The 115,343-nt window shown below is 60.3% G+C and carries 106 protein-coding genes and 6 pseudogenes (2 of these 112 running past the window's edge); 63 read left to right on the top strand and 49 right to left on the bottom strand.

The annotated features are described in order from the left end of the window. From WN72_RS35470 to WN72_RS35455, 4 genes are all read left to right on the top strand, one after another. Positions 1-427, top strand: the final stretch of a protein-coding gene (locus tag WN72_RS35470; protein ID WP_014493287.1) for a sensor histidine kinase. Its footprint begins 524 nt before the window's first position; the window shows 427 of its 951 coding nt (coding positions 525-951); the start codon falls outside the window, past its left edge; it ends in the stop codon at positions 425-427. A gap of 130 nt (positions 428-557) precedes the next feature. Further along, positions 558-788, top strand: a complete 231-nt coding sequence (locus tag WN72_RS35465) for a hypothetical protein (RefSeq protein ID WP_306329808.1) — start codon at positions 558-560, stop codon at positions 786-788. 183 nt (positions 789-971) lie between these two features. Beyond that, complete coding sequence (locus WN72_RS35460; protein WP_014493289.1) at positions 972-1,364, top strand: response regulator; 393 nt, start codon at positions 972-974, stop codon at positions 1,362-1,364. A gap of 10 nt (positions 1,365-1,374) precedes the next feature. Next, positions 1,375-1,668, top strand: coding sequence for a response regulator (locus WN72_RS35455; RefSeq protein WP_244553651.1), 294 nt, complete (start codon positions 1,375-1,377; stop codon positions 1,666-1,668). Between the two features lie 368 nt (positions 1,669-2,036). Here WN72_RS35455 and WN72_RS35450 read toward each other — a convergent pair whose 3' ends face one another. Continuing rightward, a complete protein-coding gene (locus WN72_RS35450; RefSeq protein ID WP_014493291.1) occupies positions 2,037-3,422 on the bottom strand; it encodes a tyrosine-type recombinase/integrase in 1,386 nt (461 codons plus the stop codon). Positions 3,423-3,945: 523 nt separating this feature from the next. Continuing rightward, positions 3,946-5,472 (bottom strand): site-specific integrase, encoded by a 1,527-nt coding sequence (locus tag WN72_RS35445; RefSeq protein ID WP_092212445.1) that lies wholly within the window; start codon positions 5,470-5,472, stop codon positions 3,946-3,948. Between the two features lie 1,510 nt (positions 5,473-6,982). Here WN72_RS35445 and WN72_RS35440 point away from each other — a divergent pair. Then, complete coding sequence (locus tag WN72_RS35440) at positions 6,983-8,995, top strand: ParB/RepB/Spo0J family partition protein (RefSeq protein ID WP_194482950.1); 2,013 nt, start codon at positions 6,983-6,985, stop codon at positions 8,993-8,995. A 203-nt stretch (positions 8,996-9,198) separates the two neighbouring features. On the opposite strand, the gene WN72_RS35435 is transcribed toward WN72_RS35440, so the two are convergent. Beyond that, the gene (locus tag WN72_RS35435; protein WP_143130525.1) at positions 9,199-9,438 is read right to left on the bottom strand and encodes a hypothetical protein; all 240 of its coding nucleotides are present in this window, start codon (positions 9,436-9,438) and stop codon (positions 9,199-9,201) included. Positions 9,439-9,705: 267 nt separating this feature from the next. Between WN72_RS35435 and WN72_RS35430 the strand changes: the two genes are divergently transcribed. Together WN72_RS35430 and WN72_RS47195 are read left to right on the top strand one after the other, a co-directional pair. After that, the gene (locus tag WN72_RS35430) at positions 9,706-10,017 is read left to right on the top strand and encodes a DUF736 domain-containing protein (protein WP_092213042.1); all 312 of its coding nucleotides are present in this window, start codon (positions 9,706-9,708) and stop codon (positions 10,015-10,017) included. Positions 10,018-10,634: 617 nt separating this feature from the next. Continuing rightward, on the top strand, positions 10,635-10,811 hold the full coding sequence (locus WN72_RS47195) for a DUF736 family protein (RefSeq protein WP_244553650.1): 177 nt from the start codon (positions 10,635-10,637) through the stop codon (positions 10,809-10,811). A 1,399-nt stretch (positions 10,812-12,210) separates the two neighbouring features. Here WN72_RS47195 and WN72_RS35420 read toward each other — a convergent pair. Together WN72_RS35420 and WN72_RS35415 are read right to left on the bottom strand one after the other, a co-directional pair. Continuing rightward, the gene (locus tag WN72_RS35420; protein ID WP_194482949.1) at positions 12,211-13,245 is read right to left on the bottom strand and encodes an IS110 family RNA-guided transposase; all 1,035 of its coding nucleotides are present in this window, start codon (positions 13,243-13,245) and stop codon (positions 12,211-12,213) included. Between the two features lie 1,193 nt (positions 13,246-14,438). After that, a complete protein-coding gene (locus tag WN72_RS35415; protein ID WP_092221047.1) occupies positions 14,439-14,714 on the bottom strand; it encodes a hypothetical protein in 276 nt (91 codons plus the stop codon). Between the two features lie 1,046 nt (positions 14,715-15,760). Here WN72_RS35415 and WN72_RS35410 point away from each other — a divergent pair. The 4 genes from WN72_RS35410 to WN72_RS35395 all read left to right on the top strand — a co-directional run bounded on the left by WN72_RS35410 (position 15,761) and on the right by WN72_RS35395 (position 16,948). Beyond that, a complete protein-coding gene (locus WN72_RS35410; protein ID WP_092221068.1) occupies positions 15,761-15,994 on the top strand; it encodes a hypothetical protein in 234 nt (77 codons plus the stop codon). 3 nt (positions 15,995-15,997) lie between these two features. After that, a complete protein-coding gene (locus WN72_RS35405; protein WP_092221054.1) occupies positions 15,998-16,222 on the top strand; it encodes a hypothetical protein in 225 nt (74 codons plus the stop codon). Between the two features lie 145 nt (positions 16,223-16,367). Beyond that, on the top strand, positions 16,368-16,610 hold the full coding sequence (locus tag WN72_RS35400; protein WP_092221056.1) for a DUF6894 family protein: 243 nt from the start codon (positions 16,368-16,370) through the stop codon (positions 16,608-16,610). 155 nt (positions 16,611-16,765) lie between these two features. After that, the gene (locus WN72_RS35395; RefSeq protein WP_092221059.1) at positions 16,766-16,948 is read left to right on the top strand and encodes a hypothetical protein; all 183 of its coding nucleotides are present in this window, start codon (positions 16,766-16,768) and stop codon (positions 16,946-16,948) included. A gap of 426 nt (positions 16,949-17,374) precedes the next feature. On the opposite strand, the gene WN72_RS48000 is transcribed toward WN72_RS35395, so the two are convergent. The 4 genes from WN72_RS48000 to WN72_RS35380 all read right to left on the bottom strand — a co-directional run bounded on the left by WN72_RS48000 (position 17,375) and on the right by WN72_RS35380 (position 19,750). Beyond that, positions 17,375-17,779 (bottom strand): hypothetical protein, encoded by a 405-nt coding sequence (locus tag WN72_RS48000; RefSeq protein ID WP_488226278.1) that lies wholly within the window; start codon positions 17,777-17,779, stop codon positions 17,375-17,377. Continuing rightward, positions 17,661-17,927, bottom strand: a complete 267-nt coding sequence (locus WN72_RS35390; protein ID WP_092221062.1) for a hypothetical protein — start codon at positions 17,925-17,927, stop codon at positions 17,661-17,663. Before WN72_RS35390 ends, WN72_RS48000 begins: the two co-directional genes overlap by 119 nt. Positions 17,928-18,932: 1,005 nt before the next feature. Continuing rightward, the gene (locus tag WN72_RS35385) at positions 18,933-19,190 is read right to left on the bottom strand and encodes a hypothetical protein (RefSeq protein WP_092221065.1); all 258 of its coding nucleotides are present in this window, start codon (positions 19,188-19,190) and stop codon (positions 18,933-18,935) included. A 287-nt stretch (positions 19,191-19,477) separates the two neighbouring features. Beyond that, entirely contained in the window at positions 19,478-19,750 is a 273-nt protein-coding gene (locus tag WN72_RS35380; RefSeq protein WP_092220823.1) for a hypothetical protein, read from the bottom strand. A gap of 234 nt (positions 19,751-19,984) precedes the next feature. Here WN72_RS35380 and WN72_RS35375 point away from each other — a divergent pair, with 234 nt between their 5' ends. The 7 genes and pseudogenes from WN72_RS35375 to WN72_RS35345 all read left to right on the top strand — a co-directional run bounded on the left by WN72_RS35375 (position 19,985) and on the right by WN72_RS35345 (position 25,455). After that, entirely contained in the window at positions 19,985-20,203 is a 219-nt protein-coding gene (locus WN72_RS35375; RefSeq protein WP_092220821.1) for a hypothetical protein, read from the top strand. Positions 20,204-20,224: 21 nt separating this feature from the next. Continuing rightward, positions 20,225-20,656: pseudogene (locus WN72_RS47185) on the top strand (recombinase family protein); the annotation flags it as partial. A gap of 9 nt (positions 20,657-20,665) precedes the next feature. Beyond that, a complete protein-coding gene (locus WN72_RS35365; RefSeq protein WP_244554017.1) occupies positions 20,666-21,490 on the top strand; it encodes a recombinase family protein in 825 nt (274 codons plus the stop codon). Then, positions 21,490-21,795 carry a hypothetical protein gene (locus tag WN72_RS35360; protein WP_092220819.1) on the top strand — a complete coding sequence of 102 codons (306 nt, stop codon included), beginning with the start codon at positions 21,490-21,492 and terminating at the stop codon, positions 21,793-21,795. The genes WN72_RS35365 and WN72_RS35360 overlap by 1 nt, the downstream gene beginning before the upstream one ends. A 324-nt stretch (positions 21,796-22,119) precedes the next feature. Beyond that, entirely contained in the window at positions 22,120-22,677 is a 558-nt protein-coding gene (locus tag WN72_RS35355) for a hypothetical protein (RefSeq protein WP_143130868.1), read from the top strand. 833 nt (positions 22,678-23,510) lie between these two features. Continuing rightward, positions 23,511-25,124 (top strand): NAD(P)-binding domain-containing protein, encoded by a 1,614-nt coding sequence (locus WN72_RS35350; protein ID WP_092220817.1) that lies wholly within the window; start codon positions 23,511-23,513, stop codon positions 25,122-25,124. A 139-nt stretch (positions 25,125-25,263) separates the two neighbouring features. Beyond that, positions 25,264-25,455 (top strand): hypothetical protein, encoded by a 192-nt coding sequence (locus WN72_RS35345; protein WP_092220816.1) that lies wholly within the window; start codon positions 25,264-25,266, stop codon positions 25,453-25,455. Positions 25,456-25,497: 42 nt separating this feature from the next. On the opposite strand, the gene WN72_RS35340 is transcribed toward WN72_RS35345, so the two are convergent. Next, positions 25,498-28,827: an AAA family ATPase gene (locus tag WN72_RS35340; protein WP_244554016.1), complete on the bottom strand. Its 3,330-nt coding sequence runs from the start codon at positions 28,825-28,827 to the stop codon at positions 25,498-25,500. A gap of 1,081 nt (positions 28,828-29,908) precedes the next feature. On the opposite strand from WN72_RS35340, the gene WN72_RS35335 reads away from it, so the two are divergent. Further along, positions 29,909-32,710 carry a PLL family lectin gene (locus WN72_RS35335; RefSeq protein WP_143130867.1) on the top strand — a complete coding sequence of 934 codons (2,802 nt, stop codon included), beginning with the start codon at positions 29,909-29,911 and terminating at the stop codon, positions 32,708-32,710. A 363-nt stretch (positions 32,711-33,073) separates the two neighbouring features. On the opposite strand, the gene WN72_RS35330 is transcribed toward WN72_RS35335, so the two are convergent. From WN72_RS35330 to WN72_RS35320, 3 genes are all read right to left on the bottom strand, one after another. Further along, entirely contained in the window at positions 33,074-33,835 is a 762-nt protein-coding gene (locus tag WN72_RS35330) for a Crp/Fnr family transcriptional regulator (RefSeq protein WP_092220809.1), read from the bottom strand. Between the two features lie 425 nt (positions 33,836-34,260). Further along, entirely contained in the window at positions 34,261-35,274 is a 1,014-nt protein-coding gene (locus WN72_RS35325) for a helix-turn-helix transcriptional regulator (protein WP_143130866.1), read from the bottom strand. A 330-nt stretch (positions 35,275-35,604) separates the two neighbouring features. Further along, on the bottom strand, positions 35,605-35,769 hold the full coding sequence (locus WN72_RS35320; RefSeq protein WP_194482947.1) for a hypothetical protein: 165 nt from the start codon (positions 35,767-35,769) through the stop codon (positions 35,605-35,607). Between the two features lie 250 nt (positions 35,770-36,019). Here WN72_RS35320 and WN72_RS35315 point away from each other — a divergent pair, with 250 nt between their 5' ends. After that, on the top strand, positions 36,020-36,256 hold the full coding sequence (locus WN72_RS35315; RefSeq protein ID WP_092215116.1) for a hypothetical protein: 237 nt from the start codon (positions 36,020-36,022) through the stop codon (positions 36,254-36,256). A 239-nt stretch (positions 36,257-36,495) separates the two neighbouring features. On the opposite strand, the gene WN72_RS35310 is transcribed toward WN72_RS35315, so the two are convergent. Beyond that, positions 36,496-36,798, bottom strand: a complete 303-nt coding sequence (locus WN72_RS35310) for a hypothetical protein (RefSeq protein WP_194482946.1) — start codon at positions 36,796-36,798, stop codon at positions 36,496-36,498. 1,852 nt (positions 36,799-38,650) lie between these two features. After that, positions 38,651-39,976 carry an Nramp family divalent metal transporter gene (locus tag WN72_RS35305; RefSeq protein ID WP_092215111.1) on the bottom strand — a complete coding sequence of 442 codons (1,326 nt, stop codon included), beginning with the start codon at positions 39,974-39,976 and terminating at the stop codon, positions 38,651-38,653. 673 nt (positions 39,977-40,649) lie between these two features. Between WN72_RS35305 and WN72_RS35300 the strand changes: the two genes are divergently transcribed. Then, positions 40,650-41,678 (top strand): glycosyltransferase family 4 protein, encoded by a 1,029-nt coding sequence (locus WN72_RS35300; protein WP_092215106.1) that lies wholly within the window; start codon positions 40,650-40,652, stop codon positions 41,676-41,678. A gap of 320 nt (positions 41,679-41,998) precedes the next feature. Here the strand turns inward: WN72_RS35300 and WN72_RS35295 are convergent, their stop codons facing one another. Beyond that, entirely contained in the window at positions 41,999-43,351 is a 1,353-nt protein-coding gene (locus tag WN72_RS35295) for a carbohydrate porin (RefSeq protein ID WP_092215104.1), read from the bottom strand. A 233-nt stretch (positions 43,352-43,584) separates the two neighbouring features. On the opposite strand from WN72_RS35295, the gene WN72_RS47175 reads away from it, so the two are divergent. Both WN72_RS47175 and WN72_RS35290 read left to right on the top strand, forming a co-directional pair. Continuing rightward, positions 43,585-43,806 (top strand): hypothetical protein, encoded by a 222-nt coding sequence (locus WN72_RS47175; RefSeq protein WP_092215102.1) that lies wholly within the window; start codon positions 43,585-43,587, stop codon positions 43,804-43,806. Continuing rightward, positions 43,803-44,225, top strand: coding sequence for a hypothetical protein (locus tag WN72_RS35290; protein WP_092215100.1), 423 nt, complete (start codon positions 43,803-43,805; stop codon positions 44,223-44,225). Before WN72_RS47175 ends, WN72_RS35290 begins: the two co-directional genes overlap by 4 nt. Before the next feature lie 316 nt (positions 44,226-44,541). Here the strand turns inward: WN72_RS35290 and WN72_RS35285 are convergent, their stop codons facing one another. The 10 genes and pseudogenes from WN72_RS35285 to WN72_RS35240 all read right to left on the bottom strand — a co-directional run bounded on the left by WN72_RS35285 (position 44,542) and on the right by WN72_RS35240 (position 55,277). Then, positions 44,542-45,960: a TAXI family TRAP transporter solute-binding subunit gene (locus WN72_RS35285; RefSeq protein ID WP_092215098.1), complete on the bottom strand. Its 1,419-nt coding sequence runs from the start codon at positions 45,958-45,960 to the stop codon at positions 44,542-44,544. 120 nt (positions 45,961-46,080) lie between these two features. Next, complete coding sequence (locus tag WN72_RS35280) at positions 46,081-46,635, bottom strand: MOSC domain-containing protein (RefSeq protein WP_244553723.1); 555 nt, start codon at positions 46,633-46,635, stop codon at positions 46,081-46,083. Positions 46,636-46,673: 38 nt separating this feature from the next. Then, the gene (locus WN72_RS35275) at positions 46,674-48,356 is read right to left on the bottom strand and encodes a DNA polymerase/3'-5' exonuclease PolX (protein WP_092215095.1); all 1,683 of its coding nucleotides are present in this window, start codon (positions 48,354-48,356) and stop codon (positions 46,674-46,676) included. A 468-nt stretch (positions 48,357-48,824) separates the two neighbouring features. Further along, a complete protein-coding gene (locus tag WN72_RS35270) occupies positions 48,825-50,096 on the bottom strand; it encodes a DUF892 family protein (RefSeq protein ID WP_092215091.1) in 1,272 nt (423 codons plus the stop codon). Between the two features lie 169 nt (positions 50,097-50,265). Next, on the bottom strand, positions 50,266-50,889 hold the full coding sequence (locus WN72_RS35265; RefSeq protein ID WP_092215383.1) for a hypothetical protein: 624 nt from the start codon (positions 50,887-50,889) through the stop codon (positions 50,266-50,268). 33 nt (positions 50,890-50,922) lie between these two features. After that, complete coding sequence (locus WN72_RS35260) at positions 50,923-51,243, bottom strand: PepSY domain-containing protein (protein WP_167380753.1); 321 nt, start codon at positions 51,241-51,243, stop codon at positions 50,923-50,925. 205 nt (positions 51,244-51,448) lie between these two features. Continuing rightward, positions 51,449-51,941, bottom strand: a pseudogene (locus WN72_RS35255) (divalent metal cation transporter); the annotation flags it as partial. Further along, positions 51,938-53,539: an alpha-amylase family glycosyl hydrolase gene (locus WN72_RS35250; protein WP_092215087.1), complete on the bottom strand. Its 1,602-nt coding sequence runs from the start codon at positions 53,537-53,539 to the stop codon at positions 51,938-51,940. The gene WN72_RS35250 and the pseudogene WN72_RS35255, both read right to left, overlap by 4 nt. A 17-nt stretch (positions 53,540-53,556) precedes the next feature. Further along, positions 53,557-54,090: a hypothetical protein gene (locus tag WN72_RS35245; RefSeq protein ID WP_092215085.1), complete on the bottom strand. Its 534-nt coding sequence runs from the start codon at positions 54,088-54,090 to the stop codon at positions 53,557-53,559. Positions 54,091-54,101: 11 nt separating this feature from the next. Next, on the bottom strand, positions 54,102-55,277 hold the full coding sequence (locus tag WN72_RS35240; protein WP_092215083.1) for a zinc-dependent alcohol dehydrogenase: 1,176 nt from the start codon (positions 55,275-55,277) through the stop codon (positions 54,102-54,104). Between the two features lie 172 nt (positions 55,278-55,449). On the opposite strand from WN72_RS35240, the gene WN72_RS35235 reads away from it, so the two are divergent. Beyond that, entirely contained in the window at positions 55,450-56,232 is a 783-nt protein-coding gene (locus WN72_RS35235; RefSeq protein WP_092215081.1) for an SDR family NAD(P)-dependent oxidoreductase, read from the top strand. Positions 56,233-56,517: 285 nt separating this feature from the next. On the opposite strand, the gene WN72_RS35230 is transcribed toward WN72_RS35235, so the two are convergent. Next, positions 56,518-56,874 carry a PRC-barrel domain-containing protein gene (locus WN72_RS35230; RefSeq protein WP_092215381.1) on the bottom strand — a complete coding sequence of 119 codons (357 nt, stop codon included), beginning with the start codon at positions 56,872-56,874 and terminating at the stop codon, positions 56,518-56,520. A 147-nt stretch (positions 56,875-57,021) separates the two neighbouring features. Between WN72_RS35230 and WN72_RS35225 the strand changes: the two genes are divergently transcribed. Then, the gene (locus WN72_RS35225) at positions 57,022-57,246 is read left to right on the top strand and encodes a hypothetical protein (RefSeq protein WP_092215079.1); all 225 of its coding nucleotides are present in this window, start codon (positions 57,022-57,024) and stop codon (positions 57,244-57,246) included. 390 nt (positions 57,247-57,636) lie between these two features. On the opposite strand, the gene WN72_RS35220 is transcribed toward WN72_RS35225, so the two are convergent. From WN72_RS35220 to WN72_RS35210, 3 genes are all read right to left on the bottom strand, one after another. Beyond that, entirely contained in the window at positions 57,637-57,963 is a 327-nt protein-coding gene (locus WN72_RS35220) for a hypothetical protein (RefSeq protein ID WP_194482945.1), read from the bottom strand. Between the two features lie 74 nt (positions 57,964-58,037). Further along, positions 58,038-58,529 carry an Hsp20/alpha crystallin family protein gene (locus tag WN72_RS35215; protein WP_194482944.1) on the bottom strand — a complete coding sequence of 164 codons (492 nt, stop codon included), beginning with the start codon at positions 58,527-58,529 and terminating at the stop codon, positions 58,038-58,040. Positions 58,530-58,611: 82 nt separating this feature from the next. Further along, positions 58,612-59,070 (bottom strand): Hsp20 family protein, encoded by a 459-nt coding sequence (locus tag WN72_RS35210; protein WP_194482943.1) that lies wholly within the window; start codon positions 59,068-59,070, stop codon positions 58,612-58,614. Between the two features lie 343 nt (positions 59,071-59,413). Here WN72_RS35210 and WN72_RS35205 point away from each other — a divergent pair, with 343 nt between their 5' ends. Next, on the top strand, positions 59,414-59,647 hold the full coding sequence (locus WN72_RS35205; RefSeq protein ID WP_430640418.1) for a hypothetical protein: 234 nt from the start codon (positions 59,414-59,416) through the stop codon (positions 59,645-59,647). Positions 59,648-59,868: 221 nt separating this feature from the next. On the opposite strand, the pseudogene WN72_RS47920 reads toward WN72_RS35205, so the two are convergent. Beyond that, positions 59,869-59,993 (bottom strand): annotated as a pseudogene (locus WN72_RS47920) (non-homologous end-joining DNA ligase); the annotation flags it as partial. A gap of 109 nt (positions 59,994-60,102) precedes the next feature. Here WN72_RS47920 and WN72_RS35195 point away from each other — a divergent pair. After that, a pseudogene (locus WN72_RS35195) lies at positions 60,103-60,286 on the top strand (DUF3606 domain-containing protein). A gap of 9 nt (positions 60,287-60,295) precedes the next feature. Here the strand turns inward: WN72_RS35195 and WN72_RS35190 are convergent. From WN72_RS35190 to WN72_RS35170, 5 genes and pseudogenes are all read right to left on the bottom strand, one after another. Further along, positions 60,296-60,559, bottom strand: a complete 264-nt coding sequence (locus WN72_RS35190; RefSeq protein WP_092221122.1) for a hypothetical protein — start codon at positions 60,557-60,559, stop codon at positions 60,296-60,298. A gap of 126 nt (positions 60,560-60,685) precedes the next feature. Further along, a complete protein-coding gene (locus WN72_RS35185) occupies positions 60,686-61,414 on the bottom strand; it encodes an SOS response-associated peptidase (RefSeq protein ID WP_092221119.1) in 729 nt (242 codons plus the stop codon). 264 nt (positions 61,415-61,678) lie between these two features. Continuing rightward, positions 61,679-62,707, bottom strand: coding sequence for an IS110 family RNA-guided transposase (locus WN72_RS35180; protein WP_092217707.1), 1,029 nt, complete (start codon positions 62,705-62,707; stop codon positions 61,679-61,681). Positions 62,708-62,787: 80 nt separating this feature from the next. Continuing rightward, positions 62,788-63,236 (bottom strand): annotated as a pseudogene (locus WN72_RS35175) (hypothetical protein). Positions 63,237-63,256: 20 nt separating this feature from the next. Further along, complete coding sequence (locus WN72_RS35170) at positions 63,257-63,658, bottom strand: hypothetical protein (protein ID WP_092221070.1); 402 nt, start codon at positions 63,656-63,658, stop codon at positions 63,257-63,259. A gap of 138 nt (positions 63,659-63,796) precedes the next feature. Here WN72_RS35170 and ku point away from each other — a divergent pair, with 138 nt between their 5' ends. From ku to WN72_RS35150, 4 genes are all read left to right on the top strand, one after another. Beyond that, the gene (gene ku, locus WN72_RS35165) at positions 63,797-64,726 is read left to right on the top strand and encodes a non-homologous end joining protein Ku (RefSeq protein WP_092221073.1); all 930 of its coding nucleotides are present in this window, start codon (positions 63,797-63,799) and stop codon (positions 64,724-64,726) included. A gap of 117 nt (positions 64,727-64,843) precedes the next feature. Next, positions 64,844-65,518 carry an HAD family hydrolase gene (locus WN72_RS35160; protein WP_092221076.1) on the top strand — a complete coding sequence of 225 codons (675 nt, stop codon included), beginning with the start codon at positions 64,844-64,846 and terminating at the stop codon, positions 65,516-65,518. 32 nt (positions 65,519-65,550) lie between these two features. Further along, positions 65,551-66,024, top strand: coding sequence for a metallophosphoesterase family protein (locus tag WN72_RS35155; RefSeq protein WP_092221079.1), 474 nt, complete (start codon positions 65,551-65,553; stop codon positions 66,022-66,024). Between the two features lie 74 nt (positions 66,025-66,098). Next, complete coding sequence (locus WN72_RS35150) at positions 66,099-66,341, top strand: hypothetical protein (RefSeq protein WP_092221082.1); 243 nt, start codon at positions 66,099-66,101, stop codon at positions 66,339-66,341. A 1,453-nt stretch (positions 66,342-67,794) separates the two neighbouring features. Here the strand turns inward: WN72_RS35150 and WN72_RS35145 are convergent. Beyond that, on the bottom strand, positions 67,795-68,859 hold the full coding sequence (locus tag WN72_RS35145) for an IS110 family RNA-guided transposase (RefSeq protein ID WP_194482925.1): 1,065 nt from the start codon (positions 68,857-68,859) through the stop codon (positions 67,795-67,797). A 501-nt stretch (positions 68,860-69,360) separates the two neighbouring features. On the opposite strand from WN72_RS35145, the gene WN72_RS35140 reads away from it, so the two are divergent. Further along, a complete protein-coding gene (locus tag WN72_RS35140; RefSeq protein ID WP_092218400.1) occupies positions 69,361-70,065 on the top strand; it encodes a Crp/Fnr family transcriptional regulator in 705 nt (234 codons plus the stop codon). A 226-nt stretch (positions 70,066-70,291) separates the two neighbouring features. On the opposite strand, the gene WN72_RS35135 is transcribed toward WN72_RS35140, so the two are convergent. Further along, positions 70,292-70,651 (bottom strand): nuclear transport factor 2 family protein, encoded by a 360-nt coding sequence (locus WN72_RS35135; RefSeq protein WP_092218394.1) that lies wholly within the window; start codon positions 70,649-70,651, stop codon positions 70,292-70,294. Positions 70,652-71,179: 528 nt separating this feature from the next. Here WN72_RS35135 and WN72_RS35130 point away from each other — a divergent pair. From WN72_RS35130 to WN72_RS47165, 5 genes and pseudogenes are all read left to right on the top strand, one after another. Next, a complete protein-coding gene (locus WN72_RS35130) occupies positions 71,180-71,473 on the top strand; it encodes a hypothetical protein (RefSeq protein ID WP_092218393.1) in 294 nt (97 codons plus the stop codon). Continuing rightward, positions 71,473-71,700, top strand: a complete 228-nt coding sequence (locus WN72_RS35125; RefSeq protein ID WP_092218392.1) for a hypothetical protein — start codon at positions 71,473-71,475, stop codon at positions 71,698-71,700. Before WN72_RS35130 ends, WN72_RS35125 begins: the two co-directional genes overlap by 1 nt. A gap of 1,010 nt (positions 71,701-72,710) precedes the next feature. Next, positions 72,711-72,968, top strand: coding sequence for a hypothetical protein (locus tag WN72_RS35120; protein ID WP_430640389.1), 258 nt, complete (start codon positions 72,711-72,713; stop codon positions 72,966-72,968). A gap of 648 nt (positions 72,969-73,616) precedes the next feature. Next, positions 73,617-74,255 carry a hypothetical protein gene (locus tag WN72_RS35115; protein WP_143130762.1) on the top strand — a complete coding sequence of 213 codons (639 nt, stop codon included), beginning with the start codon at positions 73,617-73,619 and terminating at the stop codon, positions 74,253-74,255. Positions 74,256-74,486: 231 nt separating this feature from the next. Then, positions 74,487-74,692: pseudogene (locus tag WN72_RS47165) on the top strand (hypothetical protein). 153 nt (positions 74,693-74,845) lie between these two features. Here the strand turns inward: WN72_RS47165 and WN72_RS35105 are convergent. After that, complete coding sequence (locus WN72_RS35105) at positions 74,846-75,022, bottom strand: hypothetical protein (RefSeq protein ID WP_167381054.1); 177 nt, start codon at positions 75,020-75,022, stop codon at positions 74,846-74,848. A gap of 676 nt (positions 75,023-75,698) precedes the next feature. Here WN72_RS35105 and WN72_RS35100 point away from each other — a divergent pair. From WN72_RS35100 to WN72_RS47160, 15 genes are all read left to right on the top strand, one after another. Continuing rightward, positions 75,699-76,502, top strand: coding sequence for a GntR family transcriptional regulator (locus WN72_RS35100; protein ID WP_208617514.1), 804 nt, complete (start codon positions 75,699-75,701; stop codon positions 76,500-76,502). 229 nt (positions 76,503-76,731) lie between these two features. Continuing rightward, the gene (locus tag WN72_RS35095; RefSeq protein ID WP_167381053.1) at positions 76,732-77,214 is read left to right on the top strand and encodes an ureidoglycolate lyase; all 483 of its coding nucleotides are present in this window, start codon (positions 76,732-76,734) and stop codon (positions 77,212-77,214) included. Positions 77,215-77,226: 12 nt separating this feature from the next. Beyond that, positions 77,227-78,147: an allantoinase PuuE gene (locus tag WN72_RS35090; protein ID WP_092218385.1), complete on the top strand. Its 921-nt coding sequence runs from the start codon at positions 77,227-77,229 to the stop codon at positions 78,145-78,147. Positions 78,148-78,167: 20 nt separating this feature from the next. Next, the gene (locus WN72_RS35085; protein ID WP_092218384.1) at positions 78,168-79,040 is read left to right on the top strand and encodes a substrate-binding periplasmic protein; all 873 of its coding nucleotides are present in this window, start codon (positions 78,168-78,170) and stop codon (positions 79,038-79,040) included. 54 nt (positions 79,041-79,094) lie between these two features. Beyond that, positions 79,095-79,766 carry an amino acid ABC transporter permease gene (locus tag WN72_RS35080; protein WP_027563696.1) on the top strand — a complete coding sequence of 224 codons (672 nt, stop codon included), beginning with the start codon at positions 79,095-79,097 and terminating at the stop codon, positions 79,764-79,766. 9 nt (positions 79,767-79,775) lie between these two features. Continuing rightward, on the top strand, positions 79,776-80,447 hold the full coding sequence (locus tag WN72_RS35075) for an amino acid ABC transporter permease (protein ID WP_027563697.1): 672 nt from the start codon (positions 79,776-79,778) through the stop codon (positions 80,445-80,447). Positions 80,448-80,449: 2 nt separating this feature from the next. Next, on the top strand, positions 80,450-81,445 hold the full coding sequence (locus tag WN72_RS35070; protein ID WP_092218383.1) for an NAD-dependent epimerase/dehydratase family protein: 996 nt from the start codon (positions 80,450-80,452) through the stop codon (positions 81,443-81,445). Then, positions 81,442-82,218: an SDR family NAD(P)-dependent oxidoreductase gene (locus tag WN72_RS35065; protein WP_092218382.1), complete on the top strand. Its 777-nt coding sequence runs from the start codon at positions 81,442-81,444 to the stop codon at positions 82,216-82,218. The genes WN72_RS35070 and WN72_RS35065 overlap by 4 nt, the downstream gene beginning before the upstream one ends. Before the next feature lie 15 nt (positions 82,219-82,233). After that, positions 82,234-83,004 (top strand): amino acid ABC transporter ATP-binding protein, encoded by a 771-nt coding sequence (locus WN72_RS35060; protein WP_092218381.1) that lies wholly within the window; start codon positions 82,234-82,236, stop codon positions 83,002-83,004. Between the two features lie 3 nt (positions 83,005-83,007). Next, positions 83,008-83,328: a hypothetical protein gene (locus WN72_RS35055; RefSeq protein WP_092218380.1), complete on the top strand. Its 321-nt coding sequence runs from the start codon at positions 83,008-83,010 to the stop codon at positions 83,326-83,328. Between the two features lie 218 nt (positions 83,329-83,546). Next, on the top strand, positions 83,547-83,822 hold the full coding sequence (locus WN72_RS35050) for a hypothetical protein (RefSeq protein WP_244553906.1): 276 nt from the start codon (positions 83,547-83,549) through the stop codon (positions 83,820-83,822). Positions 83,823-84,040: 218 nt separating this feature from the next. Then, positions 84,041-84,544: a (2Fe-2S)-binding protein gene (locus tag WN72_RS35045; protein WP_027563702.1), complete on the top strand. Its 504-nt coding sequence runs from the start codon at positions 84,041-84,043 to the stop codon at positions 84,542-84,544. Beyond that, positions 84,541-85,557, top strand: coding sequence for an FAD binding domain-containing protein (locus tag WN72_RS35040; protein WP_092218379.1), 1,017 nt, complete (start codon positions 84,541-84,543; stop codon positions 85,555-85,557). Before WN72_RS35045 ends, WN72_RS35040 begins: the two co-directional genes overlap by 4 nt. Before the next feature lie 7 nt (positions 85,558-85,564). Beyond that, complete coding sequence (locus WN72_RS35035; RefSeq protein WP_092218378.1) at positions 85,565-87,763, top strand: xanthine dehydrogenase family protein molybdopterin-binding subunit; 2,199 nt, start codon at positions 85,565-85,567, stop codon at positions 87,761-87,763. Positions 87,764-88,301: 538 nt separating this feature from the next. Continuing rightward, the gene (locus tag WN72_RS47160; RefSeq protein ID WP_283807158.1) at positions 88,302-89,225 is read left to right on the top strand and encodes an SDR family NAD(P)-dependent oxidoreductase; all 924 of its coding nucleotides are present in this window, start codon (positions 88,302-88,304) and stop codon (positions 89,223-89,225) included. A 176-nt stretch (positions 89,226-89,401) separates the two neighbouring features. Here WN72_RS47160 and WN72_RS35025 read toward each other — a convergent pair whose 3' ends face one another. The 9 genes from WN72_RS35025 to WN72_RS34985 all read right to left on the bottom strand — a co-directional run bounded on the left by WN72_RS35025 (position 89,402) and on the right by WN72_RS34985 (position 101,639). Further along, positions 89,402-92,059, bottom strand: a complete 2,658-nt coding sequence (locus tag WN72_RS35025; protein WP_092218377.1) for an MGH1-like glycoside hydrolase domain-containing protein — start codon at positions 92,057-92,059, stop codon at positions 89,402-89,404. Between the two features lies 1 nt (position 92,060). Beyond that, positions 92,061-94,127 (bottom strand): transketolase, encoded by a 2,067-nt coding sequence (tkt, locus tag WN72_RS35020; RefSeq protein ID WP_092218376.1) that lies wholly within the window; start codon positions 94,125-94,127, stop codon positions 92,061-92,063. A 144-nt stretch (positions 94,128-94,271) separates the two neighbouring features. Continuing rightward, positions 94,272-95,645 (bottom strand): glucose-6-phosphate dehydrogenase, encoded by a 1,374-nt coding sequence (zwf, locus tag WN72_RS35015; protein WP_092218398.1) that lies wholly within the window; start codon positions 95,643-95,645, stop codon positions 94,272-94,274. Continuing rightward, complete coding sequence (gene gnd / locus WN72_RS35010; RefSeq protein WP_092218375.1) at positions 95,642-96,679, bottom strand: phosphogluconate dehydrogenase (NAD(+)-dependent, decarboxylating); 1,038 nt, start codon at positions 96,677-96,679, stop codon at positions 95,642-95,644. The genes zwf and gnd overlap by 4 nt, the downstream gene beginning before the upstream one ends. A 75-nt stretch (positions 96,680-96,754) precedes the next feature. Beyond that, complete coding sequence (pgi, locus tag WN72_RS35005) at positions 96,755-98,401, bottom strand: glucose-6-phosphate isomerase (RefSeq protein WP_092218374.1); 1,647 nt, start codon at positions 98,399-98,401, stop codon at positions 96,755-96,757. Beyond that, positions 98,401-99,120 (bottom strand): ROK family protein, encoded by a 720-nt coding sequence (locus tag WN72_RS35000; protein WP_051377669.1) that lies wholly within the window; start codon positions 99,118-99,120, stop codon positions 98,401-98,403. The genes pgi and WN72_RS35000 overlap by 1 nt, the downstream gene beginning before the upstream one ends. A 25-nt stretch (positions 99,121-99,145) precedes the next feature. Next, positions 99,146-100,231, bottom strand: a complete 1,086-nt coding sequence (gene tal, locus WN72_RS34995; RefSeq protein WP_092218373.1) for a transaldolase — start codon at positions 100,229-100,231, stop codon at positions 99,146-99,148. After that, positions 100,228-100,926, bottom strand: a complete 699-nt coding sequence (locus tag WN72_RS34990) for an HAD family hydrolase (protein WP_092218372.1) — start codon at positions 100,924-100,926, stop codon at positions 100,228-100,230. The genes tal and WN72_RS34990 overlap by 4 nt, the downstream gene beginning before the upstream one ends. A gap of 92 nt (positions 100,927-101,018) precedes the next feature. Then, on the bottom strand, positions 101,019-101,639 hold the full coding sequence (locus WN72_RS34985) for a histidine phosphatase family protein (protein ID WP_027564497.1): 621 nt from the start codon (positions 101,637-101,639) through the stop codon (positions 101,019-101,021). A 328-nt stretch (positions 101,640-101,967) separates the two neighbouring features. On the opposite strand from WN72_RS34985, the gene WN72_RS34980 reads away from it, so the two are divergent. After that, positions 101,968-103,788, top strand: coding sequence for a glycoside hydrolase family 15 protein (locus WN72_RS34980; protein WP_027564496.1), 1,821 nt, complete (start codon positions 101,968-101,970; stop codon positions 103,786-103,788). 14 nt (positions 103,789-103,802) lie between these two features. Continuing rightward, positions 103,803-104,267 (top strand): HEAT repeat domain-containing protein, encoded by a 465-nt coding sequence (locus tag WN72_RS34975; RefSeq protein WP_027564495.1) that lies wholly within the window; start codon positions 103,803-103,805, stop codon positions 104,265-104,267. Between the two features lie 326 nt (positions 104,268-104,593). Here WN72_RS34975 and WN72_RS34970 read toward each other — a convergent pair whose 3' ends face one another. Continuing rightward, entirely contained in the window at positions 104,594-105,091 is a 498-nt protein-coding gene (locus tag WN72_RS34970) for a winged helix-turn-helix transcriptional regulator (RefSeq protein ID WP_027564494.1), read from the bottom strand. 202 nt (positions 105,092-105,293) lie between these two features. Here WN72_RS34970 and WN72_RS34965 point away from each other — a divergent pair, with 202 nt between their 5' ends. The 9 genes from WN72_RS34965 to WN72_RS34925 all read left to right on the top strand — a co-directional run. Further along, on the top strand, positions 105,294-105,932 hold the full coding sequence (locus WN72_RS34965) for a 2-hydroxychromene-2-carboxylate isomerase (RefSeq protein WP_027564493.1): 639 nt from the start codon (positions 105,294-105,296) through the stop codon (positions 105,930-105,932). A gap of 55 nt (positions 105,933-105,987) precedes the next feature. Further along, complete coding sequence (locus tag WN72_RS34960; protein WP_027564492.1) at positions 105,988-107,541, top strand: class I adenylate-forming enzyme family protein; 1,554 nt, start codon at positions 105,988-105,990, stop codon at positions 107,539-107,541. A 44-nt stretch (positions 107,542-107,585) separates the two neighbouring features. Continuing rightward, the gene (locus tag WN72_RS34955) at positions 107,586-108,323 is read left to right on the top strand and encodes an SDR family oxidoreductase (protein ID WP_092218371.1); all 738 of its coding nucleotides are present in this window, start codon (positions 107,586-107,588) and stop codon (positions 108,321-108,323) included. An 11-nt stretch (positions 108,324-108,334) separates the two neighbouring features. After that, positions 108,335-109,516 (top strand): acyl-CoA dehydrogenase family protein, encoded by a 1,182-nt coding sequence (locus WN72_RS34950; protein WP_027564490.1) that lies wholly within the window; start codon positions 108,335-108,337, stop codon positions 109,514-109,516. Between the two features lie 23 nt (positions 109,517-109,539). Beyond that, positions 109,540-110,670: an acyl-CoA dehydrogenase family protein gene (locus tag WN72_RS34945; protein WP_027564489.1), complete on the top strand. Its 1,131-nt coding sequence runs from the start codon at positions 109,540-109,542 to the stop codon at positions 110,668-110,670. A gap of 13 nt (positions 110,671-110,683) precedes the next feature. Then, positions 110,684-111,871, top strand: coding sequence for an acetyl-CoA C-acyltransferase (locus tag WN72_RS34940; RefSeq protein ID WP_092218370.1), 1,188 nt, complete (start codon positions 110,684-110,686; stop codon positions 111,869-111,871). Positions 111,872-111,890: 19 nt separating this feature from the next. Then, entirely contained in the window at positions 111,891-112,901 is a 1,011-nt protein-coding gene (locus tag WN72_RS34935; RefSeq protein ID WP_092218369.1) for an NAD(P)H-dependent flavin oxidoreductase, read from the top strand. A gap of 97 nt (positions 112,902-112,998) precedes the next feature. Then, positions 112,999-114,159, top strand: coding sequence for an iron-containing alcohol dehydrogenase (locus WN72_RS34930; protein ID WP_092218368.1), 1,161 nt, complete (start codon positions 112,999-113,001; stop codon positions 114,157-114,159). Between the two features lie 73 nt (positions 114,160-114,232). Next, positions 114,233-115,343, top strand: the 5' portion of a protein-coding gene (locus tag WN72_RS34925) for an ABC transporter substrate-binding protein (protein WP_027564485.1). It continues 89 nt past the right edge of the window; only the first 1,111 of its 1,200 coding nucleotides appear in the window; its start codon is at positions 114,233-114,235; its stop codon lies beyond the right edge, outside the window.

The following is a 115,343-nucleotide window of genomic DNA, read 5'->3' as shown; positions in this document are numbered from 1 at the left end:
CCATCTCTCGCTCAAGCAGGATTCGCGTCTCGTTAACATGCGCTATTTCCTGAATAACGTCGTCGAGAAGGTCTTCGACTCCTTGGCTTCAGCCGGACCCATCGCATTCCAGGTGGTCTGCGAAGAGGTGTATCTGCCAAGCCAGCAGGCGCTCGCCGTGGGCATCATCACGAACGAGCTCGTCACGAATGCGCTGAAATATGCCTTTCCAGGCGACAAGCCTGGGCAAGTCGCAGTCACGCTCTCGACAAGTGACGGCATCGAACTATCAATCTGCGACAATGGCGTCGGCCTTCGCGGTGAAGCTGATCCTGGCGGGTTGGGATCCCGGATCGTCCTGCTGCTGACCCAGCAGCTCGATGGGCAATTGACGTACGAGAGACTCGATATTGGTCTGCGCGTGACATTACGGGCGCATCCTCGTTAGCGACGGGAGGGCATGTGTTCCGCCGCCTTCAGCCGTTTGAGTCCGGGCTGTTTTGCTAACTTTTCCCGACCTTGGTTACGTCCTCTTAGTCCGTTGGGGATACAACGATGGGATCGGTTCGGTTTACCCAATGCCTATAGAAAAAGAACAAGAAGGCCGACGGGTCACCTTTGAGCATCCGTTGCCCGCGCATATGATGGCCATCGATGGCACTTGGCGTCGCGCGTGCATGCTTAAGGATGTTTCGGAGTTCGGCGCAAAACTTCAGGTAGAAGCCTCGATTGAGGGCTTGACCCTGAATGAGTTCTTTCTTCTGCTTTCCTCCACCGGACTTGCCTATCGGCGCTGTCAGCTCGAGTAAACGGCGAAGAGCTTGAGGTCAGCTTCCTCCGCCAAAAGGCCAAGGCCAAGAAATCCTCCGACCGCGACTAGGACCGTTGTCTCGAATTTCTGCCGAATATTCCCGACAGCTCAGGAACTTTTAGCTTGTGTGCACTTTGTAACGTCCAGTGTACGTGTGCTCCCGGGGAACCCTTTGGCGGAAATGCAACCGATAGTTCTGGTCATCGAAGACGATGATGCGATCCAAGGCATTGTCGAGGATGCGTTGAGAGAGGGAGGCTTCGAGGCTGCCATCGCCAAGACCGGCGAAGAGGCGGTGACACTGTTGAAGGGCCGGCTCATTGCATACCGCGCCCTCGTTACTGACATCAATCTGTTGGGAAGGTTCAACGGCTGGGAGGTCGCGCGGGCGGCACGCGATGTCGATCCCAATTTTCCCGTGGTCTACATGTCGGGCGTGGCAGCCCACGAATGGCCAGCACAAGGCGTTTACAACAGCATAATGCTTCACAAGCCGTTCGCGCCCGCGCAGCTAACAACCGCGGTCTCCCATCTGCTCAACGGGCTTTTGGCAGTCGGTTCAAACAGGGCTTGAGGCAAAACCGATGACGCAAGCATCCATATTCCTGGTCGAAGATGAGGCGCTCATTCGGATGATGCTTGTCGAGATGATCGCGGAACTGGGGCACAAGGTCATCGCTGAGGCTGGAAGTGTAAATCAAGCGCGATCTCTTGCCGAAACTGAGCGCTACGATCTCGCGATTCTCGACATCAATTTGCAAGGCACCAACGTGCAGCCAGTTGCCGAAGTAGTAAGGGATCGGGGGGTGCCCTTCTTTTTCCTAAGTGGTTATGGCAGCAGAGGCCTGCCGATGGATTTGACGGAATGCCAGTGTTAGTCAAACCTTGTACGCCAGATACGCTCAAGCGCACAATCGAAGCTGTCCTGCCGAATGGAGAGCCCGAGGAAACGCAAGACAAGCGTTGGGGGGCGTCGTAAATCTTTAGTGCCTAGAGGACGGCTTGCCGCCCAAGTCGTACAGGGCACGAGGCCTGGCATGAAGCTCATGCCGGGCCTCGTCCTGGACTCCGAGGGGCACAAGTAGCGACGCGGCTAGAGGCGTTTAAGGTCAAGACCGTGCTAACTACGCCGTCGCGCGTAGCATACGAGATAGCTGCTCCGTCGTCTGAGGGGCAAAGATTGTCCAGATCGACGGTGCACTCACTTGGGAATCGCGTTGAAGATAGGGGGAACCGCGAGTGTCTTTCAACTCGCGGACCTTAAGATTGATCCTTGTTCAATTTGAGGGACCGGCCGGGCTCCAGCTCGTATTTCGTCGGAAGAAAGCGGCCGAGATGCACATCGGCCGCTACCCCTTCCGAGCCAATCCTGCAACGAACCGTTCTGGGCCACCGACGCACCCAGCGCAGCAAATGCGGCGCTGCTAATCGCCTGCTGCTGGCTGCGCAGATGATCCTCGAGGAGCTTGTGCCGAGTAATATAGCCCGCGTTTACGCCGGGAATGGCATGGTTCATCAGGAGTTTGGCGTCGATGTCCGAGACACCTGCTGCCGTGGCAATCGTGCGGAAGGTTTGGCGGAGGTCGTTGCCCCATTTGGATAGCATTTCCCGATCTTCCTTTGTCTCCGCCAAATGCCCCGACGCGCTGTCGGCCGGAAATACCCACTCTTGTGCCTGCAGAGGATACATCTGTCTGCCGAAACGGATTGCGCGGACAAGACAAAGGATCATCTGACGCGACAACGGAATATCGAAGGCTTTCTTCTTGCCGCCCTTCGGTTTGGGGATATGCAGCGTGCGGCGCCGAAAATCGATGTGCTCTGGCTTGGCTTCCTGGAGCGCAGTGGGCCGAGAACCGCAGAGGAGAGTGAAGAGGTGGAACTCCCTACGCACTGGGTTATCGTGACCGGCGAGCTGAGCGAACCAACCCTTCAGATCGGCCGACCCCATCCCGGTGTTGCGGCGCTCCTCCTCATTCCAATCGACCGCATCGGCTGGATTATCTGACGGCAACGACCTGTTCGTCTTCCGAGCATGATTGTAGATGGCCCGTAACGTACGCATGCTGCCATTAGCCATGTAGGGCCCATTTTCCTTTGTGACGTGGTCGTGCTTCTTGGCTACTCGAGCCGGATCGGTTGCGAGCTCATGGAGGGTAGTGTCGAGCCAGTCTGCAAAAATTCGATCGACGTGATCGCGGTACCCTTCAATGGTCTTTTCGCTGCGGTTCTTCCGTATCAGATGAGCCTCGAGATACCGCTCCCAGGCCTGCCTGAGGGTGACGCTCGCGACCGTCCCGCCAATTGCCATCGCCGGAGCGGGGTGCGCTTCGTCGGCTTGTTTGTCGTTCTTTGGGTGCCGTCCGCGGCTAATCTGGGCCAAGTACTCTTTGGCCGTGGCGCGTGCAGCTCGGGTTGACATCTCACTAGCATCACCAATGGAAACCCTGATGGATGAAGCTCGTTTGCCTCCCTGTCTAAGGTCGGCCTGAACGGTGAAAGTCCTCTTTCGCTTGCCAATGACGACAAAGAACCCCTTCAATTCGGTGTCGCGCGCCAGATACCAGCCTTCCTTCGGAGCGGGTAGTTGAGCGATTGCCTTGTCGGTAAGAGAAATTCGAATATCGGTCATGACGGGAATCCAGGTCCGCCAAAACGGTTTTCAAACGGTGTTGGCGGATTGAGCAGTTGGAAGGTTTGAGTTCGACGGAGCGCGAAGCTATGCGAGAAACACCTGCAAACAAAGGGCTTCTCCAATACTCATCGTAGCTCGGCGTACATCTAGAAACTGTGGCGAAGGGATAGTACTGAACTCTTAATCAGCGGGTCCCAGGTTCGAGCCCTGGTGCGCCCACCATCCTTAAGAGATTGGCCCGCAAGGGCTTTTTTCATTCCTTCGACAGAACAAACCGAGTGTTGTGCGACGCTTTTGGTGGTCGCACGTCGCACGCTGTGCGACGTCTTAGATATTTGGGGCGTCATTCATCGCACCGGGCGCAGACGGTTTGTTTGCGGACGGCGCGGGCAGAGATGGAGCGTACGCCTCGCCGTAGGAAGGCGGAAAGCGTGACAGGATTGATTGCGCGACACACCGCTTCTTGGCGACCTGCGAGCTTAAGGCGCAACCGGGCAAACGAAATTCGGCCGCTGTCCGTTCAGCCCTTCATTCCTTCCTTTCGAACCTGCAGTTCGAGCCTGTCGATGCCGGAGTCAGCGCGAGCCGCATTTCGGGCCCGGTAGTGCTTCACGATGGTCTGCGCACTTCGATATGAATGCCCAGTGATGTCGCAGATCGTCAGTAAGTCGCAGCCAGCCCGATCGAGCAGCATGACGCAGGTATCCCGCAGGTCTTGGTCGTGCTTCTGGTCGAGGTCACCGGCGCCGTTGACGAACATCAGAGCGGGGCAAGGCTTTAGTCGCCATGCGGTCTCATCGCCATTGCTGTCGTGTGCGGACTGCGCATCCAGCCATTCTGACAGGACGCGCTTACGCTGATCAACCGCCCGAGCACGCTGCGCCTTGTTCTCTTCATCGAGAGGAAATGGAGCGAATAGCTTGTCGGAGAACTTGATCAGTTCGGCATTCAGTCGCTCAGCGCGGACAATCGCTTGGCGCGCGATGTCGCGCGCGAGAAAGCCGAAGACTGCGACGGCTCGGGCGGTCGACACCCAATGCCGATAAGTGCTCTCGTCATAAGGCTCGCCATTGTCCTCGTTGACCACGAGCTCGGGAGGCACCTTATCCAATTGAAGCCGGAGCTTGAGCTCCTTTACGCGTGCACGCGAGGCATTCAGCCGCGCGCTGAGTTGGGGCGCCTCTTTGATGTCGACAAGCTCGCCTGTCTTGCTCTGGCGGAACATGTGGCGGCCTTCGATGTCGCTCTCATTCCGCATGATTAGACGGTCAGTCTGGCGCTGCCCAGTAAACAACGCCAGATGAAAGCTGTCGCCGATCGAAGGTCGATCAATTGCATCAGCTGCAGCGACCCAAACGGAAAATTCGGGCATCGCAACTTGGACGATCCGCCCGTCCGGATGATCGAACTCCATGCCTTCCCGCGGGTTGGGCCCTAGACGCCACAGGATGCTTTCCTGCCCCCAAGTGAACGCCGCCGAGAGCGTCGCTATCATCGAAAGCGCCATATGATGGCCGCGAGCTGATTTCGCATAATTATAGAAGGCTCGGAACTCCGGTTTGCCGATCGATGTCGGCGTAGCAGTCGCAATCGCCTCAAGTTCTCGCGCAGGCTCGGCTACGCCGAGCAGCTTGGCGGCGCGGATTTCGGCACGCAACTTCGCCGCGGATTCGCGCGATTGCGGTCGGTACAGAATGGCAGAAATACATTTACGGTACGAAGCCTGTGAGGCAGAGGTTAACGCCTTGAACTCAACCGACTTGCTCCAATCGTCGAGAAGATCCTCGATTGTAGAACGCTTCCGCATCGTCATTTTCTTTGGCAGCTTGCCGGCACGGCGCGCCGCCTCGATTTCCGACTTCCGTTTGTCTGAAAAGTCCGAGGCTTCCTGAAGATTGAACCACGCACCGACCGGACGGCCCTTTTCATCGTACGGCGGATGGCGTAGGTCGGCATCAAGGAAGCCGAGTGCTCTGGCATGAGCGCCGTGCGACGAGCGAGGACGACCCTCGCGCCATTTCACATGGGGAAATTTGGGATCAGCCATAATGAGTCTCGGTGCCAAGAGGAGATCGCGCCTATTGGAATCTAGCGCAATCTAATCTGTCAAGCGTCAGGCTCGCCGTATGCCCTCCGCAGCCGCTCGCGATGTTCGTCGTCGTTTCCTGCTGGTGGCGGCGCGAATGCGTCATTAGCAATCGTCTTTGGGCGCATGGGATGATTTCGGGTAAGCCAGGCATCGAAGCCGGTCCGCTCCCATTTCAGCGGTCCCCGCTTGCTGATCGGCGCAGGCAGCCCGTCGCGCTCCTGCCTGAGGCGGCGCGTGCGATAGAATGTATCCAGTGAGACGCCTATCGCCGTCGCGACTTCGGTTGAGGAATAGGGTGGCTGCATGCTCTGGTGACGCAACGAATGGCCTATTTGCCCGAAGCCCGATGAACCAGAATGAAGATATCCGACCGCGCCGGAGGCCCTCCAACGCACGTCAAAGATTTCGACAGGTCCTGTATTTGATCATGAGCTTTGGGTTTGCGCTAGCCGGAGCAGTTTGCAAGCAGCGGCATCGAGATCAAGCCGCCGCCGGACCGGGATGCCATCCCGCCACGTAGATCATGCTCGGTCTTGCTGCTCACTTTGTGTTGAGTCTCGAACTTGAGTCTGACGAGGCTCGATGAGCGAGATAGCGGCTGTCTTGCATCGCCGGCCGCGCGCCGTTTCTCGCGATGAAGGCCAGCTGTCGTTTCCTCGGAGGACCCGTCCTATCGCTGACCCCACACACTATCTCTCCGGTAGGGGCGTGCGGATTTGCTGGAGTCGGCACCCGCAAAACCCGTTAGGCCCCGTTTTCTGCATCTTTCCAAGGTGGGATAGCGGCTCCGGCCTGAATGGCTTGGTGGTATCTGCAAGTTGGACAAGATCGAGGATCGGTGGCGGGACTTGTCCTCAACGGTGCGCGTGCGGCAATGGCCGCACCGGACTCTTGTGAACCGAGCCGCGTTGCGTCTCGGCCATTCGGCTTCGATCCCTCGCGCAAGAACATATAATGTGTCGCTCGCCGGAGGCACTCGCACGAAGGGCTGCCGCTTCGCGGCACCGCTATCACTGCCCGTCGCGCGGGTGCCTTGATAACCGGTCTCGCGACTGCACTCGGTCCCGGGTCCCGCCGCTACGCGTCGGCGCTATGCTGACCCTCCTGCGGGTGCCTCTCTTGATTTTCTCACTCTGCTCTTGTTTTTACCTGCGCTGACTTGCTCAAAATTCCCAACGCTCGAGATCTAAGGGGCTCCGCCCCTCGCGCGCGCCAGGGTAAAGCGCCGGCTGACGCCGGCGCCAACCCGAGCGGTCTCCCCGGTCTTCCGTGCTTTCCAACCGGCGTCACCTTCTCGAACGGCTGACATGCGCCCGTGCAGACCCGCTTCTATCGAGCGGCCCTTGCGGGCGGGCGATCCCCCTCCGCTCGGGTCGCCCTGGCACTTGCTACCCCCGGTCTCGCCGACGGGCAGGGGCGCAGGCGCGGAGTGCGCGCTGCACCCATGGAAGCAAAAGGAAGAATGATCATGTCGGCCAAATCAGTTGAAATCACTCCCGTGAGCGGGACGGAAGTTCTCATTCCGCTCAATAAGCTCAAAAAGTCCCCGAAAAATGCGCGCAAGACGCCGCATAGCGCGGTGGCGATCGAGGGTTATGCGGCGAGTATCGCCGCCAAGGGCATCCTGCAAAATCTGGTGGTTGAGCCCGAGTTGGACGAAGAGGGCGAGACTACAGGGTTTTATTTGGTAACCATCGGCGAGGGCAGGCGGCTTGCCCAGCTGCTGCGGGTGAAGCGGAAGGAGATCAAGAAGACCGAGCCGATCCGCTGCATCATCGACACCGCGAATGACCCCCACGAGATCAGCCTGGACGAGAATGTCACCCGGGAAAACATGCATCCCGCCGACCAGTTCGAGGCGTTCAGGAAGCTTGCGGACGAGCGTGGCTTTGGCGCGGAGGAAATCGCCGCGCGCTTCGGGGTGACGCCGCATGTGGTGCGGCAACGCCTCCGGCTGGGTGCGGTTTCACCAAAATTGATCCAGCTCTATCGCGACGGCGATCTGATCCTTGAGCAGTTGATGGCCTTCGCCATCACCGACGATCAGACGCGGCAGGAAAGCGTTTATGAGCGCCTGCCTTACGATCGCGACGCCAGCACCATCAGACGTCTGCTCATCGAGGCTCACATCGCCGCAACGGATCGCCGCGCGCGGTTTGTCGGGCTCGATGCTTACATCGAGGCGGGCGGTACGATTCTGCGCGACCTCTTCACCGAGGATCGGGGAGGCTATCTGGAAGACGTGGTGCTGCTCGATCTCTTGGTGATGGCACGGCTTGGCCGGGAGGCGGACGCCTTACGGACGGCCGAGGGATGGAAGTGGACCGAACCCCATCTCGACTTCCCGCACGCCCACGGCATGCGTCGCGCCTACCCGCATCCGGTCGAGCTTTCGGCGGAAGATGAGGCCGCTCTTCAGGTCGCTCAAACCGAGTTCGATCAGCTGACCGAACAGCATCAAACGGCCGAGGAACTACCTGATGAGGTGGATGCGCGGTTCGGTGAATTGGAGAACCAGATAGAGCGGTTCGAAGCGAAGCGGCAGGCCTACGATCCCGGCGATGTCGCACGCGGCGGTGCGTTCGTCATTCTCAATCATGACGGCATCATCAGGATCGAACGCGGTTTCATCCGCCCCGAGGACGATAAACCCCATGCCGAGACGGGGCAGGATGGCGACGCTCAGGCTCCAGATGAGGAGGTTGGAAGGGGCGATCAAGCCACCCGCGATGGTGAAGAGAATGAGGGAGAAAACGAGGAGGAAGACGGGGAACAAAGGCTGTCCGATACGCTCATTGGTGACCTCACCGCGCATCGCACTTTGGGGCTGCGCCTCAATTTGAGTGAGCAGCCCGATGTCGCCATCGTGGCCGTCACCCATGCGCTCGCCGCACAGATCTTCTATGTCGGGGCCAATGCCCATGTCGTTGGCATTCAACCGGTGAAGGCGGATTTGGCCACGCATGCGGTCGGAATCGAGGACACTCCGGCCGGGAAAGCTTGGTCTGATCGCCATGCCAATTGGGCGAGGCAAATGCCGCGCGACGTCGCTAAGCTGTGGGAGTTCGTGACCGAACTCGACCACGACAGCCGCATGGCGCTGTTCGCACATTGCACGGCATTGACGGTCAATGCGGTCAAATTGCCATTTGACCTCCGGCCGCGCGCCTTGGCGGCGGCCAGCAGTTTGGCCGGGGCCGTCGCCCTCGAAATGACCGGATATTGGCGGCCGACGGTGCAGAGTTATCTCGGCCGGGTCACCAAGGCTGGCATCCTTGAGGCCGTCCGCGAAGGCGTCAGCGAGGAGACCGCCGAACGCATCTCGGGAATGAAAAAAGTCGAGATGGCAGCTGCCGCCGAGCAGCTGTTGGCGGCAACGGACTGGTTGCCGCCGTTGCTGCGCACGGCCAAGACGGAGGATCAGGACGCCGCGCCCAACAAGACGCAAGGCCATGATTTCCGTGCGCAAGCAGCGGAGTAAGAGGTGAGCCGGGGTCGGAAGAACGGCCCGGCGCTCATTAAATTTGGGCCGCGCACCTCACGGTGCGCGGCCGGTTCAGTTGAAGCGAACGCGCAATTACTCTCGCTAGCTCGTCTCCAACGGCGACTAAGACCCGTCCGATCTGCGCCGTTTGTCGCACCGGGGGCGAACTTTCGCACCTTTCTTTTGCTGGGACGAAGCGATCAGGCCGGGGGCTTTGATCGTGTCCGGACACGTACGTCGCGGCTGAGCAATCGGGCGAGAAAATTCTGGCCGCCGCCGTCGTTTGATAATGCGAAAATGTGGTCGGATTCGTTTGGTTTGTCCGGTGAATCGCCCTGCAATTGACGCGCAGACGTTGGCTTTTTTTCTGATCGATCCCGCCGTTTTCCAATGCTGTGGCGGGCCGTGGCAGCCATGGTCATCGCCGTCAGTTCGGTCATGGGCTCGCGTCCAACGCACCCCCGATTGGCTGATCAGGCCCGAGGGACGGCAAGAGCCTCGATCGCTTTCCCGCAACAGCTCACGCCTGCTTTTTTCCCCTGCCGCCAAGCGGCGGCATTCCTCGCGGGAAGACAAAAAAGCAGGCTTTCGCCGTCCTCCGCTGCCGCTGCGGGCCTTGCGGCTGCGGGCCGATCGCTCCCCGGGCCAAGGATCGCCATCGAGGCTGCGATGGGCGCGGCCCGAGCAACAGACAGACGGAGATGACCATGGCGACCATCGGCACTTTCACCGCTTCGGACAACGGCTACACCGGCGCGATCAAGACGCTGACGCTGAACATCAAGGCCAAGTTCACGGCCTCCGAGAAGGACAACGACAGGGCTCCCGACTACCGGATTTTCGCAGGAGCGACCGAATTCGGCGCCGCCTGGAAGAAGACGGTTCGCGACAGCGACCGCGAATATCTCTCGGTCAAGTTAGATGATCCGAGCTTCCCGGCTCCGATCTACGCCTCGCTGGTCAAGATCGAAGGCGAGGAAGGTTTCAGCCTGATCTGGTCGCGCCGCAGCGGCGACTAATCGCCTTCGGATTAACGGCCCCGCCTCCTCGGAGGCGGGGCTTTTGCGTTTTTTGCGCCGCCTTGAACGAAGGCAGAAGAGCATCTTCTCCCTCAAGAAGAGGGCGCCGCCGCGGATCCGCGGCGCACCTTGAAGCCGGTTCGAGGCGCCGAGTGGCGAACTCATCGAGCTTCGGATGCGCTCTAATAGCGCCGGCTTCGACTTTATAGCCGGCACCAGGACCACGCCTCGGATGCGAAATTGAGCCGCTTTCTCGGCGAGATAATCGGCTCGGGATCGCGAGAGACTCGAGAGGCAACGCATACGTCGACGCGTTGCCCAAGCGCCGTTGGTACGGGTGAATAGCTCTGCGGCAAGGCCTGTCTGCTTCGTCCGAAGAGGATGATTCCCCGCTTGTGGCGCTACGACCTATGGCAGCCGTCCCGCCATCCGAAACCCTCGCACGCCTCCTTTTTTCCCCGCCGGCAAGCCGGTTCCTCGCGGTCGCTCGCTGCAAAAAGGCGCGGGCTCGGGTGCGCCGCTGCGCTTCGTCCCAAGGGTTCGGCTGCGTGCCGCCCGCCATGACGGTCTCGCCATCGCAGGGCATCGGCCCCTGCGGCAACGGAAGGAGACAGACCATGACGGCTATCGGATTCGTTACCCGCACAACTCACGGCGGTTTCAGGGGCCAGCTCAAATTCCTGCCCATTTGCGCCGACATCGACACCGTGCGGAACCGCGAAAAGTCCGGCGATAACCCAGCAGATTTCCGCATCTTCACCCAAGGGGTTGAGGTCGGATCCGTCGGATTCTGAGTGGCGAGAGCCGCGGAAGGGACTACGTCAGCCTGTCACTCGCAGCACCCGGCCTGGGGATCCGCAAGCTCTGCGCCGACCTCGGTCGAACGGTCGGCCTCGACGGTGACGGTGGCTTCTTCCTGATCTGGAATCCTGTCGGCTAGGTCAAATGTTGGGCTCTCGCGCATCGCGCGGGAGCCCTTTCCTGTCTCTCGGATACCAAGTTTTGGATATCGCCGACTGGCGCGGAAGCGCCCTTAATCAGGCCCACGTGGCGGAGCGAGCCCGGCTGAACAGCCTGCGAGACATCCCACTACGATCTAAGAAACGCACTCGCACGGAGTGGAATTTTGCCTTGAGACTGAAGGTTGTCGATGCTTTTCTGGCCGCGCTTTCAGGTCGTATTTCTCCTACTTCCGTACGGGCCGCGTTCCCAAAATGCGCCGGCAAACAGCGGAAATCCCGTGTGCTTTGGCGCGAAATTTCAGCGTCATTATCGCCCCTTTTTCAGATCAATGGATGACGAGCGGAGCGCTGGTGAGTGCATCGGCGGATTTCGTCGCGGCAAAGAGAAGAAGCTTGAGTAAGTCAAGAAAGAGCAGCGGCGTATCGCAAGATAAAAGCATTGTCGCCGAAGAGCGGCTAAGTGGTTGTCTGCACATCCAAGATTTGGCGCTCTCAGGATCCTCACTGTCGCCACGTTCGACCTAACGCGATGGCGGACTTGCACAATTGCGTCTGCGTTTCCTTGGCCTCACGAATTGCCGGCACTTTCAACGCCGGAGATGCGAGCCGCGCTAGCGATCGACGACGAATCCGATTTAAAGCGGGCAGGTCGCGCGTTGTCCGCACTGCGCTATGTCCGGCGCTCCGGAACATGCGTGAGAACACGCCGTGCGAACAACACGGGCCAAGGCCGATCGCGTCGGCACCGGAGCTCACCGAGCGTACCGTCGCGCGGGAACACCCGGGCTGTCATCTCCTAAAGATTTGCGGCCGGCTTGTTTCAGACTTTGACGATCTCCTCCGAAGCGCCGAGGAAACGTCTCCTCTTGGCCCATCACGACATAACGCGCTGCCGCCCGAAGTCGGTCGCTATAGGGGCAAAGCAGACATTGCTTTAGTCGCATCACGCCGCCGGGTTTATGGGTACACGGCCTTCTGTAATGGGCCCGATGATGTCAAGCCTCCCGAGTGAACGTCTCGTCGCCGGGCTCATGCTTCTGTCCGTGGTCAACGCCTGGCCGCCACATCATGCTGTCAGAGGGAGCGGTGAGCCTATCTAGATACGCGTGGTTCATCAGATGACGACCACTGGCCGTGTAACGGCTTCACCGGATCCACCGTCCCGGCGACGGGACTTCGGGCACCGGGATTCAGATTATCCCGGTTGCGTTCTTGATCTCCTCCACGTCTTCTATGCTGCGATCGAGCCGACGTCAGTCCATCGATAAGTTGTGCCGTCGACCCAGATCCGATGCAGGATCACTGCGAGCTTGCGTGCCAGGGCGACTTTTGCGCGCTTCGAGCCACGCCGCTTGGCGATGTCCATCCCCCAGCGCTTCAGTATTGAGAACCGCGTGATGCGCGATAGCAAAACGTTGGCGGCTTCATACAACACCGCGCGCACCGTTATGTCGCCGGCCAGCGTGATCCCGCCTGTGACGTCCTTTTCGCCCGATTGGTATTTCTTTGGCGTAAGCCCGAACAGTGCGCCTGCCGCCTTCGACTTTACGATGCGACGAGGGTCATCAATCGCCGATTTGTAGGTAACAGCCACCAGGGGACCAACGCCTGGCACTGTCATAAGCCGGCGGCAGACTGCGTCGTCACGCACAATTGCCAGCACAGCCCTGTGCAGCCTTCCGTACTCTGCCGTCAAGGCCGATCGTGCCGAAAGCATCGCACTGGCAATGCGCTCCAATGTCGACTGACCAGCAACCAGCTCTCGGATCCGGGCTTCGAAATTCCTCCGCGTCAACGGGCCAACCTTGAGCCCGAAGCCGCGCAAAATCCCTCGGATACTTAATTCAATATCGATCAGCCGCCCGAGAAGCTGTTTGCGTGCGATCAGGAGTGCCCGGATCTCTTGCGCATCAACCGACTTTGCGTGTACCGGCCGAAACCATCCCATCCGGATCAACTGGGCGATCCCGCGGGCATCCTTGCGATCCGTCTTGACCGTCATCGCCGACAGTGCGGCCTTCACGTGCCGCGTTTCCAGCAGAACCGTTTCGAATCCTGCACTTTTCAGGCCCGCATGCAGCCATTGCGACAGCGGCCCTGCCTCCAGCCCGATCCGCTTCACTGCAAAGCCGAGCGTCTCAAAAAATTCGACTAAGGCGTCGGGTTCGCTGGCGACCTTCGCCTCCTTTAGGATTTTACCCTGTGCATCCACAACGCACACGCTCGACAGTTCCAATGAAACGTCGATTCCGGCATAATTCTCCACGGCTGTCCTCCGTCTCCAGATGCTTGGGGCCGACTCAAGTCGTGACCCCGTTTGATCATCTATCGGGGGACAGCCACCATCATGACCCTTGCTCGGAGCAGGGCCCATTACCGCATCTAGTACGCGCGAGATGGAGCTTGAAGCGGTCGTCGTTCGAGCGAATCCTGAGGGCGAGAATGTCTGGCATTCGCGCTCAAGGCTCACGCCAAGAGCCAAGCCGCGACCGAAGTCAGCACGCGAAAGAGAAAGTAAAGCCATCCGGTCATCGCGGCCGTGACTGCGACGAGGAAAAGCACCTGGACCAGGCCCTCGCCGAGTGCCGGTCGTGACTTTTGATCGGTGGGTGTCTTGGCTTGACCGGAACGCATCGAACTTACCATCCGGGAAAACCATGCAATGCGGTCGATGCGAGATTGTTTCTGTCCGGGGGCGCTTTTTGTGCGCGGGAGCCGTTCCCTACATGCGTCCGCTCAGGGGGCGTAACTTTTCGTGCTGTCGAAGCTCTCGAGGACGCGGCCGAACGCCGTGAGCTCCAGTGGTCGCAGCGACCGGTGCGATAAGCGCGATCGCCTTCCTTCTAGGCCATCAGGCAGTCATGCCGGAACGGATCAGGCCGATCTTGCCCTGCTCGAACGGTGCGGCGAAGATGCGTTCGGGCGACGCGGCACTATCAGGCGGTAGCCGTCGCATTTGATTTCGTGAATCCAGTCGGGGCCGTCAGGGACAGCCTTGGCGGCCGTCGGTAAGCAAAACTCAAACGCTTTACGCATCGTCAGAAAGGGGTCTCGGTAGCTCAGAGCGACTATTGTTTTGTTGGCTTGCGAAGGAATGGGCGCATGATGTCGGTGGTCGTAAAGCTGGCTTCAAATCCGTTGGCAGCAATGGCATCTCGTCCGGGCCGACCCTGTTGCAGACGGGGCAGGGCGCACCCGCGCCGCCGCAGCCGCAGGCCTTCGACCCTTCCCACGGGCGCTCGGGGTGGTTCTCGCAAACCCAGTGCGTGCCGTTGCAGCGCGCGCAAGTCATGTCGGACCTCCCTTCAATGCTGTGTCGGCTCTTCCTCGACCTGCTGCCTGTGCAGATGTTCGAGCACATCGCCAAGGTCGCGCATGTCTAGCAACTCGCCGCAAATCGTGCAGCGGACGAAGTGATCGCTCTCGCGTTGCGGCCCTCAATCGCCTTGCGGTTTGCCTTCACGAGGCATAGCTCGCCATCCGCAGTGGGAGCGCCAACTGGATGCCGATCGCGCGGCCGAGCTGGCTCTCGACGAAGTCTCTCAAGGCCTCGGAGATCTCGTGGCCTTCGCCGGCAACGCGATCGTATTGGCCGGTGAGCATGTCGCCGATCAGCGTGGCGTAGGTGACGCCTTCGTCAGTCTCGCGAAACGCAGCGCCGTCCCGGAACTCCTCCAGGACCAGATAGAAGTCCCTGTCGAGCCGATCGTTCGGAATAATGGAAGGCGAGGCCATACGCGAAACTCCAGTGACCTGGGATCAGAGATAGGGGCCCAAACACACAAATGCGAATCAATTGATCTGCTGCCGCGCTACTGTTTCGCCAGCGCTGGGGAACCCCCGCCTTTACCAAGCCACCTCGTTGGGCCGGCCCCGGAATTGCATTTTTGGCTTGCCTGTTTCATACATGGAAATGCAATCCCGGAATGAGCACAACCTAATTTGCATCCTAACCAGGAAACGGGAGGCAATGGTGAGTGAAAGAGGGCCGAGGGCAGGGAGATTTCTTGTTCGAATGGGCGGCGCCGGCTGGATGGTTTACGATCGGGAGCGCAGAGGCCCAGCGCTGATCGGCACCGACTGGGCAGCCAATTTAACGAGAGAGCAGGCAGAAGGAGCATACCGCACTCTCTCCGGTTCTTTAGGAGAAGCTGAGAGCCGATCGAATTAACCAGCGGGAGGCGAGCACGTTGGGTGCGGGTCCAGCTGGAAGCCGTAGAGGCGCCGGCAGATTTTTATTCCCCTGCTTTTAATGCCCCTCTTCCAGGGCGGAGAGACAGCCCCGGCTCGCAGAGGCTTGGGGGGTATGGCCGGGGCCGCTCCGCCTGGGCTCAGCGGCAAGCCCGGCAGAAAACAAACTTGAGCATTAGCCAACGTTCCTGCCGTCCTCCCTGGGCGGTAAGCCGTCCCCCGTGGCCTTGCGGTTCCGGGGGGAACCGCTGAACTTCGGATGTGTTACACAGCATTCACGGTCTTCCCTTCGACAATTCCGTCTGGGGAAGCTTGCTTATGGTTCGTCTCAGCATGGGAGGGAGACGATGCTGCAACAGAGGTTCACCGTCTATCGACCTGAGAATTTGGAGGCCGACATCGCTCACCTTTGGACCAGATACCGCGACATAGTGGTAAGATCGGTCGAGCTATTGAGCCGGCCGCCGCCCGATACTTTCTTGGGGCGGAAGCATCACGACCTCATTCCGCTGCCTTACCAGACGGAAGAATAGGCCGCCCTCTGCGATTGTAATTAGGTCCGATTCCGCTTTCGTGCGAAGATGGAACCCATGGACCTTCCCATGGTGCGCCAGCACTTAGCGGAAGCCGAGCAGCACGTTGCACTCGGTGAGCGCCATATTGCCCGGCAGGTCGAAATCATTGACGAACTAGCGCTGGCCGGTCACGACACGGGCTTGGCGGTGGATTTGCTAGATAGCTATTGCCAGCTGCAAGTCTGCCACGTAGCGCATCGGGAACGCATCCTGAAAGAGTTGGAGGCAGTTGGGCGCGCCCGCCGTTGAGAGATGGGTGTTATTCATCAGCTAATTCAAGATGCCGCGATTGAGCCGGAAATGGTCAGCCGCATCACGGCAGCTTACGGGCAAGCGCTCAATACTCTTTGCGTCAAGGATCGCGATGATCCCCTGGCCGAAATGATCGCGAAGAGGATCATCAAGATCGCCCAAAGCGGCGTCCATGAACCGGCCCAGATATCGGCTCTCGCGATCAAAGAACTCGAAGTGCGGTAATACAGTGGGGCACGCAAGCGGGCCCAATTAACGGTGCCCACCTAGCTGGCCGTCCCGGTGTTTTGGGTCCGGCGGTTCCGCGGCGTCCAAATTGGAACGAAGCCAACATACGTTAATTGACCGGAATAAAGACTGGCGGGATCAGATGGCGCGCTACTACTTCGATCTGCTCGACGAAGAGGGCCTTGTCGTTGACGAGGAAGGCTTGGAGTTCACGGACATGGAGGGCGTAGAGCGGGAAGCCACGCAAGCCATGACCGACGCGGCCCGAGAAAGCTTGCACCGTCCTATCAAACCCGGCGAGGCCGCCATTGAGGTCCGCGACGATACCGGTCCGGTCATGCGGGTACGCTTCACAATCGAGATCGAACGCCTGAGGAAGCAGTGAGGTCTCACTTGGCGGCGTGTTCCTCTTGACCGGTGAGGATCATCTTATGCATTCGTGCTTTTGAGTGAGAGGCTATTTAGCGCCCTCGGCGTGCAAGGAGAAACCTAGACCTCACGTCCAACAATCAACATGAACGACCAACGGGGATTGGCGTCATGGGCATCGAGCGCAACTACTCACCCAAGTACTTCCGCGAGCGCGCGGAGGAATTCCGGGCGAAGGCGGCCAATTGCGAGCACAATCAAACCAAGGAAACACTTCGCAGGGTGGCAGAGAGCTACGACGACCTTGCACGGCGAGCAGAGCGGGTCCGAACGGTCAAGGACGAGGCGGACTAGCAATCCCCGCTGGGAACAAGTGTTCACTTTGGTGCTTATACGAATCACCTCTCTGAGGGGGTGAGTTTGTCTGACGGGAAGGAAGCCGAATTGCCTAAGCAGCCGGTGCAGGATCAGGGGCCGCGTTGCCCGACCTGCGCCGCGTTTCCTCGCCTGCTGCATTCGATGCTTGACCCGAGACGGGGCAAGACGGTTCGTCTCTACGAATGCCGGTGCGGCGAACGCGTCTGGGATGAGTGAGGCCGCCTCGGTTGGTCTTCTTGGGTTCGAAAAGCGCTATCCGCCGCGCTCCGTCCCACAGCTCAACCGGGTTATTTTCAGCTAGCCGCTCAGCAAGTGCTCGGGCGTTTTCCTCAGTCGCACAGACCAAATCAACCGAGTGGATAATCTGCCCCTCAAGCGTGAGGACCAAAGCCCGATAAGTCTTCATCGGGCTCCACTACCAGACTTTCCCGAAAGAGTAAGGCTCGATTGCCGGCCAAATTCATTTGAATAGGACAGCCCCCGGTTTGACGGGGCCGGTGCCGCTTCGGCCAGCTCGGCGGCGAGCCCATATCGATGTGCAACCTTAGATTCCTGGCCAAAACCAGCCGCGCATGCGAAGCTCGCAAATATTTCGCGTTTCGGAGGGGAAGCCGATGCGCCTCGTTTTGCCTTACCTTGGAATTGGCCTGTGCGCCTCGTTGGCCGCGTGGATGTCGCTAATGCTGCTCTACTGACGCAGCAGGCCTTCACCTGGCGGTAGCACCCGCACGTAAGTCCCGCTCTCGTGCAGCTCAAGCCAACCGTGCTGGACGGCGTACCTGATGCCGGCGCCAAATTCCGGGCCACTGGCCTTCAGTGTGAACAGAAACAGCGCGTTGATTTTCTCGATATGGATCCGGCCGTCCTGGACTGGCTCAACCTGGCCGGCGAGCTCGAGGAGCTTGCGCGCGGCAGCTTCAGGATCGGCGTAGGGACGTTCTCCGGTCGTTTTCAATTCAGCCCCGCAGGCCACCAGACAGATGCGGCTTAGTGGCTGAGATTCTTAGGGTGCGCAAGGTCACCATATGGCTGCTCATAATCCTGTCACGAGCGCATCCACACCGTTCACTGCGCATCAGCATCAGCTCAGTAGCCGACCTCGCAGCCCGCAATGACAACGGCGCACTGAGTCGCCGCAAAAGCGGCCTTAACTCGCTGGCGGGCTAAGTTGAGGCCGAGAAGGGATATCCGCCAGCAAAGGTCAGCATGCATCTGCGCCGGATCGCTGGCGATATGGCAAGCGGAGTACGAGTGCTCTGATTTGCCAGCACGGATGTCCTAGCTAGGACGTGACCACCATGCCGTCTGAGGTCATTATCCGCTCGGCGCTAAGCGGCACCTTCTGACGCTCTGACGCCCGGTGACCTCAGCAGCAATGCAAAGGCTTTGCAGGATGGCGACGGTAAATATGCCGTTCATTGACCCGACCCGCTTCGACGACGAAGGCCGCAGCGATTTAGTCGCTGCGGCCCGCGCACGGTCAAATGAACCGGGTTAAGGGTCTAGGTGAACTATTCAACCAGCCCGGTTTGCCGAATCTTCCCGGTGCTGTTCTTCCCGCCACAACAAATGTGAATCGCCAGATATTTGCTCCTCGACATCGACAATCGCGGTTTCTCCTGACAGGACCATCCGCGTAGATCGGATCGTGCGAAGCTAACGGCCATAAGGCAGCCTAGTTGGTCCGGGCGAGGGACACGGTTTTCGTACGTGGAGCAGTACCCCGCTTTTGAGGCGCTTCGGGCCTAATGCCGTTCTGCTCGTCGAATTGCTTTATCCACGATTGAATGTAGCGCGGATCATCGGGACACAGCTGCTCAAGTAAACGAAGGTTCTGCGCTCGGAATTCCAAAAGGGTTTTCGGCATTACGTTTCCTCGAAACCCTGCCCGTGAATAGCCTGAGGTATCGGGAAAAACTGGTCAACCCCAAAACGCCGCCTGAAAGCCGCGAGAGAGCCGTTACTGAAATACTTTGGGTAGCACGACGACGACCTCAATCAAGTGTTTCAAGATCTCCGTAGCCAAATCCGCAATCACCAAGGCGAAGTCATCTTCGATCTCCGCGGCGATGCTTTCGTCCTTCGCATGGACGTATAAAAGCGGTCCATCCACTTCAGCAAATCTGACGCCAGTGAACACGCGGTAGAAAACGGTCGCGCCTATTACTCCGGCTAGCTTTGCCTGAATCGCGTAGTCCTGGGTGTCACTGAGATCCATGGCGCGGAGATAAAGTCACTTCACGCGAAAACAAGTCATAAAATAAATTTCAACAACCTATTGCAAGCGAGTGAGCGGAGACTCCCGCTGTCTGCGGGCGCGGTTCTCATGCGATTGCCGGATACTCGTTTGCTGGAGCGGATGCCATCGCGTCCTCTTGGGTTGCGCTTAGCTCGTTCAAAGGACTGAGCAAAGGAACGGGCCGTTCGTAGCCGCGTTTTCCTTCGAGTACCTGGAGTACCGGTCATGGATTCAGCCCGCTCAGAGACCGGCTCTTGGTCGAGCTGCTATGCTACCATTTGCCGATATTCAAGCCGTGCCCAGAACAACGTGCCGTGAAACACGGCGATGATCGCGAGCAGCACCAAGAGGCACATCCCGAACCCGATCCATGCGGCCGCGGCTTGTCGCAATTCGATCCGGCCTGTCGCATCGCGGCGGTAGCCAGGCCACCGCCATGGCTCCGGGGTCGCGCTGAACACCTCGACATAGACCCGCCCCAACGACAGGAATGGCAGGACGATACGCGCCACTCCGTATCCGATCAGCTCGATGAGCATTCCAAACCTGGACATGGCCGAACTCAAGCACGTCAGAGGTGTGCATCATATAAAACGCAGCAAGAATGTAATCAACCACAGGTTGGGTGCCGTGCACGATCTAGAGCGCAACCCATAGGTCAACATCGACAAAAAGGTCAGCCAAAATATTTTGATTTACCGAAATTCCGCTTGCTCCGTCGGGCAAAACAGTGGTTCATAGGGCGCTGGCTCTAACCACTGGAGGCCAGCGTGATGGCTGACGAAGTCGAACCCTCTTGCGATCTGTCCAAGATCGCTAAGCTCAACGGCGATTTCAGGCGAAACTACGGAACCCTGCTTGGGGCGTTCCTGTATCTGAGATCCATCAGTGCAGCGCGGGGGCGCTCTTGGCTGTGGGGCGGCCTGTTTTCCCTCGTCTGCTCGGCCGTGATAGGATGGCTGAGCAAGCACGGCCTTTCATTGCTCTGGTGACCGCCTTTGCGGAGGCATCACATGGCCAATGCGTTGATCGTTCGTCCACGGACCGATCTGCTGACGCCGACAAGCGCCGGGTGCGCAGCCCAATATGTGCGAATGTCGACGGAGCACCAGCGCTATTCGACTGAAAACCAGGCGGCCGCTATCGCTGTCTACGCCGCGCAGCATGATCTCGCGATCGTTCGCACCTACAAAGATGAAGGTTGAAGCGGCCTTCGTATACAATGGCGCGAGGGGCTTACTGCGCTGATTGAGGACGTGCGTGGTGGTCGAACAGACTTCGACCACATCCTCGTTTATGACGTGAGCCGGTGGGGTCGATTCCAGGACATCGACGAGAGTGCCTACTACGAGTTCATCTGCCGTCAAGCGGGAGTCAAGGTCTGCTACTACGCCGAGGAGTTCGACAACGACGGCAGTGCGATTGCAAGCATTGTGAAGAATATCAAGCGGGTGATGGCCGCCGAATATTCGAGAGAGCTTTCGGTGCGGGTTCATGCCGGTGCCTGCCGCGTTGCCAGCCTGGGCTTCAAGCAGGGCGGGGCCGCTGTGTATGGCCTTCAACGCGAGTTAGTCGATGAAAATGGGTGCTCGAAGGGCATTTTACTAAAACGCCAGCTCAAACACTTGCAAGCGGATCGGGTAGTGATCCAGCCCGGCCCGGAGAACGAGCTGCGAACAGTCGCCCAGATCTTTCGAGAGTACGTTGTGCGTCGTCGATCGCGGGCGTCCATCGTTCGCTGGCTAAACAACCAACGTGTGCCTAACCATCGAGGAACGCCGTGGTCAGAGGCCATCATCCGCAACATTCTCACTAACGAGGCCTATATTGGTAACAGCGTCTATAATCGCACGGCGTTTCGGCTAAAGCAGGTACGGAAGAAGAATCCCCCAGAGCTATGGGTTCGGGTGACAGGTCTATATGAGCCAATCGTTGACAAGGCGATCTTTCGCAAGGCTCAGGAGCTATTGAAGGAGCAATACGGCAGATTGTCGAATGAGCAGCTACTGAAGAAGTTGCGAGAGACGCTCTCCATCAATGGAAAGCTCAGCGCTTCGATTATTGCCGCTACGGACAATATGCCGAGTGCCGCACTATATGCGTATCGATTCGGAAGCCTGCGAGAAGCCTTTCGCCGTGTCGGCTATGTGCGCGGGATTACGACTCCATCGACGCGCGACAACAGTCTGATGCCGAGTTGTCGAGGCAGGTGGAAATTCTTCTCACTCAGATTAAATCGCGTGGGGTTTCCGCCGTCTTTGATGCTGACACTGAAGTGATGACGGTTGCCGGCAAACTCGCCATCTCGCTACGCATGGCGCGCTACTACGCTGGGCGGCACCACGCACCCACTTGGTTGATTCACCGGCGGAGCGTTGAACCAGCCGAACTTATTCTTGCGCTGCGATTGGATAAAACAAACAGAGAGGTTGTTGACTACTTCCTTCTACCCCTGAACGAAATGGCCAAACACGTAATTGGCCTCACGGCGACGTCCCGCTCTCGGTTTGCAGCCTATCGCTACCCTACAATGAATGACGTTTTTCGGGCCATCATGGCGAAGGTTGCGGCTCTGCTGACATGACGGGATGTCGCAGGCATCGTCGACGACAGTCTTAGTGCACGCTTTCTAGCGAGCCTTAGCGGCCCAAGCGGGCATAGCAGCGCCCTTCCTCACGATCCCGATGAAATAGAACACGCTCGCTTTCGTCAGATCTTTGTGGACGCCGTGGGTGAAAACAATTTCAAGGTCCACCGCATCGATCATTTCGCGGAAGGCTTGCGCTGTGGGAGGTCGATAGTCTCCGAAAGATGCGGCGAGGCCACTGATTCGAGCACGCTGCGGAACGCCTGGGGCCAATGTTCAGTCTCATTAAGGCTCGCCTCAGAATGGCAGGAACGAGGCGCTATGACCGCTAAGAAGCCGTGGACTTTTGCAGCTGCCGCACTATGCCTTTGGCCAACGGTCTCATCCGCGCTCGATTTCAACCCTCAGAAGGATTTGAAAAGGCCGTTCGGGGAATTAGCGGCCGGTGCTGGCAAAATCGTCTGCGGCAAGGAGCACGGTAAGGAGTGCGCCAGGGCTGCAAGAGAGGGGACGTATCGCATACTTGAGCTGCCGCCCCCAGGGCGGCCGGCTCAAGCAGCTCCGGGACAGCAGCCACTTGTCACCCAGCAAGCGACACCAAGCTCGCAGCCCACAACTAAGATAGCCGCTGTTAGCGGCGACGACGAAATTGAGTTCGGCCCCTCTGATGAACAGCCATCTGTAAATCCCAAGCGTCAGAGGGCAGTACAACCGGTCTATTATCCATCGGTGACATTCGATGCGTGGGGAAATGGCTGCTCCACGCCCAACGGAAGGCAGCAATTGGATGCCCCGAAGGTCGTCGGCACACCTTGTGCAGTTGTCGAATTCGGTCAGGGAGGGCGTCCGAAGGCTGTTCCGGGTCAAGTTGTTCAATAGCAGCGAGAAGAGGTTTCCTATTTCCTCTACTCATACTTTCGCCGGCCAGTGTGCGCCGTTCGCAGGATCGGCTGGCTCACCTGCTTTGGCGGCGTTTCCTCGGAATTGCCGTTCAGGGCATTGCGGGTTCTCAGGGCTCATGGGATCGTGCCCGATACGTACGTGTTGTCGCCGCATTCGGTCAGTCTGTTTCTCCCTATGGAGAGCCGGGAGGCCGCGGTGAAGGCGCTGCATTCGCTTGTTCAGCAAACATAAACCATTTGATTTCGTGGTGGGCCCGGCAGGACTCGAACCTGCAACCAGACCGTTATGAGCGCTCCGCTCAAATCATTGAACGGTCAGCTCTAGCAATGTACATCTCTTCGGGCTGCATCTGTTAGCGGGCTCAGCCGCATGACCTTCTCCTCAGATCACTGACAAGGTTTGGTCGCAAACGGAGTCAGTTCGTCGACTGATAAGGTTTCCAACAAAAACTTATCGGTGCTGCGGAGTGTCGCCGAATACAGTCCCGGCTGACTGGAGGATCACGGCTCCTCACGACCGTTGAGCGGGCTGGAATCACCCCGTCCTGACCGCAGTTTGATCTGCCGTGATCGGGTTTCTTGCGCGCGCCAAATCAAGGGTCGGGCACGCCAACGGCGACTGAATCGGGCAAATACGTAAGAGCTGCGGCCTTCCGATCGCCTCTGTTTTATCTCCGTCGTCGCAGGGTCAAGAACTTGCAAGGTCGGGGCCGAGCGTCGATTTTCCTGAACTTAGAGCTATGATAATGGGACAGAACGAAGTCGAAAAGCAAGATCTCGTCTTGCGAGATCGCAGGGCAGGGGCGTCCCATGAGCGTCTCCCAACTCACGAAGCGCGTTCGGCGCGAGCTAACTTATTTGGACTATCCCGCTCGGGAGTGGACCGTCCCCCGATTCAAGGACGGCGTGCCAGTTCTCGACGTGCTGATTGTCGGCGGTGGACAGAGCGGCTTGGGAATTGCCTTCGGATTGAGGCTTGAGCGTATAACAAACTTCAGGATCATTGATCGTCGCCGGCGTGGTTTTGAAGGGCCCTGGCGAAGTTTCGCTCGGATGAAACAGCTGCGCACGCCGAAAGAGGTGACTGGCATTGATTTCGGTATTCCAAGTCTAACGGTGCGGGCTTGGTACGAGGAAAAATTTGGGAGGCAAGCATGGGGGCGGATAGATACGCTCCATCAAGGACTATGGCGAGCCTATCTGGATTGGTACCGCGACGTCTTGGCTCTCCCGGTCGAAAACGATGTAGAGTTGTTGCTGATTGAGCCCGTGGATGACATCTTCCTTGCTCATCTCCGTCGTTCTGACGGGATCGAGCGGGTGCATGCAAGAAAGATCGTTCTAGCAACGGGCTTTGACGGGAGCGGCAGCTGGCGGGCTCCTAAGTCACTTGTTGCTCATTTGTCGGCAGATCTCTATGCGCATTCAGCCGATGATATCGATTTTCGCAAGCTTGCGGGAAAGCGCATCGGTATTCTCGGTGCCGGTGCATCGGCCTTCGACAACGCAGCCCTAGCACTTGAGGCGGGTGCCGCCCAAGTAGATCTATGCTTCCGCCGTTCGGAAATGCCTCGAGTCAATCCACTCACCTGGATGAACTTTTCTGGTATGCTGGGCCATTTCGGCGAACTGGCGGACTTGGATCGCTGGCGATTTATGCGCCGCATTCTCGAGGAACTCGCGGTCCCGCCCACACAGGACTCCTACTGGCGGTGTCGCAGGTTTGAGAATTTTGCCTGGCACTCCGACTGCGGATGGAGTGTCGTCGACGATGCAGGCGGTATCGCAAGAGCCCGAAGTGGAGATCGCAGCTTTGATTTCGATTTCGTTATTTTTGCAAACGGAGTCGAGATGGATCTCTCGGCACGTCCGGAGCTTGCCCTCTTTCATGAAGAGATTGCTCTTTGGCGCGACCGCTTCAAGCCTCCACCCGGCGAGGAAAGCGAGTCGCTCGCGCGCTATCCATATTTGGGCAAAGCCTTTGAATTCGTGGAGCGACGCCGCGGCGCCGCTCCGTTCTTGCGCGGATTACACAACTTTACCTTCGGAGCGATGCTGAGCCATGGCATTTCGGGAGCCGCCATCACCGGCATAAAGTACGGAGTGCGGCGGCTCGTAAACTGTATCGCGCGAGAACTGTTTTGCGAAGAGGCGGCTGCATATTACAGAGATCTGCTGTCATACCAGACGCCTGAACTGCGCACCCTTGACAGTGCATTTGTCTGGTTGAGCCAGCTTGGCCGTGATGTCGTCAATCCCGACAGCCTCGCCAATCAGCTCGATCAAGTTCGGATTGCAACGCTGGGTGACTCATTGCCGCGATCAATGCCCCAGCATGACTCGGCGTCGGCAAAGTCCGGTCGGGTCGCGCGCACGAAACGCACCCAGCGGCCGTCGCAACTTGGGAAGAAAAAGCGGCGGTGAACGTTCTCGTAGTGTTAAATTGCAGTGCTACCGTTTCCTGAAATGCCGTTTGACTATAGGTCGATGATAGCGGACAATATCGCATTTCGTTGCCACGTAGTGAGCCCCGCCTGACGACCACGCCATCGGGAGGTAGGTAATGGCCTTCATCGCATTTACGAAGGTGATCGATTTTAGCACATTGACGGCAAAACAAAGAAAAGAGCTCAAGAGCATTCTCGGGGATCGCGAGAAGCAGCTCAAGAAGGCAATAAAGGATGTCGAGATCGCCCTTAGTAGGCTAGAACGTAGTAAGCCTCGAAAGCGAAAGACGGCGAAGGGCAGGCGTTGACGCTGTCCAAGTTTGCGCGACGCGCGAATGATGCGGCGTTGGCTAGCAGTTGCCGTGGTCTGGCTCCCCTTCCAATCCCGACACTGAGCTCAACTCCTCAACGAGGGTTCTGGCGTCTTTCAGGTCTGGCGTGTCCCGACCTTCGGTAAACCACGTGTATACTGGGTTGATAAGGGACCTGGCTTCGAAATATCTGCCTTTGTTGATCCAATGCCGAGCGAGACAAATGGAGGCACGCAACTCCCACCAGCGGGCTTGCTGTTGCCGCGCAATTGTTACGGATCGCTGCAGCTCGGCCTCTGCCTGGTCCCTCCTGCCGAGTTCTAGATTGATCGTGCCCCGGAGACGGTACAACTCGGCCTCGAAGAACCTCTCACCTGTTGCTTGGGCGAGCTGAACGCCTTCGTCCAGCAGACGAAGTCCGATTTCCGGCTCTCCGAGCTTGGCATGGGCGAGTGCGAGTTGGCCCAAGTAGAAAGTGCGACGGCCACGTTCAGAATTGCGGTAAGTTGCCGCTAAGGCGCTGCGCATCAGGTCGATTCCGGTTTGAAGGTCTCCTGCTTGGGCTAATAGCGCCCCACGGAAAAAGCGTGCTCTTCGTTCGATCGCGGCGAATTCATGCTCAACGCTAAGTGATATCGCCTCGTCGGCGTGCGCCAAGGCACGCCGTGCGTCGCCCCCGATTATTCCCAAAATGACTATGTTCCCCAGAGCCAATGCGGTTGTGAAGCTCTGTTGCCTCGTTCGAGCAAGAGTTTCAGTCTGCTCGACGATCGTCGCAGACTGCTCAGGATACCCGAGCACTAATAGGGTCGAGGAGAGCCACGCTAGGCTGTTAACCGCGTCATCGACTCCGAACCGGCGATAGGTCGATATCGTGGTTGGATTGGTTGAACACAACGAGAGGGCTCGCTCCAAGTGGTTGCGCGCGTCGGCGAACGCGCCAGTGCAATGCAGCGTCTGTCCAATAAAGCGTGTGGCTAGGACGGAGACGCCAGGATGATCATACTCTGCGGCTAACGCAAGGCAGTGGCGGGCGTCCTCGAGCGCCGTGCTGTACTCAGCGCGAATGCTGTGGGCTAGGTAATTGCCCCACAGGATCGTCATTCGCTCTTCTAGGGTGGCACTTTCGCCAAGCAGCGCGCGAGCCCGCGAGAAGACCCGCGACGTCTCAGGCGCGGCATCGCCCTCAGTCGCAGCGACTGCAGGCCCAAGAGCCAGATAGAAATCAAGTTCCTTGCGATCGCGTTGTGGCGAGCTCCGCAGCTGTTGGATCAGCTCCAGCCCTTGCGCCAGATGCTTTACTGCCTCCGCATTGGAGGACCGGCCGAGCGCACGCTTTCCGGCCTTAAGCCAATAATCCGTAGCCTGTTCAAACAGGCCAGCTTCGGTGAAATGGTGTGCAAGGATTTCAGGATCGTTCACGGCGGCTATCTGGAAGTCTTGCTCGATGACGTGCGCTATCTGAGCATGGAGTTGCCGCCGCCGCCTTTTCAGCAAACTTTGATAAGCTGCATCTCTCACCAATGCGTGCTTGAACGTGTACACCGCATCCGGCAAGTCACCTTGGCGGAAAATGAGCCCTGCCTGCTCAAGTTCAGAGAGGGACTGCTGCAAACGTGTTTCCTCTCGAGCGACCACAGCTCGTATCAAGCAATAGGAAAAGTCACGACCGATGGTGGCGCCGATTTGGGCGATCTCCTTCACTGAGTGCAGGCGGTCGAGCCGAGCCATGAGGGAATCGTGAAGGGTTTCTGGGATGGCGAAAGGCGGTAACGGACTCCCGAGTTGGTAACGGTCTTGATCTTCAACCAGAATGCCTGCTTCGAGAACAGCCTTTGTGAGCTCCTCTACAAAAAGCGGATTCCCGTCTGTCTTTGTTATGATCTGTTTCATCACGTCGGTCGGAAGCGCGCGGCCATTGGCCACCTGAGTGGCCACATCTTTGACGTCGTTGGGGTTGAGCCGTCCTAACGTCAAGCTTCTGACATTTGAAAGACCCGTCCAAGGAGCCTCAAACTCTGGTCGAAAGGTAACCAGAACAAGCATAGGGAGCAGACGGGCTCGCTCTACGATGAGGTCGAGCAGTTCGAGCGTAGTGTCGTCAGCCCAGTGAGCATCCTCGATGAGCAAGAGGATCGGCTGTTTGCGCGAACGGATCTCGAAGTGATCAAGCAGCGCGGCGAGGGTGCGTCGACGTTGTTGTGCGGGACTTAGCTGCAGTGCCGGATAACGACCTTCGAATGGGATCGAAAGCAACGCGGCAAATAGTGGTGCGACGGTTTCAACGTCTGGTCCTCTCAAAGCGAGCAGCGATTCCAGTTTATCAAGCCGCTTCTCGGCTGTATCCTCCGCCTTAAACCCCGCGCTTCTCTCCAATTGCTCGACCACCGGATGAAGTGCACTATTGGCGTGATAAGGAGAACATTGATAACGAAATTGCAGATGTGATTGATGCTTGCCTGCACGTTCGGTTAGAGTCGTTGCAAGCCGCGATTTGCCTATACCCGGCTCGCCGGAGATGAGGACGATCTGGCCTTCGCCGGCCCAAGCTAAATCCTGACGTTCCAACAAGAACTCCAACTCAGAATTTCGGCCAATGAGATAGCTGAGCTCTGCCGGACGTACCGCTTCAAAGCGGCTCTTGGAAGCCAAAAGGCCCTGAACGACCCACGCGTTAACGGGCGCGCTGATGCCCTTGAGCTGGTGGGCGCCCAAATCGCGAAGATCAAAGATGTCGGTAAGAAGACGGCGCGTCGAGTCCGCGACGACCACCGTATTCGGCTCGACCAACGCCTGCACGCGAGCCGCGACATTAGGAGCTCCTCCAACCACGGAATGCTCCCGAAGTTTGCCCTCGCCGCCGAGGTCGCCTACGACCACCATTCCGGTGGCGATGCCGATGCGTACGGCAAGCGGTTCTCCTGCGCGCGTTTCAAGCCGGGCGACAGCAGCAATGATATCCAGTGCCGCTCTGACCGTTCGTTCGGGATCGTCCTCGTGTGCAATGGGATAGCCGAAATAAGCAAGGATGCCGTCCCCGCGAAAGTCCGCGAGAAAGCCGTCGTAGGAGCGCGTTATACGAGCACAAGCGGCGTGATAGGCATCGATGACTGCTCCCATATCTTCCGGGTCAAGCCGCGCCGCCAAGGCGGTCGAATCGACTAAGTCGCAGATCATCACCGTGAGATGGCGGCGTTCCGCGTACGGCGCAACTGCAGCGTTCCCGACGGGTGAGGGAGCGCTGGAAGGAAGTGCACTTAATCCGCTCATGAGGCGCTTCCGGTCGCCGAGCGGGATACCGATCTTTTCGAAGTCGAGTTCCGTTAATTGTGGCAACACATCGCAATCTATGGCGTTCGCGATGAACAAGGGCTCATACCGTCCCAGTCCCAACCCTCTCAGCCAAGTCCTGATTTCCATGGCAGGACCCTTGTGCGTAGCAGAAGATTCAGAATCTCAGAGCCTGATCTTCGTTCGGGCAACCCAAGCATATTTCATTGATAGGCTGCTTCAAGTGATCGTAGCGCGCCTACGGTAACATACCGTCGGGCATGGATATGTGAACAGCGTCGCAATTGGTCGGATCAAAATACCAGCGAATCCGGCAAATTTCTGATATCCGGCGGACTGGCGCGTCGGGTTCAACTCTATGCTCGCTTGCGAAGACGGGTAGCTATATTAGTTCAACGGCACGCATGTTCCGTTTGAAGCGCGACCGACACAAACCAAAATCCGACACAAATCGTTATCACAGCTCGAGGATATCCGCTCCTCCAAACCGACTTCGCTAATGGCTTGAGCTTCCAGCGCCTATTCTGATGGGCTGCAGTCAGCTCGTACCTTAGCTGCGGTACTAAACCCACGCTTTTTCCGATCGGAGGCGCGCTTTGGGTTTTGGTACGGTCTCTAATGGCGGGTCTTCTCGTACTCTTCGTAGAGGGGGATCCGGCATTCCGCTTCCTTACGGTGGAGGAAGCGACGGCCAACGACAGTTTGTCTGTCAAATTGTGGGAGTTGAGGGTTTGGAGAGCATACTGCGAACCAGAGACGAGCACTTACATCAAGGGCTTGGTACTTTGCCGTCTGCTTTGTTGGATTCGGCATGAGTCGCCGCAGTCGCGCGCGAATTGATTCGTCGTGATTGTTGAGCCCGGGAGTCTGCTCCGGCACAGCCAATCGCGGACTCAACCGGGCTTGAGCGCCATCACGGCCGCGAGAGCGTTCAATAATTTGTTGGCGATCCGATTGCCTTTTGTGAACCTTCTCACATTGAAACCCAATCGGGCGGATCATCATGCAGCAACTCAAAGCAGCATAGCTCTGTCTGAGTCCCCAAGCGCAACCGACAGCATCGAAGTCAACTGGAAGGACTAAAACGATGTATCGGAGATCAGTGATCGCCCTCGCGGCTCTGTTGGCCACGGCCTCGCCACTCTGTGCCCAGACGCGAGTGTTCGATTTGACCACAGTCAGCCAAGTCGCCGAAGTGCCGTTGATGCTCAAGGAACGTGCCGACGGTCACATCATAGAGCTCCGAAATATTGATCCACAGAATGCTGCAGCCCTCGACATTGTCGGTGCATCGGGCGAAGCCTTTCAAAGTCTTCAGGCGCAAGCCCGCCCGAATGGGATTGTCCTACCTTCTACCGCTGCGGGTAGCTTTACGCTGATCGTGCGCGCACAAGCGTCAGACACGCTCTACGTCGCAGACGTGTGGTTAGACGGCGCACTGCTCAAATCAAAAATTCGGTTCTCTGGCGGCACCGCTTTGACGATACCTCGGCTAGGCGTGGGGGAAGAGATCGTGGGGGTTGCCAGGCCAAACGGACCCACCGAGCACGTCGCCTACCTTATGAGCGCCGACGGCGCCAATGTCCTAGCGCGGGATAAGGGCCCCGTCACACATTTGCGCCGGCGAGAGGCTGGGGACACCGTGGTTATGTTCGGTGCCCTTTCGGAGAAAACCGGAGCGATACGCGTCTATCGCAACGACTTTGCGAACGACACTGATGGCGACGGACTGGGGGACGCCCTGGAAAACGTACTTGGGATCTGCGCAAGCCGGCGGGCCTCAGCCCCTGGAATCAACTGTGCCTTAACCGCTGACACACGCGACACTGATGGCGACGGACTATGGGACTCCTGGGAGGTCATGGGCGTCAACGGCCAGGCGCTACCAGCCTGGGGCGCAGACCCGCGTCACAAGGACATCTTCGTCGAGGTGGATTTCAGACGTCTTACGCTCGCCGACAACCAGAGTGGTTTGGCCTTGCGCATGACTCCGGCAGTGGCACGTCAGATGGCCAGCATCTACGCAGACTCGGCTACGACCGACGCGGCGACTCGCGCCACGCACGCGCAAGATGTCGGAAATCCCGACGGTCAACCGGGAGTGAGCTTGCACCTCGATATCGGTGTTCCGCCCGAGACGCCGGCCGATGCAACCACCTACGGAGATTGGGGTGGCTATACAGCTGTCGATGCGGTGCCCGACGGGCAGGGCGGATACATGCCACAACCCCCCGCGGCCGCGATGGCAAGCAATATGGATACAGCCCGGCGTGGTCTCTTTCACTACGTGCTCGGCTACACGACAGGCGGAGGCTCCTGCGGCACAGGCATCGCCTGCGGATTCAATATGAACAGCGCCGGAAACTCGGCACACGAGTTCGGTCACACACTTTTTCTGGATCACAATGGCCCGTCGGGAACACATGAGCCAAATTGCAAACCCAACTACCCAAGCTTGATGAACTACGCGTTTCTTGACACCGGAGTCTTGATGTTTTCTGACGGTCAAACATTACCGACGTTGAACAATCATTCGCTCGTCGAAACCGGTATCGTGAGCCCGGGCAACACTCCGTTCCTCACTACGCTCAAGTCGAAGTTCCGTTACAAGGTCGATGCCGCGACGGGCAGCGTGGACTGGAATCGTGACGGGACATTCGCGCCGGCCAACGCTCCGGTGCGTGCGTACGCGAACCTCCTGCCGGGCAACTCAGGCGGATGCGAGTTTACCCGAGAAGGCGAGCAATTAGTCGGAGCCAAGAGCCAGCGAAGTCCAGCCGTAGTGAGGTATTACGACCACATCTGGGTCTTCGCAGTGACGCTCGACAACAAGCTCGATTACACCTACACGATGCACACTTGGGGCTGCAGCAATATCGATGACTGTCCGACCCCGGACTTCTCTCCGCACGGAATCCAAGACATCGGACCAATCGATGGTGTGGATGTTGCGGTCATTAGGGTCAACGGCAAGCCGCTTATACTGATAGTGGCGATCCGGCCTGATGGCTCGCTCGTAGAAACCTGGATGCACCAGGAAGGCGGATTAAATGTGTGGGAGAGCACAGTCACGATTCCAGCGTCGCCGGCGGCAGGTGAACCTTCGCTTGCGGTCTCTCGCGACGGCACAAGCGTTGCGCTTGCTTACCGCGGAACGGACAACATTGTACGCTTTCGTTGGCGCGGAGCGGCAAGCTGGGGCCCCGAGCAGGAGGTACTCGTAGCGGGCCAACCAGTCTCGATGCACCCACAGACATCGCCTGGCCTAGCCTTCACCGGATTGCCAATAGGCATCGCGATCGGGTCGGAAGAGATCGTTGGGGCGTTTGCCGATTCAAACGGCGACATACAGTTGTACACACCTGCTAGCTTTCCTCATCATCAGGGCTGGGTGCGTCTGAGCATTCCCTATGAGCCAATGCACTCGGCGATCGGGCGTCCGTCAATGGCCTGGACAGGTGGTCCGATGACAAATGCGCCGGCGGCCGACCGAACCCTTACACCAGGAATGGTGGCAACAGGCGCGGAGGCATCATTGGAAGTGCCTTCAACGACTTATGGTCGATTTTATATCGTCTATATTAGCGCAAACCCGCCGGTTACAGGAGCTACAAATCCCAACCCCGTACGTATGCAGATGACATACGTCGACGACACCGGCCGACTGAGAATCGGTCTCGACTCTTTTTTCGACAACGTGTGGTCTTATGCATTCGGTATCGATCTCTTGCAGCCGGGAGAGGTCGGCTTACATGCGGCCGAGACGTACTCGATCCCAAACGCCGGCGCTCATCCGGACTCGCTATATCAGGTTTCGTTCCGTCCCCACGCCGACGGAATCTCCAACCTTTCGTACAGCAATAAAAACGACTGGCCAGTAATCGCTTGGGCGTCATGCTCAGTTCTAGCGGGCACGCAAAATGCTTCGATGCATGTCAGCTGTCCACCAAAGCCCTGGTAATAACGCGATTTTTGAAATGTCCGCTTGATAAAGGCCGAAGTCTGATCGGCCGCGTGGGCGGATCAGCGCATCATCGAAAAATTCAGGAAGTTGAAACACATCGGCTTGGATCTGGCGGAGCCCGAGCGGGGGGCCGGGCGAAGCCCGCGCGCTGCGTGAGCTGGCCGAGCCGTCTGTGACGCCAAAGCCTATCCGTTCGTCACTGATAAGGTTTGGTCGCAAATGGAGTCATACGAAACTTCAAGACGGGGTTGTCCACGTAAGAACTACTCGGCGTACCGATGTCGGTCCTCCCAGGAGAGCATTATCCGCTGCCTGACGCCGGCCATGTCGAACGCGAGAGCAGCCTCAATACTGGGGTCATCAGGAAGGCGAGTGCTGCGCATGTGCAATATTCGGCGAGCCCACTGGTAGCTCCTCATCATACATGCGGTTGATCCTGTCTCGCATCAGGCCATAGCACTCGCACGCAATCGTCCCAAGTCGCGTTCGGTCGATCTCCAGCACTCCTCGCTGCTCTGAAATGATGCCGCCGGTCTCTCGAAGTTTGCGCATCGTTAGCGTCACGGTCGTTCGGCGCACCCCAAGGAGATGAGCTAGCGCCTCCTGCGTCAACTGAATTCGGCTGGCTCCAACTCGGTCGTGAATATCGAGCAGCCATCGGGCCATACGGCATTCCACCGAATGGACCGCGTTGCAGGCGGCCACGTTCTGAAGCTGCAACAATTGCGTGCGAAAATGGAAACGAAGAACACGTCGAATCGCAGCGCTTTGCTCAAAGGCACGTTGCAGTTGTGAAACAGGCACATGGAGCGCGGTTCCGGCCACATAAGCCGTTGCCGTGACTGGCGACCGCGACCGCGCGGGACTTAGAATGGAGAGAGCGCCGACCGCTCCTTCTGAGCCCATGAGAGTGGACGCAACGATCTGACCGTCCGACATCTCTACTAGGAACGATATCGCGCCGCTGCAGGGAAAATAGACATGCCTGAAGTCGTCTCCTGTTCGGACCAGCACAGCATTGAAGCCGAAAGCCGCTTTCTGAAGGTGGGGCGCAAGCAAGTTGAAATCGGCTGAGGGTAACGCCGCCAAAAGCCTATTCCCAATACCGGCCTGAAGCGCCATCGCGGATGTTCTCTTGAACCGCGCAGAAACAAGTCTGAAACCCGCGTTAGGAGCGTACGTTCCTAACCGTCTATTTTCGGGCGGTCCAAGCTGCTAGCGGCTCGCAAGCCGCCGGGTGGCCGATCTTCGCGATTTCGCTCTCAGCTCAACAAGGGATCGCCGACAGTCACGGGAACCTGCCACTAACGGCAGTTGAGTTTTGTATTGGTAAGCTTGGCCAGGAGGAGCGCCGGACGATGGAGGAGATGCTAAAGGCTCTAACCGCGCATTTCGGCTTTGCTCTATGGCCCTTCCTGCGGGTCTCCTATGCGCTGGCGTGGCCTTGCTCGATGTCCGGTAGCCGGCGCGCCTAGACTCCTGTACGGCCCTTCCTGCGGCCTTGCCCATGATGCCTCGCGCCACCGCTTCCGGGGCGTATCCGCGTTTCAGCGGCCGTCGCCAGCGCATTGTGAGGGGGCGCTGGATGACTTCTGCCGCACGATTGATGCGGCGCGCACGCCTGATGGCGTCTCGCCGAAGCGTCGGCGGAACGAGCGATTGAAATGAGAAAGGTCACCAAAGCCGACTGCAAACGCGATATCGATGATGGCCAAATGCAGATGGTGCGGGTCAGTCAACATCCCGAAGGCGCGCTCAAGCCGACACCCTGCAAGGTGCTCGGTGAACGACTTTCCGCTCCCCTCGAGCAATTTTTGCACGTATCGCCGCGACATACCGAGCGTTCCAGCAACATTGTCCAGATCGAAATTGGGATCGCCGAAGCGTTGCGCGACCTCCGCCAGGATCGCCTGAAGCTTGGCCGCCTTCACACCCCGCTGCGTAACGATGTTTGCAGCTTCGGCGGTCGGCCCGAGCGTTGCGGCCACGAGATCGAGGAGATGTACGCCGACGGTGGAGGCAAGTTTTGATGACGGAGGTTCCTTGAAGGATGCGAGCGACCGCAGGTAGCGGCCGAGCAGTCTAAGCGCCGGTCCGCGATGCACCGGCCGACCTGAAAGATCTTCCGGCTGCGCAACCAGAGACCTAAGGGCGGCAGCCTGCACGGTCACGAACTTGACGCTGGCGCCACGCGACCCAAATACTCGCAGCGGCCTTCCCCGGTCAACCAAACAAGCGGAGCCGGCATCATAGACATGTTCCTGGCCAGCATTTGTAAATTGGACCGGTCCAGCCTCGACGATGTTCAGTCCGAATTGGTCACGGCTATCCTTGAGGTGGTGCTTGCAGCGGATGAACTCCACCGGCGTGGTGACAATGCTACAAACGCCAACCGCGCCGAGTGACAAGTAGGTGACGTCGATACGCGGACGGCCGCCGCTGTGATCTATCACATCCAAGGCGAGGTTCAGCCGCGCAAACTCCTCACGGAACGTGGAGAATCGAGCGCGCTCCGGCAGCATCTCGGTTGACCATCGCAAAAGGGCAGATGACGTTGGCATGCCCGGCCTCCCGTTTCGCTGCTCAACCACGCAAGTACGACTGAGCCGCCCGACAAATATCTGTAAATTCCTCGAATGACGCCAAGACGCCTCAGAATGAGACTATATCGGACTGCGCTTCGGTGCAGCTGTAAGGTGGATTACAAGGTAGGACTTCAAGAAAATGTCGAGGAATTTCCCGTCAGACTTTCGATGCTGACACGGTTCGCATCGAGGTTGCGATGATGCGGGAAATGCCGTAACTGCACGAAAAGATTTCCGCGTAACGGCTACGAGAAGATTGCAGATCATTCGGTAGATGATCGAGTCATTCGGTAGATGATCGAGGCCTCACTGCGGCCAATCCTTGCAGAGAGTGATGCCGATCATGATCAGCGAGCCGATTGCGACCGCCACCGGGCAGATAAGGGGCAACTCTTCCAGCACGCTGATAAAGACCGCCCGGGAGCGGAGAGTTCTCTTCATATGCGCAAAGCGCCAACCTGCCGCACCCATCGGACATCTCCGTTTGGCCCCCAGCAGCAGCGGTTTGATATTCAGCGCGAAATGGGGCCGAGCTATTACCAGTTCGGGTGTTCCCTAAGGCAAGGTGAAGGAACCCTTTAGCTTATAGGGACGCGCGTTACCGACAGAATGATCCGCAGCGATTGCCGTCGTGATAAGCCACGCGGCTTTGATTGGACCCCGCGCACACCGGGGTCGTTCATGATCCGAGGAATATTGCTTTGGCTAGGAATATCGCCGCATGTGGAACTGGATGATGCTCGGGCTGGAAAGCAACCGCGTGATCGCCCTACGGATGGCGAAACTGATGCGTGGCGGCAAAGCCGCTCAACGTGAAGCCCAACTCATGGTGAGTGAGAAAATCTTTGCGGCGGCGAAGGCCGGTAAAAGCCTGATGGCCGGGGCATCCGGAGACAAGATTGTCGCGCAGTATCGAAGGAAGGTTGCGGCCAACGCCAAACGGCTCAGCCGCAAATAGGCGGGATGCGAGGCCACGTTCCAAAGTTCACAAATGCACAATTCATTCTTGGAACGAGGAACGACCCGACACAGCGACCGTTGGCCGACAGCCTGAAATTGCTTCGGAGCCAGCATGTCGGAGGACAGGAAGTCCAAGAAGCCTACGGAACCAGCGAAATCGCGCGAGGAAGAAGCTCGCGAGGTCGCGCAAGAATATGCCGATCAGCAGCGCGAGTTCATCGACAAATTTCGCAAGCATCAGGACGGGCACGCTGGGTAAGTTGCTTGGCGGTCGCGCCGCCGGAGAGACAATGAAGCCGGAAGAACGCCAAACAGGGGCGCTCTGATTTCCCGGACTGTCATCTCGGCCAGAGCGACGGCATCACTAACGCCGCGCCTGTGAATGCCGATCATCCTCTTGGCTACTAGATCACAAATCGGATCGCTTCGATCCACCAAGTCGAGCTTGCGCAGGGCGTGGTTGAAGGCCAGTTCAAGAACGTGTTCTTGTTCGCGGGTAAGATCAATATTCGCAATCAGCCGTGAAATCGGCATGACCATTGCTCCCTTGTTTAGGCGGGAGCGCAACTGGTCTCTCCGTCACCGATTGAAGCCGCGGACCGGGCGGTGAAAGAACAACGCTGTTCGGTGGCGGCTTAGCAGTCAATCCTCTGAGAGTGACAAGAAGAGCACGATAAGTGTCCTTCATCGTCCTGTCTCGGTAGGTATCAGCTTGGCCTCGAGGTTGTCGGCGCGTAGCCGGTTCTCCTCCCGATTTTGAGCAAGGCCGCCATTGTGCGCTAGTCAGCGGACAGAGCTGCTTGATGGCGTCTCAAGAAAAGCGGCCCCAACTCGGGGGGGCTGAGTTGGGGCCGAGACTACGCGGGGGCCAGCCTGATGGGGTGATGCTAGCCCCATGGCCCAACGTGCACAGGGCTCGGGCGTTCTAGCGATATGGCAACAGATGTATGGGGTGGCGCGACCGGGTTGCGTCGGAACTTGGGAATTCCAAGCACGTCGCACCGCCTCGTCCCAAAAGGCGGCCCCAACTGGCCGGCGGGCAAAGTTGGGGCCGAGAAAGCTGTTCGGGCCAAGGGCATGATGCTGGCCCAGCGGAGTTCGGCGCGTGCGTCCAGTACGCCATCGACAAGGGTTGGCTGGGGCTGCACGTGAGCGGCACCTATGTCCGCTGCTGTCTCCGGGCCAGACCTGCTCGATAATCAAGTTAGCCGACTGATCCACCTACTGCGGGCGTCAGTCGATCGCGCATCTCACCAACACACATTCACTGGTCTGAGCCTCCAACCCCAGCCAGTCCAGACGCGACGCCATCGCGTGCAACCGCCATACGCTGCGTAACTCCAACCCGGCGCTCCCCAGCCCGGTCCCCAAGCGGGTCCTCCCCACCCCCAGCCGGGTCCCCAAGCTGCCGCGCTGGCGAGCCCAAGGCCGAGACCTATGCCCACAGCTGGTGCTCCCCATCCGCCGCCGCGCCAACCGCCGCCGCGCCAACCGCCTCCCCAACCGCCGCCATGCCAACCGCCGCCGTGCCATCCTCCATGAAAGCCGCGTTGGGCGGACGCTGCACTAGGCACCAGAGCAAGCACCGCTGCGACACTGAGAGCGAAAAACGCCTTCTTGATCATGACAACCTCCGGTTTGCGTTGCGCGGCATAAACGCTTCGCGATCACCTTTGTTCTGATCGCGCCCAACTTGCTTCAAATGATTAGGTCTCACGACTGCCTACGGACCAGCAGGAACAACACAGCGGCGGTGAAATTTGGTTGCTCGTTAGCCCTTCTCGCGGACTGGCCCGAAGGGTTGGCGGGGCGGCTCCGGGTCCCCCCCGGGTCAACCGGAGCCGTCTTTCCTCTAACCCGGTCGTCTCGAATTTAATCTGCAATCCCGGTTCATTTTCGTACAGACGAAGAGGAATCCCGTGGCCGAGATTACTGCCAGCGCATGCGTTGAGTTAAGGTGCGCTGGCGGCCCCGGCTCGTCACCTGCCAGCCTGGAGATGGGCTTGGGGCCGTTCCGCCACAATGCTCGACACGTGCGTGCTCACGCACCGAGACGGTTCGACGCGGATTGATTGCTCTGCGAAGTGGATCGGCCATGACCGCGCTCACTTGCTAGTGCAGGTGGAGCGCAATCGGTCTCTCAGCCACCGGCGCCTACGCCGCGCGCAAAATCGTCACCGTGTGCTGGCGTTCAGGATCGCGCGCGGGCTCAGCCGCGCCGAACTGGCGGAGCGCCTCGCCCACCGAGGCCGAGGTGATTGCGTGGGAGACTGACTGCCGGATTTTCACGGAGAGGCCCACCAGCCGTCGGGAAATGGCTCCAATCAAGTCCGCCAGACTTGGTTGTCGTTCGCAGACCGATCGCTTGGCGGCGATACTGCCGGGGATACGCTCACCCCCCTATCGAGCAGGCCATGCCCACGATGCACAAGAACATCGCCGCTGTCGCGATCCAGCCGAGCCAATAGACCGTCCCCGAAACCACCAAGTCGCCCATGACCGATTTTCGCCGCACCAGCAACATCATCACCGTCATGATCGGCGCAGCCAACACACCGTTGATGACCGCGCTCCAGTAAAGCGCCTTGATCGGGTCGAGGGCCGTGAAGTTGAGAGCGATACCGAGCGCGACCGATAGTGCGAGCACGCTGTAGAAGGCGACAGCTTCTTTCGGCTTTCGCGATAGTCCCACCGGCCACTTGCGACCCTCCCCGATCGCGTAGGCGGTCGAGCCGGCCAGGACGGGGATCGCAAGCAACCCCGTCCCGATGATGCCGAGCGCGAAGATCAGCTCGGCCAGGGCTCCCGCGACCGGCCTCAAGGCTTCGGCGGCCTGGGCGGACGATTCGATGTCGGTCTTGCCGGACGCGTGCAACGTGGCGGCCGTCGTCATGATGATGGCGACGGCGATGACGTTCGATACCGCCATGCCCACCAGGGTATCGATCCGGATCCGCTTGACTTCCTCGTCCTCCTTGTGCGGCTCGCGTTTCAGCGGCTTCTTGTCGGGATCGATCCGCTGATCCTCCGCCTCCTGAGAGGACTGCCAGATAAACAGATAGGGCGAGATCGTCGTCCCGAGGATCGCGACTAGGGTCGTCAGAAACGGCCCGTTCCATTGGATATTTGGGACGAGCAATCCTTTCAGAGCCTCGCCCCAAGGCACCTTTGCCAAAAACAGCGCGATCACGTAGGCGAAAAGCACCAGCGTCAGCCACTTCAGAATGGCCACGTAACGCTCATACTTGAAGAAGATTTGCGCGATCACCGAGACCGCGCCGAAGACCACAACGTAGAGCGTTGCCGGACCGCCGATCAGAAGCTTGAGGGCGTCGCCCATCGCCCCAAGGTCGGCGGCGACGTTGATCGTGTTGGCGACGAAGAGCAGGACGATCATGGACCAGATGACGGGCGCGGGGAAATTTCGGCAGACGTTTCCGGCGATGCCGTGGCCCGTGACGCGGCCGATCCGTCCCGAGATTTCCTGGATCGCAGCCATCAACGGATAGGTGATCAGCATCGTCCAACCGATGCCGAAACCGAGCTGGGCGCCCGCCTGGCTATAGGTGCCGATCCCGGAAGGATCGTCGTCCGAAGCGCCCGTGATGAGACCGGGCCCCAAGCGCTGCAAGAAGCTGTCCTGATCTTCATTTTCGATCGGCTTCTTCTCCGCACCCGCCTTCGCCGCCACGTCCGACCTCCAACCGTTTCCGTCCATTGAGCGGTCAACGCTCTGGCCGGCTGAAGGGTCCGGCATAACGTCTTCGGGCCAGCAGGCATGAACTTTCGTTGTAACGATGGGGTTGGCGGATAGAGAGCACTGTGCCTCCAGCGGAGCCTTCGGTGCAGCCGGCGTCCTTACTTCTGCTGCGAGGGGCGCCGGCCGAAGCCAACGTCTGCAGCGCCGACGCGCGGCACGCGAGCGAGTTCGCGCAAAAGCATTCTGAAGGCGCGCTTTCTCCGGGTTGGCTACGGGGGCGGGAAAAACTGGAAACTTTGCTGACCGCCTTGCGTTGGCAACGACTGGGTTTGTCTCCGGAGAGTGAGGCATGATTGACGAAGTCACCTTGAAGAACGCCACGGAGACCGCCTGGACGGTGTATCGCGCGCGGCATCCTGATGTCGGCACCGACGATAGCCGGCGCTGCCTGCTACAGCGCCACCTGCACAGGAGATGGGAAGAGCGACAGAGCAGCACCGAAGAGCTTGCCAGCTTCGGAATAGCCTACCTACACCGGCTTCCCCGCGACGAATGTTGACGAGTATGAAAATGCTCGTCGCGCGCGCAGCCAACGGAAGCACAAGGCCCAGTTGGACGCTGCTCGCGATTTCGTTCCTCATCTCCGCCGTCATTGTGGTCGGCTTGCGCATCGCGTTTAGGGCCTAGTTCGATGCGAATCGCCCAGCTTGCCCCGTTGGCCGAGAGCGTTCCTCCGAAGCTTTACGGCGGCACCGAGCGAGTAATCTCCTGGCTGGTGAACGAACTGATCGATCTCGGACACGACGTTACTCTGTTCGCCAGCGGCGACTCGAGCACGAAGGCCAAGCTTCACCCGGTGTGGCCGCGCGCGCTGCGACTGGGACGAAGGGGCGTCGATCCGAACGCCGCCTGCGCGATGATGATCGAAGCCATCGCCGAGCGCGCGCGTGACTTCGACGTAATTCATTCCCATGTCGATTGGTTGCCGCTGCCGGTGCTGAGCCGGACCGGCGTGCCGTTTCTGACGACCATGCACGGCCGGCTTGACCTTCCTGGCTTATCCGACGTGATCGGGACTTTCTACCGGGCCCGTTTCGTCTCGATCTCCGACAACCAGCGCCGTCCGCTTCCGGACGCGAACTGGATCACGACGATTCCGCACGGACTGCCCAAGGATCTGTTTCGGCCCTCCTACGAACCGGGTTCGTACCTCGCCTTTCTTGGGCGGCTCACGGCCGAGAAGGGGCCGGAAGCTGCGATACGCATCGCACGCGCTGTCCGGATGCCGCTACGGATTGCGGCCAAGATACCCCGCTCGGAAACGGCATATTTCAAGAAGAAGCTCGAACCCGAGATCGACGGCGAGAAGATCCAGCTCGTCGGCGAGGTGGACGAAGTCCGGAAGCAGCCTTTCCTGGCAGGGGCCGCCGCCTTGCTGTTTCCGATCGATTGGCCCGAGCCCTTCGGCCTCGTCATGATCGAGGCGATGGCGTGCGGGACGCCTGTGATTGCCTACCGTTCCGGATCCGTGCCGGAAGTGGTGGAGGACGGCGTAACAGGCTTCATCGTGGAGAGCGAAGAGCAGGCGATCGAGGCCGTCAAGGAAGCCGCCCGGCTGGATAGAAGAAAGGTCCGCGCCCGCTTCGATGCGCGCTTCCTCGCAAGTCGCATGGCGCGAGAGTACGAAAGCAGATATCGCGAGCTGACCTTCCAAGCGTGAGACCAGCTCTGAGCGTCACACAGTTCTGAGTGAATGAGGGAATGGCCGCAACGGTCACAAGCGAACCTCGCTGGGGCTTTAGCGTGCGTCCGGTTTGCGCCCCATAGCAGCGCTCGCCCGCCGCCCCTTGCCACGAGCCCGGCGCGGGCCATGCGGTAGAGTGTGGTGCGGCTGACGAGGACTCGCGCTTCGTTACGTCGCCGTTTGGCGTAGCGCAGATAGGACGCAGGCATCTCTTCTTGGCCAAGGGGGCGGGGGAGGGAAAAATATGCGGCAAAGCATACTTGCTTATGGTCCGTGACTTGGCGTGACTTGGCGTCCTAGAACTTGAGCGTGGTCCTGAGGCCAAACACAGACGCGTTCTTGAGAGCCTTTCCGGCCAGGGGCCCTGCAGGTAACGTTGCGCCCGCACCCGGGTGGACGATGTATTGAAAGTTCGGCTGTACCGTCCAGCCGTCCCTGATCTGATATTGGTAGACGGCCGTCAGCAAACCTTCGAAGCTTCGCACTGGCCAATTGGGATTCACCAACGTGCGGTAGTCCGCGTCAAGGGCCTGCGCCCGTTTGGAGACATGGGCATAACCTGCAGCGATCCCGAACTTGTCATCGGGCCGGTCGTCGCGAAGCCCGATGAACTCGATGCCGGCATCGGCATAGAGATCGATCAGGTTGCGATCGGCGGGCGCGCCGGCCGCCCTTGCGAATACGCCTATCCCACGATCATCGCTGTGGGGCACGCGATAGATCTGTTGTTCGAACACGGCCCACCCGCCAAGGTCTCCTGACAATAGGAGGGGCTCGCCACTGTTACCGGGAGCGGCCATAGATACATCGTTCGACGTGAACTGCTGGTCCGCGAAGGCGCCGAAGTGCCGCCAGCCGCCGAACTTGATCTGGCCGGTCAGGTTCGGGTCGCCCTTCTTGTTGTTCCAAGCATACTGGATCTGTCCGAGCAGCAACGGGGGATCGTTGATGCGAAAATTTACGCCATAGCGATTGCGCTCCTGGGGGTCGCCAGGGCCCGGCCCGGCCTGATCGCCGTCGAAAATTCCGCCCAGCAGCGAAAGCTGGTCGGTCACGTTGACCAGCAGTCTTGCGCCCATAGCCGCCAAAGGTGGCGATGGTCCGCCGCTGGGAAGATCGAGCGACGTGATCGCGGGCCAACCCATTGAGGCGTTGGTGAACACGTCCGTATACTTGGTGTTGAAGAATTCGCTGTCGGCGGCAAGCTGGCCGACTTTGAGTGAGATTCTCTTCGCGCCCCATTGCTTCTCGAAATAGGCCTCGTAGAGACGAGTTGACGGCAGTGCCTCGATTCCGCTGACGACGAAGAAGTTCTGAAGATTGCTCCGGGACAAGCCGTCGCCATGGATCTGGAACATGTTGGCGTGAAAGGTGAGCTTGTCGATGCCAACGAGCTTCTGCAGGTCGACATCCACGGCGAGGTTCAGGCGGCCTTCGTAGATAGCGCCCTGTTTCAGGCCTCCCGAAGCATTCCCAAGCACCTCGCCGATGTAAGTGGCCGCGAACTTCACGCCGTACTTCTGCAGCGGATTGGGCAGAAGGCCGAGCGTCTTTTCCTCCACGGTGCTCTCACCCGTGTCTGGATCGGCCGGCTTGTCGTCGTCGGTCTTCTTGTCCTCCTGGGCCGCCGCACCGGCTGCCAGAAGCAAGACGACCGACGTCGCAAAAGCTGCCTGCTTATATGCTCGCCTCGGCCTCGACACGCAGATCCTAATCTTCAAAGCTAGCCTAGGATTGCCTGATCTTGCTAGGCCAGTCCACCGTGGAAGATGTCTTCTAGAAAGCTGGTAAGGCTAACTGGCCCATCGCAACATTAACATTGTTGAATCGCTCCGTGCGAAATGTTCGCTACAGTGGGACTTTCCCTTCTGGGGGGTAAGGCATGTTCGATACGGCAACCACCGCGCTTTTGCGCGCGGTCCTCGACGAAGTCTGCGAGAGTGTCTCCCACCGTGAGATCGGAGCACGTACGCACGTCGCATCGAAGATCCTGGAGGCTGCTACTAGAGGCGAGATTTCGCCCGATGGCCTCAGGCAGGTGGGCCGTGAAGCCTTGTCCCGTGTGCCCACAATGTGGCGCTGGTCGATTGGGGGCGGGGCGTGAACTTCCAGGTGACGGTTCTTAAGGTCCTCGTGAGCTATCCGGATGGCTTCGCCGTCATGGAGGACCTCAAACGGGACATGGCTATCCTCGTGACCAGCGGCCGCGAATGGGCGGACCGGACTACGCGCCTCGCGGCACGCGTGCCTGATCTCAATATTTTTTCCCAAGGGCTGGTCGAACGCATAAGCGGCGGGTGGAGGGTGACGTCCAAAGGTCGGGAAGTGCTCGAGTTCATGGAAACGCTTCCAGCGGCGTCCGAGCCGATCCAAACGCCATTTGTCGAGCAGGTTGCGGAGTCGTCCGTCATGCCAGATGCAGTTCCTCCGCTGCGGCAGCCCTTCGATCGGGCCAAGCGACGCCTCGAGCGCGCTCAACGTCGTCGCGAGGCACGCGAACGGGCTAGGGTGAACGCATCCTAGGATGAGATTGCGGAGAAACAAAAAAGGCCGCCTGGCGAGCTGGCGGCCTGGTTAGTTGTGGACTCTCGATTGCCCTACCGCCGTTATGTTGTTCGCGACCATGCGGATCCGATCGGTCAATCCCGCCATAAACGCGCGCTGCGATGCCGAAGGGAGGAAAGCTCAGGGATCGAGCGCGCAACGTTGCGCAGCGGTCCGGCCGAATTGGCGACGTAGAACGCGGTTGCCGCTGCGGCGCTTGTCATCAATCTTCGTCGATGTCGTCGATTGAGGCAAACGGACAAGCTTTGCGGTCGTGGCCGCACGGCGCGGCTCCTCATCGGCGAGAGGCCAGGGTGGGCGCACCGGCAGGGCCCCGCGCCTGATCTATCAGGCCCGCCTGCAATTCCGCGCGCCTCTCCGCAACGGCACGATCGAAAAGTTCGAGCGCCAGGGTGAAGGCGGCAAGATCGTCTTGTTCGAGCGCCCCCTGATCGAAGCAAGCGAGCGCATTTTCAATGATGGCATCGACTTCTCGTTGCGATGTTAACAACACGTTTTCCGATTGGGCGGCGCGAACCTCCGAAGCAGCGGCAAGGATTCGGTTGCGATGAACAGTGCTATCGTCCCTTTCGTCGCGGTTCAAATAACGACGCAGCCATGCGACTGCCGAGCCAATGCCGGACAGAAGTAATAGGGCGAACCAGATGTAGTCGCTGTACTTGTCCAGGAAGGTCCGTTCTGTACCGTTGATGACAGCCGCGGCGCCACGATGGACGGACGGCTCGGCCTCCTTCTCTGTCTCTGGCTTGGTGATGTGAGCGGCGCCAGAGACGTGATGGGTGATGGCGTCGCGAACGGCGAAAAGCTGCCGATAGAAGGCCGCCGCCCGGGCTTCGGATAGCTCTTTCCTGGCCAGGATCAGATGGCTGACGGCGATCGTATCGACCTTTTCCTCCGGCCATGTCGACTTTGCGTTGAAGACACTTGGCGGAATCTCTTCCGCCTCATAGCGCGAGTGCTTCAATGCGATGGCTTCAGATGCGTCGATCGAGAGGAATTTTGGTGTACCGCGCGCGCGGGCTGTCGTTGCGATTGCGTCGGCTGTGATTTTGCTGTCGAGCGGACCCACGGCGAGATACGCATCGATCGTACGATCTTGCGCGAGCTTCTCGATTTCATCCGTGCCGAACTGCGCCACGGCCACCTTGTCCGGCTCAACGCCGGACCCGCTGAGGATGACCCGCAGGACCGACACGTTTGCTGCCGTCCTGCCGATAACGCCCACCTTGTGACCGGCGAGATCAGCGATTTCAGCGATCTTCCCCCCTGGCTTCTTCCTCGCGGACTTGGCGCCTGATCCGGAAAACGACCACAGGACGGCGTAGTTCTTTCGCAGCACGGCGAGCGTCTGCGCGTCCGAAGGCATGCTCAGATCAGCGCGACCGACCGCGAGGTCGGCCTTCCCATCGCCCAGCAGGGCCAGCGATTCGGCCGCGCCGGCGGTCGAGATCGGAGACAGCAGAACGGTCCGGCTTTCGTCGGCAAAAGCCTCGACCATGGCCTCTATCACCGCATGGTCTTCGCTGCCGGGCGGACCAACGGCGACCCGGAGCGTCACAGGCTGCAGGATGTAGTAAAGGGTTCCGGCAGCGGCCAAAAACACCGCGAATCCGACAGCCAAGACCAGCAGCAAAGAGCGGGTCTGCTTCCGCTGAATATCCTGCCTTTTCCTGTCTAGACCGGAGGAGGACATTTGGCTTTCCGAACATCGTTCTCGCGCTCTTGCCTAACGAAGGGCGCTGCGTCCCATCCCTCCTAATGGGAACTTGCGGGCCTCCGAGCCGTTCCCGCGCGTGTGCATGCTTCCTTGCACTCATGGACGGCGGGCGAACAATTGGGCCACAAGACCTAGAGGGCCGGTAATCACGAAAGGCGAACGGGAGCCGAACCCGCGCGGTATGACCGGCCCCAACAATTCCGCCGGCCCACACCAAGCCAGGCACTCTGCATTTGAATGGAGGGCCGTTCCCTCCGACGAGGCCACCTGTCGTTTCAGGCCGGCCTGGAAGCGTTCGATGAGGATGCAGGGCGTCCGGAGGCCGGTCAACTCTATGATCGCTGCGGGTCCAACCTTGATGAGGATCCCGAGCGGCGATCGCTCGAGGTCCAGACCGGCAGTGGTGATGTTCTCGCCAAGCCCTTTCGGTCCGACCTTTAAACCGCCCACTGAGAGGGGTGCAAAGAGTTCGGATCGAATCAGGTGAACTTGGCGCAGATTGGGAAGCCGAGGCTCGCGACGGGCGAGGTAACGATGCCGGACGAACGCGCGCGCGTGCGCGTCGCCTTCGACGCCGTGGCCTTCCACCAGCACGATTTGATCCTGCCGCGGTTTGCTAAAGTGATGACCGCGATCGGCCGCGACGGCCACCACTTTTCCCTCTAGCGAGTGATCGTGCGCCGGCGGCATCAGGCTGCCCGGGCAAGCGACCGGCGCTTCTGGCGGAGGTATCGCGTGAGCTCCGGCAGCGCCATCGCGTTCAGCACCCTATCTGGCGGCACGCCGCCCTTGCGCGCCATCTCGACGCCCCAATGCATATGGTCGAACTCGGGGATCGAGTGCGCGTCAGGGTTGATGCTCATCATGCAGCCAAAATCCAGGGCGGCTTGGTGCCAACGCCAGTCCAGGTCGAGACGCCACGGATGGGCGTTGATCTCGACGACCACGTCATGCCTGGCGCATCTGCGAAGGACCTTCTCGATGTCGATTTCGTAGCCGGGCCGCCGCTGAAGCTGTCGCCCTGTCATGTGGCCAATGATGGTGGTGTGAGGATTGGAGATAGCCCGAAGCAGGCGCTGCGTCTGCGCCTTGCGGTCCAGCTTGAAGCGGCCGTGGATGCTCGCGACCACGAAATCGAAGCGTTCCAGCACGTCGTCCGCATAGTCCAGGGACCCGTCGGCCAGAATGTCGGACTCGATGCCCTTGAGGATCCGGAAATCCTTGCCGAAGTGTTTGTTTAGCAGGTCGGCTTCCCGGTGCTGCTGCGCGATCTCCTCGACCGACAGACCTCCGGCATAGTGCGCGGACTTGGAATGGTCGGCGACCCCGAAATATTCGAAACCGCGCTCGCGAGTTGCTTTCGCCATGGTTTCCAAGGTCTCGGTGCCGTCGGAGGCATCCGTGTGGCAGTGAAGGATTCCGCGCAGGTCCTTGTCGGTGACGAGCTTCGGCAGTTTCCCCTTCAGCGCCAGTTCGACCTCGTTACGTCCCTCCCGGAGTTCGGGATCGATAAACGGCAGGTCGAGAGCGCAATAGATGTCGGCCTCGTCGCCGGCGATCAAGGTACGCCCCTTGTGCAATCCGTCGGCCTCCAAGCGCATTCCTTTTTCAGCGGCCCTTGCTTGGAGCTGCTCGATGTGAGCCGCAGAGCCGGTAGCAAAGAGAAGGGCGGCGCCGAAATGCTTGCGATTCGACACGCGAATTTGTAGTCCGTTCGCCGCGGACGTCTTCGGTGTTCTGCCCGCGTTGGCAGCTTCCGCAACGATCGTGAGATTGCCGACGAGTTCGCAGCCTCGGCGAAAATCGCCTGCGATCGTCACGCGCTTGAGATCAGGGCGGGCCTTGCGAAGCGAGTCCTTGGCGTGCGCGAGCAGGGCGGCGGCGCGGTGGAGGTGGAAGCGGCCTTCTCCGCTCTTCGCGATAGTCAGGCCTTGCAGGATCTTGGTCTGTAGCGTAGCGCCCAGTCCTTTAGTCTTCTTGATGCGATCGTCCTTGGTGGCGGCTTCTAATTCGGCGAGCGAGGTGATGCCGAGATCCTTGTGGAGACGCAGCACTTTCTCAGGACGAAGGCCGGGCACGGCAAGCATCTCCAGCACGCCCTCGGGAAGCTCCTTCCGAAGCTTTTCAAGGCTGGGATGAGTGCCGGTCTTGTGAAACTTGGTGATGATGTCGGCTATTGCGTCGCCGACGCCGGGAATTTCCGTGAGACGATCTTCGGCGATCAGAACATGGAGCGGGATGGCGAGGGCGGCCAAGCTGTCGGCAGCTTGCGCATAGGCTTTTGTCCTGTAGGGGTTGTCGCCACGCAAGGCGGTTCGCTGGGCGTATTCTCGCAGGAGACCTGCTACGGCGGGGGCGTCGAGGCAAGGCACTCAACGAGCCTCCCATCGCGCGCTCCGAGGGCTCGACGGCGCAGACCCACCTTGAGCAGTGCCGTCATCGGGTCGATGAGCGAGAGATCTCTCGAGCTTCTGCGCCGCCCGGAAGTCGTCAAGGTGCTGCGTGTTCGGGCCATAGGCGGCCTTTTTCTTAAGGAGATTGTAAATGAGGCCGACAACGAGCTGAAGATGCTTCGACCGGCCCCGCGACATGGATCGAGCCTTGCAAAGAGCTCGCACAGCGTAGGCCCGGAAGTAGTCAAAGGCGTCTGACATGATGTCGGTAAACGCGAATAACCGCCGATAGTTCGGTCGTGATCCCCGAGGACTGGCGGCCAGCAAGAACGCTACCGTCGTAGGCTACGGCCGGCTGTGAAGTTCCGAGGTCCCTGGCGGTGCGGCCGCCGGAAGGTCGCGTGCGCGCCATCCGGCGGTTTTGAGGATAGCCATCGAGTAGATCAATTACTCCGTCTGCTCCACAGCAGCCGGCATTTTTGCCACCGACATCAGCGAACGGGCCACCTGGTTCAACAGCTGGTCCGCGTTCTCCTCCTCGGCGAGAGACTTCGATAACAGGCTAACGATGGTACTATGACGCAGTTGTTGGGCGAGATTGCGCGCGGTGGTGTAGCCAGCAATCTCGTAGTGCTCGACCCGCTGCGCCGCACCGATCAGTGCGAGGTCGGCAGCCGCATCCTCCTTCTCCTCGCCTTCAGCCATGATTTCCTGGCCTTCCTCGACCAGCCCCATCATGCCTTTGCAGGGCTTGGCCCGCGCGGACTTGCCGAGCATCTCGAAACATTCGTTGATGCGTTCGACCTGGACTTCAGTCTCGGCGAGATGCTGCTCGAACAGCTCGCGAAGCTGATCGAACCGTGCGGCTTGCGCCATTTTCGGCAACGCCTTCGTCAATTGCTTCTCGGCGTGAAGAATGTCGCGGAGCTCATCGACCAGGAGCTCACCCAGGCCGACCTCGTCGACCGCTGGAGAGCTCTCGGTGACGATGGTCGCCGCGGGACTTTGCTCGCCGGACTGGATCGCCGGAGATTCCGTGAAAACCCATTCTCCGCCCTCATTCCACGGACCACGCGTGTCGATCTCGCCGTGATCGCCCGTTCCGGTCGAATCGTTGAAAAACTGGTCGACAAGGCCGGGGGTCGGCGCGATGCGGCCGATGCTGAATGCCGGCTTCGCCATGCTTTCCAGTGCGAGCGAGAAAGCCTTCATATGGGTAATCTCGCGGGTCATGAGGAATTGCAGCGCATCCTTGGTGCCGGCATCGTCGCAGAAGTTGATCAGCCGCTCATAGACGATCTTGGCGCGTGCCTCGGCGGCAATGTTGCTGCGCAGATCGACATCCAGTTCGCCGGTAATTTTCAAATAGTCCGCGGTCCACGCGTTGCCCTGCGAGTTGAAGAGGTTGACCCCGCCGCCGCCCGCGATCGCGATGAGCGGATCGGCCTCCGCAGCCTGGCGGTCGAACTTCGAGGGCTTGAGATGCATGCGAGCGAGGGTGCCGACGATCTCCAGATGGCTCAGCTCTTCGGTGCCGATGTCCATCAACAGGTCCTTGCGATCAGGGTCTTCGCAATTGAGTCCTTGTATCGAATATTGCATCGCCGCCGCGAGCTCGCCGTTGGCGCCGCCGAACTGTTCGAGAAGCATATTGCCAAAGCGGGGATCCGGCTCGTCGACGCGAACGGTGTACATCAGTTTCTTGACGTGGTGATACATTGAAGGCCTCGAAGTTCAGGACAGATATACAGTCCCGAACGATGGGCATCACGCTTCGTTCCTAGTGAAAACACGTTCGACGAGGTCCGATCAGATTGCGCACGCACTGAAAAAGGCCCGCCAGAGTTTGGCAGGCCTTCTTCTCAAGTCGTGTGGTCCGCCGATCGACCTAACGGACGCCAGTGCGGTAAAGTTCGCGCTCCTTGCGCACCTCGTCGGCGCCATAGGGCTTGGCGGAAGGATCGAAGTTCGTCCAACCGGATTTCTGCCAGGCCGCGCGACGGTCGCTCAAGTTGACCGACGATTGATCCAGAATGGCCTCGATGCGCGCGCGATCCGCCTCGGGCACACGTGCCGAAACCAGAGTGCCGCCGCGCCTTACGCCTTCGGCGTAGAGCGCAGCGTCTTCGTGGGACACGCCAGCCTGCGTGAGTGCGCCAATGAGTCCGCCGGTTGCGGCACCGGCCGTTGCCACCAATGCGGCTGACGCGAGCCACCCGGCGGCCACGACAGGGCCCAGGCCCGGAATCGCAAGTAGCCCGAGACCGGCGAGCAGGCCCGCCGCACCACCGAGGCCAGCGCCGATGCCGGCTCCGGTCGCGGCGCCTTCTGCTCGATCGTCGACGCCGTCGCGGTCACGATCCACCTTCTTGTTGTCGGTGCTGTACCAGCTGTCTGAATTGTTGGCGACGATGCTGAGATCTGAATGCGGCACGCCCGCCGTTTCGAGGTTGGTGACGGCGCGCTGAGCATCCGCATAGCTGTCGTAAAGGCGCGAAATTGGAATGGTCATGTTCTTTTCCACTCTTAGTTCTGTGCTTGTTTCTTATTTGGTCGGGTTCACGTTGCCCTGAAAGTCGAGGCTGACGTCGGCTGTGGAGCCGCCCTTGCTGGCCTTGCCGCGCCACACGCCATTGTCGTCCTTCTTGAGGGCGGTGACGTTGGTCCAGCCGGCTTCCTCGATCTTCGACTTCGCCTGTCCTTCAGTGAAGCTGTTTGCTCCCGCGACTGGCTGGCTCGAATTGTTCTGCCCGGAGCTATTGACGGCGTTGTTGTTCGGCCGATCCGCGGCCGGCGGATTCTGCGCGAACGCCGATGAGGCCAGAAGCGAAGCCGCCGTGAGCAAGAGAAGAGTCGTCTTTTTCATTTTGTCCTCCAGTAGATGGGCTCCGATAACCAGGATTGCATTGGAGGGTTCCTATTATTCCCGACGCAACAAAGTGCAGTTTGACGCATCTGAGCAACTGGCTGCATCGGACCAAAATCGGCGAGCCCAAAGCTGCTCGATAGCAGTCATTCGCTGCGCCATCTTGGGCTCTCCAAGCATGGACGATCAGCGGAGGAAAGATGCCCATTCCCACGATGCTAAATGCGATAGCCGCGGTTGCGAGCCAGCCGAGCCAGTAAACGGGACCTACTAAGGTGGCCCATCATTGCCTTCCGTCGCACCAGAAGCATCATAATCGTCATCACGGGCTCGGCCAGAATGCCGTTGATCACCGCGCTCCAATACAGCGCCTTGATAGGGTCGAGAGTGGTGAAGTTGAGCGCCACGCCAAGCCCGACCGATAATCCGATCACGCTGTAGAAGGCGGTCGCTTCCTTCGGCTTTCGCCACAGTCCGACCGGCCATTTGCGCCCTTCGTTGATCGCATAAGCGGTCGAGCCGGCCATTACCCTGATGGCAGGTAGGCCTGTGCCGATGATCCCGAGCGCGAACAACTCGGCCAAGGCGCCCGCGACAGGCCGCAGCGCTTCGGCGGCCTGGGCTGAGGATTCGATGTCGGTCTTGCCGGAAGCGTTGATGAGACTCACTGATGCTCCGATGGTTCCTGCGGTGATTACCGGGTCTCGATCGCGATGATCACCCCTTCATTGCCCCGGAGCAGGGTGGTGGCGTCCGGCTGCGGCGCGGGCGGTCGGTCCAGATGTGTCGACATCAGCAGGCGGCCATGGCCTTGCCAGTGCCATTTGCGCGGTTCGGCGGCGATGTTGAGCGCGACCAGTATCCCGTTCCGGCCATCGGTCCGCCCGTAGGCCAGAACCTCGTTTTGTGAGCGCAGCGGCTCATAGCCGCCCTGGCGTAGGCACGCATGCTCGCGCCGGAGCGCCATCAGCGCGCGAAATAGCGCCAGGATCGAATGTTCGTCACGGCACTGCGCGGCCACGTTGAGCGCGCCATCACGCTCCAGCGGAAGCCAGGGATCGTCGGTGCTGAAGCCGCCATTGGCGCTGCTATCCCACCGCATCGGCGCGCGTTCGGGATCGCGGCACAGCCCGTATCCCGGCACCAGCTTCTCGAAGGGATCACAGACGCGGTCGGGCGGAATCGGCACGCGCTTGCGGCCGATCTCGTCGCCCATATACAGGAACGGCGTTCCGTGCAGCGTCATCAGCAGCATCGCCAGCACACGCATCTGCGCTTCGCCGATCTTGCTCGCGATCCGCTGCTTGTCGTGGCCGCCGATCAACCAGACCGGCCAGGCATCGTCGGGCAGGGCGTTATAATAGGCGTCGATAGCCGCTTGCAGCGACAGCGCATCCCAATGCGCGTCGAGCAGCGCGAAATTCAGCGGCAGATGCAGGCGCGGCCGGTCGTTCCCGTAGAAGTGACCGATGCGGTCGGTCTTGCCCTGCACCTCGCCGCAGAGCAGCCGTTCCGGATAGTCGTCGACCACCTCTCTGATGAATTCGATGCAGGTCATCGTCTCCGGCCGGTCATCCGTGAAAACAGGCGTCTGACGCTGCGGCGGCGGTTTGCCCTCGGCCTGCGGGTTCGGCGGATTGTCGCGCAGCAGCGCATCCTTGATCAGCACCGCGCTGGCGTCGACGCGAAAACCGTCGACGCCGCGATCGAGCCAGAACCGCATCACGTCGGCGATCGCGGCGCGCAGCTGCGGATTGCGCCAATTGAGGTCAGGCTGCTCGACCAGGAAGGAGTGGTAGTAGTATTGCCGCCGCGCCTCGCACCATTCCCAACCGCTGCCGCCGAAGCGGCTCAGCCAGTTGTTGGGCGGCCCGCCGGTCTCGGCCGCATCGGCCCAGATGTACCAATCGGCCTTGGCACTGTTCGGCGAGCTGGAGCTCTCGACGAACCATGCGTGATCGTCCGCGGTGTGGTTGGGAACGAGATCGAGGATGAGGCGGATGCCTTCGGCGTGCAGCGCGTCGAGCAGGCGATCGAAATCATCGAGGCTGCCGAAGGCGGGATCGATCGAGCAGTAATCCGAGATGTCGTAGCCGAGATCACGGAACGGGCTCTTGTAGATCGGCGTCAGCCAGATCGCATCGACGCCGAGCCATTTCAGATAGTCGATGCGCGACATCAGGCCAGCGAGATCGCCCTTGCCGTCGCCATCGGCGTCCTGGAAGGAGACCAGTGCGATCTCGTAGATGATGGCGGATTCCCACCACGCATCTGCTTCATGGGACCGCCCAGTCATCGTCTTGCTTCACCTCGTCATGCTTCGGCGCGAGCTGCGATCTGCATCGCCGCGCTGCGGGCGCTCTCGATACCCTTGGGGAAGCCGCTCCGGTTCGGATAGAGCTTGCGCCGTGCATCGCGCGGCGGCCGGCGCGGCTTGGTGTCCTGCGCGGCGCGGTAGTCCAGCATGGCGATGCCGCCGACCATCAGCAGCGCGAGCGCAATGTTGCCCTTCCTGGGATTCTCTGACGTCAATCCCGAGAGCAACGCGGCGGCATCGAGGCCGTCGCCGCCAACGCGCGCCCATAGGCCGGCATTCTTGTCGACCGAGAGCGACATGATCCCGGCCAGGATCTCGCGCACGCCGAAGGCCCGCACCAGCGTCTCGCGGCCCTCCATGCCCAACGTTTCCGTGACGCGTCGCGGCGCGAAGAATTCCACGACGCCGAGGCCGATGCTGAACCAGCCGAGCGCGCGGGCGAGCTGGTCTTCCGGCCGCTTCAGACTTGGCCCGCCCTCGATGATCTCAGGATCACCCTTGGTGCGCACGATGTTGGAGAAATGAAACATGGGCTTGCTCCTCAGGGCCTCAGCATGACCTTGACGCAGGAATCGCGCTTGTCGCGAAACACCTGGTACATCTCGGGGCCTTGCTCAAGCGGAACGGTGTGGGTGATGACGAAGGATGGATCGATCTGGCCCTCCTCGATGCGGCGGAGCAGATCGTCGGTCCAGCGGTTGACGTGGGTCTGGCCGGTCCGCATCGTCAGCCCCTTGTTCATGAAGGCGCCCATCGGCATCATGTCGGAGAAGCCGCTGTACACGCCCGGTACCGAGATGATGCCGCCGGGCCGGCAAACATAGATCATCTCGCGCAGCACATGCGGTCGGTCGCTCTCCGCCATCACCATCTGCTTGGCGCGGTCGAGCAGGGTGTCGGGCAGGGAAGCCATCACGTGGGATTCCATGCCGACGCAATCGATGCATTTTTCCGGGCCCTTGCCGTCGGTCAGCTCCTTGAGCCGCTCCAGCACGCTCTCGGTCTCGAAATTGATCGTGGTGGCGCCGCCGGCTTCCGCCATGCTGAGACGCTCGGGCAGACAATCGATCGCGATTACCTGGTTGGCGCCGAGCAGGATGGCGCTGCGGATCGCCATCTGCCCGACCGGGCCGCAGCCCCAGATCGCCACCGTGTCGGTCGGCACGATGTCGCATTGCACGGCGGCCTGCCAGCCGGTCGGGAAGATGTCGCTGAGAAACAGCAATTGCTCGTCGGGGACGCCGGCGGGCACCTTGATGTGGGTGGCGTCGGCAAAGGGCACGCGCAGATATTCGGCCTGGCCGCCGGGATAGCCGCCGGTCAGATGCGTGTAGCCAAACAGGCCGGCGGTGGCGTGCCCGAACACCTTGTCGGCGAGATGCTTCTTACGGTTGGTGGTCTCGCAGACCGAAAAATTGCCGCGCTTGCACTGGTCGCATTCGCCGCAAATGATCGTGAACGGCACGACGATGCGGTCGCCTTTCTTCAGCTTGCCGTCGACGCCGGAGCCGACCTCGACTACTTCGCCCATGGTCTCATGGCCCATGATGTCGCCGGGCAGCATGCCCGGAATGTAATTGTGGAAGAGATGCAAGTCGGAGCCGCAGATGGCGCAGCTCGTGACCTTGATGATGGCGTCGCGCGGGTCCTGGATTTCAGGATCGGTGACGGTGTCGCACCTGATGTCCTCCTTGCCATGCCAAACCAGCGCCTTCATCTCCGTCCTCCGAGCTCGATCACGAGGCATCTAAGTCCAGCGATGAACGATGGTTGCTACGCGGTCGCAAATTCTTCGCACTGCACCGCCCTGCGCAAAAATAGGAACGAGGGAGCAGGCCCGTGATTGAGCGTGACATCATCCCCAAGCATTGCGTCGAAGGAACACGCTCATGCCCGCCAATCAATTCGCCGTCGTCACCGGCGCCTCCACCGGGATCGGCCTGGAGCTCGCCAGGTGCTGCGCCCAAGCAGGTTTCAATCTGGTCATCGCGGCAGACGAGCCAGCGATCGAAAGGGTGGCAGTTGATCTGCGCAGGCTCGGTGGCAGCGTCGAGCCGGTGCAGGCCGATCTCGCCACCACCGAAGGTGTCGACAAACTCTGCGCCGCGGTGGCCGACCGGCCGATCGACGCGCTGCTGGCCAATGCCGGCATCGGGCTCGGCAAGGCGTTCCTCCATCAGGATTTCCAGCGCATCAGGCGCATCATCGAAACCAACATCACCGGCACGCTGTATCTGATCCATCGGGCCGGTAACGAGATGCTCCGGCGCAATTCCGGGCGTATCCTGATCACAGGATCGATCGCCGGCTTCACGCCAGGCAGTTTTCAGGCGGTCTACAATGCCAGCAAGGCTTTCCTCGATTCATTCTCGTTTGCACTGCGCGAGGAGCTGCGCGACAGCGGCGTCACCGTGACCTGCCTGATGCCCGGCGCCACCGAGACCGAATTCTTCCGCCGCGCCGACATGATGGACACCAAGGTTGGGACCGAACCGAAGGATGGCGCGTATGACGTCGCCAAGGCCGGCTTCGATGCAATGCTGCGCGGCGACGCGGATATCGTCACGGGGCTCAAGAACAAGATCCAGACCACGGTCGCGAACGTCACGCCGAACGAGATACTGGCCAAGCAGCATCGCAAGATGGCCGAGCCGGGCACGGCCAAGGCGTAGCCAGGATCGAGCGCAACGAAACTTCCTCGTCGCGCAAGCCGACAAAAACAGGCTGGTGGATTTATATAGCCCTCGCGCGGCCGCTGAGAGCGGAGCCGAACCCCCGTAGGGGACGAGCTGATCCGTCATCCCCATGCATCGCCAGGACGGGGTGGTGGGGAGAGCGGGCGCATCAAAGAGAAAAGCTGGATGCGGCTCGCGGGCGAGCGTGGGACGAAGCGCCCGCGGACCATGATGTCTCGGAGTCCTTCCCTTGGCCGGAGTCCCGCCCAGAAGCGGCGGCGCCTAGACCCCGGCGTAGTAGTCGTTCACCGCTCTCGCCCTTCCCGGGTCGTCCCAATTCCACTCGTTATCGTTACCGTAGTGCGGCGCCCCCTGGAGCCTGTCGGCACTTAGGTTGGTCCGGTATCCGCCGAGGTTCGTGTCGTACTTCAGGGACTGCCATGGCAGCGGATAGTGGTCGTCGCCGATGCCTAAGAAGCCGCCGAAGCCGAGGACTGCGTACGAGACCTGGCCGGTCAGCTTGTCGATCATCACGCGTTCGATTGAGCCGATCTTCTGATCGCCGGCGCCGTACACCGCGGTGCCCTCGACCTTGTCGCTGCCGATGAGCGTTCCTGTTTCACGCCTTTCCGTTTCCATCGTCATTCTCCTCTTCGGTTTAAGATCGATACAAGACAACGATGCGCGGCCAGGCCTCGTTCCTGCTTTATTTCCGGTCGCGCGAAGGCTGGGAACGGACTGGTGCCGCGGCGATTGATCCGACGGGTTCAACTTCGGAGAACCGTCATGAAAGCAATGCTCGCCGCTGCCGCTGTCGCCGTCGCGCTCGTCTCCTCCGGAGGTGCCGAGGCGAAAGGATGCATCAAGGGAGCGATCGTGGGCGGTGTTGCCGGCCACATGGCCGGCCACGGCAAGCTTGGCGCAGCGGCCGGCTGCGTCATCGGCCATCATGAAGCGAACAAGTCGGATCCGAACAAGGCCAACGCACAGCAGCCGGCCCGCCAGAAGTGAACGGTTCAACGCGTCGATGCTCAAAACGGACATTCTGTTGGTGAAGTGCCCCCAATGCAGCGCCTGGCCGATGGCGGCCAACCTGCCGAAGACGGTGTGGCCAAACGCCCGGCTCGAGTTCAGATGCTCGCGCTGCGGCCATCATGAGGCTGGCCATCTCCAGCGCGGTCGGCCCGCGCCGCATGGAGCGATGGACGAGGGGCATGGATGAAGATCCGGTCGTGCCCGGAAAGCCACGAGGACGCCTAGCGGGCGGCACGCGGCACCTATCGGGAGGAAGCTATGTCGTGCTTGTGCCGCTCGCGCAGCCGATGAGCTTTGCGAACGGAACGGCCCATGTCGCCGAAGCGTGCCCGATAAGAACCATCGTCATGACGGCCTGCGTGAATATCATGCCGACCTCCGTAGCGCGGCGGCCCAAGGCCGCCGCCGCCGCATCGGCACTCCGCCAGGCGGCGGGTCGTCGTCTTCGCCGTCGAGCCGCCGCAGCGCGGCGAGAATGTCGGCGAGCCGGATGGCGTGGCTCACGCCAGGTACCTCGCGCAAGGCGGGAAAGGACTCGACGGCGAACATATCGGACGCCCAGGACGACAGGATGATCCGCTTCTCCGGCGCGGAGAGCTCCGGATCGTTCAGGACATCTTCCGGAGACGCATAGTGCGCCGCCGGATGGAAGAGGGGATTGAGATTGCCTGCGTTCGTGCCAGCTTTTGTCATCGATGCCTCCCTTTACGCTCCTTCCTCGGAGGGTCTTCGGTGAGTTCGGGCGGCGTCGACCGCCGCCCGGGTCTTTACTGCGACTTGATCGCGATGCGCTTGACGCCCGCGCGCGGATGCTCGGACTTTGGTATCGAGATCGTCAGGACGCCGTCCTTGAACAAGGCCTCGGCCTTGTCTTCCTCGACGTCCTCGAGGACTATCTGCCGCTCGAACGAGCCGTAGTAACGCTCGGTGAAGTATCTGCCTTCCTCCTTGCGCCCGCCCTTCTTCTCGCCGCGGATGGTCAGCATCCCGTTCGCGATTTCGATCTGGACATCCTTCTCCGTCATGCCCGGGAGCTCGGCAGAGATCGTCAGCCCCTTGTCGGTCTCGCTGAGCTCGATCTTGGGCCAACTGAATTGCCCCTCGATGAGCGGAGACAGGCTTGTGCCCCCGAGGCCGCGGAAGACATCGTCGAAGAGCCGGTTCATTTCGCGGTGTAGCGTCATGAACGGATCGCGGGTGCCGCGCGCCGGCGCGACCTCCTGGTTTCTGGACCAGGGAATGAGATCACGAACTGCCATGGTTTTTCTCCCTCGTTGCATGAGCTAGGGAGCGCGGCCGGGCTTGCGCGCGCCGCGCTCCGCCGTCGAACCTTGGCCGGCCTCAGGCCGCCTTCTGTTCGATGTGTGAGGCAGGAGAGGCGCCACTTCCGATCTGGATCCGGCGCGGCTTCATGGCTTCCGGCACCTCGCGGACCAGATCGATGATCAGTAGTCCGTCGCGGAAGCAGGCATCCTTCACCTGGACGTAATCGGCTAGGTTGAACACGCGCCGGAACGGTCGCGCAGCGATACCCTGGTACAGGTACTCGCCGGCCGCCTTCTCGGGCTTCCTGCCCTCGATGGTCAGCGCGTTCTGTTCGGCAGTCACGGCGATGTCGTCGGCGCCAAACCCGGCGACGGCCAGCGAGATCCGGTAGTGGTCGTCGCTGGTGCGCTCGATGTTGTACGGGGGATAGTGGCCTTCGCTCGGCTGGCGCAGCGTGCTGTCGACAAGGTCGGCCAAGTGGTCGAAGCCGATGGTGGAGCGCCACAGGGGCGCGAAGTCGAAGGTGGTCCTCATGTCCAAGTCCTCCAAAGAGCAAGCTGGATACAAGGAGCGCAAGGCAGGGTCAGAGCGGGTCTGGTACCCGGCCGGCGCCCGCGCCGGACCCATGAAGGCGCCCGGCACACCGCTCTCGCGGTGAAAAATCACTTAGAAAAACGACGAACCGTTTCAAGAGGTCCAAGTCAAAAATTTTTGCGACCATTCGGCCATCGCGCATCGCGTCCCGCGTGCGATTTCCAGAGAGCTCGCAGATGCGGCGATGGGCCTTGACAGCCAATCGCGGCCTAATATTTTTTTCGCCGGGAATTCTCTTTCCCGGCTTTCTTAACACCGAAAAGGACCGTGACGACCGTCAGGAGTGACGACGATACTCGATGAAGATCTGATCCGCATCCGCGCGCACCGCAACAACATCCACCGCTACCGGCGATTGCTTCGCACGAAGCTATCGGAGTTTGAACGTCAATTTATCGAACGCCGCCTCGCCGAGGAGAAGGCTTCGCTCGAATCCTTTGCCACGAAAACCTTCCCCGTCGCGTTTACGGTGCCGAACGGCCCGGTCGGCTCCGAAGAAGCGAGGGCCGAGCTATGAGGGACCTTCGCGACCTCCTCATCCGCGGCAGCGAAAAGGTGATCGGACACTATCGCATCCTGCTGGCGAGCGCCAAAACCGAGGCCGAGCGCCAGCTCTACCGAAGCCGGATCGATCGGGAGCAGCGGCTACTGGACGAGTTGCACAGCGGCTTCCCCGATCAGTCACGTACAGGGTGCGTAACTGGCTCCTTAAAGGTCCTCTCGGACGTCAGCCGTCGAACGGATCTCGTGAAGCCACCGCCTGCCGGACAGTACCTTCTCGATCGAGGATGCAAGGGCCGGCTCGACGAAGCCGGGAAGGGCGCCTTGATGCTGATCGTCGGTCTTGAACGCAGCGACGCCACTCACGAACTCCACGCAACCAGTGATTCAAACGGGCACAGGTGATATCATTCCGGAACCCAGGAATCCTTCTCGCGTTGCGCCTTCATCGATTCATGACTGGAGGATCAGATGGCGACAGCGAAGAAGATGGCGCGCGGACGCAAACAGGACCGCGCCCGCGTGGCCGGCGGGGCAGGACTATGAGGTGCGCTACGAGTCGAAGAAGACCGGTCGCTCCGCCTCGGCGGTCAAAAAGGCCGTCAAGAAGGTCGGCAGTTCGCGAAAGAAGGTGGAGAAGCGTCTCGGTCGCTGAAGCCGCGTGCTATTCGGGCGGGCACTCGGGACAGGTATCGCCGATCGAGTCTAGCACGTCGCGGACCTCGGCGACGGCTAGGGCCACAGAGATACCGGCTGGCGGGTCGCGACGCGCGACGTCGAAGGCGCGCTCACGCGCGTGAGGGTCGGCCCGGTCTTGCATCCAGCCGTGCTTCTCACATTCGCGGATGGCGCCGGCTTCCTGCAGCACGGAAATGGCCCACCCACGAAGGGTCTTTATGGCCGGCCGCCTGTCCTTCGTCATCAGCATCGATTGGCTCCTGCCTGGACGAATCCCTCCGCCCGCCGGGTCGTTCCGGGCGGTTAGCACGGGGCAGGGATTCGCAATCGGCAGAGCTTGCTCTTATCCACCGGTTCCGGACGGTAGTTCAGAAGTCTACGCTTCCGGCGCGGGGTCTTCCTTTTCGCCTGTTGCGACGATCCTCAAGGCGCCATCGGGCAGCGGTCGCTGCAGCGTCTTGGCTTCGTCCCACGGCGCCTGCATCCACACATCGTACTCCTCGGTCGTGGTCACTATCACCGGCATGGCCTTCGGGTGCACGTGCTTAACCTCGGCGTTGGGCTCGCAGGTCAGGAACCCAAAGAGGTCTATGGTGATCTCGCCTTCCTTCGCCCTGCGCACGCTCGTCCAGTTCGTCCAGATGCCGCCGAAGGCAGCGAGGGGACGAGATTCGTCGAGCGCGAACCACACCGGGACCTTCTTGCCCTCGATTGTGTCGTACTCGGAAAACGATGTAAGGGGCACGAGGCAGCGATTGTCCGGCCCGAGCCACCGCTTCCAGTGGCTGCTACTTGTATTGCGGATGTTGGTCGTGCCGCTGTCCGGCTCCATTCGGAGCAGCTCCTTGAAGTCTACCGCCTTGCCCTTAGCCTCAAGCTTCTCGGCACGCTTCTTCGTTGCGTCCATCAGGGCCTTCGAGGACGACGGCATTCCCCATCTTGCCATGACGATCTCACGTCCGTCTGTAGCATTGCGGACGATGGGAGCGGGGTAGTCGGGGAAGATGCCGGGCATGCTCGGCAGATTGCCCACGCGGCTGTTCAGCGCGCCAAACAACTGACGGATGGCGTCCACGTTCTTGGTCATCGAGTAGAGATTGCAGATGTGGACGGCCCCCCACTTGTCAGGATGGTAGCAGACTTTTGACCTGATCGCTTGCTATCAGATGTCCGGCCTGTTTGCGCGGACAAAGTCCGCTGGCCAAGATGGTGTTCGCTACGCACGCTCCAAGCACATAGGCGACCTTGATGATGCCAGTGTAATCTACGGAAGCTCGCGCGTATCGACCGATCGGTCCTTCCATCTACTGCGTCCTGCAAGTTCGTGGGCTATCCGCCGAGCAACCTCGCTCGCGGTGCCGATTTCAGATCAGACGGGCATGGCGGCTACCGGTCGGTTGTATACTCCGCCCGATATCATCAATCGCCAGGCGATACGGGCGAACTTGTTAGCCAAGGCCACCGCCACCAATTTCGGCGGCTTTCGCTCCAGTAGCGATGCAAGCCAGGGTGTCGGCTTATGACGGCCCTTTCGAATGTGCCTTAGCAGCGCGGTCGCTCCGACAATCAACGTCGATCGGAGCACTGAATCTCCGGCCTTTGTGATACCGCCATGTCTTTGCCGGCCGCCAGTTGAATGATCCTTGGGCGTCAGTCCAAGCCAAGCCGCAAAGTCACGGCCTGACCTGAACGTCTCCGGCGGCGGCGCCTTCATGCTTAGCATGGACGACCCAATCGGACCGACGCCGGGAATCGTCGCGATACGCCTGCTGACGTCATCTTCGCGATGCCACTTCATCAGCTTGGCCTCGATCTTTGCCAGGCGAGCTTCGACTGCGGCATATTCCTCCGCCTGGAGGCGGAAGAGATCCCGCGCCATTTCCGGCAGGCTGTCATCCTCGAGCACCCGCTTGATAAGTGCGGTGACGTTCTGCCGACCGGCGGGGCCGACGATGCCAAACTCAGCTGCATAGCTCCTGAAAGCATTGGAGAGCTGCGACTTCACGCTGACTAGGCGTTCCCTCACGGTCATCAACATGCAGGCCGCTTGCCGTTCCTTCGATTTCACCGGTACAAACCGCATACTCGGCCGGGTGACCGCCTCGCACAAGGCCTCGGCGTCAGCCGCGTCGTTCTTGCCGCGCTTCACGTAAGCCTTCACATATTGAGGTGGGATTAGCTTCACCTCGTGACCGAATGACTGCAGCAGTCGCGCCCAATGGTGCGAGCTGCCGCAGGACTCGATGGCGACGAGAACCGGCGGAAGCCGCTCGAAGTAGCGGATCATCTCGGCTCGCCGAAACTGGCGGCGGACAACCACCACCTCGTTCTCGTCAACACCGTGAAGCTGGAAAACCGACTTAGAAGTATCCATGCCGATACGAACGGGAATGTTCATCAGACTTCCTCTCATCTAGCTGTGACGCCGAGAGCGCCATAGAACCGTGGGGATGAGAGGCCGTCCACACCAGCACATCGTCACGTCTCTGAAGGAGTGGGGCGGGGGTGGTGAGCGAGCTGCAGCAGCGTTGCGGAAGGACGGCGTCCGCCTTAGCACATTTGTTGCACCGAAGCCGGCCGGCGAGGTCGTGCACAAAAGTTGTGGTGACGTGCGGCAGTGCCGCCAGATCAACATCGCGTCGCGTCTTGCAGCGCGAGCATTGGATCTCAAGCCACGGATGGCCGCCGTTGACTGCCTGATCGATCGTGGGCGATGGATCGATTGGCTCGCCATTCGCCCACATGCGTTCGTTCCAGCTCTCGCACAGGAGGCGATCGGCCTGCTTGATCAATGCTTCGCCTTCGGCGCGAGCCGCTGCGGACCGCGCTGCCAGAATGGTGGTCATCGCGCGTGCCTTGCTAAGCTCCTTGCCCAAAGCCTTTCGGTCGCCACCGGAGAGCGGTGTCGGGTGATGCTTCGGAGCCATCCGGGACGCGGCTTATCAATTCAGACCGGCTCGAAGGCCGGCCAGCAGCCGTCCTCCTCATAGCGGCCAGTCCGGCTTTGACAGGTGTTGTTCAGCAGCCGTTGCCCGACCTCCTTCCAGATGGCGTGCTGGCCGTACAGACGGACGGCATCCGCCTTCTGGATCTCAACAATGCGCTCGCACCTGCGGCAGGAAACGCGCAGGACGTGCTGCGGGAGGTCGGACAAGCGAGGCGCTGCGCTCCGTGCCACCGGCTTGGCGTCTGCTGGCACATCGTTGAGAACGGAGCGCCAATATTCCTCCGGCATCGGGTCCTGGGGGCCGCGCGGACTTTCCTTCGCAGGCGGATTAACCATTGTCTTTGCTAGCTTTTCCATCTGCTTTGGGGTGGGCATCCGCCAACTCGCTGGTCGATCGCTCATGGCAGAATTAGAACATAAAGAGAACAGAAGTCGAGTCCGACCAAAGACATCCGCGGAAAATTTTGGCTATGGCGTTGTCGGAACTAGCCGCTTCCGCTCGTCTTGAAATTAGGCCGCCCGAAACGGAGTTCTGCGTACATGGCCCCCCGCGCCAATTGGAAAGGCTTCCTGCGTCTGTCCCTCGTGACCTGTCCTGTGGCGCTGTACCCGGCGACATCCGAGTCCGAGAAGATCTCATTCAATCAGCTCAATCGGCAGACGGGTCACCGGATCAAGTATCTCAAGGTTGACGCTGATACCGGCGACGAGGTGCCTAACGAAGACATCGTGAAGGGGTATGAGCTCGAAAAAGGGCAGTTCATCGAGGTCACCAAGGAAGAGCTCGAAGAGCTCGCGCTCGAATCCACCCGCACAATCGAGATCGACGAGTTTGTCGATAAAACCGACATCGATCCGCGCTATTTGATCCGCCCATACTATCTGCGGCCGGATGGCAAGGTCGGCCACGACGCTTTTGCCGTGATCCGCGACACCATTCGTGAAATGAAGAAAGTCGCTATCGGCCGCGTCGTACTCACCAATCGCGAGCACATCATTGCTCTCGAGCCGATGGACAAGGGGCTTGTGGGAACGCTGCTGCGCTACCCCTACGAGGTCCGCAGCGAGCAGGAGTACTTCGACGAGATCCAGGACGTCAAAGTCACCAAGGACATGCTTGACCTCGCCAAGCACATTGTGAACCAGAAGGCAGGGACATTTGATCCCGAGAAGTTCGAAGACCACTACGAAAGAGCGCTGGTCGAACTGATCAACGAGAAGCGGGCAGGCAAGGTGATCCGTCCGAAGGAGCGGCCAAAGGGCGAGAACGTCGTTGATTTGATGGAGGCGTTGCGGCGCAGCGTTGGAAGAGAAGTATCGACCGAAGCCGCAACCGCTCAGAAGAAGTCGGCCAAAAAGCCGCGCAAGGCCGTGGCAGCTCAGAAGGAGTTGCTGATGCCGATCGGTGGAAAAAAGCCAACCAAGGAGATGGCGAAAAAGCCGGCGGGCGCGCGCCGGAAATCCGCTTGAAACGCGGTACTGTCTGGTGGAACGACGGCACACCCGATCTTAATCTGCATACGGCGAGGAACACGCGCTACGCATCGTGGTTTGCAAAACTGAAGCTCGATTAAGCGGAGAAGCGGTTTGCCAAAAGCGGCCATCTTCGATCTGGACGGCACCTTGCTGGACTCCGTCGATCTGCATGCGATGGCTTGGCACGAAGCCATGGTGAAGTTCGGTCACGATGTCAGCTTGGAGCAGGTGCGTAGTCAAATCGGGAAGGGCGGTGACAAGCTCATTCCGGCATTTTTGTCGGACGACGAACGCAGCGATCACGGCAAGGAGCTCGACGCTTGGCGCGGCGAACGCTTCAAAGCTCAATACCTGCCGATGGTCCAACCGTTCTCCGCGGTGCCCAATCTGCTGCAGCGAGCCCGGGAGGCGGGGCTCCGCGTCGCCACTGCTTCATCGGCCAAGAAAGATGAACTTCAGAAGTATCTCGACATCGCGGGTATTGCGAAGCTGGTCGACGTATCCGTTTCATCTGAGGACGTCGACGAGTCCAAGCCGGAGCCGGACGTCTTTGAAGCGGTCCTGAAGAAGCTTGCGATCGACGGTGGTAGTGCGATCGCGATTGGCGACTCGCCGTACGATGCTCAAGCGGCATCCAAAGTACGGATCCGTACTATCGGTGTGCTCTGCGGAGGATTCAAGGAAGAGGAGTTGCGGGCCGCTGGGTGCGCCGAGATATTCCATGCACCTGCAGCGCTCCTGACACAGTTTGAGCGTTCAATCCTTTCAGCACCGCGCGGGCGGTAGACGGCCAGCCTAACGCTCGGCGTAGCACGGATATGGCTTTCAGGATTGGCATCATTTCGGACACCCACGGCTTGTTAAGGCCAGAAGCGGTCGGCCGCTTGGCGGGCGTTGATCACATCGTGCATGCAGGCGACATTGGAAAGTCCGACATTGTTAACGCGCTGCACTCGATAGCGCCTGTGACTGCGATTAAGGGCAATGTTGATAAAGGCGAATGGGCTGCGAAATATGCCGATACAGAGATTGTCCGCCTGGCCGGGATGTCACTCTACGTGCTGCACGATCTGAAGGCGCTGCAAATCGATCCTGCCGCGCGCGGTATCGACATCGTCGTTTCAGGCCATACGCATGTGCCGAAGGTCGAGACGGTCGAAGGCGTCCTCTACCTCAATCCCGGTAGCGCCGGCCGCCGGCGCTTCAAGCTGCCGATCACGCTTGCAACGATCGAGATTACGTCTGACGGACCGCGTCCGGAAGTCCACGACCTGTTGCGGCTAGAGCGCTGAGAGCCTGCCGACGATCTCCGGCGGGCGCGGGAGCTGGCCTTGCTGATCTGCAGGAGCGAGGAGGCGATCGAAACATGATGCCGTATGGTCACGTTGTGGTCGCGTTGTCCGTTGTGCTGCGCATCAAGCGCACTCTAGATGGAGCTGAGATCGACGAGATCATTCGAGGTCTGGAGGCCGAGAAGGCATTGGCTGTGGAGCGTCGCCGGCGTGCCGAGTGGAAGCGGTGCGAATGGGCCGCTGACTGGTTTCGCGCGCAATGTGATCACATCGATGTTGTTCGGATGACACGTTTTGCGTTCAATCCGGCGCGGTAATTGAGAAAGATCGGACGGCGCGGCGGATGCATCCGGACGGAGTGATCTTGAATGGCCCCGACGTGTGATGCTGTCGGGGCCATTGTTTTAGGCGTGCCGATGATTGATATGGGCTGTCGGACCCGGAGCCGACATTTTATGCTCGGGTCGAGCCTTTCTGGTTATGACCCGCAGCGGACTTCCCAGTCATCGGACGTCACGTTCCCGGATTAGTCAGGAGCCATCCCAGCTGGAGGAGGCACGGCGGCATTGAGCAGCACGTGACCGCCGAGAGTTTCTCCAGAAGCTACGCCGCAAGTTGACCGAGCGGCCATATCCGCAGGTGTAGGTAGCGGGCTGGCGCAAGGCATGAAACCTTCAGCTTATGAGACATGAGACCGCTTGGATCATCGTACCGGCACTGTGCCTGACGGTATTTTAGCGGTCATCCCGTTGCTGCTTGGCACGGTGATCTAACTCGATAATGCCGCGTTGGTCGTTGGTCTGAGCTACCCAAGCATCTTTCGGTTTCCAGCGATGCGTTTCGCCACAGCGGGAGCACCTGAGCGGTATTTCGACGGCTGGCAGCGATTCGAACACAACGCTCTCTGTGTTCAATCCGGTGAAGACGGCCTGCCCTGTCACGGGACAGCGGATCAAAATGTCCGGCATTTCGGAAACCGTTCTGCGGTGACTAAACTTATGTTAAAGAATAGTGACAGCGCGCAGCGTGAGACCGAGATAGGAGAAAGAGCGACGTAATTTGTTCCGAGTGCGGCGCTGGCTTTCGTCGCCTCGAATTTTCGTCACAGCCCGGGGAAAAAGCGAGTGTCGCTGCCCAGTGTGCCACGGCAGCAAATTGATTGCCTATCGCCTCACGATCGAACCTTCCGTCAGGTCTCCGCGCGACTAAGGAACCCTAGGTTGCTCTCTTTCTTTGCGATTGTCGTTTATTGTCCGAATGCGAAGTTCTTGTCGGCTCATCGGCGTAGACCAGAAGCAACCGCCCGCCCTCCAAGCGGCGGCTCACTGACCCGAATGTATGGTCCGGCCGTGGGGTGCAAGAAGATTTCGACGATCCGGTAGATGCGGTCTTGCATCAATGTATCCGGCCTCTGTTTGGAGCGCAGTGCTCCGGGCCATCATGGATATCAGCGCGCATGTGATCTGGTTAGCGGACAGGCCTCGACCGGGCCATTTGGGTCACCAGGGTTCACATGTGCCGGGAAGACCGATTCTCCATCGTCGTCTCATCCTCTCGCAGACCTCGGCGGGTAAGGGTTGTTACGTCATCGATAGCTCCTCACTTCGCGCTGTTCCTTCGTTCGTGCCTGGCGGCCGTTCCTTCGTCCCGGCCTGCGCGCGCAGACGCGCCGCGCGCAAGGGGCCGTCAAAGCCGGCCGTCGTGCTGTCCTGACGTCTTGCTCTCCTGCTGCCAGGCTGCGCCTTGACGGCCCCGCGCACGGCGCGAGGATCAAGCAGGTCGGGACACCGTCTCCTCCATCTTGACGCACGCGAAGGCGCGTCCCTTGTTGAGGACCGCCCAGGCGATCCGGGCGAGCTTGTTGGCGAGCGCAATCGCCAGCACGTTGTGGTGCAATCGCTTCTTGGCGGCTTCGATCCAAGAGTTGAGGCCATAGCGCTCCCAGCACTTGACCTTTACCAGAACAACCCACGCGGCTTGCACGAACAGCGCGCGCAGGTAGCGATTACCGCGCCTTGATATACTGCCGAGGATCGTGCGGTCGCCGGTCGATATCTGCTTCGGAACAAGTCCAAGCCAGGCGCCGAAGTCGCGGCCTTTCGAGAACACGTCTCCGGTGCCGATCGCAGCCACCATTGCGCTCGAGATGATTGGGCCAATGCCAGGCACCGTCATCAGTCGCTGGCAGGCCCTATCTTGACGGGCTAGTGTTTCGATCTCGCCAGATAGACCCTCGATACGCTCATCCAGCCGGCGCCAGTCTTCCGCCAGACCCTCGATGATGGGCAACATGCGAGGCGAGAGCACATCAGTGCGTGTTGCCAAGATACCTGGCAACTCGAACCGCAGGGAATGCGGGCCTTGCCGCACGGCGATGCCCCGTTCCAGCAGGAACGCACGGATCTGATTGATCGCGCCGGTACGCTGACCGACCAATCGATCGCGGACGCGGTGCAGTGCCTGAAGGTCGAGCTGATCGGCGGTCTTGGTCGCGACGAACTTCATGGTCGGGCGTTGGACAGCCTCGGCGATGGCTTCCGCATCTCGGAAGTCATTCTTCTGTCCCTTCGAATACGGGCGCACGTATTTCGCTGGCATCAGGCGGGCGTCGTGGCCAAGTACTTGGAGTTTGCGGCTGAGATGATGGGCGCCTACGCAGGCCTCCATACCGATCAAGCACGGCGGCAGGTTGGCGAGCCGCGTTTCCACCTGGCCGCGCGACCACTTCTGCCGCAGCACGATGGCACCGCGGTGATCCTGACCCACGATGTGGAACGAGTTTTTGCCGATGTCGATGCCGATCACGGCGATCGCCGCGTTGAGTTTCTGAGACATGGCGTGCTCCTTGTCTTGAGCGCCCCTTGCCAGCTTCTCGTGCTGGCAGGGCCGGAGCACGGCCGGACCATCCCATTAGCGGCCCTGAGCGGATCGGCGGCATAACCCTGTTCTCTTTTTCAATCAGGTATTCGAGCGCCGGAGCATCACTTTGCGCGGCCGCGTGCCGCGGATGATGGCAACTTGTCCGGCTCAGACAGGTCGATGAACCGTTTCGAACGTTCACAAAAGCTTCACAAACACCGAGCGTCACGCGACGCGCATACGCGTTTTGCAATTGTGGATGGCGGCGTACTTGCAACTATTTCCCGACCATGCTGAAAGCAAAATCTGGCACTCGCCGGTCGCGAGCCTTTGGAATTGGTTGTACAAGGTGAGAGCGTCTGCAAGTGATTAGGATGTTGCTGCGCGTAGCGAACGCACAATTGAGCAAATGTTAAGGTCATTCCGCGCCACTCCGTATGGAGAGGGCGGCGGATGCCTCGCAGCGGGTTACCCGCAGTGACGCGTCCTGGCGGAATAAGCAACCGTCTTCTGGCAGCACTGCCAGCAGCGGAGTTCGATCTTTTGGCGCCTGAGCTGGTGACGGTCGCGCTCGATCACGACGCGGTCCTCGCGCGAGCAGGTGACCAGATCGAGCATGTCTTCTTCCCTCATAGCGGCACCATCTCGCTGATGTTCGAGATGGCGAACGGGCAGACGGTCGCCACCGCCGCAGTCGGGCGCGAGGGGGCGGTAGGCCTTCTTTCCGTGCTAGGGCCGTCACCTTCGGCCGCCACCGCCGTCGTCCGTGCGGCGGGCACCGCGTCGCGGATCCCCGCATCGCGATTTCACGCGGCCTTCAACCGGAGCCCCGCGATCTGGCACGCGGTCCAGATTCACACGAGAGCGATGCTGATGCAGTTTCAACTCGGCGCTGCCTGCAATGCGCTGCACCCGGTCGAAGCCCGCATGGCACGCTGGCTGCTCCATTTTCGCGAGCACATCGAGCACGACACGCTTCCACTCACGCAGGAGGCGCTGTCGCAAATGCTCGGTGTGCGACGAACGACGGTGACGCTCCTGATGCGCAATCTGCGTGCAGCCGGAGGGATCAGATCTGATCGACGCGGCCAAATCGAGATCGATCGATCGCGGCTCGCGGAGATGGCATGTGAATGTCACAGTACGATGCGTCTTGAAATCGATGAGATCTTTCTCAAGTAGCACGGCCGACTGCGTGTTTTTGCCCGCGCGGCAACATCCGCGTCCGCGCCGATCGCTGCGTGCGACCTCCGCTCATAGGTAAGGTTTAAGCGCCACGGGTTCGGGCGAATGTGTGCGAAGGGCCAACACAATGAGGTAGTCAAACGACTTCTGCTGTTGGCCCTTAGCAGTCCTCAGTCTTCGACGCCGTTAAGTCTGCTTTCAGAGGCGGAACAGACTGACTGCCCTAGCAGACTTCACCTTGGCAGGAGCTGGACGAGGCCCGTTGTGTCGGCCAGCAGCTCAGTGTCCTGATTTTCCCGGCATCATTAAAGTCCAAGACCGCCTGCACTACGTTTACCCCGCTGACGTATGAGATAATTGCGCCACCGTGCGAGGGCTGAAGATTGTCCAGCTCGGCAGCTGGGTATTCCTGCAGATGGATAGCCCAGTAGCCACGCAGGTTTTCTCTGCCGGAGATCGCCAATTGGTCACAATCGCAGTAAACCACGGCATCTTCGGCGTACATTTCGAGCAGCGTTTCGATATCGCCGGCGCGGTGGGCATCTAGCCAATCGACAGCAGCGGCCATCGGGTCAAAAGACATACCAGCACCTCCTGCGCCAGAAACAGCGATTTGGCCGGGGTACCCAGTTGATCTCTTCGCCAATCGATCTCGGATTTTTTGATCTTCACTCGGCCAAGCCCATATGCCGAACGCCATAGGGGGTTACTTATCCGCTGGCCGTGACTGCGCACCGGGAAAACTGGCAAATAACCTAGGATCTAAACTTCGTCGCGCGGACGGAGCTGATGCTGCGGCTCAAGTACGAATTCGTTCGAACACTCCTTGGCGCGCGCTTATACGCCGTGGTAGTGGCTTTGCTCATCCTTTCGTTCTGAGGATTTTCGGCGCGTACCCGGCCTTTGGGGGCATTTTTCCAGTTTGCTCGAAGGCCGGGCCGCTTCTCCGGGGGAGCGACAGAGGTATGGTTCCCGTCGCGCCCTCGATCCTTTTACTCTTTCGGACCTCGCCGGTTCCGAGCCGTGGTCAAGCCGGCGGAAGGCGCGCGCTCTGCTTGACTAATTGTTCATGTTTTGTTCTTATGTTGCCTGTCCCGCCAAGGAGCGAGCCATGGACAACCGCATCAGCGAAATTCGCAAAGTAATCAGAGCACTGCGTGTCAGCATGCGCGAGGCTGAAGCCATTATGCACGAGCAGATCAACAGAGATGAGGACTGCACCTTCATCGCCGAAGAGATCATGAAGATGCGTGGGGTCATGAGCGAGTTAGCCAAGGAGCGGCGTCTGCTAGGCGACACTGCCCCGATTGTCGTAGCCAGCCTTTTTATCTCCCGCCGGCCGCCTGCGCCTTCTTGCATTCGAGTTACCAAGCGCCATCTCGTGCCCGCGACCTCGCGGATGTAATGGACAATCTTCGGCGGTTTCCTGCGCCGTGGGTGATGGAAGAGGAAGAGGATTGCTTTCGCATCAAAGACGCGAACGGCTTCTCGATCTGTTGCGTCGTCCATCGGGAAGACCTTCATGCGTGGAGCTATCAGTATGCAGGGAATTACCTGTCGCGCGATGAGGCGAGGCGGATTGCGAAGGCAATCTCCCGATTACCTGAGCTGCTGAAGCGGCCGCAGTACTGAAGGCGTTCCTTGATCGGCCTGCCAAACAAGCAGACGCTCGTTAACCTCTTCTCTGTGGATTGCGCGCGCAAACTTATAGATTTGCAGCTTCAGTCGTGCGCAACCAAATCGAAGGTGCTTCTCTGTATTAAAGGAGAGAGGCCGATCGATGACCCAGTTCAATTCTGTTTTGGTCGCGGTTGCTCTGGCGCTTACTGCCTACTTTGGCGTAGCCGCTTGGAAAGCGACTGCAGATGATCGCCGCGATCGGACTATTATTCATAGGATGGAACTACCTGCGGCGCTAACGCAACAGTAGCCCAGTAACGTGCATCGGCCATCATTTGTGAGCAGTCAGGGTATCTCAGCCTGGCTAGGATCGCAGCGATGGCTAGACGGAAACCGATCTTACCTATCGATGTCTTGCTGATAGTTGCGATCAACGTTGTCGTCGCGGTTGTGGTCTATTACTTGATCGTACTTTGGGGAATGATGGAGGGCTGAGGCAACAATCGGACAGCCGGGTGAGCCTGCCAACTTCAACGAGACTGGCTCATGTGCGGCCTCCCACATCACAATTAAACCGTGATCCGGCATCGGCCGCTGCCGCGCCTTCGCCTCGTCCCAAGGCGCGCGCATCCAGACATCGCAAGCCTCGACAGCGCGGTGAGAAAGTGTTGAGGGTGCCGTTTGTGTTCAAACTGAGTTCGTCCGTACCTTGGCATCCCGCAAGCGCCGAACGTAGTAGCCTTGTCTCTCAACGGCCAATCTAATCTCGTCGCTGACCCTAGAAACTCTTTTTTTGCTCTTCCGCCATTTGATCGATGGATCAAGTGCCGGGATCGGAGAGCCTTTGCTTAAGACGAGGAAATCACGTTTACGATTGAAATAGATTTCAAACATCTTTACCCCCGACCACTAATGTCTCGGATGCTGCACGGCCAATTGATGTGCAGCGCGGTAAAAATTGCCGCCGAACTTCAAATCCAGAATCGATTCGACGCAAGCCCGTCCCCTTGTGAATAGCGGGGATGATCCTGCGTGATCATTTCTTCAGCAATAATTTATGCTTGTATGTTGTTCGTATGTCACGCTCACACACCCGTTCTCTTCTTGATGCATACGAACTCGCGATTGACGAGGTCGTCGCCGCTTGTGACGGTGACGTGCGCGGCGCGCTTAGGGCATTGATGCTTGTCAATGAGCAGCTAGAGCAACGATTGGAGCGGATGAGCGCTCAATTGGATGATCAGTCAGAGAACCATCGGCCTCGCGGCTTGCTCCACTGACACAATCTTTCTGAGCCGGCGCGCGGTTGGGCGCATGCCTTAGCATATCACGACGACCACTTCCGGCGTCTGTGTTGCGCTCGATGGGCGCCGGATAGTCGGAATGCACATTGGGGGCGTCGGCCGTAGGAATTGCCAACGCGCGGCCGAGAGGGGCGGACCCCCGTTGAGAGTACCCGCGGCGTGGAAGCCCGATTAATAAAGTCACTTCACGCGAAAACAAGTCATAAAAAATTCAGCCACCTATTGCAAGCGAGTTAGTGGAGACTCCTGCTGTCTGCGGGCGCGGTTCTCATGCGCTTGCCGGATACTCGTTTGTTGGAGCGGATGCCATCGCGGCTTCTTGGGTTGCGCTTAGCTCGTTCAAAGGACTGAGCGAAGGAACGGGCCGTTCGTAGCCGCGTTTTCCTTCGAGTACCTGGAGTACCGGTCATGGATTCAGAAAAGCAAGTTGCGAAGGCCTTGGCAGATGCTCGGGGCATTCTGGCCCGGTATGTCGAGCCTGGCCCAGAGATGCGAGCAAAACCATAAGCCAACTGCTGAACATGCTCGACGACGAATCCGTCGTGCAAGCGGTGGAGGAGCCTTGAGAAGCAGGACTGGCGAAGCGCCGAGGTTGAGGAAACGATAAAGCAGCGGACTGCTGACATGCCCGCTGGAAATTATCTTTTCGTACGCTGTTCCGGCGATGAAGCCGCAGCTGCGCTTTCATCCATTCAATTTATTGCGTGGCTTGGCGTCAGGGCATCTAAGGTTTTGAACTATTTGCTCCGACCTCTATCAAGTGACAATGGCATTGTTGTCGCATTGTTTACCTGTTTGGCTGCACTCGTCTTCTCTGGATCGGTACGGATCGCGTTGCTCACATTGTCCAATATACAGCGCGATGGTGGGATCTGCGTCTTTCTTGCCGTCATGTTTGATGCGCACGGCACCTCCGATTTCTTCGCCTCTGCGTTTCCTTTTATTGCGTTGGGGCTACCGTGCGTTTTTCTCTTGTTTCTGGGAGCCTTGCTCGGTGTCTACCTTACGCAAGCGGTCGCTTCCTGGGCATTTGGTTGGACACACCTTTCAATAGGGTTGTTAGTCGAGCTGGCGGTTGAGCCTCTTCCTTTTGGGGAGCATTCTCTGACGCACATCGACTGGACCGAAGGCCGCGGGCTCGAAGGCATTGTTCACAGTTGGACGTATGAACATCCTGTGGCGGTACAGCGGGTTCGCAACTGGGTCGAAGCATCGCTCAGTGCCCCGCCGGAGAACAGGTCGCCGAGCTTGTCCGTGCGGTGATCCAGGTTGCCGAAGATCGTTTCTTGCAATGTTCCTATGGGGTGGGCGGGTACTGTCCGTATTTAAGCCCCCGGTGTCCTAAGTTGAATTTCGAGGTGTCTAATTTGCTGGAACCTTAGCAACCGTTCCTGCTCGGGAACGTTGTCCGGCATCACCGCACTGACCTTGGCTACCATCGGTGATGAGAACGCCATCACGCGCTCCCGCCCTTTCTAGGAATAGAGCAGCGCGATGCAGCGACGTCGTTTCAAGCAGACCATTTCTCTTGAAGAGCGCCTTGCCGAAGAAGCGAGGCGTCTTCGCGAAGCGGCCGAATTACTTCCCCATGGACCTGTACGCGACGCCGGTCTCCGCAGGCTCGGCAAGCCGAGACTGGCTCGCACATAAACGAGTGGCTGAAATCGCCTGGACTACAGCCGCCGAGGCGAGGCCCATGATCGAACAGCCCCACTCCAATCCATATTCAGTTCATGCGCGTGTTTGCCTTGGCATCACAGCGTTTGGCGTCGCCTTGTTCCTTGCGGCGCTTTTCATGGGCATGAAGTAAGGTCACCTCAGTTGTCGGCCTCTTTTACTTCGCATCCGAAGACCTATGCGGCGACATCGAACGATGCGATTAACGCTCGCAGGTCGTCGGCCAACTCACGATAGTGCTGGCCTGCGCGGCGATACAACTCGCGATTACTTTCATCCACTCGTTTGGCGATCAACTCGCATTCGGCAGCGAGGTTTTCAAAACGTTCCAACTTGGCTTGGAAACCGGACATTGGCAGGGCCCCGAACTCGTTACTAAAAATGGACGAGGACCGTAACCGCTCGATTAAGTCAGAGCCAACATTGTTACAGAGCATAATGTTCTTGCGTTGAGACGATTTCGGCTCTCGCGTTGCAACCAACCCGTTTCGTCATGCTTCAAACGGCCCTCGATTGCCCCCTTGTCACGTGATTTCTCGCAAAGCGCCTGGCTAGGGACAGGGCTTCAGCCGGAGCCGATCCGCACCATAAAAGTCGAGGCCGAGTAAGGCGCGCCTCAGCTGGCGCCAATCGTTTAAGTTGAACGATTCACGAGCGCACGGTCCCGGCGCCGGCTAAACTATCTCACGGACGCCCACGCGGCGACCAATCCTCGAGATCAGCAGCGGTCGCGCAAGTAACAATAGTTGTCGCCAAGGTCCCAAGGATGGCCAGCCCGGCCAATTTACTCACCTTCATGACGCGCTCTCCCGTGCCTAGTCGCACATGCCAGTGGTATCCCATTCGGATACACCCGGTTTATCGCAGAACCAGAGTCGAGGCCGTCCGTCTTGCCTAACGCTTGCAAGCAATTCATTTCAGCAATATGCATGTTGGTTGCGCAGTAATGCCAGCGGCAGCATCATGTCGCGATGCAGCGGCAAGCGTCCGATATCCCATCACTTGCTCTCTGTGGGATAAGTCACGAACGTGAAGCATCTCGACAAGCCGCAGTTGCACGACTATCAATCCGCCAGACCAGCGTCCCGAGGAATGAACGTGACGAAGTCAACCGCGCGCAAGCGCCAATCCGCAACAAACGTCCTGCGCGCGGCTGCGGCAGAGGCGCCGAAGCGCCTGCGATCGGATGGTAACGTCACCGAAACGACCTATCGAAAGCTTCTGGACTTGATTGAATCGCGGCAGCTTACGCCGGGCGAGGTCATCGAGGAGCGACGGCTTGCGCTTCGCCTCAAGGTGTCGCGCACTCCGCTACGTGCCGGGATCAGCCGTCTGCTCGGCGAGGGCAGGCTGGAGCAGCTTTCGAATGGCTCGGTGATCGTGCGCAACATCGGTATCGCCGAGCTCCTCGAGTTGATTCATCTGCGCCTCATTCTGGAAAGCGAGGCGGCCTCGCTTGCTGCAACGCGTATTGGCCTTGATGTGCTGCAACCGATCAAGGCCAGCCTGGAGAAGATCCTGTCCACCGCCGAGGTCACCAAAGCCAAGCACTGGACGCTGGATGACGAGATTCACGACCAGATTGCGAGCCACTGCGGCAATCGCTCTCTCGCCACGCTGATCGGAGAGACCCGCCGCAAGATCAGGATGTGCAATGTGGAGCGCCGTCCCGAGCGGTTGTTGCCCGCGTGTCGCGAACACCTCGCGATCGTCGATGCCATCATCAAGCGAGACGCAGTAGTGGCGCGCCACGCGATGATCCAGCATCTGACCAACGTCCGCCAGGGGATGTTGGAAACGTTCGGGATTTTCTTGCCCGACGGCCACGGCTGAATGCTGCCGCTGTCAGTTCGCCGACCTGCGCTGGGCTATTCCGGGTCCGCCGCATTCCGTCCCGGCCTCTCACTCTCGATTGCTGCCCTGCGTTGAGGTCACGCCTCGCGCCCTTGACACGGCGGTACCTCTAAGCTCCAATGGTATACCACTGGTATTACTAGCCGGTGAGTGTCATCTGCATCGTTGCTGTACCAGAGCTTCAATGAACCATTCTCCTTCGTACACAGTGTCGCTCGAGCCGCTGGCCGCCGAGACCTTTAGTCCTTTCGGCGACGTGGTCTCGCGCCCGACCGGTGAGCGACGGCGTTACCTTCCGACGATGCTGAACCGCGCCGACGAGGCGCAAACATTCTCACTCTGGATCAGCGGCGCGGCCGCGGTCGGACAGCTCCCGCTGCCGCTGACCACTCTGGAGCGGCATCCTTATTCGGCGCAGACTTTCGTGCCGCTAGGTTCCGCGCGCTATCTGGCCATCATCTGCGCAGCGACGCCGGACGGCGGTCCCGACCTGGCGACGCTGCGCGGATTCATCGCCGGTCCCGACCAGATCGTCACTTACGCGCGTAATGTGTGGCATCATCCGATGACCGTGCTTGACGCCCCTATGGAATTCGCGGTGGCGATGGGTGTGACGGGTCAGCAGAACGATGACGTCTTCTGCAGTCTCGATGCCGCCGTCACCATCGTTATGCCGCCGACAGCTTCGTAAGAGGTAACGGTCATGACCGCGCAAGCCGACCAGGATCGCGATTTCATCGGTTATGGACGCAATCCGCCGGATCCGAGGTGGCCCGGCGCCGCTCGCGTCGCGCTCAACATCTGCGTCAATTACGAAGAAGGATCGGAGGCTTCGTTTGCCGATGGCGACGGCGTCACTGAGACGGCGCTGACGGAGGGCGGCGGGGGAGGCTTTGACGGGCGCGATCTCGCTGCGGAATCGATGTTCGAGTATGGCAGCCGCGTCGGTTTCTGGCGGCTGATCCGGTTGCTCTCAGAGCGCGGCATGACGGCCACCGTCATGGGGTGCGCCCTTGCGCTGGAGCGCAATCCGGAAGCGGCAGCGGCCATCCGCGAGCATGGATACGATGTGTGCGCCCACGGCTGGCGCTGGGAGCGACATCAACATCTTGGCGAGGATGAGGAGCGCGAGCGGATCCGCAGGACAGTGGCAAGTCTGGCCCGGACGATTGGCGAGCGACCACTCGGTTGGTATTGCCGCTACGGCGCGGGAGTGAACACCCGGCGGCTGGTGGCCGAGGAGGGGGGCTTCCTCTACGATTCCGACGCCTACAATGACGAGTTGCCCTACTGGATCACGGTCGGCGGCAAGCCGCACCTGGTCGTCCCCTATGGTCTGGTCAACAACGACGCCAAGTTCATCCGTGGAGCGATGACGACCGCCGACGACTTCTTCGTCTATCTGAAGGATGCCTTCGACATGCTCTATGCCGAAGGCGCGACCGCGCCGAAGATGATGTCGGTAGGCCTCCACACCCGGATCGTCGGCCATCCGGGCCGGGCCGCGGGCCTCGCGCGCTTTCTTGACCACGTCGCCACGCGTGACGCGGTGTGGGTGTGCCGACGCGCCGACATTGCCCGCCATTGGATTGCCACCCATCCCGCACAACCCCGAAAGTCTTGATCCATGGAAGGACCCGACCGATGACACTCCGATCGAAGCTTCTTGCAATCACGCTGATCATGGCCGGGGTCCAGGTCGCGGGCTGGATCGAGGCTCGTGCCCAGGAGGCAGATCACCCATCCGACAAGCCGCTGGTTGTCGCGTCCGATTTCGGTGTCGCACCGTGGATGGTGCGAGGCACGAACGGTCCTGAAGGCTTCGGCGTGGATCTGATCAACGAGATCGGTAAAGAGCTTGGCCGCCCGAAGGTCGAGATCGTGGATATCAACTTCTCCGGGCTATTTGCGGCTTTGTTTGCCAAGCGGGTCGAATTCCTGGTCAACCCGCTGAATCTGACCGCCGAACGCTCCGAGCGGATGCTCTATACCGAACCGCTATTCACCACTGGAAACGGCTTTCTGGTTCGTACCGCCGACGAGATGAAGAGCTTTGACGATCTCAAGGGCAAGGCGGTGGCGGTGAACCGCGGCACCATCTCGGACACCTGGGCAACCGCGAATGCAGAGAAGTACGGATTCGAGGTGCAGCGCTATGACACCTTTCCGGACAGCGTGCAGGCCGTGCTGACGCGGCGCGCATTCACTGCGCTGAACGAAATCCCCACAACTGTATATGCCGCCAGCCAGAACAAGGCGATCAAGGTTGGCTACAAGGACTTCAATGGGCGCAACTTCGCTTATGCGTTCCGCCTGGAGGACACCGAGTATCGTAACAAGGTCGAGAACGTGATCGAATGCATGAAACTCGACGGGCGGCTGCGCAAGCTGCACGAGAAGTGGTACGGGGCCGTTCCGGATGCCGGCTCGGCGATCGAGACAGTGTATTTCGGCTACGGGCCTCCCGGCTTCAAGGGCTTCGAACCCGCCGCCCACATTCCGGCCTGCAAGAAGTAGAGGGCACCACAGCCGGATCGCAAGAGCGGTCCGGCGGCCACACGGTGACAGCCGATGGACCGTATTCTCGAGTACTATTTCAATCCGAAGGTCATCGCGCTCGCGTTTCCGGACGTACTGGCGGGCTTTCGTGTGACGGTTGCCGTCGCGATGCTGATTATTCTGTTCGGCATCGCGATGGGGCTGCTGCTGGCGTTGCTGCGTTGTGCTAACCTGCGGCCGTTGAATGCGTTGATCGTTGTTTACGTAGACGTACTGCGGACGCTGCCGCAACTCGTCATCATTGTGTTTATCTATTTCGGCCTGCCTTATGTGGGGCTCACCCTCTCGCCGTTCGTGACCACGGTGCTGTCGCTGGCGATGGTGCTGTCGGCGTTCAGTAGTGAGATATTCTGGTCGGCCATCATGGCGGTGCCCCGCGGACAGTGGGATGCCGCGAGCGCGCTCGGGTTTGGGCGGGTGCGTACGTTGCTGCAGATCATCCTGCCTCAGGCCTTCCGGCTGTCGGTGCCGCTTCTGACCAACCGGGCGATCTCGATCAGCAAGGGCACTGCGCTGGGCACCGCCGTGTCGTTGCCGGAGACGCTGGGGCAGGCGCAGAGCGTAACTGCGATGGTCGCAAACCCCTCGCCACTGACGCTCGCCGCGGCCTTCTATGTGCTGTTTTTTCTGCCGCTCGTGGTCGCCAGCCGCTGGATCGAGTGGCGATCAGCGCAGGGACGATGAGGGAAGACCATGCAGGCGCTGCTGGACAATTTTGCCGACATCGACGCGCTGATGCGGGTCTATCCGCTGCTGCTGCAGGGTGTACTTTACACCGTCACCCTGGCGTTGGTGGCTCTGCCGCTCGGCCTCCTGCTGGGCCTCTCCATCGCCGTGGCCTATAGTTTCCATCATCGCTGGCTGAACGTTGCCCTGCTGGTCTATATTGATGTCTTCCGGGCGTTTCCGGTGGTCGTGCTGCTAATTCTGGCGTTCTACGGCCTGCCGTTCCTCGGGTTGACCCTGGGCGGTTTTGCTGCCGCCGTTCTTGCGATCGTGCTCAACAACTCCGGCTACTATGGCGAGATTTTTCGTGCGGGCATCGAGTCCGTGCCTCGCGGCCAGTACGAGGCGGCGCGCGCGCTGGGCTTCAAGCCTTTGCATGTCGTGCTCTACATTGTCCTGCCGCAGGCCGTACGCAATGTGCTGGCGCCGCTGGCGAGCAATTCACTGGAGCTGGTCAAGACCACCTCGATCGGTGCGTTGGTCGCTTTACCCGAGCTGCTGCGCTCGGCGCGTGTCGCTCAGGAGCAGACCTATAATCCGACGCCGCTGATGGCGGCTGCGGTGATCTTCTTCGTCTTGCTGTATCCGATTGCGCGTTGGGTCGCGCGTTTGGAGCGGCGGGCCCTGGCGGCACGGTAGTCATGGCCACGCTGATCACGGGTGGTGCCGGATTCATCGGACTTGCGCTGGCAGAGCATTTGCTTGCCGCAGGCCAGCGCGTCGTACTGTTCGACTTACCGGCGGCTCCGACTGAGCTGATGGCGCGCCCCGAGCTTGCGGGCGCGGTCTATGTCAGCGGCGATGTTACTGACGAGGCCGATCTCGACGCTGCGCTCGCGACCGCGTCCATCGACTGCGTGATTCACGCGGCCGCCGTGACGCCGAATGAGCAGCGTGAACGCACCGATGCTCGCCGGATTGTCGATGTCAATGTCGGCGGTACCGTCAACCTGATGGAGCGCGCGATCGGGCATGGCGGAATCCGGCGTATCGTTGTGGTGAGTTCTGTTGCCGTCTACGGTTTTTCTGCTCCGACCGTGTCCGGCTGTTTTGAGGAGGCGGTCAGCCATCCGGCGCCCTCCGCACTCTACGGTATCAGCAAGCTTGCGGCGGAACAGGCGGCGATCAGGATCGCGCATCTCCAGGGCTGCGACACACGAATCGTCCGACTCGGCCCGGTCTATGGTCCTTGGGAATTGCCAACTCCGGTGCGAGATGCGCTTAGCCCGCACTACCAGGTTCTGCAGGCACTACGGTCTGGTCACGAGGCGGTGCTACCGCGTGCGATGCGCGCCGACTGGATCTACTCGCGTGATGCCGCCGCCGGTATCGCTGCAGTCGGGATGGGTGTGGCCCTCGACCATGCGATCTATCACGTCGGTGGCGGATGCGTGTCAGACCTGCCGAACTGGTGTCGAACGTTGGCGGCTCACTTTCCGGAGTTCCGTTGGCGATTTGCCGCATCGGGTGAGACCGCTGGCATTGTCTACAACCTGCCTGCCGATCGCGCGCCATTGAGTATCGCGCGACTTACCCGCGACACCGGCTTCAGCCCGGCCTTCCCGGTTGGCGAAGCGGCCGCTGACTATTTATCTTGGATAGGACTTAACGGTAGGGCTTCCGGGGGAGCGTCATGACCGGGCGACTACTTGGCAAATCGATCGTGATCACAGGGGCATCGTCCGGTATTGGGCGCACGATCGCGTTCCGCTTTGCTGCCGAAGGAGCGCGGCTGGTTCTGGCCGATGTCACAACCGACGTGCGTGAAGGCGGTGTTCCAACCATCGATCGGCTGCGGGCAGCCGGGCACGAGGCAGAGTTCATCCGCACTGACGTGTCGTCGGAAAGGGAAACTCAGGAGGCGATTGCGCTGGCGGTGCAGACGTTCGGGCGGCTCGATGGTCTCGTTAACAATGCGGCCATCGGGATAGGCAAGCCCTTGCTCGAGACCAGCCTTGACGAGTGGAACCGCGCCTTTGCCGTCAATCTCACCGGCGTGTTTTTGATGAGCAAGGTGGCCGTTGCAGCAATGCTGAGGCAGGAGGCGCGCAACGGCGTGCGCGGCCGTATTGTCAATATCTCGTCCCAGCACGGCATGATCGCCTGCCCGGAGGATATCGCCTATGGCACTTCGAAGGCCGGTGTCGTCTACATCACACGGCAAATCGCCGCCGACTATGCGCGGGATCATGTCATTTGCAATGCGGTGGCGCCCGGCAAGATCGTAACGGGCAAGCCGGGGCGCGCCGCAGAAGCGCGCTGGATAGACTACTCACGCAGCCGCACGCCGATGCCGCGCCTGGGCGTACCCGACGACGTTGCTGCGGCCGCGCTGTTTCTGGCCTCGGACGATGCAACTTTCATCACTGGTGAGAACATTCTCGTCGATGGCGGCTGGATGGCCGCGTGAGTTCTGGAGACCTCGATGATAAGCAAGCCGGATTTGACAGTCGCCGCCGCAGCCTCGCCAATCATCGAGATGACTGGGGTGAGCAAGTGGTACGAGAGCACCCAAGTGCTGAAGGGTATCAATTTCCGCGTCGCACGCGGCGAGCGCGTGGTGGTCTGCGGTCCGTCTGGGTCCGGAAAATCGACCATGATTCGCTGCATCAATCGCCTCGAAGAGCAACGCGATGGCAAAATCATCGTCAACGGCGTTGAACTCGATCACACGACGAAAAATGTGGATGTGGTGCGCCGCGATGTCGGAATGGTATTCCAGCAATTCAACCTATTTCCGCATCTCACCGTGCTGCAGAATTTGATGATCGCGCCACTCAAGATCCGCAAGATGCCAAAGCCGGAAGCCGAGGCGACAGCACGTCAGTATCTGGAGCGGGTACGGATCGCCGAGCATGCGGACAAGTATCCAAGCCAGCTCTCGGGCGGACAGCAGCAACGCGTTGCGATTGCGCGGGCGCTCTGCATGAAGCCGAAAGTCATGCTGTTCGACGAGCCGACGTCGGCTCTGGATCCAGAGATGGTCCAGGAGGTTCTCGACGTGATGGTCTCACTCGCGCGCGAAGGGATGACGATGGTATGTGTAACCCACGAGATGGGCTTTGCGCGAAGCGTTGCGGACAGGGTGGTGTTCATGGACGCAGGCATGATTGTAGAAGAGGGCCTGCCTCACCAGTTCTTCTCGGATCCCAAGCACGAGCGCACTCGTGCGTTTCTGAAGCAAATCATGCATTAGGGCATGCGGCAGCTGCAATCGCATCGCAGCAAACTGCTCGCAGTGAATCTCAAACAAGCGAATTGCAAGAACCTTGACACATTGCGGCGGTACGACTTGATGGACTTCCGGTCACCAGTTTCGACCGTCGTCCGGTTCGGCCCGGCCACCGACGGACTGTTTAGCGACAAGTTCGATATTCACTTCGTAGGAGCCGTCCTTGGCCAATTGATTGCGCTCGGCTTCTCCGATCTTGCTCAGAATGCGACGTTCATATCCGCGACATTCGTGAGTATACTGATCGGGGCGATCGGGGCCGCGGATCGGTGCGGCCGCGCAGATTGATGTTCCAGTTCAACCTCGCGGTGTTCGGTCTGGCAACGCTGGCCCGCGCCGTAAGCCTGGCTCGCCTTGGAATTCAATGGAGCCACCAAGCGGCGAGGGCGCAACCAGAGCAGTGTAAGGGCCAGCCATGGTTTGGTTTCTAAATGATCTGCATCCGCTATCCGCTGCTTGCCCGCGGGTGTCGTATCTTCTCATCCCTCCGGTTCCGCATAGCGGTGATGACTGAACAACTAAATCTCGAAGATTGGGCCTGGCAACTTTCGACCGAGGTGTACCGTCTCAATCTGTATAGCCACCTTACGAGACAAGCAGAGCCAAATCGATCGTCGGTCACCGAAGAAGAGTTGGCCGGAGCAATCCGCGACAGTTTCACGCAAGTGAATGAGGCCGCCTACCGGGAAATGGTCAAGTTGGCGACGGAAGCGGCACTCGAAACCTACGATCGGGTCGTATCGTCCACCATCAAACAGTCGCGCGTCCGGCTACGTAGCTGAAGTCGCGTCTTTGCGGTTCGGGAAAATCCCGACTCAACTCCATGGCGCACGCTACCGTGCTGCGTGCTGCGCCGATGGCTTTGTCGCGGCAAGGAAAATTCGCTTAGGAACCAAGTAACCGGCCGTCTGTTGGGCGCTATTGGCCAGCGGAGACGACGCGCCTTCGCGTCGAGACCGGCTTGATTTCTCGGCTCGGCCTCCGTCGCAGGGAGCAAGACATGTCCCAAGACACGGCCGACGTCACGCATCAGATTCCCGACCGCGTTCCGGTCAGTCTCATCGTCAACGGCAACAGGCGCACGCTCGACCTCGTGCCCTGGACTTCGCTCCTGGACGCGTTGCGTGACCATCTCGCGCTGACCGGCACCAAGAAGGGCTGCGATCACGGCCAGTGCGGAGCCTGCACCGTGCTTGTGGACGGCCGGCGCGTCAATTCCTGCCTGATGCTCGCCGTCATGTCCGACGGCGCGAAGATCACGACCGTCGAAGGTCTTGCCAGCGATGGCGCGCTGCATCCCCTGCAACAAGCCTTCATCGACCACGACGCCTTCCAGTGCGGCTATTGCACGCCGGGACAGATTTGCTCGGCCGCCGGCTTGCTGGCCGAAGGCCACGCGGGAGATGCCGACGAGATCCGCGAGCTGATGAGCGGAAATCTCTGCCGCTGCGGCGCCTATCCGAACATCGTCGCTGCCATCCAGCAGGCAATGGGCCGGCCATGATCAACTTCCAGTATTCCCGCGCCACCGACATCGCCGATGCGATCCTCTTGCTCACCGACCATCCAGGCGCCAAGCTCATTGCTGGCGGCACCAACCTGATCGACCTGATGAAGGAAAATGTCGAGCAGCCTTCGCGGCTGATCGACATCTCCCGTCTGCCGCTCCGCAAGGTCGCGGAGACGGCCGATGGAGGCTTGCGCATCGGCGCCCTGGTGCCGAACTCGGACCTCGCCTACCATCCGCTGGTCGAACAGCGCTATCCGCTGCTTGCCAGCGCCATCCTGGCCGGCGCCTCGGCGCAATTGCGCAACATGGCCTCCGTCGGCGGCAACCTGATGCAACGAACGCGTTGCGCCTATTTTTATGACACGGCCACGCCCTGCAATAAGAGAAGTCCCGGCAGCGGCTGCTCGGCGATCGACGGCCTCAACCGCAACCATGCGATCCTCGGCACCAGCGCCTCCTGCATCGCGACCAATCCGTCTGACATGAGCGTGGCGCTGGCGGCGCTTGACGCACTCGTGCACATCGCAGGTCCATCCGGCGAGCGAACGATGGCGCTGACCGATTTCCATCGGCTGCCCGACGACACGCCGCATGTTGACACCAATATAGGGACCGGCGAGATCATCACGGGAATCGAACTTCCGCCGCGCGGCTTTGCCCATAACTACAGCTATCTGAAAGTCCGCGACCGCCTGTCTTATGCGTTCGCCCTGGTGTCGGTCGCTGCCGCGCTCGAATTGGACGGCAACGCGATCAGAGAAGCGCGCGTGGCGCTCGGCGGCGTTGCTCACAAGCCCTGGCGCAGCCTTGAAGCCGAAACGGCCTTGCGCGGCCAGGCCGCAACCGAGGATCATTTTTCCCGCGCTGCGGATCTCCTGCTGCAGGGCGCCAGGACCTGCTCGCATAACGGCTTCAAGATCGAGCTCGCCCGCCGAGCCATCGTGCGAACGCTGACCCAGGCCGCAAGCGCCACACCGCAGTCCCAGGCTCACAAGAAGATCGCATGAGGGGCCGATGAACGCCTATGTCGGAACGCCAACGTCCCGCGTCGATGGCCGCGCCAAGGTCACCGGAGCCGCCAAATATGCCGGCGAATTTTCGGCCGATGGACTCGCCCATGGCTTCGTCGTCACGGCCACCATTCCGCGCGGGCGCATTGCGCGTCTCGACACCAGCGAGGCGCTGAAGGTGAAGGGCGTGCTCGACGTGCTCACGCATGCGCATCGGCCGCCGCTCGCCGACAAGGACGAGGCCTGGAAGGATGAAGTGGCGCCGGACGAAGGCTCGCCATTCCGTCCGCTCTACGACAACAGCATCAAGTTCAACGGCCAGCCGATCGCGCTGGTCGTGGCGGACGACTGGGAAATCGCCAAATTCGCCGCGACGTTGGTGCGTGTCGATTATCAGGAGCAGGCGTTTGCGACCGACCTCGAAGCCGAGCGCGGCAAAGCCGCCGAGGTCAAGCGACCGAGCAAGCCCCGCGGGGATGCCGTCGCAGCGCTTGCCGGAGCACCCGTACAGCACGAGGCGGACTACTTCGTTCCGACCGAGCATCACAACCCGATGGAGCTCTATGCAACCACGGCGGTTTGGGACGGCGGCGGCAGGCTCACGATCTACGACAAGACGCAAGGCGTCCAGAACGTTCACAAGTTTCTCTGCAGCGTGTTCGGCAAGAATCCTGAAGATATCCGCGTGCTCTCGCCCTATGTCGGCGGCGCCTTCGGCTCCGGCCTGCGGCCGCAATACCAGGCGGTGCTGGCAACGCTTGCCGCGCTGGCGCTGAAGCGGTCCGTTCGCGTGGTGCTGACGCGGCAGCAGATGTACGGGCTCGGCTACCGGCCGGCGACGATCGAGCACGTCGGGCTCGGCGCCAGGTCCGACGGCACGCTCGAGGCGGTCACGCACGAGGCCACCGCCGTCACCTCACGCTATGAGGATTTCGCGCGCAACGACGTCGGCTGGGCGGAACAGCTCTACAAGAGCCCGAACAGCCGCTATTCCCACAAGCTCGCTCGCCTCGATGTCTCCACCCCCTGCGACATGCGCGCGCCGGGCGCAGCTTCGGGCGTCTGCGCGCTTGAATGCGCCATGGACGAATTGGCCGTCGCGATCAAGCTCGACCCCGTCGAGCTGCGGCTGAAGTGCTACTCGGACCGCGACCAGAGTGAAGACCTCCCCTACACCAGCAAGCAGCTGCGCGAATGCTACGCCCGCGGTGCGCAAGCCTTCGGCTGGAGCAGGCGCAATCCCGCGCCGCGCTCGATGCGCGACGGCAAGGAGCTGGTCGGCTGGGGCATGGCGACAGGCGTGTGGGAGGCGCTGCAGATGCCGGTCGCAGCTCGCATCGTGCTGACCGCGAATGGCCATGCCGAAGTCTCCTGCGCGGCGTCCGACATCGGCACCGGCACCTACACCATCGTGGCACAGGTGGCAGCCGATGCGCTCGGGCTGCCGATCGAGAATATCAACGTCAGGCTCGCCGACTCGACCCTGCCGCAGGCCCCCGTCGAGGGTGGCTCGTGGATGGCCGCATCGAGTGCGCATGCGGTGTTGGGAGCGGCCGAGGACATTCGCCAGGAACTCGCGCGTCTTGCCAAGGCGATACCCGCCTCACCGCTGGCTGATGCGGCCAATGTTATCCTTGTCGGTGGCACGATCGCCAAGGACGGCGACAAGAGCTGCGCGGTCTCGATCGCGGATGCGATGCGCTACGGCAAGCTTGAGCGGATCGAGAAGCAGAAGCTCAACCAATTCGCGGAGGACAAGTCGCACGCACGCAACACGCATTCGGCCGTCTTTGCCGAGGTGAAGGTGGACGAGCGGTTCGGCGTCATCCGCGTCACGCGGGTCGTGAGCGCCGTCGCGGCCGGACGGATCCTGAACACCAAGACCGCCCGCAGTCAGATCATGGGCGGTGTGGTCTGGGGCATCGGGATGGCCTTGCACGAGGAAACGGTGATGGATCACCGCTTCGGCCGGATCATGAACCACAATATCGCCGAGTACCACATCCCCGTAAATGCTGACATTCAGGACATTGATGTGATCTTCGTTGAAGAGCACGACGATCGCATCAACACCCTGGGCGTCAAAGGGCTTGGTGAAATTGGCATCGTCGGCGTGCCCGCCGCGATCGCGAACGCCGTCTATCAGGCGACCGGCAAGCGCATCCGCCGCCTCCCGATCACGCTGGACAAGTTGCTGATGTGACCCGCAAGTAGCTTACCCTCATGCAAGCTGTATGGATGTTCATCGAATTGTGAAAGCGCGAGCCTGCGCGCGATTGATGCGCTATCGGCGGTGCGAGCGCGTCGTTGGCCCGGCGGTTTGCCAGATCCGCCCTTGCGCGGGCGCGATGGCGTGGCCCGCTTCTGGTCCTAGTCCTTGTCGACCTGATAATTTCGGAAGACGTGCCGCGCCGCGACGGGCTCGTCGGAAGCAAGACCGGTCAACACCACACGGCGACCGTCGATAATATGCTAAGCCTCTTCGCCGCGGTCGTCGCTACGGACCGCATCACCAGATACTTAACTTTCGCGCTCTGTCGTTTCACCATTGATCCATTCCGCTTAAAGGGGGGCGTGACGGTTCGTCATGAGCCGCGGTTTCACCTATGCTCCAGAGCGCCTGAGGGACCGGTCATGCACCTCAGCAAGGGCGGTAGTATTCGACAACCTCATCGAAAAGCTGTTGGCGACGGCTGGCAACTACCTGCCGGCCGAACGTGGAGGACTAATCTCGCCTCGCTCTGCTCGCCAGGAACGAGGAGCGTCTCGCTGCCCTTGAGAAGGAACTGCCGGGCGCGGAAGGATTCCGCCGCGATGTTTCCGATCCCGAGGAGATCGACGCGGTAGGGTCGGCCGTGGAGCGCGATCTCGGCAATCCCGCCGTGGTCATCCACAACGCCGTCGGTGGTGCGTTCGGCACATTTCGCGAGATCGATCCATCGATCCTGAATCGCAATTTCCAGGTCAACACCATGGGACTATTGTATCTGGCGCGGCGGTTCGTCCCCGCGATGGTGACAGCCGGAAAGGGTGCGATCGTTGCCACCGGCAACACCTCGGCCCTGCGCGGCAAAGCCGGTTTCGCCGGCTTCGCGCCGACCAAGGCGGCGCAGCGCATCCTGGCCGAAGCGATGGCGCGCGATCTCGGGCCACAGGCCGTTCACGTCGCTTACGTCGTGGTCGATGCTGTGATCGACCTCGAGTGGACACGGAAACGCTGGCCAGATCGGCCGGACGATTTCTTCATTAAACCGCGCGCCATCGCGGACGAGATCTGGCACGTCGCCCACCAGGATCAGAGCGCATGGTCGTTCAACGTCGAATTGAGACCGTTTGGAGAAAGCTGGTGGCGAGAAGCGCTTCGTTACCGGCAGGGTGTGGCAGATTACTGCTTCAGAAGCGGCGAAACTTTCGTGTGTGAACCGGGCCTTCAGGGAACGTGGGAGGTCACGGTCCCTCTCAGAAAAGCGTTTGTGGCGCGCAGCGAAAGCGTCCCATGCAATAGAGGTAGGCCCTACGCCAAGTGTGGCCCCGGCGGTTTCGGGAGCTCTTGCCAGAATCGGGCGGCGATTCATCTTTGTCGTTGCTGGCGCGGCGTCAGGCTGCTCAAATCGTGCGACGGATGCCTGTTTTCGCCCGGATATGCCCAGTGGTGCGACCCGTAAGTCATTGATTGTTCTTGACCCGTGGCTGACTCTTAATCAGCGGGTCCCAGGTTCGAGCCCTGGTGCGCCCACCATTTCGAAAGCGTTGTTCTTCAATAAGTTACAGGAAGAATTGCCGAGAACAAAATGGGTCTCGTGCGACTTTTTCTTATGATCGGACGCCGCACGGGCGTTCATTACTTCTGAGCACTTCGGAACCGCCGATTTGCCACCAGTGCGCCGGCCAGAGCCGTCCATCCGGTCTGATGCGAGGCGCCAAGTCCTTCGCCGGTATCGCCGTGAAAGTATTCGTAGAAGAGCAAAGAATCGCGCCATGCCCCATCGCGCTGGAAGCGTGAATCCGATCCCAGTGCTGGTCGCCGGCCGTCTGAGTCTCGGAGGAATAATCTGAGCAATCGGCGTTCGAGTTCTTCGGCCACTTGCTCGAGACTTGCCTGCCTACGCGATCCTGTAGGCAATTCAACCGTAAAGTCTTCGCCAAGGTTGGTATGAAGATGTCGTAGCGACTCGATCGCGAGAAAATTGAGCGGAAGCCAAATCGGTCCGCGCCAGTTTGAATTGCCGCCGAACAGCCCTGTTCGAGATTCGCCAGGCTCATAGTCAAGACGGGCAACATGTCCATCCGTGTTGACGATAAGTGGATGTTCGCGGTGGTAACGCGACAAGGATCGCAGCCCGTAAGACGACAAAAATTCTGATTCGTCGAGCATACACGCGAGAATCCGCTTCATGCGCGACTTGCCCACCAGCGAGATCAGCCGAGGGCGTTCATTGGTCGCAGGCGTGTGCAGGAATTCTGCAAGGCCAGGCTTGTTCTCGATGTACCAGCGCGCGCGCTTGCGGAACATCGGCAGTCGGTCCCACAGCGCCGCATCGAGCTCTACGGCCGCAAAGATTGGCAACAGTCCCACCATAGAACGCGCGCGCACCATGAAAGTCGAGCCGTCGCGCTTGCGAAGCCGATCGTAGAAAAAGCCGTCTTGGTCGTCCCACAGCTTGTTCATAGCGGCTGCGATTAGGGCGAAATGCTCGAAGAACTTTACCGCGACGTCCTCGTAGCTAGGCTGATGGTTGGCAAGCAGGAGTGCCATCTCCAGCATGTTGAGACAGTACTTAGCCATCCAGGCGGTGCCATCCGACTGTTCCAGTACATCGCCGTCAGGGTGCATTTGCGAGCGGTCGAACGGGCCGATGTTGTCGAGCCCGAGAAAGCCGCCCTCGAACACGTTGTCGCCATACGTGTCTTCTCGATTTACCCACCAGGTGAAGTTGATCAGGAGTTTTTGAAACGCGCGAGCAAGAAAGTCGAAGTCGGTGCCGCCATCGATCCGGAACACCGCAAGCGTGGCCCACGCCTGAACTGGCGGATTCACGTCTCCGAAATTCCATTCATATGCCGGCAACTGGCCGTTCGGGTGCATGTACCATTCGCGCGCAAGCAGCAGCATTTGATGCTTCGCTGCTGAGGGGTCGATGTGCGCCAGCACCACGCAATGGAAGGCGAGGTCCCAGGAGGCATACCATGGGTACTCCCATTTGTCGGGCATGGCGATGATGTCGTGGTTGTTGAGATGGCGCCAGTCCGCGTTGCGACCAGACGCGCGAGCCTCGGGCGGACGTACGGTATCGCCGTCGAGCCACCGCGCGACGTCGTAGTGATAGAACTGCTGGCTCCACAGCATGCCAGCGAACGCCTGTCGCATCACTGCGGCCTCATCGTCGCTCGCACCGTCAGGGGTCAGCGCTGCATAGTACTCGTCTGCTTCGCGCCTACGCTCGGCATGGATTCGCTCGAAGTCTGCTCCGAGGTTCGCAGCCTGGTCGCGTCCATCACGTGCCAGGCGAAGCCTGAGCTCGACCGTTTCGCCGGCAGCGACTTTGAGGCGATACCAGCAGGCCATTTTTGTACCCCGCCTCGCAGGATTTACGGTCGCCGCACCATGAACGACATGGTCGTTGATGCCGTCCTTCGGATAGGGCGTCTGCTCGGTGGTGGCGCCATACAGGTATCGGGCATTGGTTTCGTTTTCACAGAACAGCAACGGCGGCGGCCTTCCGGCCGGGTCCGCCCCGGCAGTGAAGCGCCAGCGGCCCAGCAGTTCTTCTTCAGCGATCGCGCCGACGTTGCCGGTCTCAGTCGTCGCCTGGATAATCGGCCGCGCGATGCCAGCCTCCCAGGACCAGCGGTTGCGGAACCACAGTGTCGGAAGCACCTGAAGCTCAGCCGCTTCGGGTCCGGCGTTTCGAACGCTGATGCGCACGCATACGTCATCGGGTGATGCTTTGGCGTAATCCGCCGTGATCTGCCAGTAACGATCCCCTTCGAAAACACCGGTATCCAGGAGTTCAAATTCGGGCTCGTCCCTGTTGCGCCTTGCGTTCTCCTGCCGAAGCAACGCGTGGGGAAACTCCGTATGGGGGTAGTGGTAACGCCAACGAAGCCACGAGCTGGTCGGTGTTGCGTCGACATACCACCAGTACTCCTTGGCGTCCTCGCCGTGATTTCCTTCTGGACCACCGAGACCGAAGATGCGTTCCTTCAGGAAGGGGTCACGTCCATTCCAAAAGGAGAGGGCAAAACACAGGCGCTGCGATTGATCGCAAAGCCCGGCAAGACCGTCCTCGTTCCACCGATAGGCGCGCGAGCGCGCGTGTTCGTATGGGAAGTATTGCCAGACTTTGCCATCGGCACTGTAGTCTTCGCGCACGGTGCCCCAAGCGCGCTCACTAACGTAGGGCCCGATCGCTTTCCAGTCGCCGGGAGTATCGGGCGAGGAGTCGGCAAGCCTTGCATGCTCAGCCGAACGGGGGCGACGTTGCCCGACATCGTCCATGCTATGCGGCTTTCGAGGGTTGCAACAGCGCCTTAGCCGTCGCGACGATATGATCGACGGTGAATCCGAACTCCTGCTGCAACGCCTTCAGCGGAGCGGAAGCGCCAAATGTGTGCATGCCAATGATTTGGCCAGTTCTCCCGACGTACCGCTCCCAGCCGAATGTGGACGCCTGCTCGATCGCAACGCGGGCTGTGATCTCAGGTGGCAAGACGTCATCGCGGTATTCCTGGGTCTCGCGTTCGAAGACATCCCAGGACGGCATCGAGACCACGCGCGAGCGGATGCCATCCAAGCTAAGTCTCTCATGAGCGTCGGCCGCGAGACTCAACTCGCTGCCGGTGGCAATCAAGATGATGTCCGGCTTGCCCTGAGGGGGGTCGGCAAGCACGTAGGCGCCTCGCGCCACCCCGGATGCCGATGCATACTTGCTGCGATCGAGGACCGGTAACGGTTGGCGAGACAGCGCCAACAGGGCTGGCCGATGACGAAGCTGCATGACGTAGCGATAGGCCTCGACCACTTCGTTGGCATCACCCGGCCGGAACAGCGTCAGACCTGGCATTGCTCGCATTGAGGCGAGCTGCTCGATCGGCTGGTGCGTTGGGCCATCTTCGCCATCGCCCATAGCATCATGGGTAAAAACAAACACCACCGGTAATTCCATCAGCGCAGCGAGCCGCATCGCGGGCCGAGCGTAATCGCTGAAGATCAGGAATGTCGCGCCGAACGGCCGCAGTTTCGACAGTGCGAGACCGTTCAGGATTGCTGCCATCGCATGCTCGCGGATGCCGAAATGCAAATTTTTGCCACCCGGTGTGGCGGCCTGAACATCTCCTGCGCCTTCATAGGTCAAAAGCGTCTTGGTCGATGGACCCAGATCGGCCGAACCGCCGATTAACCAGGGAACGTTCTGCGCCAGAACGTTCAGGACCTTTCCCGAAGCTTCACGACCCGCGACGCCCTTCGAATCCGCTTGGAATATCGGCAGGTTGCGGTCCCAACCTTCCGGAAGTATGCGTTGTTGCATCTGGTCGATCTCGGTTGCCAGCGCCGCATACTTCGCACGGTAACCAGCGAATAGGTCCTCCCATCTACGACGAGCCTCAGCGCCTCGCACGCCAACGCCGGCGGCAAAATGTTCGCGAACGCCGTCTGGCACGAGGAAATCCGAGTTTTCCGGCCAACCGTAGGCGCGCTTGGTGAGCTCGACTTCTTCAACACCGAGCGGCTCGCCATGTGCCGCAGCAGTATCGTGGCGGTGTGGCGAGCCATATCCGATGTGACTACTGAGTATCACCAGCGTCGGCCGGCCTTTCGTATCCCGAAACGTCGTCAAGGCCCGTTCGATGCCCGCGATATCGTTGGCATCACTAACGTACAGGATGTTCCAGCCGTAGCCGGTGAAACGGACGGCTACATCTTCCGTGAAGGCTAGCCGGGTGCTGCCTTCTATCGTGATATGATTGTTGTCGTAGATCCAGCAAAGGTTATCGAGGCCGAGGTGGCCGGCCAGGGATGCCGCCTCGGAGCCGATGCCTTCCATCAAGCAGCCGTCGCCGCATACGCTGTAAATATCGTAGTCGAAGATGGCAAAGTCCGGCTTGTTATACCGCACCGCGAGCCAGCGCTGCGCGATCGCCATACCGACGCTGGTCGCGATACCTTGTCCGAGCGGGCCGGTGGTGGTCTCGACGCCGGATACCAGATGGTATTCGGGATGTCCTGGCGCGTGACTCCCAAGCTGGCGAAAGCGGCGGATATCGTCGAGGGTAACAGCAGGCCTTCCCAACGTCTCGTACTCGGCATTCACGGCCTGCGTGCGGGTAAGGTAAAGCACGGACCACAGCAGCATCGACGCGTGGCCGTTCGACAGCACGAAGCGGTCGCGACCGGGCCAGATCGGATCTTGCGGATCGAACTGCATGACTCGATTCCAGAGCGTATAGACAAGTGGCGCAAGCGCCATCGGCGTGCCCGGATGGCCGGAGTTCGCGGCCTGAACTGCGTCAATCGACAGTGTGCGGATGGTGTTGATCGCGAGTTGGTCGAGTTCGGCTTCCGTCATGGCTGATTCCCTCCCGCGGGTGTCGAGTACATGGCCTCTCGCGTGCCAACCGGTGTGCGTGCATCGTTAGTAAATAGGTTGCCGCCATCAGCCAACAGAGCCGGGATCGAGGAGCACTTCGATCTAAATTCCTCGTTCCCTGCGTTACACGACCGTCGGGTTGTGCCAACCGCCCGGCGGCGTGACATTCTTGTCCACTTCGTGAGGCCCCCAGCTTCCGGCATGGTATTCGTAGACCGGTGTCGTCATCTTCAAGACCGGGTCGACAATCCGCCAGGCTTCTTCGACGTAGTCCTGTCGTGCAAACAGTGTCCGATCGCCGTTCATCGCGTCGCCGAGCACGCGTTCATATGCATCCATCTCCTCTGGGCCAGGGCGACGGCTGGCCAGCAATTCGACCGGATTTCCGACCTCGCGATCATCATCGTCCATCACCATCGTGCCGAGAGCAATGGCCATGTCGGGATTGACGCGGAACCGCAAATAATTGGGTATCGCGGCGCTATGCGGGAAGATCCGCGGCGCCTCACGGAGGCGCACGATCACCTCCGTGCAAGTGACGGGAAGCAATTTTCCGGCTCGGATGTAAAATGGCACTCCCTGCCAGCGCCAGGAGTCGATCTCCAGCCGGAGCGCGGCGAACGTCTCCACCTGCGACTCCGGAGCAACGCCCGGCTCCTGCCGGTAGCCGCGAAACTGTCCGCGCACCAATTCGTTTTCAGCGATCGGCGGAATCGATCTTAGAACCTTGGCTTTCTCGTCACGCAGCGATTCGCTATCCGATCGGGCCGGCGGCTCCATGGCGAGATTCGCCAACACCTGAAACAGATGATTTTGGATAACGTCGCGAATTGTGCCGGTTTGGTCATAGAAGGCGCCGCGACCCCGTACACCGAAATTCTCCGCCATCGTGATCTGCACGCTGCTCACGAACTTGCGGTCCCAGAACGACTCCAGGAAGGCGTTTGCGAAACGAAAGAAGACCATGTTGTGAACAGGTCGTTTTCCGAGATAGTGGTCGATGCGGAAGATGTGATCTTCGTCGAACCTGGCGAGCAGGATCCTGTTGAGATTGCGTGCGGAGGCGAGATCATGCCCGAATGGCTTCTCAACAATGACACGCGCACCGTTTGTGCAATCGGCAGCGTCGAGATGCTCCACTACGGTTGCAAACAATGCGGGTGGGATCGCCAAATAATGTGCCGGCCGCTGCGCCGAACCGAGCTGCTTGCGAAGGGCGTCGAAGGTAGTGGGGTCGGCATAGTCGCCGTCTACGTAACGTAAAAGACCGGCTAGCTTGTCAAACGCAGCGGCATCGAGGCCGCCGTGCTTTTCGAGGCTATCTCGCACTCGAGCCTTGAGCTGATCAAGTGTCCAGCCGGCCTTTGCGACGCCGACGACGGGCACATCGAGATGGCCCCGCCTCAGCATGGCCTGCAGGGACGGAAAAATCTTCTTGTAGGCGAGATCGCCGGTTGCGCCGAAAAACACCAATGCGTCGGATCTAGGTTCGCTCAAGGCCATCTGGGTCTCTCACTGGCTGCCTTTTCCAGGTGTCCACCGAACTCGTAGCGCATCGCCGAAAGCAGCCTGTTCTGGAAATCGGCCTCGCCGCGAGAACTGAAGCGTTCGTAAAGCGCCGTCGTCAGAACCGGGGCGGGCACTGCCTCGTCGATCGCTGCTGCGATGGTCCAGCGTCCTTCGCCGGAGTCGGACACGCGCCCAGCGAATTTGGAAAGCGCCGGATCTTCCAGCAATGCCGTTGCCGTCAAGTCGAGAAGCCACGATGCGACCACGCTGCCGCGCCGCCACACTTCTGCGATTTCGGACAGATTCAGGTCGTACTGGTAGTGCTCGGGAACGCGAAGCGGCGTTGTTTCGGCATCCGCCGCGTGCGTCTGCTTGCCAATGTTCGCGGCGCGCAGGATGCCAAGTCCCTCGGCATACGCCGCCATCAGCCCGTACTCGATACCGTTATGGACCATCTTGACGAAATGACCGGCTCCGTTTTGCCCGCAGTGGAGGTAGCCATGCTCGGAGGTGCCGACGGCGGCTTGCTCTCGTCCCGGCGTGCGCGGGATTTCGCCGACACCCGGAGCGAGGGTCTTGAAGACCGGATCCAGCCGCTGCACCGCCTCGTCAGGGCCACCGATCATCATGCAGTAGCCGCGTTCAAGACCCCACACACCGCCGCTGGTCCCGACATCGACATAATTGATGCCCTTCTGCGCCAGTTCCTTGGAACGTCTGATGTCATCGATGTAGTAGGAGTTGCCGCCATCGATCAGAGTGTCGCCGGCTTCAATCAGCAGAAGCAGATCGCGGATCGATTTATCCACGACGGCCGCAGGAACCATCAACCAGATCGCGCGCGGCTTTTCGAGCTTCTTCACGAAATCCGAGAGCGAGGAGCTTCCTGTGGCGTTGTCTTTCACCAGTTCCGCAACGGCGTTCGGCGACATGTCGAAGACGACACATTGGTGACCATGCCGGACAAGTCTTCGCACCATATTGGCGCCCATTCGGCCGAGGCCGATCATTCCGAGTTGCATGAGTGGCTCCTGTTTTTATGCTGCGGCGTTATTATCTCCCCGTGCGCTGGCAACCTGGCGTGCCGAGATCAGTGTCTAGTGCAACTTGTCCCTGAACCTGCGATGTCGGCGGATCAAGGCGTTGGTCGAGCTGTCGTGGACGAATTTGGGTTCGGCTTCGTTGATGAGTTCCGGGATGATGCGTTGCGCCAGCACCTTGCCGAGTTCGACGCCCCATTGGTCGAATGAATCGACTTGCCAGATCGCGCCCTGAGTGAAGACGTTGTGCTCGTACAGTGCGACGAGCTTGCCCAGCGCTGCGGGTGTCAGCTGTTCCATCAGTATCGTATTGGACGGTCGGTTTCCCTCGAATACGCGATGCGGAACGAGCCAATCGGCCGATCCCTCTGCGCTTACTTCGTGAGGTGTCTTGCCAAACGCTAGCGCTTCGCCCTGCGCGAAGACGTTCGCGAGCAACATGTCGTGCTGCTGTCCAAGTCGGTTGAGTGTCTTGTGAAAGGCAATGAAGTCGCAGGGAATGAGACGGGTGCCCTGGTGAATGAGTTGGTAGAACGAATGTTGACCGTTGGTCCCGGGTTCACCCCAATAGATCGGGCCGGTGTCGTAGCTGAGAGGATGACCCTCGATCGTGACGTGCTTGCCGTTGCTCTCCATCGTCAACTGCTGGAGATAAGCCGGAAACCGTTTCAGGTACTGCTCGTAAGGTAGCACCGCTACGGTCTGGGCGCCGAAGAAATTATTACTCCAGATGGCAAGCAGCCCCATTATTACTGGAAGGTTTCGCTCGAACGGCGCGGTGCGGAAATGCTCGTCAATTTCATGGAAGCCGCCGAGCATGGCGCGAAAGTTATCGGGACCGATGGCAAGCATCGTCGAAAGTCCGATCGCCGAATCCATGGAGTATCGACCGCCAACCCAGTCCCAGAAGCCGAACATGTTGGCGGTGTCGATGCCGAACTTCGTCACTTCCTTCGCGTTTGTCGACACCGCGACGAAATGCTTCGCGATCGCCTCCTCGTCGCCAGCAAGCCCCGCGAGCGACCAGCTGCGCGCGCTCCCGGCATTGGTCATGGTCTCGAGGGTTGTGAAGGTCTTGGAAGAGATGATGAACAGCGTCTCCGCAGGATCGAGATCGCGGGTCGCTTCCACAAAATCGGTGCCGTCCACGTTGGAGACGAACCGGAACGTCATGGCGCGATCGCTGTAATGCTTGAGCGCCTCGTAGGCCATCACCGGCCCCAGATCGGAGCCGCCGATGCCGATGTTGACGATGTTGCGGATTGGCTTTCCGGTGTGGCCGCGCCACGCACCGCCGCGTACGCGATTGGAAAAATCGGCCATGCGGTCGAGCACCGAATGGACCTCGGGCACGACGTCCTCGCCATCGAGCGGGATCGATTGCCCCTTCGGCGCGCGGAGCGCGACATGCAGGACGGCCCGCTTTTCCGAAACGTTGATCTTCTCGCCTCTGAACATTGCATCGATCCGAGCGCGGAGCCCAGACTGTTCGGCCAGTTCCAATAGCAGAGCCAGCGTTTCGTCGGTAATGCGGTTCTTCGAGTAGTCGAGGTAGAGTCCGGCTGCTTCGACCGTCAGGCGCTCGCCGCGTTTGGGGTCTTGAGCAAAGAGCTCGCGCAGATGCAAGCGATCGATCGTTTGAAAATGGGCGGACAAGGCCTTCCAGGCAGGAAGCTCGGTGACCGTTTTCGTCGTAGTTGCCATTATCGCTCCTTTTGACGCGCCATGGCGGCTTGCGCAGTCTGTTTGCGCGAGCGAGTGATCTTTTCCTTCGGCGGACCTTCCCACATCCTGAAGCCGCCCTTGAACGCGTTGGCATTATCTCCAAGACGGCATAATGGTGGCAGTGTTTTCAACTTCGTCGCGTTGCCGCCGCCCAACACGACGTCCTCGGGTTGGAGAGCCGCAACCAAAGATTCAACGACATCTTCGACGTGCTTCCGCCATGCTTTCCTGCCAAATTCCTCCAGCGCGCGGGCGCCGACATAATCTTCGTAGGTCCGCTTCTTGTAGGCGAGGTGCGCTAGCTCCATCGGCTCCACGATGCCATCGACGATCATCGCCGAGCCGAGTCCCGTCCCGAGCCCGAGAAACAGCATTTTTCCGCTCCGGTAGCTGCCGAGCGCCTGCATCGCCGCATCGTTGATGACTTTCGTTGGCAGTTTGAATGCCGCAGCGAAGTTGAAGCCCATCCAGCCCTTTCCCAGATTGTGAGGTTCCGCCATAGGCCGGTCATGCACGACCGGGCCCGGATAGCCAATCGAGACGAGGTCATACTCCCAGCCATCGGCCAGCTTTTTCACGCTCGATACCATCTGCCGGGCCGTCAGGGTCGGCCCGGAGTCAATTGCTCGTTTAACTTTTTCGCCGGAGGCAAGGATCTTGACGTGGGTGCCGCCCACGTCAACGACCAGTATGTTCATGGAAGACCTTTGTCTCGATTGGAATTTAGCTTGCCTTCTTGAGCACCTCGGTCTTGGCGGAGATGACACTCATCAGCTCATTCCAGGATTTGACAAACGATTTGGCGCCCTCATCCTGCAATGTCGCTGCTAGCGCTTCGATGTCGACGCCGGCCTTCGCGAATTGCGAGAGTACCTCTTCGGAATCGCCGCCACTGGAGGGCAACATCTCTCCAATCTCGCCGTGATCGGCGAGGGCCTTAACCGTGCCTTCCGGCATGGTGTTCACCGTGAGCGGCGCGGCCAGCGCTTTGACATATAAGACGTCGGACGCTGCCGGGTCTTTGGTTCCTGTGCTCGCCCATAACAGGCGCTGTGGCCGCCCACCCTCGTTGTAGATGCGCCGCAAACGGGCCGAGGAGAGCAATTCGCACGCCGACTTGTAGGTTCGTTTCGCGACCGCGATACCGAGCTGATTGCGCAATTGCGCAGGCACCTCGTTCGCTATGGCGGCATCCCAGCGGCTGACGAAGACCGACGCGACGGATCCAACATCTGGATTCAGGCCGGCTGCGATGCGCCGCTCGATGCCGCGCAGATATGCCTCGGCGGCAGCGAGATAGTGCTCCCGGCTGAACAATAGCGTCACATTCACGGGCACGCCGGCAAAGATCGTTTCTTCGATGGCGGGCAATCCTTCTCGTGTACCGGGTATCTTGATGAAGAGGTTGAGGCGTTTCGCTTGCGCATGCAGTTCCTTGGCCGCCGCGATTGTGCTGGCCGTGTCATGCGCGAGAAGGGGCGAGACCTCGAGCGAGACCCACCCGTCTACACCATTGGTGCGTTCCCAAATCGGGCGGAACAGGTCTGCTGCCTGGACAAGATCTTCGATGGCGAGCTCGAAGAATAGCGTCTCGCCCGACTTTCCCTCGGTGAGCTTGCTGCGGATCGCTGAATCATAGTGAGAGCTGTTCTTGATCGCTTGGTCGAAGATTGTCGGGTTCGATGTGAGTCCCGTCAGCGAGAAGTCGGCGATGTAGCGCCTCAAATTGCCGCTGGTCAGCAGCTCGCGGGTGATGTTGTCGAGCCAAACGCTCTGTCCGAGTTCGTGGAGCTTTTGCGTTGCCTTCATCTTTTCACCTCCGCAGCTTCGAACAGTGGGGCGGCCGCAAGCAGGCGACCCAGATCGTAGTCGAGTAGGTCTCCGATCCGGTCCACAGTCACGTCGGGTGTGGCGAAGGAGGCCAGGGCGTTCACGTTGTGTGCATATTGTCCTTGTCGGGGAAGGACGGTGGTGACGCGGTTGCCCCAGGCCTCCTTGACCGCGGCAAGGATACGCGGCTTGTCATCAACTAGAACGTAGTGCAGCGCCGGATAGCGGGCCTCGACATCATCGAGCGCGAGTTCCTTGTGGATGTAGATCAGCACGTGTGAGTTGACTGCCTCCGAAAGTCCCGAGCGCTCAACCTTGCGGGGTTGAAAGACGACGTCGCCATCGGTGAGAAGGACGGTTGGGCCCCACTGACGTAGTCGTTCGAGCACATCCAGGGATCCCGGATACAAACGGTTGGCGAACGGGTAATCGACCAGGAATGACGACATGGACAATAGATGCATGTCCTGCGGGTGTTCGACACGGTACCGCTGGAGTGCACCGAGATAGTCTCGATACCCCAGTTCTTGGAACAGCTCCTCCAGAATTGCCCAGTACCGATCGCGACAAGGGGCACCGTACCGGCGCTCGAGGTAGGCCTTGATGTCGGCCTGGATGCGGTCGTTATCGAGGAGCGTATTGTCGACATCGACCAGAAAGACGACCTGGTTCATCGGCCTTACCCTTACGCAACTCTCTGCGATATGCTCATCGTACGCGCGTAACACGCACGGACATTTCAAGACTATGTTACTCCGACTAGCGCTTAGTGAGCGAAGCTTCGTGCGAACCGACCTTCGACGTGCCCGGTGTCATTCCACAGCCGGATCGCTGGTTCTAACTGATCGTGTTCGTACCCGAGTATGCTCAGGCTTGCAGTGTCGAGTGTGAAGAGTCGTCCGGCCTCCGCATCGAGGCCTAACCAGCGTGCCGCCAGAACTCGGAGAAAATGTCCGCTCGAAAACAATAACACGTTACCTGGGACGTTGCGAACGCGCTCCACAATGCGATCGGCCCGGGCGCCAACTTGATTCGGTGTTTCTCCTCCTGGACAGCCGTCGCGAAACAATTGCCAGCCCGGACGCTCTTCATGGATCTCCTTTGTGCGACGCCCCTCGTATTGGCCGTAATTCCATTCCAGCAGATCGCGGTCGAGTTCCGCTTCGACGCCGAAGCCGGCCAACTCCGATGTCTGGACCGCTCGCTTCAAGGGGCTCGTGAACACTTTTGCGAAAGTGAAACCCAGCAACCGCGAGCGCAAACTTTGCGCATTGAGTTCGCCGCGCTCGGTGAGAGGCAAATCTGTGAGGCCAGTATGCTGGCCCGAGAGGCTCCACGCCGTCTCGCCATGCCTTGCAAGGCAAATGATCGGAAGGACGGCGTTCATGGTCTCGCCCCTTCAGTCGAGGCTTTCGGTGCAAAGCGTCGACGAACTCGGAACACTTCGTGGTTAAGCGATATCTCTCGCGGGCCTCGCAGCACGCCGCGCTCTAGTGGGATCGAAAGCGTAGTCCGACTTCTTCAACCAAGCAACGGCAAGCACTGTAGCGGTGGGAAATTTCACGCCGACCACGTGTGCGACAGCGGTGTTGACGTGTTGCTTGGTGTAAATGACCCGGCCGCAGGCGAGATGAGCGAGGTTGCGAGCCAAAAGGTTGCATTGACGATACGCCCATCTTGGGGCTCGATCAGCGCCGAGCGGAGGAGACGAGATCATGGGCTACAAGCCGATCGAATCCTACGGCGTCATCGGCGACCTGCACACCGTTGCCTTGGTTGGCATTGACGGGTCCATCGACTGGTGTTGCCTGCCGCACTTTGACTCGCCGAGCGTCTTCGCGGCAATTCTCGACGACCAGAAAGGGGGCTCATTCCGCATCGCCAGCCTCTACGAGGCGCAGTGCAAACAGATGTACATGCCTGACAGCAACGTCCTGGTGACGCGCTTTCTTAGCGACCAGGGCGTCGGTGAGGTCGTGGACTTCATGCCGATCCAAGGCGCGCGCGAGAGTAGAAAGATCCACCAGATCGTCCGGGTAGTGCGGGCGGTGCGCGGGTCGGTCCGCTTCCGCCTCGACTGCCGGCCGGCCTTCGACTTCGCCCGCCGGCCCCACCAGGTCGTCCTGGAGGGCCGGGGAGCGATCTTCGAGGCACGCGGCATGAAAGTCTCGCTCGTCAGCCGCTTCCCGCTTGGTCGGCAAGGCGACGGCGTCGCTGCCGAGTTCGTCCTCAACCCCGGCGAGACGACCACGTTCATCCTCCGCCAGGTGGAGGAGACTTGCCAAGACAGCGTTCATGATGGGGTCTTGCTTGAGGCGCGGCTGGTCGGCACGGAGGCCCTGACGCAGACCCTGGCCTTTTGGCGGCAGTGGCTGAGGAAGTGCAACTATTCAGGTCGCTGGCGCGAGATGGTCCACCGCTCGGCGCTGGTGTTGAAGCTGCTGACGTTCGCGCCGACTGGCGCGATCGTGGCGGCGCCGACCTGCGGGCTGCCGGAAGAGATCGGCGGGGTACGCAACTGGGACTATCGCTATACTTGGGTGCGCGACGCCGCTTTCACCAATTACGCCTTCCTGCGTCTGGGACTGACGTCGGAGGCGGAGCAGTTCATGGCCTGGTTGGAGCAGCGGGCCGTCGAGGGCGCCCGGGGCGACCCGTTGCAGACTATGTATCGCATCGACGGTGGCCGCGAGCTGCCAGAGGAGGTCCTCGACCACCTCGATGGTTACCGCGGGTCGCGTCCCGTGCGAGTCGGCAACGCCGCTGCCGACCAGCTGCAGCTGGACATCTATGGCGAGCTGATGGATGCGGTCTACCTGTACGACAAGTACGGGACGCCGATCGCCTATGACTCCTGGCGTCACGTGCGCAAGATGCTGGACTGGGTGGCGAGCAACTGGGACCGAGCCGACGATGGCATCTGGGAGGTGCGCGGTGGACAACAGCAGTTCGTGTACTCCAAGGTGCAGTGCTGGGTGGCGTTGGACCGAGCGATCCGCCTTGCGCAGAAGCGGAGTCTGCCGCTGGATCGCGCCCGCCTGGCTACGGAGCGGGACCGCATCTACGAGACCATCATGACGCACGGCTGGAACACCGAGCGGCAGACGTTCGTGCAGCACTTCGCCACTGACGCGGTGGATGCGTCCAATCTGATCATGCCGCTCGTCTTCTTCCTGTCGCCGACCGACCCACGCATGCGCGGGACGCTGGATCGGATCATGGCGGAGCTGGTTTCCGACAGCTTGGTGCACCGCTACGAGATCGGCAGAGGAGCTGGCGACGGCCTGACCGGGAGCGAGGGGACGTTCAATATGTGTACGTTCTGGCTGGTGGAAGCACTGGCCCGGGCGGGCCGCGCCGAGGAGGCCCGCTTCATCTTCGAGAAGATGCTGACCTACGCCAACCACCTCGGCTTGTACGCCGAGGAGACGGGTCCGCGTGGCGAAGCGCTGGGCAACTTCCCGCAGGCATTCACTCACATCGGTTTGATAAGCGCCGCGTTCAACCTGGACCGCCGGCTAGGCGTTGGACCTTGAGTGGGGGGCGGGCCATGAGCGCGCAGATCGCTTATCTAGGGACTTCCGTTCCAGGCTGGGTGAGGGAGCTTTCGAGCAGCGATCCACTCCAGCGTCGCCTCGGTGCATATGCGCTGGGCGAGATCGGCCCGGCGGCAACCGAGGCTATGTCCGACCTCGCCGCTACCCTCCAGGACCCGGTTGCGTTCGTGCGCGTCTGGGCGGCGGCGGCCTTGGCCCGGGTGGTGCCGTCAGGTGGAGAGTCGATCACCGTCCTCGTCGCGGAGTTGGGCAACGAGCTTGCCTTCGTCCGCAGCCTGGCGGCCTGGCACCTCGGTCGCCTCGGTCCGGCCTTCCCGGGGATCGAACAAGCCCTCCGCCCCCTCCGACAGCTAGCGGGTGATGAGGATCCGAGCGTGCGAGTGGAGGCCGCGCTAGCGCTGGGGATGCTCGAGGGGAAGGGCGCCCCGCCGCCGGAGCTGAAGTCCTTGTGCACTTGAGCCTCCGGCGGCATCGCCTTGCACGGATTCGTTCGATCTCTAGCAATACGATCTCGGCGTCAGTCACCGAGCCTCTCTCCGAAGTCGAAGGCTCTCGTCGCCGATAGCGGTCGCTCATTTTGACCACCTACTCCGGGGCCATTTCTCGCCCGGCGAAGAATTTCTACCCTAAGCTACCCTGCCATCCTGTTTGCCAATTGCGAAACGCCAAGCCGCCAGGTGCTCGGCCTCGGCAAGGCCATCTGCGGATGTATTGGCTGGTTGAAGTCGTCCACAACGTTCCGGCGGACCTGCCTTCCTGGATCGAGCTGTTGAGACGTTGGAGGTCAACCAGCGTTCTTCGCCGAAACGCCGTTGCTTGTCGGCGAAGACCGTCTCGCGCCGGGGCCCGGATGAACGTGGACTGCCTTCGCCGTCAGCGGCTCACCGCATTCGGAGCAGATCATGACAGGATCAAACATCTTGTGGCAGTTCTTGTGTTCATGCAGCAGCGGTCGTCCGCGCGAGTCGACCATGTGGACGTTGCCCCAGTGCACAATCGACATGATGATCGGATAGAGATCGAGACCCTTTTGCGTCAGGATATACTCGTAGCGCTTCGGCGCTTCCTGATACGGAATCTTGCGCAGTACGCCAAAGCGGACAAATTTCTTCAGCCGATCGGCGAGCAGATGGCGGGTGATTCCGAGCGACGTCTGGAAGTCATCAAATCTGCGAATGCGCAAGAAACATTCGCGCAGGATGAGGAGGCTCCAGCGGTCACCGATCACCGCCACGGTACGGGCGAGAGAGCATGGCTCCTCCTCAAGGGTATCCCATTTCATTGTCGTCTCCAGCGAATCCGTGGCGCATCACAAATAAATTCTAAATAAGAACTAACGAGAAATCAATGGGATGCCCTTATTCGCGCATCGTTATGCGTATTGTATGATAAACATCATATTGACAGTTCTAAAATAGAACCTTATCGGTGCAGTACGATCAATCGGGTGGCGAGCAACCACCGCCGTAAGGGAAGAGCGTTCCATGGCTGCTCCGCTAAAGGTCGAGTTTCATTTCGATTTCGGCAGTCCCAACGCTTACCTCGCCGAGCTCGCGCTGCCCGGCATCGAGCAGCGAACCGGCGTCAAGTTCGACTACGTGCCGGTGCTGCTCGGCGGCGTCTACAAGGCGACCGGCAACCTGTCGCCTGCCGAGTCGCTGCGCGGGATCAAGAACAAGCCGGAATACAATGCGCTCGAGACCCAACGCTTCCTGCGCCGGCACAACATCACGAAGTTCACGGTGAACCCGTTCTTCCCGGTGAACACCCTTGCGCTGATGCGCGGCGCTGTTGCCGCGGAGTTCGAGGGGGCGTTCGAGCCCTACTTCCGCGCTGCCTATCACCACATGTGGGTCGAGCCCAAGAAGATGGACGATCCGCAGGTCTTCCGCGATGCGTTTCTGTCATCAGGGCTGGACATCGATCGCATCAGCGCCCGCGCCCAGCAGGACGACGTCAAGAAGAGGTTGATCGAGAACACCAGCCGCGCCGTGGCGCGCGGCACGTTCGGCTCGCCGACGTTCTTCGTCGGTGACGAGATCTACTTCGGCAAGGACAGCCTGCGCGACGTCGAGGAAGAAATCCTGGCGCAATCGGCCGCAGCGCGGCGCAAGAGCGCCTGACCGGGCGGGGGATATCCGGAACGAGTCGAGCCCGCAAAGGGCCTTTCAACGGGAGGTGTCATTGGCGAACTGGCAGCAGGCTGCAGCGGAAATCACCGAGATGTTGCCGCAGCGCATTCATGAGGTGATGGACCCCTATGTTGCCACCACACCCGACCGGACGGCGCTCATCGAAGACAATGCCACGCTGACCTATCGCGAGCTCGACCGCGCGGTCGGCGCCACGGCGGAGGCGCTATCCACGCTCGGCATCCGCGCCGGCGATCGGATGATGATCGTGAGCGAAAACGCGATTGCGCTCGCCTGCCTCCTGTTCGCGGCCAGTCGCCTCGATGCCTGGGCGATCGTGGCCAACCCGCGGCTGTCGCCGCGTGAGCTCGATCAGATCAGAGATCACAGCGGCGCCCGTCGCATGTTCTTCACGGCGGAGGTTTCCGAAGAGGCGGCCTCGCACGCGACGCGTTACAACGCTCCGGTGCAGGATGTTGGTCCGCTCCACGGCATCGGCGTGTCTGCCCTGAACCAGAACACGCATGCCGAGCCGGTCGAGGCCGACGGCGCACGTCAGGTGGCGGTGCTCATCTATACGTCCGGTACGACCGGAACGCCGAAGGGGGTCATGCTCACGCATCGGAACCTGCTGTTTTCCGCAAGGACCACCGCGAACTTGCGGAGCATGACGGCGGAGGACGTGCAGTATTGCGTGCTGCCGATCTCGCATATCGTCGGCATCTCGCTGCTGACGATGACGCTGATGGTCGGTGGTGTGACCCGGCTGGTCACCAAATACAATCCCGCTGCGCTTGCCAAGGCGCTGGCCGAGGAAGGCATCACGCTCTTGAACGGCGTGCCCGCCACCTACCAGCGCCTGCTGGAATACAAGCAGACGGCCGGCTTGCCCAAGCTCAAGCGCGGCGCGCTGCGCCTGATGAGCGTCGCCGGCGCGCCGCTCGACCTCGAGCTCAAGGCAAGGGTCGAGAAGGAGCTCGGTCTGCCGCTCGGCAACGCCTTTGGCATCACCGAATGCTCGCCCGGAATTTCCGGCGTGCGGCCCGAGGCGCCGCGTCGCGACAATTCGGTCGGAGTGCTCGTGCCGGGTATCGAGGCCCGGATCGTTGCGCGGGACGGCGCCATCGTGACGAACGGTGACATCGGCGAATTGCATGTCCGTGGGCCGAACGTCATGCGCGGTTACTATCGCGCGCCCGACCTCACGGCGAAAGCGATCGACCCGGAAGGGTGGTTCAACACCGGCGACCTCGCGCGCTTCGAGGGCGATGCGATGTTCATCGTTGGTCGCACCAAGGAGATGATCATTCGCTCCGGCTTCAACGTCTATCCGGCCGAGATCGAGGCGGTGCTGAGCACGCATCCAGACGTGGTGCAATGCGCCGTGGTCGGACGATCGGTCCCGGGCAACGAAGAGATTGTGGCGTTCGTCCAGCTCCTCAAGGGCTCCTCGGCAACCGCGCAGGATTTGATGTCGCATGTCGCGCCGGAGCTCACGTCCTACAAGCGGCCATCCGAGATCATCCTCATGGACGCGCTGCCGGCCACGTCGACAGGCAAGCTCCTGAAACACAAGCTGGCGGAATCGCTGCGCAACTGACGCGCGCGAGATCGCTCAAAATCTCACAAGGCTGGAGAAGTCCCATGCAGAAGAGAAACAGGACGGTTGCGGTCATCGGCGCCGGTGACTTTATCGGCGGCGAGATTGCCAAGAAATTCGCCTCGGAAGGCTTCACCATCTTCGCTGGCCGCCGCAATGGCGACAAGCTCGCGCCGCTGGTCAAGGAGATCGAGGCGGTCGGCGGTGAGATCCACGCCCGCTCGCTCGACGCGCGCAAGGAGGAGGAGATCATCTCCTTCCTCAATGACGCGGACAAGCATGCGCCGCTCGAGGTCTGCATCTTCAACATCGGCGCCAATGTCAATTTCCCGATCCTGGAGACCACCGAACGGGTGTTCCGAAAGGTCTGGGAAATGGCCTGCTATTCCGGGTTCCTTGCGGGGCGCGAGGCCGCACGGCTGATGCTGCCGCGTGGCGGCGGCAACATCTTCTTTACTGGCGCGACCGCGAGCTTGCGCGGCGGTTCCGGCTATGCCGCCTTCGCCAGCGCCAAGTTCGGCCTGCGAGCCGTCGCACAGGCGATGGCGCGCGAACTCGGGCCGAAGAACATCCACGTCGCGCATCTTATCATTGACTCTGGCGTCGATACCGAATGGGTGCGCCAGCGCCGGCTCGAAGCGCTCGGCCCCAATGCGCTCGACGATCCAGACCTGCTAATGCCGCCTGCGTCGGTGGCGGCGTCCTATTGGCAGCTCTACCAACAGCCCAAGAGCGCGTGGACGTTTGAGCTTGAGATCCGTCCCTTCGGCGAGAAGTGGTAGGAGCGCGCCCCATGGAGCTCGCGCTATCCCCGGAAGATGCGGCGTTTCGCGACGAAGTGCGCGCGTTCATCAAGGACAATTATCCGACCGAGATGCGCGTTCCCAATCCGGAGACCGACCTTTCCAAGGAGCAGATGCTGCTGTGGCATCGCATCCTGCACAAGAAGGGCTGGATCGCGCCGCTCTGGCCCAAGGAATATGGCGGGCCCGGCTGGTCCATCACCCGCCGTTTCATCTTCGAGCAGGAGACCACGCGCGCGGGCACGATGCCGCCTTTGGCGTTCAGTGTCACCATGGTCGGTCCCGTCATCTATACGTTCGGCAATGAGGCGCAGAAGAAGAAGTTTCTTCCCCGCATCCTCTCGGGCGAGGATTGGTGGTGCCAGGGCTATTCCGAGCCCGGCTCGGGCTCCGACCTCGCCACCGTCCGCACCAAGGCGGTACGCGACGGCGACCACTACATCGTCAACGGCCACAAGACCTGGACCACGCTGGCGCAGCACGCCGACTGGATCTTCTGCCTGGTACGGACCGATCCGGCGGCAAAGCCGCAGTCCGGCATCTCCTTCCTGCTGATCGACATGAAGTCGCCGGGCGTCACCGTGCGTCCGATCATCACCATCGATGGCTCCCATGAGGTCAACGACGTCTTCCTCGAAAACGTCCGCGTTCCCGTCGAGAACCTGATCGGCGAAGAGAACAAGGGCTGGACCTACGCCAAATTCCTGCTCGGCAATGAACGTACCAGCATGGCCGGCATCGGCCGCTCGACGCGCTATATCGAGAAATTGAAGAGGATCGTGAAGGCGGAAATTCCGGAAGACGATCCGGCGCATCTCGAATTCATCAAAGACATCGCGCGGGTCGAGCTCGACGTGCTGGCGCTGGAGGCAACCGAGCTGCGCGTCGTCGCCCAAATGGCACGCGGCATCGATCCGGGGCCGGCGGCCTCGCTGTTCAAGATCCGTGGCACCGAGATCTTCCAGGACATCACCGAGCTGACCCATCGTGCGATCGGCAATTACGGGCTGGCCATTCGCGAACATCCGGCCAGTGCCAATCATTACATGCCGGGACCGGACTACGGCCACACCGCATCGGAGAAGTATCTCAACTCGCGCAAGCTCTCCATCTACGGCGGATCGAACGAGATCCAACGCAACATCATCGCAAAAGCGGTGCTCGGCCTCTAGCGATCGACGGACAGGGGAATCGGATGGATATCCAGTTCACGGAAGAGCAAGAGCTACTGCGATCAAGCGTTCAGCGTCTGCTGCGCGATCAGTACGATTTCGATGCGCGCCGCAGGATCCTCGCGAGCGAGGAGGGGTATAGCCGCGAGCAATGGCGTGCCTTCGCTGAGCTCGGCCTGCTGGGTGCGCCGTTCTCCGAGGAAGTTGGCGGTCTCGGGGGCGGTCCAATGTCGACGATGATCATCATGCAGGAGTTCGGCCGTCATCTCGTGGTCGAGCCCTTTGTCGAGACGGTGGTCCTCGCCGGCGGTCTGCTCGAGCGTACCGGTTCCGCCGAGCAGAAACACGGCTTCATTCCGGACATCATTGCTGGCACCACGACCTGGGCGCTCGCCTGGACCGAGAAGAACTCGCGCTTCGATCTCGCCAACGTCACAACCACTGCTCGGCGCGAGGGTAACGGCTATGTGCTGACCGGCCAAAAGACCGCGGTCGTCGCCGCGCCCTGGGCGGATTATCTCATCGTCTCGGCGCGCACGTCCGGCCAGCAGCGCGATCGCGGCGGCGTCAGCCTGTTCGTGGTCGATCGCCGCGCCGCCAACCTCACTCTGCAGAGCTTCAGGACGATCGACGGCCGACGCGCGGCCGAGATCAGCCTGCGCGGTGTTGCCGGTCAGTTGCTGGGCGAAGAGGGCGAGGGTGTGGCCGCGCTGGAGGCCTGCCGCGACCGTGCCATCGGCGCGCTCTGCGCCGAGGCGGTCGGTGCGCTGGCTGAATTGAATGCCGCGACGCTGGACTATTCCAAGACCCGCAAGCAGTTCGGCACGACGATCGGCTCTTTCCAGGTGCTGCAGCATCGGATGGTCGACATGTTCATCGCGCATCAGGAAGCGCTTTCATTGATGCAGCATCTCACGCTCAGCCTTGATGCAGGCGAGGCTGGCGTGTCGCGTCTCGCGTCGGGCGCCAAGTCGAAGATTGGCTATGCCGGCAAGTTCATCGCCGACCAGGCGGTGCAACTGCATGGCGGCATGGGCATGACTGACGAATTGAACGTCGGACATTATTTCAAGCGCATTTCCTCCATCAACATCCAGTTCGGCGATCCCGCCTTTCACCTGCTGCGCTACGCGCAGCTCGATGCGGCCGCCTAGCAGAGAGGCAGACATGACGACTGAAGCAGTGATCGTTTCCACCGCGCGCACCGGCGTCGGCAAGGCCTACCGCGGCGCGCTCAACAACACCGATGGTCCGACCCTGGCAGGCCACGTGATGGCCGAGGCCGTGAAGCGTGCGGGCATAGCGCCCGGCGAGGTCGAGGACGTGGTGATGGGCTGCGCCATGCAGCAGGGCACCATGGTGATGAACGTCGCCCGCAAGGGTGCGATCCGCGCCGGCCTGCCGGTCACCGTGGCCGGCACCACGATCGACCGCCAGTGTGCTTCCGGTCTGCAGGCGATTGCGGTGGCTGCGCGTTCGGTGATGCTCGACGGCGTCGAGATCGCAATCGGCGGTGGCATCGAGTCGATTAGCCTGGTGCAGAACGATCACATGAACAAGTTCCATGCCATCGATCAGGATCTCATGACGATGAAGCCAGAGATGTACATGTCGATGCTGGAGACGGCCGAAGTGGTCGCCGAGCGTTACAAGATCGGCCGCGACCAGCAAGACGAATACAGCCTCGAATGCCAGCGCCGGGTCGGCGCGGCGCTGCAGGGCGGCCGTTTCAACGACGAGATCGTGCCGATCACGACCAAGATGGCCGTGGTCGACAAGGACACCAAGGAAGTGACGTATCAGCAGGTGACCTTGTCAAAGGACGAGGGCCCGCGTGCGGACACGACCGCGGAAGGCCTCGCCAAGATCAAGCCGGTGTTCGAAGGCAAGACCATCAGCGCAGGCAATGCCAGCCAGCTCTCCGATGGTGCATCGGCCTGCGTGATCATGAGCGACAAGATCGCGGCGCAGAAGGGCCTGAAGCCACTCGGCATCTTCCGCGGCTTCGTCGCCGCAGGCGTCGAGCCGGATGAGATGGGCGTCGGCCCGGTTGCGGCAATCCCGAGGCTGCTCAAGCGCCACAACCTCAAGATCGATGACATCGATCTCTGGGAGCTCAACGAGGCCTATGCGGTGCAGGTGATCTACTGCCGCGACAAGCTTGGCATTGATCCGAACAAGCTCAACGTCAACGGCGGCTCGATCGCGATCGGTCATCCCTATGGCATGACGGGGTCGCGGTTGACCGGCCACCTCCTGATCGAGGGCCGGCGGCGCAAGGCGAAATACGGCGTGGTGACCATGTGCATCGGCGGCGGCATGGGTGCGGCCGGCCTGTTCGAAATCGTCCATTGATCGGAAACGGAGTTTTCACGTGAAGACAGCAATCACCGAACTGTTCGGCATCCAGCATCCGATCATCCAGGGCGGCATGCATTATGTCGGCTTCGCCGAGATGGCCGCGGCCGTATCGAATGCCGGCGGTCTCGGCATCATCACGGGGCTGACCCAGAAAACGCCGGAGCTCCTCGCCAAGGAGATCGCGCGCTGCCGCGACATGACCGACAAGCCGTTCGGCGTGAACCTGACCTTCCTGCCGACGCTGTCGGCCCCGCCCTATCCGGAATACATCGCCGCGATCCGCGAAGGCGGCATCAAGGCGGTCGAGACCGCAGGCCGCAGCCCGGAGGCCTATATGCCCGCGCTGAAGGCGGCCGGCATCAAGGTGATCCACAAATGCACTTCGGTGCGGCATTCGCTCAAGGCCGAGAAGATCGGCTGCGACGCCGTCAGTGTCGACGGCTTCGAATGCGGCGGTCATCCCGGCGAGGATGACATCCCGAACATGATCCTGTTGCCGCGGGCTGCGGATGAGCTCAAGATCCCGTTCGTGGCTTCCGGCGGCATGGCGGACGGGCGCAGCCTAGTCGGTGCGCTCGCAATGGGCGCGGCCGGCATGAACATGGGCACGCGATTCGTCGCCACCAAGGAAGCTCCGGTCCACGACAACGTGAAGCAGGCGCTGGTCAAGGCGACCGAGCTCGACACGGTCCTCGTGATGCGCGCGCTTCGCAACACCGAGCGCGTGCTGAAGAACAAGGGCGTCAGCGAATTGCTCGAGATCGAGCGCGAGAAGGGCGCAAGTCTGAAAATCGACGACATCCTCGACCAGGTGACCGGCGTCTATCCGAAGGTGATGGTCGATGGCGAGATGGATGCCGGGGCCTGGAGCTGCGGCATGGTGGTCGGGCTGATCCACGACATCCCGACGGTCAAGGAACTGATCGACCGCATCATGGCGGAAGCGGAGGCGATCATCCGCCAGCGGTTGACCGGCTTCCTTGACGGCAAGGTCGAGACGCCGCGGGCGCGTGCGGTCGCCTGACGAAGGGCGAGATACGAGCACAAGACCGGGGTGGCTGACGGCGTCGCGATGCTGACGCCGCAGCGGTGCGGAGAGAAGAACATCAGGGAGGAAGAGCATGCCTGTCGTAGGTAGCCATCAATACCCCACTATGGAATCCGTCATCTACGGCAAGCCCGCGGCTGAGGCGTTGCGAGAGGAGGCCGAGCGGCTGGGCGCCAAGCGTGTCTATCTGATCGCGAGCCGCACGCTCAACACCACGACCGACGAGATCGAGAAGATTCGGACGGCGCTCGATGCGCGCCATGCCGCGACCTTTGACGGCGTACCGCAGCACACGACCCGGGACGTGGTCACGCAGATCGCCCGGCAGGCCAAGGACGCTCAGGCCGACCTGGTCGTTGCAATCGGCGGCGGCTCGGTGGTCGACGCGGCAAAGATCGTGCTGATGTGCATGGAGCACGAGATCTTTGAGCCGATGGGGCTCGATGGATTCGAGACCACGCCGGACCGCCGCTTCGGGCCGTTCCGGGCCCCGAAAGTGCGCATGATCGCCATCCCGAGCACGCTCTCCGGCGGCGAATACAATTCGGGCGCGCTGGTCACCGACACCGGCCGCAAGCTGAAGCAGATTTTCAATCATCCGATGATGATGCCGCGAAGCATCATCCTCGATCCAGCGATAACGAAATACACGCCCGAAAAACTCTGGCTCGGGTCCGGCACGCGCGCGATGGACCATGGCATCGAGGCGATCTGCTCCAGCCGTCCCAATGTGCTCGTCGACGCCGTGTGCCAGCAGGGCCTGCGCTATCTGTACGACGGACTCCGGCGCACCAAGGACAATCCGAACGATGAAGCGGCGCGGCTGAACTGTCAGTTGGGGTCCTGGATGTCGGCCTTCGGGTTGCAGTCGCGCGTTCCGATGGGGGCCAGCCATGCCATCGGCCATGTCCTCGGTGGGACCTGCGACGTGCCGCATTATTTCTGCACGGCCGTGATGATGCCAAGCGTGCTCCGATACAATCGCCCCGCCACGGAAGCCGCACAGAGGTTGGTCGCAGCGGCGCTTGGCGCACCGCAACGGGATGCCGGCGACGCTTTCGCGACATTCATCGCGGAGCTCGGCTTGCCGCGGAGGCTCGCGGACGTCGGCGTTGCCGAGGACCGCTTCGAGCTAATCGGCAAGAACGCAATGCTCTCGATCTTCACGCGGGCCAATCCTCAGCCGATCCGTGAGCCCGCCGACATCGTCAAGATTCTCAAATTAGCCGCCTGAAGAAGCGCGAAGTGTCCATCACGGCCTGCCGCGCGGAAGGCCGCGCGCAAAAGCAACATTGGAGGAACACGTGATGTTTAGGAGCATCCGACTGGCCTGTGCACTCTTGATTGCCGCAGCCGCGCCCTGCTGGGCGGGCGATCCGGTCGGCGTCACCGCAACAAGCATCAAGATTGGCGGCATCTTTCCGCTCAGCGGGCCTGCTTCCTCGATCGGCCAGGTCGGACATGGCGTGCTGGCGTATATGCGATCGGTCAACGAGCGTGGCGGCATTAATGGACGCAAGATCGACTATCTGATGCTCGACGACGCCTACAGCCCGCCGAAGTCGGTGGAGCATGCACGAAAACTCGTCGAGGGCGACGAAGTCGCGTTCATGTTCAGCCAGCTCGGTACCGCAGGCAACACTGCGGTGGCGAAATATCTGGCTGCCAAGCGCGTGCCGACGATTGCGATCGTCACTGGCGCGAGCAAGTTCACCAGTGTCAAGGACTATCCGCTGACCACCACCGGGCTCGTCAGCTATGACACCGAAGGGAAGATCTACGCCAAATATCTGATGCGCGCGTTGCCCTCGGCGAAATACGCCATTCTCTACCAGAATGACGATCTCGGCCGCGACTACGTCAGCGCGTTCAAGGCAGTTCTCGGCGCCGATTTCGACAAGCGCGTGGTCACCGCCAGTTACGAGGTCACCGAGCCGACGATCGACTCGCAGGTCGTGGCGCTGAAGAGCTCCGGCGCGCAGGCGCTGTTCATCGCGGGCACGCCCAAGTTCGCCGCACAGGCGATCCGCCGGGCGGCCGAGACGGCGTGGAAGCCGACGATCCTGATCAATTTCCCGTCGTCGTCGATTGCCGGAACGATCAAGCCGGCGGGCCTAGAGAATTCAGTGGGCGTCATCGTCGGCACCTTCAACAAGGATCCAAACGACGAGAGCTGGAAGGACGACGAGGCCATCAAGGCCTATCGCGCCTTCTTCGATCGGTATCTAGCAGGCTCCGATATCACCAATACGAGTTATCTGACCGGTTATCAGCAGGGCATGCTGCTGGAGCAGATCCTCAAGCAATGCGGCGATGACCTCTCGCGCGAGAACGTCATCAAGCAGGCGAAGTCGCTGAAGAACTTCACGTTGTCGACAGCACTGCCGGGCATCCGGATCAACACCAGCGAAACCAACA

This window comes from Bradyrhizobium arachidis (assembly GCF_015291705.1).
Taxonomy (GTDB): domain Bacteria; phylum Pseudomonadota; class Alphaproteobacteria; order Rhizobiales; family Xanthobacteraceae; genus Bradyrhizobium; species Bradyrhizobium arachidis.
The sequence above is the reverse complement of the archived record's forward strand: the minus strand, read 5'-3'. Positions and strand labels throughout refer to the sequence as shown.

Bases quoted from the DNA above. Each gene is read 5' to 3' on its own strand.
- WN72_RS35465 (WP_306329808.1), top strand. From the start codon at position 558: ATGCCTATAGAAAAAGAACAAGAAGGCCGACGGGTCACCTTTGAGCAT.
- WN72_RS35460 (WP_014493289.1), top strand. From the start codon at position 972: ATGCAACCGATAGTTCTGGTCATCGAAGACGATGATGCGATCCAAGGC.
- WN72_RS35455 (WP_244553651.1), top strand. From the start codon at position 1,375: ATGACGCAAGCATCCATATTCCTGGTCGAAGATGAGGCGCTCATTCGG.
- WN72_RS35450 (WP_014493291.1), bottom strand. From the start codon at position 3,422: ATGACCGATATTCGAATTTCTCTTACCGACAAGGCAATCGCTCAACTA.
- WN72_RS35445 (WP_092212445.1), bottom strand. From the start codon at position 5,472: ATGGCTGATCCCAAATTTCCCCATGTGAAATGGCGCGAGGGTCGTCCT.
- WN72_RS35440 (WP_194482950.1), top strand. From the start codon at position 6,983: ATGTCGGCCAAATCAGTTGAAATCACTCCCGTGAGCGGGACGGAAGTT.
- WN72_RS35435 (WP_143130525.1), bottom strand. From the start codon at position 9,438: ATGACCGAACTGACGGCGATGACCATGGCTGCCACGGCCCGCCACAGC.
- WN72_RS35430 (WP_092213042.1), top strand. From the start codon at position 9,706: ATGGCGACCATCGGCACTTTCACCGCTTCGGACAACGGCTACACCGGC.
- WN72_RS47195 (WP_244553650.1), top strand. From the start codon at position 10,635: ATGACGGCTATCGGATTCGTTACCCGCACAACTCACGGCGGTTTCAGG.
- WN72_RS35415 (WP_092221047.1), bottom strand. From the start codon at position 14,714: ATGGCCTCGCCTTCCATTATTCCGAACGATCGGCTCGACAGGGACTTC.
- WN72_RS35410 (WP_092221068.1), top strand. From the start codon at position 15,761: ATGGACCTTCCCATGGTGCGCCAGCACTTAGCGGAAGCCGAGCAGCAC.
- WN72_RS35405 (WP_092221054.1), top strand. From the start codon at position 15,998: ATGGGTGTTATTCATCAGCTAATTCAAGATGCCGCGATTGAGCCGGAA.
- WN72_RS35400 (WP_092221056.1), top strand. From the start codon at position 16,368: ATGGCGCGCTACTACTTCGATCTGCTCGACGAAGAGGGCCTTGTCGTT.
- WN72_RS35395 (WP_092221059.1), top strand. From the start codon at position 16,766: ATGGGCATCGAGCGCAACTACTCACCCAAGTACTTCCGCGAGCGCGCG.
- WN72_RS35385 (WP_092221065.1), bottom strand. From the start codon at position 19,190: ATGGATCTCAGTGACACCCAGGACTACGCGATTCAGGCAAAGCTAGCC.
- WN72_RS35380 (WP_092220823.1), bottom strand. From the start codon at position 19,750: ATGCTCATCGAGCTGATCGGATACGGAGTGGCGCGTATCGTCCTGCCA.
- WN72_RS35375 (WP_092220821.1), top strand. From the start codon at position 19,985: ATGGCTGACGAAGTCGAACCCTCTTGCGATCTGTCCAAGATCGCTAAG.
- WN72_RS35365 (WP_244554017.1), top strand. From the start codon at position 20,666: ATGGCCGCCGAATATTCGAGAGAGCTTTCGGTGCGGGTTCATGCCGGT.
- WN72_RS35360 (WP_092220819.1), top strand. From the start codon at position 21,490: ATGACGGTTGCCGGCAAACTCGCCATCTCGCTACGCATGGCGCGCTAC.
- WN72_RS35355 (WP_143130868.1), top strand. From the start codon at position 22,120: ATGACCGCTAAGAAGCCGTGGACTTTTGCAGCTGCCGCACTATGCCTT.
- WN72_RS35350 (WP_092220817.1), top strand. From the start codon at position 23,511: ATGAGCGTCTCCCAACTCACGAAGCGCGTTCGGCGCGAGCTAACTTAT.
- WN72_RS35345 (WP_092220816.1), top strand. From the start codon at position 25,264: ATGGCCTTCATCGCATTTACGAAGGTGATCGATTTTAGCACATTGACG.
- WN72_RS35330 (WP_092220809.1), bottom strand. From the start codon at position 33,835: ATGGCGCTTCAGGCCGGTATTGGGAATAGGCTTTTGGCGGCGTTACCC.
- WN72_RS35325 (WP_143130866.1), bottom strand. From the start codon at position 35,274: ATGCCAACGTCATCTGCCCTTTTGCGATGGTCAACCGAGATGCTGCCG.
- WN72_RS35320 (WP_194482947.1), bottom strand. From the start codon at position 35,769: ATGGGTGCGGCAGGTTGGCGCTTTGCGCATATGAAGAGAACTCTCCGC.
- WN72_RS35315 (WP_092215116.1), top strand. From the start codon at position 36,020: ATGTGGAACTGGATGATGCTCGGGCTGGAAAGCAACCGCGTGATCGCC.
- WN72_RS35310 (WP_194482946.1), bottom strand. From the start codon at position 36,798: ATGGTCATGCCGATTTCACGGCTGATTGCGAATATTGATCTTACCCGC.
- WN72_RS35305 (WP_092215111.1), bottom strand. From the start codon at position 39,976: ATGGACGGAAACGGTTGGAGGTCGGACGTGGCGGCGAAGGCGGGTGCG.
- WN72_RS35300 (WP_092215106.1), top strand. From the start codon at position 40,650: ATGCGAATCGCCCAGCTTGCCCCGTTGGCCGAGAGCGTTCCTCCGAAG.
- WN72_RS47175 (WP_092215102.1), top strand. From the start codon at position 43,585: ATGTTCGATACGGCAACCACCGCGCTTTTGCGCGCGGTCCTCGACGAA.
- WN72_RS35285 (WP_092215098.1), bottom strand. From the start codon at position 45,960: ATGTCCTCCTCCGGTCTAGACAGGAAAAGGCAGGATATTCAGCGGAAG.
- WN72_RS35270 (WP_092215091.1), bottom strand. From the start codon at position 50,096: ATGTATCACCACGTCAAGAAACTGATGTACACCGTTCGCGTCGACGAG.
- WN72_RS35265 (WP_092215383.1), bottom strand. From the start codon at position 50,889: ATGACCATTCCAATTTCGCGCCTTTACGACAGCTATGCGGATGCTCAG.
- WN72_RS35260 (WP_167380753.1), bottom strand. From the start codon at position 51,243: ATGAAAAAGACGACTCTTCTCTTGCTCACGGCGGCTTCGCTTCTGGCC.
- WN72_RS35250 (WP_092215087.1), bottom strand. From the start codon at position 53,539: ATGACTGGGCGGTCCCATGAAGCAGATGCGTGGTGGGAATCCGCCATC.
- WN72_RS35245 (WP_092215085.1), bottom strand. From the start codon at position 54,090: ATGTTTCATTTCTCCAACATCGTGCGCACCAAGGGTGATCCTGAGATC.
- WN72_RS35240 (WP_092215083.1), bottom strand. From the start codon at position 55,277: ATGAAGGCGCTGGTTTGGCATGGCAAGGAGGACATCAGGTGCGACACC.
- WN72_RS35235 (WP_092215081.1), top strand. From the start codon at position 55,450: ATGCCCGCCAATCAATTCGCCGTCGTCACCGGCGCCTCCACCGGGATC.
- WN72_RS35230 (WP_092215381.1), bottom strand. From the start codon at position 56,874: ATGGAAACGGAAAGGCGTGAAACAGGAACGCTCATCGGCAGCGACAAG.
- WN72_RS35225 (WP_092215079.1), top strand. From the start codon at position 57,022: ATGAAAGCAATGCTCGCCGCTGCCGCTGTCGCCGTCGCGCTCGTCTCC.
- WN72_RS35220 (WP_194482945.1), bottom strand. From the start codon at position 57,963: ATGACAAAAGCTGGCACGAACGCAGGCAATCTCAATCCCCTCTTCCAT.
- WN72_RS35215 (WP_194482944.1), bottom strand. From the start codon at position 58,529: ATGGCAGTTCGTGATCTCATTCCCTGGTCCAGAAACCAGGAGGTCGCG.
- WN72_RS35210 (WP_194482943.1), bottom strand. From the start codon at position 59,070: ATGAGGACCACCTTCGACTTCGCGCCCCTGTGGCGCTCCACCATCGGC.
- WN72_RS35190 (WP_092221122.1), bottom strand. From the start codon at position 60,559: ATGCTGATGACGAAGGACAGGCGGCCGGCCATAAAGACCCTTCGTGGG.
- WN72_RS35180 (WP_092217707.1), bottom strand. From the start codon at position 62,707: ATGAACATTCCCGTTCGTATCGGCATGGATACTTCTAAGTCGGTTTTC.
- WN72_RS35170 (WP_092221070.1), bottom strand. From the start codon at position 63,658: ATGAGCGATCGACCAGCGAGTTGGCGGATGCCCACCCCAAAGCAGATG.
- ku (WP_092221073.1), top strand. From the start codon at position 63,797: ATGGCCCCCCGCGCCAATTGGAAAGGCTTCCTGCGTCTGTCCCTCGTG.
- WN72_RS35155 (WP_092221079.1), top strand. From the start codon at position 65,551: ATGGCTTTCAGGATTGGCATCATTTCGGACACCCACGGCTTGTTAAGG.
- WN72_RS35150 (WP_092221082.1), top strand. From the start codon at position 66,099: ATGATGCCGTATGGTCACGTTGTGGTCGCGTTGTCCGTTGTGCTGCGC.
- WN72_RS35145 (WP_194482925.1), bottom strand. From the start codon at position 68,859: ATGTCTCAGAAACTCAACGCGGCGATCGCCGTGATCGGCATCGACATC.
- WN72_RS35135 (WP_092218394.1), bottom strand. From the start codon at position 70,651: ATGTCTTTTGACCCGATGGCCGCTGCTGTCGATTGGCTAGATGCCCAC.
- WN72_RS35130 (WP_092218393.1), top strand. From the start codon at position 71,180: ATGGACAACCGCATCAGCGAAATTCGCAAAGTAATCAGAGCACTGCGT.
- WN72_RS35125 (WP_092218392.1), top strand. From the start codon at position 71,473: ATGGACAATCTTCGGCGGTTTCCTGCGCCGTGGGTGATGGAAGAGGAA.
- WN72_RS35120 (WP_430640389.1), top strand. From the start codon at position 72,711: ATGATCCTGCGTGATCATTTCTTCAGCAATAATTTATGCTTGTATGTT.
- WN72_RS35115 (WP_143130762.1), top strand. From the start codon at position 73,617: ATGCCCGCTGGAAATTATCTTTTCGTACGCTGTTCCGGCGATGAAGCC.
- WN72_RS35105 (WP_167381054.1), bottom strand. From the start codon at position 75,022: ATGTCCGGTTTCCAAGCCAAGTTGGAACGTTTTGAAAACCTCGCTGCC.
- WN72_RS35090 (WP_092218385.1), top strand. From the start codon at position 77,227: ATGACCGCGCAAGCCGACCAGGATCGCGATTTCATCGGTTATGGACGC.
- WN72_RS35085 (WP_092218384.1), top strand. From the start codon at position 78,168: ATGACACTCCGATCGAAGCTTCTTGCAATCACGCTGATCATGGCCGGG.
- WN72_RS35080 (WP_027563696.1), top strand. From the start codon at position 79,095: ATGGACCGTATTCTCGAGTACTATTTCAATCCGAAGGTCATCGCGCTC.
- WN72_RS35075 (WP_027563697.1), top strand. From the start codon at position 79,776: ATGCAGGCGCTGCTGGACAATTTTGCCGACATCGACGCGCTGATGCGG.
- WN72_RS35070 (WP_092218383.1), top strand. From the start codon at position 80,450: ATGGCCACGCTGATCACGGGTGGTGCCGGATTCATCGGACTTGCGCTG.
- WN72_RS35065 (WP_092218382.1), top strand. From the start codon at position 81,442: ATGACCGGGCGACTACTTGGCAAATCGATCGTGATCACAGGGGCATCG.
- WN72_RS35060 (WP_092218381.1), top strand. From the start codon at position 82,234: ATGATAAGCAAGCCGGATTTGACAGTCGCCGCCGCAGCCTCGCCAATC.
- WN72_RS35055 (WP_092218380.1), top strand. From the start codon at position 83,008: ATGCGGCAGCTGCAATCGCATCGCAGCAAACTGCTCGCAGTGAATCTC.
- WN72_RS35050 (WP_244553906.1), top strand. From the start codon at position 83,547: ATGACTGAACAACTAAATCTCGAAGATTGGGCCTGGCAACTTTCGACC.
- WN72_RS35045 (WP_027563702.1), top strand. From the start codon at position 84,041: ATGTCCCAAGACACGGCCGACGTCACGCATCAGATTCCCGACCGCGTT.
- WN72_RS35040 (WP_092218379.1), top strand. From the start codon at position 84,541: ATGATCAACTTCCAGTATTCCCGCGCCACCGACATCGCCGATGCGATC.
- WN72_RS35035 (WP_092218378.1), top strand. From the start codon at position 85,565: ATGAACGCCTATGTCGGAACGCCAACGTCCCGCGTCGATGGCCGCGCC.
- WN72_RS35025 (WP_092218377.1), bottom strand. From the start codon at position 92,059: ATGGACGATGTCGGGCAACGTCGCCCCCGTTCGGCTGAGCATGCAAGG.
- tkt (WP_092218376.1), bottom strand. From the start codon at position 94,127: ATGACGGAAGCCGAACTCGACCAACTCGCGATCAACACCATCCGCACA.
- gnd (WP_092218375.1), bottom strand. From the start codon at position 96,679: ATGCAACTCGGAATGATCGGCCTCGGCCGAATGGGCGCCAATATGGTG.
- pgi (WP_092218374.1), bottom strand. From the start codon at position 98,401: ATGGCAACTACGACGAAAACGGTCACCGAGCTTCCTGCCTGGAAGGCC.
- WN72_RS35000 (WP_051377669.1), bottom strand. From the start codon at position 99,120: ATGAACATACTGGTCGTTGACGTGGGCGGCACCCACGTCAAGATCCTT.
- tal (WP_092218373.1), bottom strand. From the start codon at position 100,231: ATGAAGGCAACGCAAAAGCTCCACGAACTCGGACAGAGCGTTTGGCTC.
- WN72_RS34990 (WP_092218372.1), bottom strand. From the start codon at position 100,926: ATGAACCAGGTCGTCTTTCTGGTCGATGTCGACAATACGCTCCTCGAT.
- WN72_RS34985 (WP_027564497.1), bottom strand. From the start codon at position 101,639: ATGAACGCCGTCCTTCCGATCATTTGCCTTGCAAGGCATGGCGAGACG.
- WN72_RS34980 (WP_027564496.1), top strand. From the start codon at position 101,968: ATGGGCTACAAGCCGATCGAATCCTACGGCGTCATCGGCGACCTGCAC.
- WN72_RS34975 (WP_027564495.1), top strand. From the start codon at position 103,803: ATGAGCGCGCAGATCGCTTATCTAGGGACTTCCGTTCCAGGCTGGGTG.
- WN72_RS34970 (WP_027564494.1), bottom strand. From the start codon at position 105,091: ATGAAATGGGATACCCTTGAGGAGGAGCCATGCTCTCTCGCCCGTACC.
- WN72_RS34965 (WP_027564493.1), top strand. From the start codon at position 105,294: ATGGCTGCTCCGCTAAAGGTCGAGTTTCATTTCGATTTCGGCAGTCCC.
- WN72_RS34955 (WP_092218371.1), top strand. From the start codon at position 107,586: ATGCAGAAGAGAAACAGGACGGTTGCGGTCATCGGCGCCGGTGACTTT.
- WN72_RS34950 (WP_027564490.1), top strand. From the start codon at position 108,335: ATGGAGCTCGCGCTATCCCCGGAAGATGCGGCGTTTCGCGACGAAGTG.
- WN72_RS34945 (WP_027564489.1), top strand. From the start codon at position 109,540: ATGGATATCCAGTTCACGGAAGAGCAAGAGCTACTGCGATCAAGCGTT.
- WN72_RS34940 (WP_092218370.1), top strand. From the start codon at position 110,684: ATGACGACTGAAGCAGTGATCGTTTCCACCGCGCGCACCGGCGTCGGC.
- WN72_RS34930 (WP_092218368.1), top strand. From the start codon at position 112,999: ATGCCTGTCGTAGGTAGCCATCAATACCCCACTATGGAATCCGTCATC.